Annotated in this window: 59 protein-coding genes, 1 tRNA gene and 2 pseudogenes; 16 read left to right on the forward strand and 46 right to left on the reverse strand. The window is 67.1% G+C overall.

Annotated features, from left to right (window positions below; all coding sequences use genetic code 11):
* Window positions 1–1,607: hypothetical protein (locus VN461_21320; protein HXB57318.1), on the reverse strand; the 1,607-nt coding region annotated here is incomplete at its 3' end.
* 684 nt (window positions 1,608–2,291) lie between these two features.
* On the opposite strand from VN461_21320, the gene VN461_21325 reads away from it, so the two are divergent.
* A complete protein-coding gene (locus VN461_21325; protein ID HXB57319.1) occupies window positions 2,292–2,687 on the forward strand; it encodes a hypothetical protein in 396 nt (131 codons plus the stop codon).
* Window positions 2,688–2,887: 200 nt separating this feature from the next.
* Here VN461_21325 and VN461_21330 read toward each other — a convergent pair whose 3' ends face one another.
* The 13 genes from VN461_21330 to VN461_21390 all read right to left on the reverse strand — a co-directional run bounded on the left by VN461_21330 (window position 2,888) and on the right by VN461_21390 (window position 20,294).
* Window positions 2,888–3,778: a metal ABC transporter permease gene (locus VN461_21330; GenBank protein HXB57320.1), complete on the reverse strand. Its 891-nt coding sequence runs from the start codon at window positions 3,776–3,778 to the stop codon at window positions 2,888–2,890.
* Window positions 3,779–3,780: 2 nt separating this feature from the next.
* Window positions 3,781–4,713, reverse strand: a complete 933-nt coding sequence (locus VN461_21335; protein HXB57321.1) for a metal ABC transporter substrate-binding protein — start codon at window positions 4,711–4,713, stop codon at window positions 3,781–3,783.
* Between the two features lie 10 nt (window positions 4,714–4,723).
* Window positions 4,724–6,052, reverse strand: coding sequence for a hypothetical protein (locus VN461_21340; GenBank protein HXB57322.1), 1,329 nt, complete (start codon window positions 6,050–6,052; stop codon window positions 4,724–4,726).
* Between the two features lie 502 nt (window positions 6,053–6,554).
* Window positions 6,555–7,604: an ABC transporter ATP-binding protein gene (locus VN461_21345; GenBank protein HXB57323.1), complete on the reverse strand. Its 1,050-nt coding sequence runs from the start codon at window positions 7,602–7,604 to the stop codon at window positions 6,555–6,557.
* Window positions 7,601–8,770, reverse strand: a complete 1,170-nt coding sequence (locus VN461_21350; protein HXB57324.1) for an ABC transporter ATP-binding protein — start codon at window positions 8,768–8,770, stop codon at window positions 7,601–7,603. The genes VN461_21345 and VN461_21350 overlap by 4 nt, the downstream gene beginning before the upstream one ends.
* Complete coding sequence (locus tag VN461_21355; protein ID HXB57325.1) at window positions 8,771–9,649, reverse strand: ABC transporter permease; 879 nt, start codon at window positions 9,647–9,649, stop codon at window positions 8,771–8,773. It abuts the gene before it with no gap.
* A gap of 46 nt (window positions 9,650–9,695) precedes the next feature.
* Entirely contained in the window at window positions 9,696–10,640 is a 945-nt protein-coding gene (locus tag VN461_21360) for an ABC transporter permease (GenBank protein ID HXB57326.1), read from the reverse strand.
* Between the two features lie 43 nt (window positions 10,641–10,683).
* On the reverse strand, window positions 10,684–12,297 hold the full coding sequence (locus VN461_21365) for an ABC transporter substrate-binding protein (GenBank protein ID HXB57327.1): 1,614 nt from the start codon (window positions 12,295–12,297) through the stop codon (window positions 10,684–10,686).
* Between the two features lie 22 nt (window positions 12,298–12,319).
* Entirely contained in the window at window positions 12,320–13,762 is a 1,443-nt protein-coding gene (locus VN461_21370) for a hypothetical protein (protein HXB57328.1), read from the reverse strand.
* Window positions 13,759–14,985: a hypothetical protein gene (locus VN461_21375; protein HXB57329.1), complete on the reverse strand. Its 1,227-nt coding sequence runs from the start codon at window positions 14,983–14,985 to the stop codon at window positions 13,759–13,761. The genes VN461_21370 and VN461_21375 overlap by 4 nt, the downstream gene beginning before the upstream one ends.
* On the reverse strand, window positions 14,982–17,459 hold the full coding sequence (locus VN461_21380) for a PEGA domain-containing protein (protein HXB57330.1): 2,478 nt from the start codon (window positions 17,457–17,459) through the stop codon (window positions 14,982–14,984). The genes VN461_21375 and VN461_21380 overlap by 4 nt, the downstream gene beginning before the upstream one ends.
* A gap of 118 nt (window positions 17,460–17,577) precedes the next feature.
* Window positions 17,578–18,015: a carboxypeptidase-like regulatory domain-containing protein gene (locus VN461_21385; protein ID HXB57331.1), complete on the reverse strand. Its 438-nt coding sequence runs from the start codon at window positions 18,013–18,015 to the stop codon at window positions 17,578–17,580.
* Window positions 18,012–20,294 carry a PQQ-binding-like beta-propeller repeat protein gene (locus VN461_21390; GenBank protein ID HXB57332.1) on the reverse strand — a complete coding sequence of 761 codons (2,283 nt, stop codon included), beginning with the start codon at window positions 20,292–20,294 and terminating at the stop codon, window positions 18,012–18,014. The genes VN461_21385 and VN461_21390 overlap by 4 nt, the downstream gene beginning before the upstream one ends.
* A 468-nt stretch (window positions 20,295–20,762) precedes the next feature.
* On the opposite strand from VN461_21390, the gene VN461_21395 reads away from it, so the two are divergent.
* The gene (locus VN461_21395) at window positions 20,763–22,652 is read left to right on the forward strand and encodes a TonB family protein (GenBank protein ID HXB57333.1); all 1,890 of its coding nucleotides are present in this window, start codon (window positions 20,763–20,765) and stop codon (window positions 22,650–22,652) included.
* 341 nt (window positions 22,653–22,993) lie between these two features.
* On the forward strand, window positions 22,994–23,677 hold the full coding sequence (locus tag VN461_21400) for a response regulator (GenBank protein HXB57334.1): 684 nt from the start codon (window positions 22,994–22,996) through the stop codon (window positions 23,675–23,677).
* Window positions 23,678–23,755: 78 nt separating this feature from the next.
* On the opposite strand, the gene VN461_21405 is transcribed toward VN461_21400, so the two are convergent.
* Window positions 23,756–25,258, reverse strand: coding sequence for an HD domain-containing phosphohydrolase (locus tag VN461_21405; protein HXB57335.1), 1,503 nt, complete (start codon window positions 25,256–25,258; stop codon window positions 23,756–23,758).
* A gap of 88 nt (window positions 25,259–25,346) precedes the next feature.
* On the opposite strand from VN461_21405, the gene VN461_21410 reads away from it, so the two are divergent.
* The 3 genes from VN461_21410 to VN461_21420 all read left to right on the forward strand — a co-directional run bounded on the left by VN461_21410 (window position 25,347) and on the right by VN461_21420 (window position 28,939).
* Window positions 25,347–26,726: an ATP-binding protein gene (locus VN461_21410; GenBank protein HXB57336.1), complete on the forward strand. Its 1,380-nt coding sequence runs from the start codon at window positions 25,347–25,349 to the stop codon at window positions 26,724–26,726.
* Window positions 26,727–26,768: 42 nt separating this feature from the next.
* A complete protein-coding gene (locus tag VN461_21415) occupies window positions 26,769–28,133 on the forward strand; it encodes a sigma-54 dependent transcriptional regulator (protein ID HXB57337.1) in 1,365 nt (454 codons plus the stop codon).
* A 233-nt stretch (window positions 28,134–28,366) separates the two neighbouring features.
* Window positions 28,367–28,939, forward strand: coding sequence for a hypothetical protein (locus VN461_21420; GenBank protein ID HXB57338.1), 573 nt, complete (start codon window positions 28,367–28,369; stop codon window positions 28,937–28,939).
* Window positions 28,940–29,177: 238 nt separating this feature from the next.
* Here the strand turns inward: VN461_21420 and VN461_21425 are convergent, their stop codons facing one another.
* Window positions 29,178–29,471 carry a hypothetical protein gene (locus VN461_21425; protein HXB57339.1) on the reverse strand — a complete coding sequence of 98 codons (294 nt, stop codon included), beginning with the start codon at window positions 29,469–29,471 and terminating at the stop codon, window positions 29,178–29,180.
* Between the two features lie 127 nt (window positions 29,472–29,598).
* Window positions 29,599–30,561: a bile acid:sodium symporter gene (locus VN461_21430; protein HXB57340.1), complete on the reverse strand. Its 963-nt coding sequence runs from the start codon at window positions 30,559–30,561 to the stop codon at window positions 29,599–29,601.
* Between VN461_21430 and VN461_21435 the strand changes: the two genes are divergently transcribed.
* From VN461_21435 to VN461_21445, 3 genes are all read left to right on the forward strand, one after another.
* A complete protein-coding gene (locus VN461_21435; GenBank protein HXB57341.1) occupies window positions 30,560–31,315 on the forward strand; it encodes an SDR family NAD(P)-dependent oxidoreductase in 756 nt (251 codons plus the stop codon). The two genes, VN461_21430 and VN461_21435, sit on opposite strands and share 2 nt — an antisense overlap.
* On the forward strand, window positions 31,312–32,775 hold the full coding sequence (locus VN461_21440) for an FAD-binding oxidoreductase (GenBank protein ID HXB57342.1): 1,464 nt from the start codon (window positions 31,312–31,314) through the stop codon (window positions 32,773–32,775). The genes VN461_21435 and VN461_21440 overlap by 4 nt, the downstream gene beginning before the upstream one ends.
* 217 nt (window positions 32,776–32,992) lie before the next feature.
* Entirely contained in the window at window positions 32,993–33,655 is a 663-nt protein-coding gene (locus tag VN461_21445; protein ID HXB57343.1) for a ribonuclease H-like domain-containing protein, read from the forward strand.
* A gap of 4 nt (window positions 33,656–33,659) precedes the next feature.
* Here the strand turns inward: VN461_21445 and VN461_21450 are convergent, their stop codons facing one another.
* The 4 genes and pseudogenes from VN461_21450 to fadI form a co-directional block, all read right to left on the reverse strand.
* The gene (locus VN461_21450) at window positions 33,660–34,949 is read right to left on the reverse strand and encodes a hypothetical protein (protein ID HXB57344.1); all 1,290 of its coding nucleotides are present in this window, start codon (window positions 34,947–34,949) and stop codon (window positions 33,660–33,662) included.
* A gap of 30 nt (window positions 34,950–34,979) precedes the next feature.
* The gene (gene fadJ, locus VN461_21455) at window positions 34,980–37,103 is read right to left on the reverse strand and encodes a fatty acid oxidation complex subunit alpha FadJ (protein ID HXB57345.1); all 2,124 of its coding nucleotides are present in this window, start codon (window positions 37,101–37,103) and stop codon (window positions 34,980–34,982) included.
* A gap of 8 nt (window positions 37,104–37,111) precedes the next feature.
* A pseudogene (locus VN461_21460) lies at window positions 37,112–37,270 on the reverse strand (CoA transferase).
* Window positions 37,267–38,538, reverse strand: a complete 1,272-nt coding sequence (gene fadI, locus VN461_21465; GenBank protein ID HXB57346.1) for an acetyl-CoA C-acyltransferase FadI — start codon at window positions 38,536–38,538, stop codon at window positions 37,267–37,269. The pseudogene VN461_21460 and the gene fadI overlap by 4 nt, the downstream one beginning before the upstream one ends.
* Before the next feature lie 726 nt (window positions 38,539–39,264).
* Here fadI and VN461_21470 point away from each other — a divergent pair.
* Window positions 39,265–39,341: transfer RNA gene (locus VN461_21470), tRNA-Arg, on the forward strand.
* Between the two features lie 88 nt (window positions 39,342–39,429).
* Here the strand turns inward: VN461_21470 and VN461_21475 are convergent.
* A complete protein-coding gene (locus VN461_21475; protein ID HXB57347.1) occupies window positions 39,430–41,157 on the reverse strand; it encodes a glycosyltransferase family 39 protein in 1,728 nt (575 codons plus the stop codon).
* Window positions 41,158–41,752: 595 nt separating this feature from the next.
* Between VN461_21475 and VN461_21480 the strand changes: the two genes are divergently transcribed.
* Together VN461_21480 and VN461_21485 are read left to right on the forward strand one after the other, a co-directional pair.
* On the forward strand, window positions 41,753–43,345 hold the full coding sequence (locus VN461_21480) for a protein kinase (GenBank protein HXB57348.1): 1,593 nt from the start codon (window positions 41,753–41,755) through the stop codon (window positions 43,343–43,345).
* 156 nt (window positions 43,346–43,501) lie between these two features.
* Window positions 43,502–44,398 carry a hypothetical protein gene (locus VN461_21485; GenBank protein HXB57349.1) on the forward strand — a complete coding sequence of 299 codons (897 nt, stop codon included), beginning with the start codon at window positions 43,502–43,504 and terminating at the stop codon, window positions 44,396–44,398.
* Between the two features lie 55 nt (window positions 44,399–44,453).
* On the opposite strand, the gene VN461_21490 is transcribed toward VN461_21485, so the two are convergent.
* Both VN461_21490 and VN461_21495 read right to left on the reverse strand, forming a co-directional pair.
* Window positions 44,454–44,960: a hypothetical protein gene (locus VN461_21490; GenBank protein ID HXB57350.1), complete on the reverse strand. Its 507-nt coding sequence runs from the start codon at window positions 44,958–44,960 to the stop codon at window positions 44,454–44,456.
* 175 nt (window positions 44,961–45,135) lie between these two features.
* Window positions 45,136–46,740, reverse strand: a complete 1,605-nt coding sequence (locus tag VN461_21495) for a sigma-54-dependent Fis family transcriptional regulator (protein ID HXB57351.1) — start codon at window positions 46,738–46,740, stop codon at window positions 45,136–45,138.
* 385 nt (window positions 46,741–47,125) lie between these two features.
* Between VN461_21495 and VN461_21500 the strand changes: the two genes are divergently transcribed.
* The gene (locus tag VN461_21500; GenBank protein HXB57352.1) at window positions 47,126–47,281 is read left to right on the forward strand and encodes a hypothetical protein; all 156 of its coding nucleotides are present in this window, start codon (window positions 47,126–47,128) and stop codon (window positions 47,279–47,281) included.
* Window positions 47,282–47,317: 36 nt separating this feature from the next.
* Here the strand turns inward: VN461_21500 and VN461_21505 are convergent, their stop codons facing one another.
* The 3 genes from VN461_21505 to VN461_21515 are packed head-to-tail and all read right to left on the reverse strand — an operon-like array spanning window position 47,318 to window position 52,576.
* Window positions 47,318–50,767, reverse strand: a complete 3,450-nt coding sequence (locus tag VN461_21505) for a tetratricopeptide repeat protein (GenBank protein HXB57353.1) — start codon at window positions 50,765–50,767, stop codon at window positions 47,318–47,320.
* The gene (locus VN461_21510; GenBank protein ID HXB57354.1) at window positions 50,767–51,669 is read right to left on the reverse strand and encodes an FHA domain-containing protein; all 903 of its coding nucleotides are present in this window, start codon (window positions 51,667–51,669) and stop codon (window positions 50,767–50,769) included. Before VN461_21510 ends, VN461_21505 begins: the two co-directional genes overlap by 1 nt.
* Before the next feature lie 13 nt (window positions 51,670–51,682).
* On the reverse strand, window positions 51,683–52,576 hold the full coding sequence (locus tag VN461_21515; protein ID HXB57355.1) for a DUF6689 family protein: 894 nt from the start codon (window positions 52,574–52,576) through the stop codon (window positions 51,683–51,685).
* Window positions 52,577–53,393: 817 nt separating this feature from the next.
* On the opposite strand from VN461_21515, the gene VN461_21520 reads away from it, so the two are divergent.
* The gene (locus VN461_21520) at window positions 53,394–54,800 is read left to right on the forward strand and encodes a sigma-54 dependent transcriptional regulator (protein ID HXB57356.1); all 1,407 of its coding nucleotides are present in this window, start codon (window positions 53,394–53,396) and stop codon (window positions 54,798–54,800) included.
* A gap of 70 nt (window positions 54,801–54,870) precedes the next feature.
* Here the strand turns inward: VN461_21520 and VN461_21525 are convergent, their stop codons facing one another.
* From VN461_21525 to VN461_21575, 11 genes and pseudogenes are all read right to left on the reverse strand, one after another.
* Window positions 54,871–56,196 carry a hypothetical protein gene (locus VN461_21525; GenBank protein HXB57357.1) on the reverse strand — a complete coding sequence of 442 codons (1,326 nt, stop codon included), beginning with the start codon at window positions 56,194–56,196 and terminating at the stop codon, window positions 54,871–54,873.
* Between the two features lie 60 nt (window positions 56,197–56,256).
* Window positions 56,257–56,910 carry a hypothetical protein gene (locus tag VN461_21530; GenBank protein HXB57358.1) on the reverse strand — a complete coding sequence of 218 codons (654 nt, stop codon included), beginning with the start codon at window positions 56,908–56,910 and terminating at the stop codon, window positions 56,257–56,259.
* 49 nt (window positions 56,911–56,959) lie between these two features.
* The gene (locus VN461_21535) at window positions 56,960–57,607 is read right to left on the reverse strand and encodes a PIG-L deacetylase family protein (GenBank protein ID HXB57359.1); all 648 of its coding nucleotides are present in this window, start codon (window positions 57,605–57,607) and stop codon (window positions 56,960–56,962) included.
* A 35-nt stretch (window positions 57,608–57,642) separates the two neighbouring features.
* Complete coding sequence (locus VN461_21540) at window positions 57,643–58,473, reverse strand: glucose-1-phosphate cytidylyltransferase (protein ID HXB57360.1); 831 nt, start codon at window positions 58,471–58,473, stop codon at window positions 57,643–57,645.
* Window positions 58,470–59,879, reverse strand: a complete 1,410-nt coding sequence (locus VN461_21545; protein HXB57361.1) for a Gfo/Idh/MocA family oxidoreductase — start codon at window positions 59,877–59,879, stop codon at window positions 58,470–58,472. The genes VN461_21540 and VN461_21545 overlap by 4 nt, the downstream gene beginning before the upstream one ends.
* A gap of 113 nt (window positions 59,880–59,992) precedes the next feature.
* Window positions 59,993–60,517, reverse strand: a pseudogene (locus VN461_21550) (dTDP-4-dehydrorhamnose 3,5-epimerase family protein).
* Entirely contained in the window at window positions 60,514–61,617 is a 1,104-nt protein-coding gene (locus tag VN461_21555; GenBank protein HXB57362.1) for an SDR family oxidoreductase, read from the reverse strand. Before VN461_21555 ends, VN461_21550 begins: the two are co-directional and overlap by 4 nt.
* A 155-nt stretch (window positions 61,618–61,772) precedes the next feature.
* Window positions 61,773–64,067: a GNVR domain-containing protein gene (locus VN461_21560; protein ID HXB57363.1), complete on the reverse strand. Its 2,295-nt coding sequence runs from the start codon at window positions 64,065–64,067 to the stop codon at window positions 61,773–61,775.
* Window positions 64,064–64,786 carry a polysaccharide biosynthesis/export family protein gene (locus VN461_21565; protein HXB57364.1) on the reverse strand — a complete coding sequence of 241 codons (723 nt, stop codon included), beginning with the start codon at window positions 64,784–64,786 and terminating at the stop codon, window positions 64,064–64,066. The genes VN461_21560 and VN461_21565 overlap by 4 nt, the downstream gene beginning before the upstream one ends.
* Before the next feature lie 526 nt (window positions 64,787–65,312).
* Window positions 65,313–67,094 (reverse strand): hypothetical protein, encoded by a 1,782-nt coding sequence (locus tag VN461_21570; protein ID HXB57365.1) that lies wholly within the window; start codon window positions 67,092–67,094, stop codon window positions 65,313–65,315.
* 242 nt (window positions 67,095–67,336) lie between these two features.
* Entirely contained in the window at window positions 67,337–68,197 is an 861-nt protein-coding gene (locus VN461_21575; GenBank protein HXB57366.1) for a WecB/TagA/CpsF family glycosyltransferase, read from the reverse strand.
* Window positions 68,198–68,236: 39 nt separating this feature from the next.
* Between VN461_21575 and VN461_21580 the strand changes: the two genes are divergently transcribed.
* Window positions 68,237–69,202 (forward strand): glycosyltransferase family 2 protein, encoded by a 966-nt coding sequence (locus tag VN461_21580; GenBank protein ID HXB57367.1) that lies wholly within the window; start codon window positions 68,237–68,239, stop codon window positions 69,200–69,202.
* 69 nt (window positions 69,203–69,271) lie between these two features.
* Here VN461_21580 and VN461_21585 read toward each other — a convergent pair whose 3' ends face one another.
* Window positions 69,272–71,083, reverse strand: a complete 1,812-nt coding sequence (locus VN461_21585) for a glycoside hydrolase family 9 protein (GenBank protein HXB57368.1) — start codon at window positions 71,081–71,083, stop codon at window positions 69,272–69,274.
* A gap of 387 nt (window positions 71,084–71,470) precedes the next feature.
* On the opposite strand from VN461_21585, the gene VN461_21590 reads away from it, so the two are divergent.
* Window positions 71,471–72,691 carry a hypothetical protein gene (locus tag VN461_21590; protein ID HXB57369.1) on the forward strand — a complete coding sequence of 407 codons (1,221 nt, stop codon included), beginning with the start codon at window positions 71,471–71,473 and terminating at the stop codon, window positions 72,689–72,691.
* Between the two features lie 98 nt (window positions 72,692–72,789).
* Here VN461_21590 and VN461_21595 read toward each other — a convergent pair whose 3' ends face one another.
* The 7 genes from VN461_21595 to VN461_21625 all read right to left on the reverse strand — a co-directional run bounded on the left by VN461_21595 (window position 72,790) and on the right by VN461_21625 (window position 80,268).
* Window positions 72,790–72,966, reverse strand: a complete 177-nt coding sequence (locus tag VN461_21595; protein ID HXB57370.1) for a DUF5989 family protein — start codon at window positions 72,964–72,966, stop codon at window positions 72,790–72,792.
* A 62-nt stretch (window positions 72,967–73,028) separates the two neighbouring features.
* On the reverse strand, window positions 73,029–73,442 hold the full coding sequence (locus VN461_21600; protein ID HXB57371.1) for a hypothetical protein: 414 nt from the start codon (window positions 73,440–73,442) through the stop codon (window positions 73,029–73,031).
* A 409-nt stretch (window positions 73,443–73,851) separates the two neighbouring features.
* Entirely contained in the window at window positions 73,852–75,123 is a 1,272-nt protein-coding gene (locus VN461_21605; GenBank protein ID HXB57372.1) for an acyltransferase, read from the reverse strand.
* Window positions 75,120–76,424, reverse strand: a complete 1,305-nt coding sequence (locus VN461_21610) for a glycosyltransferase (GenBank protein HXB57373.1) — start codon at window positions 76,422–76,424, stop codon at window positions 75,120–75,122. Before VN461_21610 ends, VN461_21605 begins: the two co-directional genes overlap by 4 nt.
* Window positions 76,421–78,436 (reverse strand): asparagine synthase (glutamine-hydrolyzing), encoded by a 2,016-nt coding sequence (gene asnB, locus VN461_21615; GenBank protein ID HXB57374.1) that lies wholly within the window; start codon window positions 78,434–78,436, stop codon window positions 76,421–76,423. The genes VN461_21610 and asnB overlap by 4 nt, the downstream gene beginning before the upstream one ends.
* A gap of 61 nt (window positions 78,437–78,497) precedes the next feature.
* Window positions 78,498–79,919, reverse strand: a complete 1,422-nt coding sequence (locus VN461_21620; protein HXB57375.1) for an O-antigen ligase family protein — start codon at window positions 79,917–79,919, stop codon at window positions 78,498–78,500.
* A 166-nt stretch (window positions 79,920–80,085) separates the two neighbouring features.
* Entirely contained in the window at window positions 80,086–80,268 is a 183-nt protein-coding gene (locus VN461_21625) for a hypothetical protein (protein HXB57376.1), read from the reverse strand.
* Window positions 80,269–80,949: the final 681 nt, after the last annotated feature.

The raw sequence follows: 80,949 nt of genomic DNA on the forward strand, positions 1-80,949 counted from the left end.
GGCAGGCCGTGAGACATGCCGCGAAACAGAGCGATCCGATCCTGGTCGCCGCCCAGTGGAAGCTCCAGCACGGCCGATCTCAACCCTCGCCAGGCATGAAGGTCCGGAGCGTCCAGGGGCAGCGGCTCCAAAGCGAGTCTCGGAAGCCAACCCTCCCAGAGAGCGCCCGCCACGGCCAGGCAGACGAGCAGCCGGCTCCATCGGGGTCGACGCTCCGCGAAACGGGCCATGGTCAATGCCGCGGCCATGGACAGGCAGAGTGTCATCAGCATGGCGAAGCGCGCGGGCGCCCGCAGCTCGTCGAACCCGGGCACCAACAGAAGCCAGGCGTAGGGAGCTTTGTAGAGCACGGGCATCCCCAGCAGCTTCGGAGACGGGCCCAAGCTGAGCAGCCACATGGCGCCGGCGGCCGCCGCGTAGAAGCCGAAGGGCGAAGTTCGCCGGTAGGCGCCGCCGAAGCCTTCACTCGAGGCCGCGACAAAAAGCAAGGCCGCACATGCGAGTGACAAGGGCTTTTCCATGGCCCGAACCGAGATGAGGATGCCGCCGAGACTCACGCTCCAGGGGCCCAGGGTCACGGCGGTCAGGGCAATCAAAGCAAAGCCGGCCGCGAGTGCGGCCACCGCCAGGCGCAGCCTCCGGCACCCCGGTCTTGCCCCCGTTCGCCGCCGCCAGGCAGCCACGAGACCCCCGAGCACAATCAAGCTCAAGGTCATGCCCGGACAAATCTGGCTCTCGATCTGCGGCGGCTCGATGCCCAGGCCGGCCAGCAAAGGGGACCCCGCAACCGAGATCACGTCGGCGCTGAAAGCGCTGATCTCTCCCAGTCCACGTTTGAACCCATAGCGGGCGTGGATCTCGGTGTAACCTCGGAGAATCGGCAAGAGCGGGAGGGCCGCACAAAACCAGGCGGCCGCAATCCTGACCCCGAGTCGGACACTACCGGGGCGGATCACGAACCACGCAAGCCACAGCAGTAGCAATACCGACAAGTAGAGGAGGTAGTACCCGTTGCACAGTCCTTGCAACGCCCAGGCGGCCCCGAAGAGGGCCAGCCATCGGGAGAGCCTCGTGCGAAGAAACGCGTGGAGGCCGAGCAACGCCAGAGGCATCCAATAGGACGAGAGGATCTGCAGGTGGGCGAAGTGCGCGGCGCGATACGGCCCGAAGCCGAAGGTCAGTCCGGCTACGAGAGCAGCGTCGTGACGTCCCGTCAGCTCTACCCCCAACAGATGGGCAGACAGGGCCGAGAGCGGGAAGGAAAGGAGAAAGGCTAGGTTGTAGGCGAGAGACGGGGAGCCTCCGAGCCATTGAACGGGCGAGGTAATCGGGGCCAGTCCGAGCAAGTGCTCGGAAAAAGCCATGCATCCCGAGGCCGGATAGAACGAGGGGGCGTTCCACCAGGCTTCGGTCAGAGGTAACTGCTGGGCGTTCCACCATAGGATCCACGTGTTGAGGAGCGGGTCACCCAGGTCGTGGGGCAGGCTGGTCGACAACTCGAAGACAAGGGGGTATGTGAACGCAACCGTCAGCAACGAGTAGAGGGCGAAGGCGACGACGGCCGCCGACCAGCCTCGGGAGTGTGTTGTCCGCGGGCAAGGGTCCACGCCCCTCCCACGGCAAGGTCTGGTCCAGAACACCAAGGCAGGGTCGCGCCCGCGTCGATGGCCGCCCCGATCCCTTAGGACGCGCTATGACAACGGCTTGGCGCCAGACGGGCTTTGCGCGGAGCCCGCTTGGGTCACCTCGATTGCCGAAGACGGATCACCCTCAGCGTTCGGATTCCGTAGTCCGTTTCGATTTTCAGACGCTCCGCAAGAAGCGAACCGCCCCCTCGGCGCGGCATGGTTCGGTCGTCATCTGCACTCGCGCAGAAGAGCACGTTCGCCCCGGCCCTGGCGCGGACCATCCAAGGCTCAATCCGATGCCCTTGTGCGAATAGGGAGGGTGGGCGCCGCTTGTCGACGCGGAAAGGAAGCCCGGCGATTCAGCTCGTTCGCCGAATGTCGTGGGCAATACTTCCTTGCGTCGTCCGGGGGCCCCTGTGATCGAGCCAGGACTCCCCCCGAAGGAAGTGAGCGTACTCAACCCGCCTTCTCCGCTCCTACGGCCTTGACAAGGGAGACTCGGCTGCTCACCATGACCTGCGCCTCCCTCGCGGGATGGCTGCGATCCAGTCCGTGAAGTAGATTGGACCGCGCGAAGGCGGCTCAATCGTGTCGAACCAGAGGCCAGGAGAGACGTCAACGGCAAGCGGCGCCTAGCCCAGTGGGGTGCCCGGGGAGAGAAGGGTGGAGCCCATCACTATCACGGTCGGCGGCGTGGTCGGCCTCGGGGCCCTAACGTTCGCGATCAACCAGGTCCGCAACCGCTCCTTCACGCATGAGGTCCCAGTCTTCCGCGCCTCGCGCTGGACGAAGGGCAATTGGGCATGGCCGACGCAGGTGGCGGTGTTCTCCAACCGGGTCGTGCGCTGGACGCCGCGGCTGTTCGGCCATTTTGAGGAGACCATCGCGACCGACCAAGTCGCCTCGGTGAGCGTGGACGCCGGCATCGTCTTCGGCGACGTGATTATCGAGACGACCGGGGGCTCGCAGCCCATACGCTGCCATGGCCACCGTCGGCGCGACGCCGAGGAGATCCGCCGCCGGATCACCGAAGCCCAGGCTGGGCAGAGAAATCGCTAGCGCTCCCCCAGCGCTCCCTTCCCGCGACCTTACCGCCTCGCTGCCGAGGGGCTCGCCGTCGCTGCCGAGACCGCTGGGCTGCGGGGTTGGCCAGGAGGCTCAGAGGGCGATTCCGGAACGGCGGCTGGGTGGACCCCGATGGGGACGGCCCACCTCACATGCCGGTCGGCAACGAGCCTCCCCCCTCTAGTCTCGGACCGTTAGTCCCGGGCCTTCTGCACCGATGGGGCCGCGGCGATGCCTGGTTCCCGCCGGGGGAGACGCCCCTGAACAAGGGGGCGCACGAGAGCCATGAGGATCAGTACGAGACCGAAGGTACAGACCATCGTGGCGCCCGTGGGCAGGTCCAGCTTGACCGAGAGGTAGATTCCGAGGGCCGAGACCACGGTTCCCATGGTCCAGCCAATGGCAAGGCGCCGTCCGATCCGGTCCGCGTAGAGCATCGCCGCCACCGAAGGGACAATGAGATAGCAGAAGACCAGGAGAACCCCTGCGATGGCCACTGAAGACGTCACCACGAATCCAAACGAAGCGTAGAAGAGAAAGTCCCAGAACCGGATGTTCAGCCCCTCGGCTTCGGCTTTCTCGTTGTCGGTCGAGATCGTGAGGAACTGCCGGCGGAAGACGTAGTGGAAGGCCCCGACGGCTCCGTAAAGGAGCGCGGTCTTACCCACCTCGGGCCAGGACACGGCCAAGATGTTTCCAACCAGCATGTCTTTTAAGTGCTCGCTCTCAGAGGTGGCCTTGCTCATGGCCAAGATCGCCGCCGCCGAGGCCACCGCATAGGAGATGCCGATGATGGCTTCTTGAGGGATCCGGGCCCGGCGGACACGGATGGTGGCGAACACCGCGGCCCCGATGAAGGTGAAACCCAAGCTGAGCCAGTAGGTCGCGGCGCCGTGGGGATCGTGTCCCGTGAAGGGCAAGAGGAGCGCGATGGTGGCGCCCAATGCCGCAATCTGGGCGAGGGACAGGTCCACAAAGATCACCCCCCGCTCTACCACGTGGACTCCCAGATAGGCGTGAATCCCGGTGAGGATCAGACTGATGGCGAAGGGGGCGGCCAGAAATTGCAGGATCTCGAAGTCCATGGTTACCTACTTGCCCCCGTTGCCTTGATTGCCGAAACCAAGAGGTCGAGGTCGTAGTCGAAGAGCTTGATGTAATCGGTGACTTCCTTCACTCCCCCGACCGAGGGCGTCATGACCAGGACCTTCGCCCCCGTCTCCCGCCCTATGGATTCCGGGGTCTTGAGATCGAAGTAGGGCTCCACGAGAAGGATCTTGACGCCGAGTCGTTTCATTTCTTGGATCAGCTCCAAGGTATGGCTCGGCGACGGGGGTATGCCCGGACGCGGTTCCACGTAGCCCATTACCTCGAACCCAAACCGTTCGGCGAAGTTGGGCCAGGAACGGTGATAGGTCACGATCTTGAGCCCATGGTAGGGGGCCACCGTCGCATCCCACCGCCTCTCGGCCTCCGCCAGCCGCTTGTCGAAGTCCGCGTAACGCTCGGCGAAGTAGGGGGCGTCGGCAGGGCTGATCCGCGCAAGCTTGACCTGGATGGCCTGGGCTATCCTCCGACCATTGTCGGGGTCGAGCCAGTAGTGGGGATTGCCGAGGGGGTGTACGTCCCCCATGGCGCGCGTGATCTGGCCCGTGGGCATCTCGAGGATTCGCGCGGTCAGGGACGCGTCAAGATAGTACTCGGCACCGGGCCGGATGCGAGCGTTGCGGCTCTGATCGATGAGAGGAGGCAGCCAGCCGATCTCCAGCTCCCGACCGACGACCACGAGCAGATCGGCCTTGTTGAGCTTGAGGATGAAGCTCGGCTTGGCTTCAACGAAGTGCGGATCTTGATACCCCCTGCCGAGAGCATCGACCTTGACCTTGTCGCCGCCCACCTCCCGCGTGAGGGAGGCAAGGTCTTCCGTGCTGGCCACGACGTTGACGGTGGCTTCCAAACGGGCGCCGGCCAGGACCAGCAAGCCGAGAGGTACGAGTCCTACCAAGGAGTGACTGCGCATCGAGGCCTCGCTAAAAGGGATGGGCGCCGTGGGCGCCTATGGAGAACTGGAACTGGAAAAGGAGCTCGTTTGCGGTGCGTCCCTCGCCGAATTGCGTGTGCCGGAGTTGACCCCGGACTTGACTGAATTCACTGGGCCAATAGGTGATCAGGAAGGAACCACCCTTATCGGTGAGGGTGGGATCAGCAGCCCGATCGGAGTAGTCGTAGCGCGCTCCCGCGAACCACCTCCGCCCGAACTGGTACTCCAGGTAACCGTAGCCGCCGACTGCCCTCTGGACGGATCCCACGCTTTCCCGGCGGCTCCACACGAACTCCCCCCGGGCCAGGACGTGAGTATAGATGGCACGGCGAAGGGGCTTGTAGCGGAAGGTGGCGTCAACTCCGAAGAGCCGGGTGGTGGTGTCCGGGCCCACGCCGTTGTTCCCGCGGGCCACCGATCCCCCGAGGTCGATGTTGGAGGACTCGCTGAGGTCCTGATAGAGGCGGACGTGACCCAGGTAGGCCAAGTCACCGCGCTTGGGTGCTCGGAAGATATTCGACTCGCCCCGGTAGACCTGGCCCGTGGCCTCGAGGAAAACCCAGGGGTTCGGGATCAGCCTCGAGATCGAGATGCCGGCGTCGGCGAGACCGTCTTCGCCGCCCGCGAGGTTCTGAGTGACGAGGGGACGGTCCGTCCAGGGCAGCACGTGATTGTGCATGCCGTTCACCTTCCCGAATATGTCCCGCATCTTACCGACCTTCATCAGGAGCCCTCCGGGTAGGCTGGGGAACGTGAGGTAGGCCTCCTCGACCCCCACCGAATCCGGGCTGAAGGTCAGGAAGAAGTCCGCGCGGGCATAGGGGTCGACCACCGCTTGGAAGCCCAGTTCCGCCTCATGCATCTGGAGGGAGGGTTCGCCCCCGCCCGGGCTCTTTCCCACCGCGCCCAGGAAATCCCCGATCGCCGAGATGTCCGGATTGAAGACCTTCGAAGCGGCGGCGAGCCCGCCGTAGACGGGAAGGGCCCCCCCCTCGGAGCCGCCGGCCGCGCCGGCGGGAACCGCGGCTTGAGGCGGCGCCGCCGCTGTCGGGGCGGGCACGCCGGCGCCAGCCCCCGCCTCAGAAGCAGCGGGGGGTTGGGCCGCGGGGGCGACGGCCTGAAGTGCGTTCAGTCGGGCCTCGAGAGACGCGATCCGCTCCGAGTAGTCGCGGCGGAGGGCCTGGATCTCGCTCGTGAGGCGGTCCAGCTCTTCCCGGCTTGGCGGCGAAGGGGGAGGTGACTGGCAGCAGGCGGGATTCGGAGACAAGCCGACCAGAATCAGGGCCAGGAAGACTGGAAGAGCAACCGCATGCCGCATACACCCCTCCTCATTCATCGCCAGTCATCGCCGGGCGGCGCTCCCGCCCGCGGACGAGCCGCGACCCCCGGGGAACCGCGTATACGGCGCCCTCGCGAGACGCCTGCCGCAGGGGAGGACCATGGGACAAGTGCTCGCGCCCTCTCTCGAGGCCTCTTGTCGACAAGAGCGCCTTCCTCGGCGGTGCGCGGCGCCGCCCGCAACCCTGATCCCCAACAGGGCTGCCGGTGTGGCCGTGGCCAAGAAACAAAGGGTTCCCGGGAGCAGTCAGTGATTGCCTGAATGAAGGGCCCCTCGCGGACGGTCCTCTCGTGAACTCCCCGGGCTGCCGGTCCTCCGAAAGGAGGCGCTTCTGCCCGAGGAAACCGAACCCAACATCGCAGGATAGGCGACTCTGATCGAACCCGTCAAACAGGGGGGCTCGGGTCAGCCATACGAAACCCAACCCCCCGCCGGCGCGGCTGGCAAAGGGACGCCCGGCAATCGCTACGGAGCTCTGCCCTCAGGCCGGCGCCGTCGTCTCTGTACGCCCCTGGGGGAAATGGCAGGCCACGAGGTGGCCGGGCGAGACCTCAGTGAGTTTTGGCTCCGTCTCCGCGTCGCTGCAGATGGCGGGCTCGCCCTTGGCGTGATAGACCGGGCAGCGGTCTCGGAACCGGCAGCCGGCCTTGGGCCGATCACCCTCGGAGATCTCCCACCGTCCGGACGCCGGCGCCTGTGCCATCCGGAGGCCGGTGTAGGGGTCCACCGCTGCCCAGAGGAGCCGCGAGTAGGGATGCGCGGCTCCGTCGGCCAGCAAGCGAGCGGGCGCCATTTCCACCACCCGGCCCAAGTACATGACCATGACCCGGTGCGCGATGAGCTCCACCATCCTCAGGTCGTGGGAGATGAAAAGGTAGGTGAGCCTCAGGCTCTCCTGGAGGTCGCGCATGAGGTTAGCGACCTGGGCCGCGATGGACACGTCCAGGGCCGAGAGTGGCTCGTCGGCGACGATCAGCCGTGGCTCCACGGCAAGGACCCGGGCGATAGAGACCCGTCGTTTCTCCCCTCCCGAAAGCTCGGGCGGGAAGGCAGAGAGCTTTGCCGGTTTGAGCTTCACCAGGCCAAGGAGCTCCTCGGAGTGTCGGCGGACCTCGGGAGAGGACAGCTTCTTGTGGAGGGTCAGGGCCTCGGCCAAAAGGTCCCCCACCCGCATCTTGGGGTTTAGGGCGGCATCGAGGTCTTGGAAGATCATCTGCATGTCGCGTCGCTTCGCCCGGAGGGCGGCGCCGCCGAGGCCGAGGATCTCCTCTCCGCGGTAGCGGACGGAACCCGAAGTCGCCGGAATCACGCGCAGCACGGTCCGGCCTAGCGTGGTCTTGCCGCAACCGCTCTCCCCCACGATTCCCAGCGACTCACCCTCCGGGACGCTGAAGCTCACGCCGTCCACGGCGGCCACGTAGTCGTCGGGGCGGACCACGCCGAAGCGCCCGCGGCGATAGAAGAAGGTCCGGAGGTCGCGGACCTCGAGCAGGGCCTCCCCCACCCCTTCCCGACCGGGCGCGGAGCTCATGGCGCTGCCCCTCCCTCAGACGGATGACGTAGGTGGCGCCAGCACCGTACCCGGTGTCCGGGGACGGGCGCGTCCAGACCCGGCTCCTCAGCGTCGCAGAGATGCTCGCGCCCCGGAGGCTTCATCCCGCAGCGATCGGCGAACTGGCAACCCGCGGGAAGGCGGGAGAGGTCCGGCACGTCACCTTCGATGGTCCCCAGTCTCCTCTTCTCCCGAATATCCCCCGCGCTCGGGATGGCATAGAGGAGGCCATGCGTGTAGGGATGCTTGATCTCGTAGCGGCCGTTGAGGACGTCCGGGGCCGGTCCCTCCTCCACCACTCGCCCGGCGTACATCACCGCCACCCGGTCGGCGAGGCGGCGGGCCACCCCCATGTCGTGGGTAATGACGATCGTGGTGGTCTTGAGCGTGGCTTTCATCTCCTCCATCAGGTCCAAGACGCGGCTCTGGATCGTGGCGTCGAGGCCGGTGGTGGGCTCGTCGGCGATGAGGACGGCGGGGCGGGCGGCCAGGGCCATGGCGATCATGACCCGCTGACACATCCCTCCCGAGAGGTTGTGTGGGTAGTCCCCGAGGCGTTTGGCGGGGGCGTCGAGGTGGACCTTGGCCAGCCACGCCCGCGCCTCTGCGACGGCCTCCCCCGCCGAGAGCTCGGGCGATCGGCGCCGGATCACCTCGCTCACCTGCTGGCCGACCGTGAAGTAGGGGTGCAGAGCGTTGCGCGGGTTCTGGAAGATCATGGCGAAATCGCGCCCCCGCCGCTCGCGCATCCCGGCCTCGTGCCACTTCAGCCAGCGTCGGTTGTCCTTTTCCACGCCCACCGGTGGTCCCGGCGTAAAACGGGCGAAACGCTCCAGTCCCTCCAGAAGGTTGACCGGGTCTTCGTGGCCGGGCGGGCGGTACCAGATCCGCCCTGACACCACCCCCGGCGCGGCGGTCACGAGGCCCATGACGGAGAGCACGGTGACGCTCTTTCCCGATCCCGATTCCCCCACCAGGACGAGGGTCTCGCCTTCCTTGACCGCGAGCCTCACCCCGTCGACGGCGCGCAGGAAGCGGCCCCGGGTGGGGAGATAGAAGTACGTCCGAAGGTCCCGCACGAAGAGGACCGCCCCCTCTCCCTCTCGGCGGGCGGGACGAGGGCGGGCTGGAGTCGCTTCTGCCATCTACGCTCCGCTGGCCTCCAGGCGTTCCAGCAGGGCGTCGCCCAGCAGATGAAAGCCCAAAACGGTGAGGAGAATAGCTCCGGCGGGAACCGTGGAGAGCCAGAGCTCCCCCCGGAAGAAATAGTCCTTGCCCAGAGCGACCATGTTGCCCCATGAGGGAGTCGGCTCTTGCACCCCAAAGCCCAGGTAGGAGAGCGAGGTTTCAATGAGAATGGCTTCTCCCATCCCGATCGTGGCCTGGATGAGGACCAGACCCCTTCCATGGAGCCAGAGAACGTGTTTGAGGATGACCCGGGAGGGGGGCAAGCCCAGGGCAATGGCCGCCTCGATGTAGCTCTTCCGCCGGAGGACCGCGATCCGGGCCCGGAGCAACTCCGCGGCGGCGGGGATGTTCGTAATTCCCACCACGAGAAGAATCAAGTAGATGTCGGCACGGAAAAGGGCGACGACGAGAAGGATGAGCACGAGCTTGGGAAGGGACTCCAGGAGCTGCAACAGCAAACCCACGACCGTATCGAAGCGCGCCGGCCAGAAGCCGGCCAGCACCCCGAGGAGCGATCCGAAGAGGAGGCTCACGGAGACGGAGAGAAGCCCGGGCAAGAAGAAAGCCTGGGTCCCCACCATGATGCGCGACAGGAGGTCGCGGCCCACAAAGTCCGTCCCGAGCAGGTGGGCGGCGCTGGGGAGGGCATTCACCGCCCCCAGATCCATCGCGTCGGGATCGTGGGGCAGGACCTTCAGGACTGAAGCAACGTAGACGCCCACGACCAGGGTCGCCATGCCCGTCCCGAACACGGTGGCCACGGTTCGATGAAGGGGCCAGGATCGGACCCGTTGCCAGGCCGAGGGCTCCAGGGCGAGCTCCAGGAAGCGGCTCATGCCCTCCGCACCCCCCACCCCCCCAGTACTTGGCTCACATTGCCCCTTAGTCCGCGAGCTGGGGGTTGACCGCTACCTGCACCGCCTCCTTGATGATGTGGCCGGTCCGCACGATCAGGGCGGCCAGAAGCGTCACCCCGAGGAGGGTCGGGTAGTCGCGGTCGGACGCCGCCTGCCACGTGAGGCGTCCCATGCCCGGCCAGTTGAAGACCTGCTCCACCACGATGGCCCCCCCGAGCACATAGGGGATCTTGTTGGCCAGAAGGGAGGAGAGGGGCATGACGAAACCGTCTTTGTAAAGATGACGCCAGAGGCTAGCGCCCTTGGCGCGTGCCGTCCGGATGTAGTCCTCTCCCAGCACGCCTTGGAGATGGGTCCGGAGGTGCCGCGTCACCTCGGAGACGGTGCCGTTTCCGAGCCCCAGCACGACCACGGGGACAAGAAAAAACGCCCAGTTCCCGGGGGGGGCCCCCGCCCCCATCATCAGGGGCAGCACGTGGAAGCGGGTGGTGGCGAGATAGATCGCGAGGTACCCCAGCCAGAACACGGGCAGCCCGGACAGGACATAGCCGAGGGCGGTGAGACCGGAAGCCCACAGGGGGTGGCGCCCCATGGCGACGAGGTAGGCGGTGACGGCCGCGAAGAGGAGGGTCAGGGTCATGGCGCTCCCCGCGAGGAGGAGGGTGCGCCAGCCCGTCCGCCACAGCTCGAGCGTGACCGGGCGTCCGCTGCGCAGGGAGTGTCCCAGATCCCCCTGGACCAAGCGGCTGAGCCAGACTCCGTAGCGCACGGGCAGGCTCCGATCGAGGCCCAACTCGTGGCGTACGGCTTCGACCTCCGGCGGGGAGAGGTTCTGGACGTTGACGTAGAGCGCCACCGGGTCCCCGGGAGCCAGGTTCAAGAGGACGAACATGGCCATGGTCACGAGCAGGAAGAGGACCGCCGTCCGCGTCCCCTCGCGCAGCAACGCCCGTCTGATCCGCTTCAGCACCCGAGTCCTCCGCTCGGAGGGGGCCCCTCCCGAGCGTGGCGCCTCATTGCTCCTTTTTCGCTATGTACCAGGTGTCTGCGAAGGTGAACAGCTTGAAGGGATGCAGCTCCACGTGGCGGACCTTCTTGTGGATGGCCGCGTAGTTGGTCAGGGTCCAGAGGAACGTGTAGGGCTGCTCGTCGGACAGGAGGGCGTGCAGCCGCTGGTTGATGGTGCGCTGCTTCTCCCGGTCCAGCGTGGTCTTGGCCTCCACGATCATCGCATCGATCTCCGGGTTCGAGTAGCCCACGAAGTTGTTCCGCCAAGCTCCCGTCTCCCCCGAGTGGAAGAGGGTCGAGATGTCCGCGGAGTCATCGAAGGCCCAGTTGGCGATGACCATGTCGAAGTCGTGGTCCACGAAGACGTCTTGCTTCCAGGCCTGCCACTCCCGGAACTCAAGGTTGATCTTGATCCCCACCTGCTTCAAGTAGTTCTGGAAGGCCAGGGCCACGCGCTTGACGGTCTCGTTCTCCTTCTCGATGGGGATCTTGAGGGTGAACTGGAGCGGCTTTCCCTCATCGGTCTGGAGGTAGCCGTCGGAGCCCGTCTTGGAGTACCCGGCCTGGGCGAGAAGCTCCTTGGCCCGGGCGGGATTGAAGGGGACGGGCTTGACGTCCAGGTTGTAGGCCCAGCTTCCGGGCGCGAAGGGACCCGAGATCAGGGCTCCGCGTCCAGAGTAGAACGAATCGAGCATTTCTTGGCGGTTGGTTGCGAAGGTGATGGCCTGGCGCACCTCCTTCTTCGCCAGGTGCGGGTTTCGGTAGTTGTGACCGAAAAAGGCGTAGGAGAGGGCGTTGTAAGGATAGAGGTTGAATCGTTTGTCTCCCTGAATCTGGGCGATATCCCGCGAGTTCACCTCGACTACCATGTCCGCGGAGTTGAAGAGCAGGGCCTGGGTGAGAACGTTCTTGTCCGCGAAGGGCTTCAGGATGACGCGGTCGAGGTGGGGGCGGCCCTTGTAGTAGGAGGGGTTGGCCTCCATCACCACATCGCCCTCGTCCGTGAGCTGGCTGAGCTGGAAGGGGCCGGTTCCCACGGGGTTCTGGACGAAGGGATCGTCGCGGGACAGGAAATCGGGGTTCTTGAGGGCGAAGGTCGGCACCACCTTGAAGGAGAGCCGACCCAGCGCGTTCACGATCGGCCGCTTCAGCGTTATCTCCACCGTCTGGGCATCGAGCTTGCGGGCCTCGGCCACGAGCTCGTACGCGGCCTTCAGGGGCGTGAGGGTCTTCGGTTGGCGGATCACCTCCAGGCTCCCGACCACATCATCCGCGGTCACGGTCCGGTCCCCCACCCCCGCCTTCGAGTGCCACTTCACGTCGCTCCGCAGCGTGAAGGTGTAGACCCGGTTGTCCGGGGACACGCTCCACTTCTCCGCCAGATCGGGCACCACCTCGTTCTTGGGGGAGAAGCTCACGAGGCCGTTGAACAGCAGCTCGGTGAGACGAAGCCCGACCATGTCATTGGTCGTGATGGGGTCCAGAGTGGCCGGACGCCCGTACTCCCCGTAGACGAGCTTTCCCCCATCGGGGAAGCCGTCGTCGCGGCCGCCCGCGATCCCGGAGGCGGAAAGAGCAAGGAGTCCAGCCACGACGCCGGCGACCATTGCGCACTTCATAGACACCTCCACGTACCAGTGCTCACTGGCTGATTCGGGCCTCGCCGCCGGCCCTTTGCCGCGCGGCATAGATCCCCTGCAAATTCCACTGGAGCGGCCGCAGCCCGGGGAACGTCTTTGAAAGCTCGAACAGGGTCTCCAGTGACTGGGGGTACTCGTGATCGCGATAGCTCGTGGCGGCGAGGGCCACGAGCAGGAGGGGGTCGTTCCATTCCAGCTTGTTCTTGTTGGACTTGTCGCGGTGCTCGGAGAGGGCGGCCAGGAGGACCGCCGGATCGTCGCCTTGGCGCAAGCGGGCCAGACCCCACTTCCCCACCAGGGAGCCGGGCGGGCGTTCGGGGGAGGCGGCCAGCAGGTCCCGCAGCCGCGCCTCGAGCTTGGAAGCGAAGGGCTCGACCTTCGACACATCCCCGCGCTTGAGCTCGGCCCACAGCAGAACCGCCTCCGGCTCGGAACGGGTGTTTTCCCAGAGGGGCGCCAGCTCGGTGGCGGGCGGAGGGTGGCCGCTCCAGGCCAGCGCGGCGAGCAGGACGTGCGCGGCCGCCTCCAGATCGGGGCTCGGCGAAGACCCGCTCGCCTCTTTCAGGAACGTCGCCGCCTCGCCAAGGGCACCGAGATGAAAAAGACTCAACCCCGCGTAGTAGGCGGCCAGGCCTCTTTCGATACCGGCTCCCCCCACGGCCAGGGGCTTCAACGCCACCACCGCCCGTTCCCAGCAAACGCGCTCCCAGGCGACGGCGAGCAGCGGATCATGAAAACGCAGGACCTTTTTCGGATCGGCGTTCTCCTCCACGTCGGGGGAATCGAGGATGAGCCCGGAGAGAAGTGCCTCCGCCTCCGTCGCCCGGCCGGCCCGGTAGAGGACGGCGGCCAGCAGGAGCTTGTCCTTGCGACCCTCCCGGGGGGGGCCCGACTGCGGCTCGGCCACACCGCTCGAGAGCAGTCGGCAGAATCGGCTCTCCGGAGCCTGGTCCTGGAGCGCGGCCGCGGCCTCCGGGGCGCGACCCAGGCGATGGAGGGCGAGGGCCCGCCGGAAGCGGGCGGTGGCCTTCCATTCCGGAGGAAGGGGGGACTGGGCGGCGGCCAGTAGCTGCCGCTCGGCCTCGCCGTTTCGCTCGACTTCGATCTGATACAGCCCCTTGAAAAGCGGGATCCAAACTACGCTCCGATTCGCCTTGGCCGCCTCGAGCTCCTCCAGGTAGGCCAGCCCCACCTCGCTTCCGAAGCGGCGCAGGCCGCGGTAGAACTCGGCCTCCCGCACGTAGGACCGCCCGATGAGGAAGGTCGCTGCGGGACGGTCCTTCTCGGGGATCACGCCCCACTGGGAGCGGAGTTGACCCCGGGCCTCCTCCCAGTGGTTCTGCCGGAAGAGCTCCTGCGCCCCTTCGAGGCCCGGCTTGGCCGCGGCCTCCGCCACCACGGGCGAGACCGCCAAGAGGAGGACGCCGAAATGCCGTTTCCTCAAGGCGTTCGCACCAGCGAGGCTACGAAGATGTCATCCCAGCTCGCGACTTGGGCCCGAAACGCCAGCAGGCCGGTACGGGAGCAGGTCAGGTCGTGGTTCATGCGCGTCTGGGTCTCGAGCCGCAGCTCCTCGCGGGTCTCCGTATCCACGATGTAGATCGGATTCCATTCCGCCTTGAGGTTTCGGGCGTAGACGATGGTTCGCCCCCAGGGGAGCCAGGCCGGGCCCACCTCGAGATCGGTCACCACGTTGACCGCAACCACGAGCTTGGCCAGGGCCGCGCCCTTGGTAGGACCGGTGCCGTCCGCGGGGACGGCCACGATCGACCACTCCTTCTCCTCGCCGATGGGGCTGTAGTTCGAGTAGAAGGCCACCAGGCCTCCGTCCGGCGAGAAGGTAGGGCGCAGGTCGTCGTACTTCCAAGCGCTGAGTTGCCGCGCCGTCGCGGAGGATGCGAGCGCATCAATGATGAAGACGTCGTGGTTGTCGTTGTCTCCGGAGGTGTAGGCAACGAACCGCGAGTCCGGTGACCAGGTGGGATAAAGGTCCACCTTGTCCCCCGTGGTCAGCTGCCGCTCGGCGCCGGTGGTAAGGTCCCGGAGGAACAGCTTGCCGATGCCCGCGCGGGCAGAGACGTAGACCAGCCAACGCCCGTCCGGCGAGACCGCGGGGTGACCGTCCTCCTTCGACTGGGCGGTCAGGGCCTTCGGAGGCGCTCCCCCCAGCGCCCCCTCATAGAGCCGGTAGATCCCGGTTCCGGCGTTTCCTGTGAACACGAAGCTCTTGGCGTCGGGGTAGAAGGAGATCTGGGCGTTGAAGGAGTCATCGGACCGGCTCCCGCCGAGAAGCGCCTCCTCCGCGGTAGCCGCCGCCCTCGCCGGTTGCGAACTGATGCGCTCCACCGCCCCTCCGGGGGCCAGGGTGTCCACCACAAAGATGGCCTGGGCGGAGCCGTTCCTGCGCTCGAAGCTCAGGTAGCGCCCGTTGGGGGAGAACCGGGGGTTCCACTCGTTCTGATCCGGGGTGGCGGTTACGTTCCGGGGCAAAACCTGACGCGGGATGGTGGTCAGGGTCCGGGAGAGAACCCCGAGGCCGGGCGTGCCCCCCGCGTCGTCGGGGCGCGGCCCCGCTGGGCGGCCCCCCCAGACGGCGGACGCCGCGGAAATGCCGCCCAGCCACAGCCCGAGTCCGACCAGCGCCGGAAGGAACCGGGACCGGTTCACTCCACCTCCTTGAGCTTCCTTCGGACCTCCTCGTAGTAGTGCTCCGCGCCCGCACGGGCCTGCTTGACGTCCTCGTGGCTCTGGAGCGAGGCGGGGAAGAAGTCGAAGTACTCTTTCCACCGCGCCGACGTCTCCTGAAGCAGGCCCTCCTCCCCGCGGGCGTGGTAGAGCTTGTGGGAGGCCAAGGCGAGAAAGTACAGGGTGTCGTGGGTGGCTTGATCGTGCTTGTCCTGGGGGAAGAACCGCTTGTTGCTGCGGGCGATGAGCAACTCATCGATGGCTTTCTGGTAACCCTCCGGTGTCCCCAGCAGGTAGTAGGCCCGGCCCAGGTTAAGGAACGTCACTGCGAAGCGCTTGTTGACCAGCTCCCGGTTCTCGGGGAGATCCAGGACCTTCTGGTACTCGGCGATGGCCTTGGTGGGGTCCTGCTTTTCGTCCAGGTAGATGCCGGCCAGCCGGTGATGCGCGGCCGAGTAATCCGGGTGCCCGGGCTGCACCTGGGCGAGGAGCGCGATGGCCCCCTCGACGTCCCCCTTCTGGATGAGGGCATCGCTCTGCGACAGCACGTTCTTCTGGAGGGTGATGCGGCGGGAGCCCGTGTAGTCCTCCTCGAGGCCTTTGAACTCCATGACCTTGTCGTACGTGCGCCACTCCTCCCCCGCCACCTCCAGCTTGACCCGATGGAAGCCCAGGAGAACGTCGGTCTCCAGGGGGGTCATGCCAACCTCGGCGTCGTCCACCAGAACGCGCGCCCCGGAGGGTTGGGATTCCATCTTCAAGCGCGCCAAGGTCTGGGGCAGCAGGACCGTCTTCTCCTCCGGGGCGGGGCCCACCTTAATCTCCTCCTGATAGGGTTTGATCCCTCCTCGGACAAAGAGGAACACGTGCTTCTCCCCCGACCCGACCGGAACCCGGATTTCCCCCGTGGCCGACGTCACGCCGACCCAGGTACCGTCCCGGTACACGCTGACATCAGCAAAGGGCCGCTCCGAGCCCTCCCTCCCGGCCTTGACCGTGAGCGCCACCGCGGAGTCGAAGGCCGCCTCCGCCGCGCGGGGAAGCAGGATTGCGGTGTCCCCCACCACCGGCGGCTGCGCACCCTTCTGCAGCTCCACGCGGGAGAACTCCGGGTCCACCCGCCGCACCACCGCACGTCCGAGGGGAGCGAGCTTGGGCGGTAGGCTGCCGTCCCAGTGATAGAGGGCCACGGCATGGCCTTTGTTCACGCGACGGTCCTTCCCTGAGCCCAGGCTGGTGATGACGCGCCCTTCCTCGAAGCCCACGACGTGGCCTTCGAAGGGAAAGACTTCCAGAATCTTGGAGGAGACGGCCTCCGCCAGGGCCTTGATGCGCGAGGGCTTGCCCACCTCCGCGAAGCCCCCGATTGGGCGGCCCTTGACCCAGGCCATCTTCACCGAGAGCAGGAGACCCGCCTCGGAGCGGGTCACGAGGACGGAGACCACGGCGTCGGCCGTCTTCTCGCTCTCCGCCTTCTCGAAGCAAGCGTGCGAGAACAGCTGGTCCGAAAGCTTGTCTCCAATCTCCGGCAGGGAGGCATCGATCTCGGCGTCCCCCGGACTCCCGCTCTTGGGCGGAAGAAGCGCGATACGGTACACGGGCGCCTCGCGGGGAACCAGGGCAACGACAATCTGGGCCGCCTTTCGAGGGGGAACTTTAGCCGTGGCGGGCTGGGGCAGGAAGCCGTCCTTCTTCACCTCCAGATCCCCCTCCTTGTCGGGGGCCTGGTATTTCAGGGTACCGGCCGCATCCGTCTTGCCGATGGGCTTCCCTCCCAGGACCACGTCGGCCCCCGGTACGGGAACCGGGCGTTCCATGGCCTCGTACGCCACCAGGATCTTTCCGTAGACGGCCCCGATCTTCACCAGGGGGACGACAAACGTCTCCCCCGCGCGGAGGGAGGCCGTCTGCTCAAAGGGCTGGAAATCCTTCAGTCTCACGGAGACCTTCGCCGAGCGAGACATGCTCGTCCCCAAGTCCACGCTCACGTGACCACTGGGGTCCAGCTTCGCCGGCTTTCCGTCGATCCGGATGTCCGCCCCCGTCGCGGGTGCACCCCCCGACTGGAGGTCGATCGTGGCCGCGAGGGCCGCGGGCTCGAGCTTCGCCTCGATCGAATATTCTCGCGTCTCCGGCCGGTCATCCTCCCACTTGCGCACCACTACCGTCTGTCGCCAGGGCTTGAATTGCATCCCCGGACGGTCGAGGGCGGCGGAGAGGGCGACCTCCTCTCCGACCTCCTTGGTAAACGTGAAGGAGAGCCTCCCCTCCGCGTCGGTCTGGCCCTGGACCTTCCCCAGGGCCTCCACGGAGACCCCGGGCAGGGCATCGCCCTGCGGCGTGACGGCCTTGAACTTGAGGGTGAGAGTCGGAGGCTCCTTCCGACACCCCGACCCGGCCAGGCCGAGAGCCAAGACCAACGCCGCCGCACCGGCCACGCGCATCCAATTCTTCATGGAGTGACCCCTCTCTTCGGGACCATAGGACCGTCAGCGACCTCCTACCCGGGGTCGAGAACGACTCGGCCTCACGGGGCGAGATCAACCACCTCTTTCCGGGGCTTGTTCCTCGGACTCACAGGGGCGGCTTGATCTTCACCTCTCCAGGGGTAGGGATGTTCTCCTCCTGACTCTCCTTGACCGACTTACCCTTGGACTCGCGGATCTTCTTTAGAACGAAGGGCGCTTCCTTAGTCCCATGCTTTCCAAGCAAGACCGTTGTCCTCCCGATCACGAATCCGGGGAGAACAGCCTCCACCGTGTACTTGCCGGGCGGGAGCTCCGGCGAACGATACTTCCCCTGGACGTCGGTCTGGACGGAGACCACCGACTCCTCGATCTTCCCGCCGAGGTTGATGAAGTTGAGGGTGACCCCCGGGACAGGGGGGGGTGGAAGAGGGGCGCCGCTTTCATCAACGAGGGTCGCCTTGCCCAGGATGCGTGGCGCCGCACAACCCCCGCTTCCCATGAGGATCGTGAGAACGCAGCCCGCGTGCAGGAGCCTATGCCTCATTGTCCTTCTCCTCTCTTGACACCAGCTTGCCCTCCGCCCTGAGGGGGGCTCGACGCGCCGTCCCCTATGTCCACTAGCCCCAACTCACCCGCGGTCGTGGTCACGAGGAACCCGCTCCCCGCCCGCGTGGCCGAGGCCAGGGGCTCGCCGAGGTCCGCGCTCTCCAAGAGACGGCCCTCTAGAAGATCGGCCCGGTGGGCTCCTCCGGAGCGGTCGACCCACAGGAGAGACTTCCCCCTGATGTCCGCTCCCAAGGCCGGCGATTCGACCTTCCCCTGGAACTTCATCTCCCCCGAGACCCAATCGTGGACTCGGACGTCTGTGGCGCCCATGATCACGAGGTACGCCGACTGCGGAATGACCTCGTAGCGATCCTCGCCGGAAACGTGCAGCCGCCACGACTCGTGGCCGTATTCGTCCAAGCCCACCAAGTAACCGGCTTCGGAGCGCACCACCATGCGCCCCCGCGCGACCTGGATCTCCGTCAGGCGCTCGTCCAAGCTCTTTTCCCAGGTCTTGACGAGGCGACCCTCGGAGGGGCGGGACCCCACCGGCGGGGGCTCCCAGGCAACTTCGAACACGCTTCCCTGCCGGGTCGCCGCCACCCAGGAGCGGGCCGATGCGGACCGCACGGGAAGAAGGTCTCCCCCTGCCGACAACGGCTCACCCCCGAGGATCCCCGAGGGCCACACCGCCCGCAGGCTCCCCTCCCCATCGTCCACTAGCCAGGGGGCCGCTTTGGGGTCCCCGCCCACCGCGGGCGGGGCCACCGACCGAAAGCGACCGCGAAGACTCCACTGGAGGACGCCGTCCACGGGATTCAAGGCGTGAACGCGTCCGCCCGCCACCACCCCCAGGGTCCCTTCTCCCGTCACAGGACCGGCGTCGCCGCCGAGGATTCTCCTCCAGACCACGCGACCCGTAGACGGGTCGAGCCCGAAAATCTCCTCCCCGGCCACGGCCAGGACGCGTCCGGACGCCAGAACAGGAAGGCCCGAGGACCCTTGCCCGGCTCGATACCGCCCACGGGGGCGGAGCGTCGCGGCGTCGAAGACGTACGCCCAGCCGTCTTCGGTGCCGAAAGCCACATTCGGTCCGAACAGACGAGCGGGCCCGAAGAGGGGACCGGAGATATCGAACGCCTCCTGCGCCATCAGAGCCTGTTTCTCCCCCTCCGAGTAGGTTTTCTCGCCTTCAAGCATGGCGTCGGCGAACCGCCGCTTGAGTTGCTCCGCCGCCGCCTTGGGATAGTCCGCGAGCCTGGTGCCCGTGCCGAGGTCCAGGCCTACCAGCACCTTGGAGACCGCCAAGAGCCTCGGCGCCACGCCGCCGGGCGACTGCAGCAGGAGCGCCGCCGGGCCCTCGGAGGAGCCGGGCTGAGTCCAGCGCGGTTGCCCGGATGGAGAATAGGCAAGGACCGTCCCCTCCGCGGTGACGGCCGCCACAGACTCCGGGCCCACAAACGGAGCACTCGCGAGCTTCCCGGGCAGGGCCGAGGACCAGTGAACTCGGCCCGTAGCCGTGTCGTAGGCGATCAGCTGACCGTCCCCGGTCCCGCAAAGCGCCAGCCGCGGCTTTTCCCCGAAGAGCACCGGGGGATGCACGGCGAGGTCGGGCAGGCCCACCTTCCAGCGGACGCGGCCGGTGGCGGCGTCGATGCGAAGGAAGGCCTTGGCCCTCGTGACCACGAAGACATCTCCCCCCTCCACGATCGCGGGAGCCTCCGCCCGGCCCCCGATGTCGACCGCCCACAGCAGGCGACCATCCGCGGCCCCCAACCCCAGAAGCCGGTTCCGCCAGGTGGCCACGAAGACCGCATCGCCGCCGTCCCACCCCACGGAACTGGCTCGCTCGCCGAGCTCCCGGCGCCACCGAAGGGAGAGCTCCGCACGCGGAGAGAGGGTCCAGAGGCCGATCGAGCCCTCTTTGCTCGCCAGAGCCAGGCCCGAGTCCGTGAAGGCGACCCCGTAGGGAGCCGATGCGTCGACGGCGAGCCGCTTCTGTCTCTGCAGCGATCCGTCGGGGCCCAGGGTAAAGATGTAGGCCGCACCCGGGACCGAGACCTCTATAGGCCGCCCACTCGTCCCCGCCGCGGCGGGCGAGGCCCGGAGAGACTCGGCTCCCAGGTCCACCAACCAGGCCAGCCGCGGCCTCCGACCCGTGTCGACAACCGGGGCTGGGGACACGGCGGCCCCCGGAGCCCCCTGCGGGCCCAGGGGCAGCGCATCGGCGCTAGGGATTTGCGCCAGAACCGAGAAGAGGAAATAGGCCAAGCCCATGCCGACGACCCTTCGAAGCCGGGTTGAGGGGCGTCCGGGTGGCTGCCGCGATGCCCGGCCCGAGGCGGCGAGGGGCGGGGCGCACCGGCAGGTCGCCGCGACCGCGGCACTCGGACTCAGGCCGCCCCTTTCTGCAAACTGTTCACGGAATGACCATTAGGATCCTACCAATAAGCGTTCTGCCCTGCAAGGGACACTCGGCTTGTCTCCGGAGGGTCCGTTGGGGGTTCAGGCGCGTGGCCTGCTCAGCAACAAGAACCTCAATCAAAAGGGTAAAAGCCCACGCTGTGCACCCCGGAAGGAAGTGTGGGGCGGGTGGGGGTACACTTAGCACCCGTCGGCGACCCGCCGCCACTCCGACGGCGGGTGGTCCAGCCAGTATTGACCAACGTGGGGCAGGCGCCAGTGTCGAGTCCCAATGAGGGCGACCGCGAACCCGCGCCGAAGCCGATCGGGCCCGGTTTGGGAATGGCCGAGAGCCATCTGCCGACTAACTTCGGGCGCTACCAGGTCAAGGGCCTTGTAGGCGAAGGGTCCATGGGCCGGGTCTATCGGGCCTTCGACCCCAGGGCCCAGCGCATCGTCGCCATCAAGACCCTGAAGAGCGAGCACCTGTCGAGCTCCCGGGGCCACGATTATCTGAACCGCTTTCGAAGGGAAGCCCAAGCCGCCGGCAACCTGGCCCATCCCCACATCATCACCATCTTCGACGTGGGCGAAGACTACTTCGTCATGGAGCTGCTGGAAGGCCAAACCCTGGCCTCCCTTCTCCGGCCGACGGGGACGTTCGAGCTTCCGGAAGCGCTCCGCATCCTGGGCCTAGTGGCCGAGGGTCTCGACCACGCCCACAGCAAGGGCATCATCCACCGGGACATTAAGCCATCAAACATCATGCTCCTCCCCGATGGGCGCCCAAAGATCATGGATTTTGGCGTCGCGCACCTCTCCTCCACGGTGATCACGACCGCGGGGGAGTTCGTGGGTTCGCCGTCTTACATGGCCCCCGAGCAGGTTACGAGCAGCAAGGCCTCGCCCCGCACCGACCTCTTCTCTTTCGCCGTCGTGGCCTACGAGATGCTGACGGGGAGAAGACCGTTCGAGGGAGAGTCCATCGCCCAGACCGTTTATGCCATCGTCAACGCGGAAGCGGTCTGTCCCTCCTCCTGGAACCCCGCTCTGCCCCGGCACTACGACGTCGTGTTTCGACGAGCCCTCGCCAAGGACCCGAGCGTGCGCTACGCGAATGCCACCGCCTTCATGGCCGCTTTGGGCCGGCGGAGTGCGGACAACGTCGTCTCCGCGATGGCGGCGGCCGAGTCCTCTCTCCCGGAAGGGGACGTGCCTCCCGTGGGCGATGTCACCACTCATGACCTCAAGGCGCCCCCGGGAGCGCCGGAGAGTGCGCCCGGGACGCCGGCCGTCCGCTTTGCCGCGTGGTCACACCGCCTTCCGCCCCTCCTTCTGGCAGCCCTGGCTCTGTCCGCGACCGTCGCTTTGATCGCGCTCCGCGCCCCGCGTCCGGCCGGACGGTCCACGGAGTCGCCCTCTTCTCTCCTGACCGGAGCCATTGAGATCACGACCGACCCCGTGGGCGCCCAGGTCTGGGTGGACAATACGAAGAGGGGACTATCGCCACTGACTCTCTCGGGGGTACTCCCCGGCCGACACGCGGTCCGGGTCGCCCTCCCCGGGTTCTCCTCCGGGGAGTTGGCCTTGGACGTGCCCGCGGGAGCGTTCGCCGTGCCTCTGCGCTTCAATCTGCAGCCGGCGAATGCCATCCTCCAAATCCGTTCGGCGCCCGATGGAGCCCTCGTGTTCGTTGATGGCCACCCCCGGGGAACAACGCCCATCACCACCCTCTCCGTGTCCCCGGGCAAGCATGGGGTGGAGCTCACGCTCAAGGGTTTCGCGCCCTGGTTTGAGGCCGTCCAGGCGAGTGCTGGCGACCGGATGCCCCTTCTCGGCAGGCTCCAGCCCGAACCAGGCAACGCGCCGCCGAGCGCGCACTTGAGGAGCTTGGGGTGGGTCCACGAGGGGGACTTCTTGGAACCGGGGCCGGACGTGACGCCTCCGCGGAAGATCTCGGGGGAGAGCGCCCCCTACCCCGAGCCCGCCCGAAAGCTCAAGCTGCGGGGCACGGTTGCGGTCGAGATGACGATCACCACTCGGGGAGAGCCCACCGACCTTCGAGTCGTGGAGTCGGCGGGAGCGGCCCTGGATGATGCCGTCCTCGCCGCCGTCCGCACGTGGCGCTACGCTACGGCGGAAAAGAACGGGGTCAAGGTCCAAACCCGCGTCCGCGTCCAACAGGACTTCGAGGGCGGACGCCAGACCCGCGCGGAGACTACCTTCCCGTAACCAGTCGCCCTGACGGGCGGGCCTACGCCGGATCCAGGATCGGAACCGATCGGCCCCTCCCCCATTTCCCTCCGTGGGTCCCAGTGAAGTCCAGGGAACTCAAGATCAAGCTTCGCGTTCCGGCCCGCCACGGACAGGCGTGAGCCGGTTGGTCCGGAGCCGGACGTGGCCTTTCCGGTTTCCGGACATGTGCAGGAGGGGTCTGGAAGGCGAAGTGCTTTCCCACGAACGAGATGGCTTCTTGCTGGGGTCCGGCATGGCCTGTGCAACTGCCCAGTAGTGAGAAGGGCTGCTCTCCGGGTCGGCCGGGGAGAGAGCCGCGGACGCATTGGAGACTAACGATGCCAGGATTTCCCACGGCGGGCGGACCAACAAGAACATACTCGGTCTCCTGTCACAATTGCCACGCTCCTTTTGACGCCTTCGACACGCACTGGTGCTCCTGCGCCGCCGTGGGGCGCACCCTCGTCTGCCCGAGCTGCCGGACGTGCTTCTGCGCGGCCCCGCCCGCATACAAGCGGAGCTTCTGGATCGACGCCCCCGGAGGCCTGTGGGATCTGCCGCTCGCGGAGCAGACGCCCGAAGGGGCCCCCGAGAGGAACCCGCACCCGAGCCAGCTCATGCGGCCGCTCGTGTTGCTCGTGGACAACGAACCGCAGATCCGGAGGGTGGTGAGCCGGGCGATCCAGAGCCTGGGCTTCGGGATGATCCGGGGCACTAACGGCGAGGAAGCCCTGCTCCTCGCCAAGGAGTACCAGCCGGACCTGATCCTCACCGACGCCCTCATCCCCGGGCTGGACGGGCGGGAGATGTGCGGTCATATCAAGGCCGACCCCGAGACCGCGCGCATCCGCGTCGTGGTCATGACCGTCCTCTACCCGAACGTCATGTACGCGATGGAAGCCTACAAGAAGTTCAAGGTCGACGAGTACGTGACCAAGCCCCTGGAATTCGAGGCGCTGCGAGCCCTCCTCCGAAGGCACCTGGGTGAGCCGCCGGAATGGGCCCAGTGCTCGACCGGGTAGGGACGCTGGTGGGTCGGGCGGGACCGGCGCCACCGGCCAAGGCCACGGGCTGACGACAAGGTGCCAGAGGCCGCGGGCTTAGCCGCGGGAGGTGATCTCCTCCCCGTGGACCCGGTACTCCGCCACGAAGACCCGCGCGATCTTGGGATCGAACTGCGTCCCCGCGAAGGCTTGGATCTCGTTGAGGGCATCCTCCGACGATCGCTTCCGGCCGTAGGGCGTGCCCCGCGTCATCGCGTCGAAGGCCTCCGCCACCGCCACCACCCGCGCGCCCAAGGGGATCTCCTCGCCGCTCAGGCTCCGGGGGTAGCCTTTGCCGTTCCACCACTCGTGGTGGCCGTGGATCATGGGCAGGATGTCCGCCCAGACCGTGATCGGCTTCAGGAGCTCGGCGCCCAGGGCGGGATGTTGCTGGATGTGGCGGCGGACCTCCGGAGAAGCATAGTTCGGCGACTTCAGGATGGCGGGGTCGAGACGGATCTTCCCTATGTCGTGGAGCAGGCCCGCGAAATGCACGCTGCGCCGCTCCGCGTCCGTCATGCCCAGGCGCCGGGTCACCATGTCGGAGAGGGCGGCCACCCCCCGCGAGTGTCCAGGGGGAAAGATGTCCATCCCCTCCATGACCGAGACCAGAATCTCCGAGGTGTGGGTGAAGAAGTTGATGGCCCGCTCCTGGGCGAGCGCGTTCTCGATGGCGACCGCGGCCTGGCGGGCCAGACTCGCGAGCAGATCCCGCTCCTCGGGTCCGAAGGCGCCGCTCTTCGCCCCCGCGATGGTCAGGGCGCCGCGGATCCCTCCGTGGTGAAGGCCCGCGCAAACGAATCCCGGCCGGTCCAAGGGCATCTCATCACAGCGAACGGAGTAGCGGGGGTGGTCCTGGGCACGCGCCAGAAGCACCGTCTCCCCCGTTCCCGCGACCAGGGTGGCGATTCCCTCCTGCTCACCCAGCCGCGCCGCAGGCAGGGAGTCGCTCCCCTCCCCCACCGCCAGCTGCACCCTCATCCCCCCTTCCGCCATGGGCTCGAAGAGCAGGGCCCGCCCCGCCGCCGCCCCGCACAGCTCCTTGGCGGAGGCCACCAGCCCGGCCAGGAGCCGATCGAGATGGGGCTCACCCGTGAGAACGACACCCACGTCGAGGAGGGCCCGCAGGTGCCGGTTGGAGCGACTCAGCCGCTCCAGGAGCTCGCGGTTCTCGCGCAACAGGCGCCATCGCTCCACGGCTTGACGGACCGAGCGCTCCAGCCGGGCCACCTGCAGGTTGGCCTTGCCGATGTAGTCGAACACGCCATGGCGGATTCCCTCGATCGCGGAATCCATGTCCCCGTGCCCGGTCAGGATCAGGATCTGGGTGTCGGGGCTCACGCCACGGATCCCGTCCGCCAGCTCGAGGCCGCCCATCTTGGGCATGATGAGGTCGAGGACCGCGGCCGCAAACGACCCGTCGCGCGCTCTCTCCAGGGCCTCGAGAGGATCGGTGAGAGAGACCGTTTCGAAGCCCCTCTCCGTCAAGACCTCGGCCACCAGGCCGCCAAAGGACGGCTCGTCATCCACCACGAGGATTCGAGAAGGAGGCAGGCCCATGGACGCTTGATACCTGCTCCGGATCCTAGGCGCCTTTCCCCAGGAGTGTCAACAACGAGGCCGGAGAAGCGTGTGCTAGACTCTCGCCGTGGCCGCCGCGGCGAAGCCCGAGGGCCTTGTAGTAGCGATCGTGGGCGAGGGGACCGACTCCCGCAGCTGGGCCTCTGTCTTGGGAGCGCGCGGCTTCCGAGTTGTCCACGGCGAGGAACTCTCCGCCCTGCTCCCCGAGCACCCGGTTCTGACCCTCATCTTTAGCGAGCCCAAGGATGCCCCCAAGACCGTGACCGAGGTGGCTGGTCTGCCCTCCCCGCCGCCCGTCACCCTCTTCATGGGCCCCCTTGACGAAGAGCATCCCCACACCCGGTTCGTGCACACCCTGATCGAGGCCAAGCGCGAGTGGGAGGGGACATTCGACGCCATCGTGGATCCGGTGGCGCTGGTGGACGGCGGGGGCTTGCTGGTGCGGGCCAACCTGGGCCTGGCCCGCGTCCTCGGCTGCTCGATCCGCGAGATCATCTCCTCCCCCTACCGCGAGGTCCTGGGCGAGCCTCGGCCCGGTTTCCCCGACCCTATCGCCTTGAGCCTCGCCGACGGTCGGCCCCGCACCGAGGAGACGCGCTTCATGAAGCTCGAGGGCACCCTGCAGGTGACGACCTCTCCCCTGCTCGGCGAGGCGGACGGCCGCCGGGGGCTGGTCGTGATCCTCAAGGACGTGAGCGAGTTCAAGGAGAACCAGGAGCGCCTCCTCCAGGCCGTCCGGCTGGCCGATGTCGGCCAACTCGCCGCGGGCGTCGCCCACGAGATCAACACCCCACTCGCCTCCATGGCCCTGCGGGCGGAGAGTCTCCTCCAGAACGCCCAGGACCCCCGCCTGCTCGCCATTGACACCTTCAAGAACTTTCCGCGCTACCTGAAGACGATCGACGAGGAGATCTTCCGCTGCAAGAAGATCATCGGCGCCCTTCTGGATTTCAGCCGCAGCCGCAAGCCGGAGGTGCGCATCACGGACCTGAACGCCCTCGCGGAGAGGGCGACCGAGCTCGTGGATCACCAGATGCGGCTCAAGCAGGTGACGCTCTCCCTCCGGCTCGACCCCGACCTGCGGCATATCGAGGCCGACGACGGCCAGATCCGGCAGGTTCTCATCGCCCTGCTCATGAACGCCCTGGACGCGACCTCGGCCGGGGGCCACGTGGTGGTCGAGACGCGGCAGGACGGCGATCACGGCGTCTCCCTCTCCGTGACCGACGACGGGGTGGGGATCCCGACCGAGAATCTGCCCAAGATTTTCAGCCCCTTCTTCACCACCAAGCCGCTCGGGCAGGGGACGGGCTTGGGCCTGGCCGTCTGCCACGGTATCGTGGCCGGCCATGGAGGCGAGATCCGCGTGGAGAGCGAGGTCGGGAGGGGCACGCGGTTCGCCATGGTCCTGCCCACGGCCAGAAAAGCGCCGGGCAATCAGGGGTAAGATCCCCACCGGGAAGCAGCGCGTTCCGATGCGAGGGTAGCGATGGCGGAGATGCAGTCGGCGCGGGTGCTGGTCCTGGAGGACGACAAGGCCCTCTCGGAAGTCGTCTGCGAGGAGCTGCGCGCCCGGGGTTGCCACACCGTGCCCGCCCACACCGTCGCGGACGGCTTCGAGCAGCTCAAGCAGTGGGAGTTCGACGTTGCCCTCGTGGACCTCATCCTCCCCGACGGCAGCGGGATCGAGCTCCTCAAGCACATCGCGGAGGAGGAGCTGCCCACGGAATCCATCGTCCTCACCGGGTACGCCGCGGTCTCGACCGCCATCGAGGCCATGAAACTGGGGGCCTACGACTACCTCACCAAGCCGGCGCGGATGGAGGAGTTGGAGGTTCGGGTGGCCAAGGCCGCGGAGAAAGCCCGTCTGCGGCGGGAAAACCTCTCCCTGCGGGAGCGGCTCAAGCGCCAGGACCCCGCCCAGGGCCTGGTCACCGAGGATCCCGCCATGAAGGAGGTCCTGGCCACGGTGGGCCGGGTGGCGCCCTCCGACATCCCCGTGCTCATCCAAGGAGAGAGCGGGACGGGCAAGGAGCTCATCGCCCGCGCCATCCACGAAAGGAGCCCCCGGGCGGGGCTCCCGTTCTTGGCCATCAATTGCGCGGCCGTGCCGGAGAGCCTCCTGGAGAGCGAGCTCTTCGGGCACGAGAAAGGATCCTTCACGGGCGCGATCGCGCGCAAGCCCGGCCTCTTCGAGCTCGCGGACCGGGGCGTGCTCCTGCTGGATGAGGTCGGGGAGGCGCCGCTGTCGGTCCAGGTCAAGCTCCTCCGGGTCCTGGAGACCAAGGAGTTCCTGCGCGTGGGGGGGACACGTCCGGTGCGCTCCGACGTCCGGATCGTCTCCGCCACGAATCGGAACCTCAAGGAGGAGATGCACGAGGGACGGTTCCGCGAGGACCTCTACTACCGCCTGAACGGCGTCAGCCTCCAGCTTCCCGCCCTGCGCGACCGCCGCGAGGACATCCCGCTCCTGGCCCGTCACTTCGTGGACCGCTTCGCGGGCAAGAAGAAGCTCAGCGCGAAAACCCTTGAGCTGCTGAAGGCCTATTCCTGGCCGGGGAACATCCGCGAGCTGTCGATGGCGATCCAACGGGCGGTGGTGCTTTGTGCCAAAGACACCATAGAACCCGACGACCTCCCGCTGGACGTTCGGACGCCGGACTGGAAGGCTCCCGCGGTGCGCACCGAACTCACGCTGGCGGAGATGGAACGCGAGTACATTGCGACCGTGCTCGAGCAGCACCAGGGGCACCGTGGGAAGACGGCCCGGGCTCTCGGCATCGATCCAAAGACTCTCTACAACAAGCTGAGCCAAGACCAGGTGCGCAAGAAGGGCGACGACCAGGAGGGCTAGGCTCTCAGGAATCCTTCCCGAGCCAAGGGAGGAATGCCCGGGTCCCCGGACCCCAGGCCGCCCCCCAACGTACGCCAACTCACACATTTTAAGGTTCTTCCCACCCCCTCCCCCACTGGCACCGGTGTTGCCCTTCAAGGAAGGCGTCGGGGCAATCTCAGCCCCCAGAAGGAGGGTTCCACAATGTTGGAAAGCGCCGGTGACCGTCGGTCTCACAGCCTCGGGTGGGCCAAATGACCTCCTCCCTAGCACTTGCCCAGCCTCAGGCGGGCGTGGAGCCGTCGCCTCCCGCTGAGGAGTCGTACAAGGCCGAGAGCCGGCCTTCAAGCGCTCGGCAGTTCCCTGAATACCTCCGGGGGCTCCCGAGCGTCATCCAGGCCCCAACCGAGACAGCCGAGATCGGCGCCCTCATCCGGGAATCCCTGAAACCGCTGACCGAGCTGGCTCGGCATGGGATCCGCGTAGAGCTGAGCCTCCCCCCGTCTGCCGTCCGGGTGCACGCGGGCTGGCTGACTGCGAATGAGGTCCTGCGCATCCTGGCCCGTCGGGTGCTGGAGAACGTGTACGAGGGTGGCGTCCTCAGCATCGACGCTCGTCCTGTCGGGGACCGGATCATCGTCGAGATGGCCCACAGAGAGGGCACGGTGACGGCGACGTCCCCCGACGTCTACCCCAGTCCGGCCGAGGACCCGCGCTTCCGCCGCGTGAGGGCGCTCCTGGCGGGAATCGGCGGCGCCTTCATGTTGGAGCGTCAGGAATCCGGGGGGCTGTCGGTCTGGATCGCGCTGGCAGTGGCCCAGGCTTAGCCGCATCCCTCCCGGAGCGGGCTCCCCTTGCGGGGGGGGAAAATCCGTGACCGGCTCCCCCTTCCGGTGGGCAGTGATCCGGCAGGCCCAGGCGTACTCTTCCCGGGCTGCGGGGAGCGCGGCCTTCAAGGGTGGGGAAAGACACGGGAACCCGACGGCCAAGGATCGCCGCCGGCCGTATAGGAAGGGGGTCGGGCGCCGGCCGACCGCAGGCACGTCTCGGTGCGACGCGAGTGGGTCAGTTCCGCTGGCGCATCGGCACCGCGTCCGCGCTGCCTTCCTGAAGCACACGCACGGCCTTGATGTAGCGCTTGTTCAAGGCCACGAAGGGCTCGACGATCTGGGAATCATTGATCGTGACCTCCGTCATATTGAGAAACGGCCGATCATCGCAGAGCACGTCGCTCAGCCGTTTCTTGTTCTCCGGCACGAACACCTGCCCAACGTACACGCCGTCCTCGGCCTCGATCCGTACCCTCGCCCATTTCGCACGCGCGTTGTAGCTGGCGAGGCCCACTCCCTGCGTTGCCATGTCCGCCTCCAAACCTGTTCGAGCCCGGACCCCTTGTGGCCGTGCTCGCAGGATTGAATTGCAGGAGGCGGGCCAGCGGCCCGCGGACCAACAACAACCATAATATCAATTAGTTATGGTGATGGACCTAAGGGCTAAGCTCCTGATTCGGCAAGGGCGCCCGGGCGGCTCGGGAGGAATTCCACCGCACGACGGCGACGGCCACGAGCATGAGCGCCGTGTGGGTCAAGAAGAAGACGGTCGCGAAGAGAAGGAATTCGGGGCGTTTCAAGAGCGTGACCGCCACCACGATCGCGACGGCAACGCTGCGGGAGGCGAAGACGAAAGCCACGGCCAGGCGCGCCCCCCTCCCCACGCCGCAAATCCGCGCAACCGCCCACCCGCTCAGGAGGGCGAGCCCGGTGAAGAGACCGGCCGCCGCGGCGGTGTCCCAGAACGCGCCGGCCAGGAAACGAACCTGGCTCCAGAGGAAGCCCCCGACGAGGGCGATGAGCCCCCCCAGGCTCACGCCCTGCAAGAAGGGTCGATGCCTTTTAACCGCCTCCGGGAATCGCCGCCTCCAGAGCATGCCCACCCCCGTCGGCAGAAGCAGGAGAAAGAGCAGCTGGCCCATCATTATCAATATGGGGGGCCGGATCCCAGAGGGGTGGATGGCCTGCCAGGAGAGACCGCCGGCGAGCACAAGGGGTAGCGATACGACCGATAGGACGTCGAAGACCGCGGTCAGCGTCACCCCGAGCGCGGTGTCCGCTCCGGCGAGAGAGATGTAGACGCTGGACAGGATGGCGGGGGGACAGGCGGCCATGAGAATCATCCCCGCCGCGATCGCGGGCGGCGGGCCCATGGCCACGATGAGGCCCGAGACCAAGAGGGGCAGCACGAGAACCTGCCCCAGGGTGGCGGCCACCACGGTACCCGGATAGAGAGCGACCCGACGGAAATCGGCGGCGGTCAGCTCCAGCCCCACGAGCGTCATCAAGAGGAAGGTGGCCGCGGGAACCCCGACCTCCACGAGCACCTTGAGCACAGGAGCCGGAGTATAACCCCCGCCGTCTCCACCCGCGGGCGATGGGTTACACTCAGGACTCATGTCCTCCTCCTGGACGCGCGCGATCGTCGTGGGGGCCTCCTCGGGCATAGGCGCGGCCCTCGCGCGACGGCTCTCCCGCCAAGGGTGCCGATTGGCCCTCGTGGCCCGGCGGGAGGATGCGCTTCTGGCCCTGGTCGCCGAGATCGGGTCGGCCGCAGGTGATCCCGGGCGCGCCCGCGCCTATGCCCACGACGTCACGAGCGCCCCGGACATCCCGGCGCTGTTCCAACGGATCTGCCGGGACCTCGGCGGCCTGGACCTGATCATCTACTCGGCGGGGGTCATGCCCCCGGTGGCGGAGGACGAGTACGCCTTCGAGAAGGACCGCCAGATCATCGAGGTGAACGTGCTGGGGGCCATGGCCTGGCTGAATGAAGCCGCCCAGCGCTTTGCCCGCGCGGGCGAGGGCACGATCGTGGGCATCTCTTCCGTCTCCGGCGACCGCGGGCGCAGGGGCCAGCCGGCCTATTGCGCTTCCAAGGCGGCGCTCGACACCTACCTGGAGGCGCTGCGCAACCGTCTCCGCCGCCGGGGCGTTACGGTGGTGACGGTCAAGCCGGGGCCCGTCGACACCCCCATGAGTCAGGGTGTGGAACGGCGGCCCCTCCTGATCTCTGCCGACCGCGCCGCGGAACTGATCCTGGCGGCCGCGCGGCGCCGCGCGGTCATGGCCTACGTGCCCCCCGCCTGGCGCCCGATCATGTTCGCGCTGCGCCGGATCCCCTCCCTCGTCTTCAGCCGCCTCGACGTGTGAGCGCACGCGTCCCTCTCCCCCCCCTCTCCCTCCGGGCGGCCACCCCCGCTGCCCTGCCCGCAGAGCGCCTGGAGCGGCTCTGGGCGTGGGGCCTGTCCTCGAGCGCGATGGGCTACGTCTATCGCCCCCGCACCCAGGATGGGCTGCGGGAGGTTCTGGAGACCGCCCGCGCGAGCGGCGTCTCCTTGGGCCTGCGGGGGGCGGGGTGCAGCTACGGCGATGCGTCCCTTAACGCGGAACGGATCGTCTTGGACCTGACCGGGATGGACCACATCCTCGAGTGGAACCCCGCCACCGGGGTGGCGCGCGTGGAGCCGGGGGTCACGATCGGCCAGCTCTGGCGGCACGCCATCGAGGATGGCTGGTGGCCGGCGGTGGTGCCGGGAACGATGTTCCCCACCTTGGGTGGCTGCGCGGCCATGAACATCCACGGCAAGAACAACTGGGCGGTGGGGCCCATCGGCGACCACATCTTGGATTTTGAGCTCCTGCTCCCCAGGGGCGAGATCCGGCGCTGTAGCCGCGAGCGCGAAGCCGAGCTCTTCCACGCCGCCATCGGCGGCTTTGGGATGCTGGGCTGCTTCCTGAGCCTCACCCTGCAGCTGAAGCGGGTCCACTCGGGTCTCCTCTCCGTGGAGCCGATCTCGGTTCGAAACCTGGGAGAGATGATCGCGGTCTTCGAGGAGCGCAAGGACCGGGCCGACTACCTCGTGGGCTGGGTGGACGCCTTCGTAGCGGGACGGCAGCGCGGCCGCGGGCTCGTCCATCAGGCCAACCAACTCGCCCCCGGCGAGGACCCCGAGCCCGGCCGCACCCTGCGCGCCTCCCACCAAGAGCTGCCCGCGACGCTGTTCGGAGTCTTCCCCAAGGCGGCCCTCTGGCGCCTGATGCGGCCCCTCGTCAACCACCCCGGCTTACGGCTCGTCAATGCCGTGAAGCACCACTCCAGCCGGATCTCCTCCCGCCGCTCCTACCGCCAGTCCCACGCGGCCTTCGCCTTCCTCCTCGACTACGTGCCGGACTGGCGGCTCGCCTACGCCCCCGGTGGCCTTATCCAGTACCAGAGCTTCATCCCCGCGGAGCGGGCGGCCGCGGTCTTCGGGGCCCAGCTCGACCTGTGCCAGAAGCGGGGCCACGTGCCGTACCTGGCCGTCCTCAAGCGCCACCGGCCCGACGCGTTCCTCATGACCCACGCCCTCGACGGTTTCTCCCTCGCTCTCGACTTTCCGGTCACGGCCGCGGGGGCGAAGAGCCTGTGGGCCCTGACCGCCGACCTGGACCGGGCGGTGGTGGAAGCGGGGGGGCGCTTCTACTTCGCCAAGGACTCTACGCTCAGCCACGCCGGTCTGCGGCCGTACCTGGAGGAGGAGCGGGTCCGGAGGTTCCTGGCCCTCAAGAGGGAGTGCGACCCGGAGGGGCTTCTGGAGACGGACCTCTACCGGCGCATCTTTCCGGTCTGATCCTCGCCGGCGGCGACCCCGCCGGCGGTGGCCGGAAAAAGCGCGACCCGCCTCGCCCCGTGGCCCTCGCGGGAGAGAGCGCGGAGCGGGAAGTCGTATAGTCGACCGCGCCACCCTGGGTGCCGGGCTCTCCCCGCGGGGAGGACCCCCGAGGCCATCCGGCGACCCGAGCGAGCCGCGGGCGTCGAAGTGCTAACATGCGCGCGGAGGGATAGCCATGCCGCATCCGCCCCCCGAGGTGACGCCGGAGATTGTGCGCGGCGACCTCACGGAGGACCTGCTCCAGGCTTACTCGCAGAGCCCGGCCCTGGCCGTGGACACGGAGACCATGGGTTTGAACCCTCTCCGCGACCGCCTGTGCCTGGTCCAGCTCTGCGATCGCGCGGGGCGGGCCGCCCTGGTGCAGATTCCACGCGAGGCCCTCTCCCCCGCCCGCCCCCTGGAGGCCCGCGCCCCCCGCCTGAAGCGACTCCTCGAGGACCCCCGCGTCCTGAAGGTCTTCCACTTCGCCCGCTTCGACGTGGCGACCCTTCGCCACCACCTGGGCATCGACGTGTTCCCCCTTTACTGCACGCGCACGGTGAGCAAGCTCGTCCGGACCTACACCGATCGCCACGGCCTAAAGGACAATCTTCTGGAGCTGCTGGACGTCGAGCTGGACAAGACGGCTCGCCACACCGACTGGTCGACCCCCGCCCTCGCCCCCGAGCAGGTGCGCTACGCGATCTCCGACGTCACCCTCCTCCTGCCCCTCATGGACCGCCTGGAGGCGATGCTCGAGCGCGAGGGGCGAGGCGAGCTGGCCCGGGACTGCTTCCGGGTGATTCCCGTCTTGGCCCGGCTGGATCTGATGGGGTACTTGGAGGTCTTCGAGCACTGACCGGCTAGAGCAGCCCCTCGACCTCCTCCGGCCGCAGCTCCTTCAGGTCCCGGAGGGCGGCGATCAGGGCACGGGTGAAGAACCGGCAGTGCTCCAGCCAGGGGCCCTCCTCGCCGATGGCCGGCAACGTCGGGGCGTGAAGGAGCGCCTCCTGCTCGGGGGTGAGGGGCACGGCCGCCCCCCCCTCAACCCGATGAGGGGGCCGACGGTCGTGACGGAAGCCGGAGACACCCGGGAAAGCAGCCTCCAGTAAATGATCGATCACGCGCACAATGCGCGACTGGTCCTGGCCGAGGAGGCGGCTGTCGGCCCGGACCGAGACCTCGGTGCCCCGCCGCGTGACCGCCACCGCGATCGCGATGGAGGTTCCTTCCACCCGCAAGAGCTCGTTCGCGATCTCCGCGATCACGTCCCGGTGCTCCTCCCGCACAAAGCCGATGGGGGCCAGCCGGACCGCCTCCGTCACCTCCTGGTTGCGGAACGCGGCCGCGCGGTAGACGTGCCACTCCGGGGGGACCCGGTAGTCGCGTAGATCGTCGAGCAGATCCTGGGTCTCCTCGTCTCGGGTGAGGAGCTCGAACATCTTGAAGTCCACGGGCGTGGCCCCGTGCAGGAGGGCGCTGGTATCGGTGTAGATCCCGAGGGCGGCCGCGGCCCGCCCCGCCGGCCCGAGCTCGTCCAGGACCCCGAAGGCGGCCCCGATGACGGCCATGAAGGCGGACGTGGACCCGACGGGGATGCCCACGAAAGCCAGCTTGACCCGACGCACGCCCCGCGCCCGGCAGTTCTCCTCCACCTCGGCTGGGTCGGCGTGGTGGTCGGCCACGAAGAAAACGTCGCGCACGGGGTCGACCCCACCCGTGTTGGACATGCCCAGGGGAGGCGAGGTGTCGACCAGGCAGTGCAGCCCGCGGGGCAGCCGCCCTTGGTTGGGGTCATGCAGAGTAATGCCGCAGCGCTCCACCAGGTTGCGGTTCTGGGGATGGCCCAGGCTGCCGGTGAGGATCCGAACCTGGGTGGCGCCGAGGTGCTCGAGGATGGCCTTCAGCAGGACCGCGCTCCCCAGCGCGTCGGGGTCCCCCACCCACTGGGTGAAGATGTTGGCACCCCGCCCGCGGATCGCGGCCGCGCTGCGGCGCAGGCCCACGTAGGCGCTCTGGGCGGAGGTGAGGATGGGCAGGTTCTCCTGAGCCCTCCTCTTCCCCAGGATGGGCTGGAAGCGCGAGATCACGGCGTGGGGACCAGGCACCCGTGCCGGGCGCTGCAGGATCGGACCGTTGCGTCCGTTCTTCATCACTCTCCGGCCCCCTGCGGCGGCGCGGGCTCAGCGGGCGGCATGGAATCCCCTCCCCTCCTTGGCCAAGTTGCTGAGCATCACCGCCGGGCGGAAGCGCTCACCGTGTGCGTTCGCCAGCCTCTCCAGCACCTCCGCCGCGAAACGGGCCCCCAGGTGGTCCAGGTACCGGAAGGGGCCGCCCAGGAAGGGAGGAAAGCCCAGGCCGAAGATGGCCCCCACGTCGCCGTCGCGGGGGGAGCGCAGGATCCCCTCCTGGAGGCAGAGCACGGCCTCGTTCAGGAAGGCAAAGACCAAACGATCCTGGATCTCCCGGACGTCGAAGGGCCGCCGACTGGCGCCCCCCGGCAGGAGGAGGGCGTACACGGAGGCGTCCACGCGCTTCCTCTTCCCGTCGTAGGTGTAGAAGCCCCTCTGGTTCTTGCGGCCCTGGCGGCCGTCGGACAGGACCTCCCCCATCAAAGGGGGTGGAGCCATCCTCTCCCCGAACTGGCGGTGCATGATTTTCGCCACCTTGGCGGCAACGTCGATCCCCACCTCATCGAGGAGCGCCAGGGGACCGACGGGAAAGCCGAAGGCGAGCAGGGCGCGGTCCACGTCCTCGATGGCGGCCCCCTCCTCCAAGAGGCGCGCCGCCTCGTTCAAGTAGGGGGCGAGCGCGCGGCTGGTATAGAAGCCGGGGCCGTCCCGCACCACGATCACGTGCTTGCCCAGCCGGCGGCCGAAGGTCACGGCCACGGCGGTGGCCCAAGCGTCCGTCTCAGGGGTAACGATCACTTCCAGGAGCGGCATCTTGTGGACGGGCGAGAAGAAGTGCATGCCCAGAACGCGGGCCGGGCGGCGGGCGCCCGCCGCGATCCGCCCGATGGGCAGGGAGGACGTGTTGCTCGCGAACACGCACTCCGCGCCCACCACCCCCTCCGTCTCCGCCAGGACGGCGCGCTTCAGGTCCAGGTCCTCGAAGACGGCCTCTATCACGAGGTCGGCTCGCCGCAGACCCGAGTCGTCGAGGGTCGGGGAGAGCCGGTCCATCCGCTTCCCCATTTCCAGGCGGGAGAGGCCCCCCCGGACCCGCCGCTCTTCGAGGATCCCCCGCACATAGCGCAGGCCCTTGCCCAGGGCCTCGGGAGAGGCGTCCTTTAGCCGAACCGGCACTCCCGCTTCGGCGGCAGCTCCCGCGATCCCCGCCCCCATCAGACCCGCACCCAGCACGCCGAGCTTCTTGACCTCGCGGGCCTTTGTGTCTGGGGGATAGCCCGCATCTTTCTTGATCTCCTGGGTGGCGAAGAAGACGGACACCAGGGCCCGAGAGACATCGGAGACGGCCAGGGCACCAAAGCCCTTAGCCTCGATCTTCAGCCCTTCGGCCAGCGACGTGGCGGTGCCTTGTTCGATGACCTCCAAAGCCTTCACGGGGGCCGGATAGTGTCCGCCGGTCTTTTCCTGCACCGTGGCCCGCGCCCGCCAGAAAATGTAGGGCCGGAGCAAGCGTTCGTGGAAGCGGAGACCAGAGGATCGAGGCTTTAGGCTGCCGTCGGCCAGGGCAAGGGCCGCCTTCGTGGCCACGGGCACGAGCAGCGGCAACGGCACCACCTCGTCCACCAGGCCCGCATCGAGGGCTCGCTTGGCTTTGAGGCTCCGGCCGGTGAGGATGAGATCTAGGCTGCGGGAAAGGCCGATCAGGCGGGGCAAGCGCTGCGACCCCCCCGCACCCGGCAGGAGTCCCAGCGTCACTTCGGGAAGGCCGATCGCGGTCTTGGGATCGTCAGAGGCCACGCGGTAGCGGCAGGCGAGCGCGGTTTCCAGGCCTCCGCCCAGACAGGAACCGTGGATAGCCGCCACCACCGGCACGGGAACGCCCTCCAGCCGATCCAGGATCGCCTGGCCCGTGCGGGAGAGCGTCTCCCCCTCGAGCGCGCTGCGGATCTCCAGGAAGTCCTTGATGTCCGCGCCCGCGATGAAGTTATCGGGCTTGCCGCTCCGGATCACGACCGCCCGTATGGCCCGGTCCCCCTCCAGTTCGGTGAGCAGGGTCTGGAACTCCTCCAGCATGCCCTTGGAGAGGGTGTTGACCTTCTCCCCGGGAACGTCGATCGTGACCAGGAGGACGCCGCTCGCGTCCTGCTCCCGGGTAAGGGTTCGGGCCCCGCTCACGCCATCACGCCCCCCGCGCGCGTGGGGTCGCCTCGGGGCGGCTCCTCGACCTTCACCACCTCTGCACCCAGGTCGCCCAGGAGCATGGTGCAGTAGGGTCCGGGAATGTAGCGGGTCAGGTCCAGGACCCTGACGCCCTCCAGGACAGCGACTCCGGTATCTCTCACCTTTCTAGGACCATCGCGAAGCCCATTCCTCCTTGTGCGCAGACCGACAGCAGGCCGAATTTCCCGTGGCGCCGCGCGAGCTCGTTGGCAAGCGTGGTCGTGATTCGCGCCCCGGTGGCGCCGAAGGGGTGGCCGAGGGCAATCGAGCTCCCGCACACGTTGAGCCGCTCGCGGTCTACCCGTCCCACCGGAGCCGACCGTCCCAGCTTGTCACGGGCCCAGGTCTCCGACTCGAGGGCCTGGATGTTGGAAGCCACTTGGGCCGCGAAGGCCTCGTGCATCTCAATGAGGTCCATGTCGGAGAGTTGCAGGCCCGCTCGCTCCAAGGCCTTGGGAATGGCTAGGGCGGGGCCCATCAGGAGCTGGCCACCCGGATCCACCGCCGCCACCGCCCAGGAGCGGATGAAGGCCAAGGGCGTGTAGCCCTCCGCCTTGGCCTTGGCCTCCAACATAAGGAGGACGACCGCTGCCCCGTCCGTCAGGGGCGAGGAGTTCCCGGCCGTGACCGTCCCGTACTTACGGTCGAAGACGGGGGGAAGCGCGGCCAGGGCGTCGAGCGAGGTGTCGGGTCGCAGGAGGTTATCGGCGGTTACGACCACGTCGTAACGCGGGGGGACGAACACCGCGCAAGTCTCGGCCGGAAGCCGCCCGTCCGTGGTGGCGGCGGCGGCGTTCTTGTGGCTCAGGTAGGCGATGAGATCCTGCTCCTGGCGGCTGATCCCGTTCTCACGTGCCATCTTCTCGGCGGACTGGCCCATGGTCAGGCCAGTGGAGGGCTCGGCGATGGCCGGGGTCTCGGGCCGGAGGTCGCGGGGGCGGACCTTGGCGAAGACCCGGAGCTTGGCGGCCAAACCCCGCGCGCGCGAGGCCTCGATCAGGGCCTTGCTATGGAGGATGGGAACATCCGAGAGACTCTCGGCCCCCCCCGCGATGCCGGCCTCGGCATGCCCAGCCAGGATCGCGCTCGTGACGTCCACTATGGCTTGGTTGGCGGAGGCGCAGGCGCGGTTCACGCTGTGGGCGGGCACCCCTGGCGGCAAGCCCGTTCCAAGCGCCACCTCGCGCCCAAGGTTGGGGGCTTTAACCGAGGGGATCACCTGACCCATGACGACGGTGTCGATCCACGCCGGATCAACCTCCGTCCGCTCCAAGAGCTCGCGCAGGCAGGCCTTGCCCAGGTCTACCGCCGTGAGCTCGCGGTAGGCGGTGCCGGCCTTGGCAAACGGCGTTCGGCAGCCGGCCACAACGGCTACGCGACCGTCATTCATGGTTCATGCTGGAGCACGGTCGGAGTCGGCGTCCTGAATGTGCCGTTCACGCTTCCCGCGGCGTCCGCCAAACTTCGGCGGGGGTCTCGACGCTCCACGTGCCTTACTTCCGGCCCTCCTGGCCGTAGCGCCCGTCATGTGGGCGAGTCAGGATGCCACGGTACCACGAACCGACGCCGAGGCAGGTCCGATAGCCTTGGGTAGCCTCTGCTGGTCCCAACCGGCTGCCGGGGGTCGCGCTCGGTCAAGCGCTCCAAGGGTCCCCTCGACTCCTCGGGCGACCGGGCCGGGAGTGGGCCCCGGGGGCCGCGACGCGAGGGGGGATCTTAGCGCACCAAGCCCTCTCCCACCACAGAGCCGGGGTCCGGATGGGGTTGACAAGGGGCCCCTTGAGGAATACTGTACTCTTTAGTCATGATGATCGCATCCCACTCCGGTTGGCTCGGCGCCCGCGACTGTTGTTGTCGCCTGTGGCTCAGGGCCATCGGTGTGACCGGGGAACGGCGCAACTAGCTCATAACACCCCGGACCGATCCGCAGGCCCTTCGAGTCAGCCTCGAAGGGCTTTTTCATTCTGGGCCGTTTGGCGAGGCCCGAGGAGGTGCGCCAGGGAAGAGACAAGTGGACAGAGCATTCAAGGAGGCCGATCCGTGCGGCGGACGGCCTCCATTTTCCTTCCCGTTCGGCTTCCTTCCGCCGTTGGGCTGCGTGCTACTATTCCGATACGCGCCCGTAGCTCAATCGGATAGAGCGCTTGGCTTCGAACCAAGAGGTACCGTGTTCGAATCACGGCGGGCGCGCCACGAACCCCCCCCTACCCCCTGGTCGACTTCGAAGAGAACAAGGGGCTCACCGCGAACCGCTTCCGACAGAAGTGCGCAAGCGAGAAGGCTAGTTCAGTGGCCGGTTGCAGGCCAAGACCCGGCCACCGGCGCTCATGACCACGTGCACTGGGCTGAGCCCGAGCCCTGAAAGGCGCTCCTCGGGGGCGAGCACACAGTAGCGCTCCCCGCTCTTCCATCCCCCCTCAAGGTCAGGGAGGGAGAGCAGGAGGCGGGGCGCATCCGGGTAGCGGAGCCCGTCCTCCAGCGTTGGCGCCGAGCCTTCAACGATTTGCAGAGGCAGCGGTTGATAGAAGTTCATGGAGTTGGCGGTCTCGTAGTCTCCGTCTACGACAACGTGATCCCCGAGGCGGCAGATCTTCCCCACCCCTAGCCCGAAACGCTTCGAGGACACCACGTCCTCGCAGATGCCCAGGCTCAGGTGGGCCAGATATCCGAAAGCGAGCATCCCCCCCGCGAGGGCAAGGATCGATCGGACCCCCTCTCCGCGCGACGCGTACCACCAGGCTCCCATCAGCGCGAAGCCGAGGAGAGCGGCCGTGGCCGCGGCGGGAGTCAGGAGCTGAGCCACCACCGGTCCCGGCAGGCCGAGGAGAGGCCCGAAGTCCGTGGCCCACGCATGCAAGGGAGGGGATCGCGGGGCGCTCACCCCAATGCCCCTCCCTCCGATCCCGAAGGCGAGGGCTGCCCCCACCAGGACGAGAAGCAGACCGAGCACGCCCAGCGCCCGGAAGACCCAAGCTCGGCGGGCCTCCCCTTCCGGGTCCGACAGGCTGATCGCGATCAGGAGGGCGAGGGGGGGGAGAAGGGGGAAGGCATAGTGCTCGAGTCTCGCGGACAGGCTGAAGAACGCGAGCGTGACTCCCGTCCAGACGAGGCCAAGCCGGGCGACCGCCCTTCTTCCCGGGTCATCTGTGCTGCCCGGCCGAGGGCGGAAGGCCAGGGTGGCTAGAAATGGGGTCCAGGGAAAAAGCCAGACCGGTATCAGGGCCAGGAACAAGGGAAGAGACACGGACTCAAAGTCCAAGGGTTCTCTGCGGTTGAAGAACCGCAGGACCTGCTCGTTTAGGAAGTAGTGGCGGAGGAATCCCGGATTCTCAAGGGAAGCCGCGACATGCCAGGGGGCGGCGAGGAGGACGAAGAGAGCTCCCCCGCCGAGGGCGGGCCCGATGCGCAAGCGCGGACCCGCGCGGGCGAGAAGCATGTAGGTGAGCGGGATCGCTGAGGAGATGAAGACGGCAACCAACCCCTTCGAGAGCAGGCCACCCGCGAGGGCCGCGGAGAAGACGAGGACGCGGAAAGTGGGACGCTCTGGATCCAGATACCACCGCAGGAACGCATCCATCGCCAACACCTGGAAAAAGACCATGGCGCTGTCGTGCAGCGTCTCGCGCGTGAAGAGATAGGTGCCCGTACTGAAGGCGAAGGCTAGGCCCGCCCCGAGCCCCGCCAACTCGCCGGCCAGGGAGGCTGCCATCCGAGTCAGGAGCCACGTGGTCGCGATCACGAAAAGGGCCGGGGGAAGGTGGGCCGCGAACTCGGTCGCGCCCAGCACGCGGTAGGTGGAGGCTAGGATCCAATAGAGGAGAGGGGGCTTGTCGAGGAAGCGTACTCCGTTGACGTAAGGGGCGACCCAGTCATGGCGTGCCAGCATGCCCTGGGCCGCGTGGACGTAGAGCGCCTCGTCGACGTCCAGGACCGCGCGCCCTCCGGCGCAAGGCAGATAGAGCACGGCCGCGAGCAGAACGGGGGCCAGGAGCATGAGTCGGCTCTTCACGACGACGTATTGTCCGGTAGGAAGCCGGAGTGCTCAAGCGCGAGCCGCGTGCCGCCGGATGGCGTCGATGGGAGCGTCAAGGAGGCGCCTGTGGAGATCGATGCCCAGCACCTAGCAATGCCACCACCCGGTTAATCGCGGGTGCATCCGCCAAACGGAGGGTCCCGGACGCGGACAACTGGCGGATCGCCGGGCGCGGTCCGGTCGGATCCACGGAGGGCGCTTGCAACCTAGAGCACCCATTGCGCCTCGCTCGAAGACCCGGCACGGCGCCCGAACCGGCCGCAGCGGGGGCGGGAGCGCTCGACCGAGAGGACTCGTTTCACTAGTATGAAAGGATGGGGGCGTAAGCCGCGGCCCGCATGGGTGACTCCGATGGATGGCCGGACAATGAGCTCTTGATGACGGTCGCGGACGAGCCCTCCGCCTTTCCCCCGGACCAGGTCTCTTCCAGGACTCGTCTCCGAGGCAGGCCACGCCCGCATCCCTCACACCGCTCACCCGTCAGCGACCTCGACCCGTCGGGGCGACCGGGAATAAAGAGCGAACCGGGGCCCGGGGAGACTGGGCTCGGACGACCGCCCATGGATTCTTGATGCTGCTCTGCCCCTCTTGCCAGGCGGAGAATGACGACGTAGCCCAGGTCTGCTTCACCTGCCGCACGATCCTCTCCGCCGTCACCCGGGGCACGGTTATCGGAAGCCGCTACGAGATCCTGAGCCCCCTCGGCAAGGGGGGGATGGGGGCCGTGTACAAAGCTCGCGACCGCGTCCTCGATGAGGTGGTCGCCCTTAAGCTCCTGCGCGCTGACGTCGCCGGTTCTTCCGAGATGGCCGAACGCTTCCGATCGGAGATCCGGCTCGCTCGTCGGGTGAGCCACTGGAACGTTTGCCGAATCCATGAGTACGGCGCGGACGGTCCCCTCCAATACATCTCGATGGAGCTCGTGGAGGGGACCCACCTCAAGGCGTTGTTGGAGGGAGGCCCGCTGCCCACGGCGCAAGCCTTCGACGTCGCGCTTCAGATAGCCGACGGACTCCAAGCGATCCATAAGTCCGGCATCGTCCACCGGGACCTGAAGCCCCTGAACATCATGGTCGATGCCCACGGTGTTGTTCGCATCATGGACTTCGGTATCGCCAAACGGCTGTTCCGTGAGGGCGCCTCGGAGCCGCGGGCCTCGAGCTACGTGATGGGGACGCCCGAGTACATGAGCCCCGAGCAGGCCCGCGGTCAGAAGGTCGACTTCCGCAGCGACGTCTACGCCCTGGGGGTCGTGGTATACGAAACTTTCACCGGGCGCGTCCCGTTCCGCAGCGACGCACCCGTGGGAACCCTGCTCATGCACCTCGAGAGCGTGCCTCCCCTCGAGGGAACCGAGGCCGCTGCGATCCCAGGGCCGCTGGTCCCCGTGCTTCGCAAGGCCCTCTCCAAAGAACCCTCGGAGCGGTACGCCTCTGCGGCCGAGCTTGCGGGGGCCCTGAATTCCGCACGCGACGCGATCGTCGGCCCCCCCGCCGCGGCCGCGACGGCGCGCCCTGCTCACCGGCCGCGGCGGATACGGCTCCCCATGCTCCTGGGCGGGCTCGCCTTCCTGGGAATAGGGGCGATCGTCGTGGCGTTGCGCACCCATCCGCCCGGGGAGCCGGGTCCGCTCGAAACGCCGCTACCCGCGACTCCGCCACCGACGCGCGCCGCACCCGCCTCGACGCCACCGATGCCCACGGAGCGGACGAAGCCATCGACCGAAGCAGGGCTCCGCCGCTCTGGACCCCCGCCCTCGCCGTCGCCCCCCGCCGCACCAGCGGGTGAGGGACCGTCGCCCGTCCCGGCAACGCCCACCCCCCAGCCACCGGCGACGTCCGGGCCGGAGACGTCATCCCCACCTTCCGCGACGCCGGCTCCGGCATCCGCCCCATCCGAGGCGCCCGATCCGTCCCCGGCCCCTGTCGCTGATGTGCGAGGTGGGCTGCTTGTCGTCGTGAGCCCTTGGGCGTCGGTCAGCGTCGACGGGCGTGCGCTGGGGGACACCCCGCTGGGCCGGATCCAGCTCGATGCTGGTCGCCATGACGTCCTTCTCGTGCACCCCCACTTCGAGCCCTTCCATCGCCGGGTCACGGTCCGTCCCCGCGAGACCCTCCGCCTGGTCGTGGATCTCGACATCGAGGGCGTCCGTCGCCCGCGCTAGCCCCGCTGCCAAGGTCACGACGCCGCCGTTGCATCGTGACGGTTGTCTTCCGTAAGGACGAACCTCAGAGTCTCTCGCCGGCTCACCGCTAGAGGCAGCCCCCGCCTTGTCTTGGGGGCCACATTCAGGGTAGCTTTCCCGGTCGGAGAGCGACCGTTGCCCGCGATATCATCATCAAGACGGCTCGGTATCTTCGCCCTCGTGGTGCTCGTCGCGTCGACGCCGTCGGCCGCGCCCTCCTCGGCTCCGGACGCTGAGCTCCTGGCCGGGATCCGCCAAGTCCAGGAGGGCGATTTTGAAGGCGCGGCTCTGACCCTAGATGGGGTCGCCCGGCGCCTCGGCGAGGATCCGGGCCGCACCCACGATCTCGCCCAGGCAAACCTGTACCTCGGCATCGCGTACGTGGGCCTCGATCAGCGCCCCGCCGCCAAGGACCGGTTCCGCCAAGCGATCGAAGCAGACCGGGATTTGCGCTTGAGCCTCGATCGCTTCTCTCCGAAGGTTCTCACCCTCTTCGAGGAGGCGCGACGGGAGGCGGAAGCCCACCGCCAGACGCCGGGCAAGGGCGGCGCGAAGACGGGCTGGCTCATCCTGGGCATAACGGGCGCGGCCGCCGCGACGGCCCTGGTCGTCAAGGGAACGAGCTCGAGCTCGGGTACGGCCCAGTTCACCCGAGCCCGCTTCGGAACGCCGGTCATCGTTTGCCCGGATGGCTCTCATGGCCAGCCCATCTCCTTCACGATCCTTGTCGACGCCAACAATGGCACGTCCGAGCAGGTGACCGTCAACTCCGTGACCTCTACGATCGTCATCGTGTCATCGGATATCCCCTCCGAGATCGGCCAGGCCAGCAGCTTCCCCAGCACCGTCACTCCCGATACGGTGGGTGCACAGAGTCAGGCGACCCTGACCATCGCGAGCACGCTCCTCTGCTTCAACGACATCGGCGACGCGCCGCGCTTCAACGAGTGGTCGGGCCACGCGACCCTGACGACATCGGCCGGTGTTTTCGTCCTCGACGCCGCGGACCGACTTCGCATCAACATCCCCTAGCCAGATTCGAGACGGGGGGAATCGACCACCGCCTCCGCAGCGACGCCGCCCCCCATCAATTGTTCCGGGAGGCGGAGACGATGTAGTCCATCTGCTGGGGGCCTTCGCCGGGTCCGGGGCAGTCGAGCATGACGGTACCGCGGGCCGACAACTCGAGGTAATTCACCTTCTGCGAGACCACACCCGCGTACTCGACCACTGGCGCCGCCGGGCATTGGCCCTCGGGCGGCTTGGGCCCCCCGCTCCTGAAATGCAGCGATCCGTCGGCTTGTACGGTGCCGGTGAGATCGAAGCTTTGCGCGGGACAGGGCTGAGCCACAACCATGAACCCCGTCAGCGACGCAATGCCCCCCATGCTTTCCGATTGTGAGAGCGTCACCGTGCCGTAGCACGTAAAGGAGCCGATCACGCCGTCGCGGCTCCGGTTCCATTGGACCAGCCAGGCCGGGTAGCCGTTGTACTTGCCGGCGATCTGCGGCACGGGAGGGCTGGGAGAGGTGGGACTGTCGCTGCCGCACGCGGCCAGGGCCAAGAGCGCGAACATGCTCGTTGCCTTCTTCATGTCTTCCTCCGTTCTCGGTATCCGGACCCAAGCGTCCGGCCACGGCCCAAGGGAGCAAGGGAAGGGCCAGGTCCGGGAACGGTGTCCATGCGGTAAGTTATTGAGCCCTCTGGACAGAGGCTCTCAAGAGGTCTACGGGGTTCGAACGGTGTTCGGGGATCGAAACGGAGGGGGGCTACGAGTTTTCGGTGCTCTTCTTGTGGAGGCCCAGCTCCTCGAGGCGCCGGTAGAAGGTCTCGGGCGAAATCTGTAGCAGCTCGATCGCTCGTCGCCGGTTGCCCTTGGTGTAGTCGAGCGCCCGCAGGATGTGGCTCCGCGCGGCCTCGTCCACGACGCGGCGCAACGGAACGGGCGGGCCCTGCTGGTCGGGGGGCGGAGCCGATGTCGGGGAGGCCCGCGCCTCCCGCAGAATGTATTCAGGAAGGTCGCCCGCGGCAACAACCTGGTGATCGACCAGGCAAACCGCACGCTCGACCACCTGCTGCAGCTCCCGGACGTTGAAGGGCCACCCGTGGCGCTTCAAGATCTCCAGAGTCTCTTCGGCAAAGACCTTCCGCCCCGCCCCGCGGTCGTGGAGGCCAAGGAAGTGCGCGACCAGCAGCGGGATGTCCTCGGGCCGCTCGCGCAGCGGGGGGATCACGATTTCGTGGCCGAGCCGGGCTAGGAGGTCCGCACGAAACCGGCCCCCCTCCACGTCCTTTTCGAGCGGCCGATTGGTGGCGGATACGAGGCGGACGTCGATCCGCCGCGCGACCGTGTCGCCCACCCGATACACCTCGCCCGAATCGAGAAAGCGCAGGAGCTTGGTCTGGATCCCGGGGTCGATGTCGCCGACTTCGTCGAGGAACAAGACGCCGCCGTGGGCCAGTTCGAGCCGGCCTTTCTTGTCTCGGGTGGCCTCGGTGAAGGCCCCGCGCACGTGGCCGAAGAGCTCCGACTCCACGAGGCTCGGGGCGAGGGCGGGAATCGTGACCGGGACGTAGGGCCCCCGCGTGCGGTCGCTGTGGGCGGCGTAGGCGCGGGCGAATAACTCCTTGCCCGTGCCCGTCTCCCCCCGGAGCATGACCCGGGCTCCCGACCGGGCAAAGCGCCGAAGGTCGTCGTAGATCTTGAGTAAGGCCGGGGCCCGGCCGACGATCCGGTGCCGTAGCAGCTCGCCCTCGAGGGCCTCCAGACGCTCGCCCGTCGACTCCAGGGCCTCGGACGTTCGGAGGTGCTCCTCCGTTCTCGCTAACACCAGGGAGGCGTAGAGCGAAGCCGCGGTCAGGAACTCCAGATCCTCGCGGGTGAAGGGATGCACGTCGCTGCGGTTGTCGAGGTAGACGACGCCGCGCACGGGGTCCCGGCCGAGGGGCACGCAGAGAACGGAGCGGATCCGGAAGCGCTGGATGCTCTCCGCCTCCCCAAATTGCGTGTCCTGCCGGACGTCGGAGGCGAGGAGCGCCAACCCACCCTCGAGGACGTGACGGAGGACGGTGTGGCTCAAGGGCCACCGGTCGGAGGGCGGCGTGAGGTCGAGGTTGTGCGTGGAGAGGGGAAGCAACGCGCCGTCGGCCGCCAGAACGAGGACGCAGGCCCGATCCGGTCGCAGATGCTCGACAAGGAGGTCGAGGATGCGCTTCAGGACGGCCGGGGGTTGGCGCTGCTCAAGAAGCTCGCGCCCGATCTCATAAAGGGCGAGGAGCCGTCCGGAAGCGAGGGCCGCCGAGGCCAGCGGCCGGTGCGGGTCCAGGGTGGCCTCGGTTCGCACCGCGCTCCCTTGGGGATCTTGTGGGGCCACGCTCAGAGACTATCAAACCGGCGGCCTGCCCTGTCAATGGATGCATCACCCTCAGGGGCCGGTCCCGGCGTGAGCCGCCAGAGACTACGGGCCTCACGGGTTCCGGGCTGCCCCCGACCTCACCCCGGATTCAGGCGGACCCCTACGCCCGTTTCCGGCGTCTCCCACTGGTTTTGCCCCTCCTCCCACACTACCTTTGATTCTTGAGGCTGGAGATCGAAAGGAGAGATGTGGCCCTAAGGAAAACCCTGGTGCCGGCCCCGAGGGCGGTGGCCCCGACGATGTGGGAGACCACCCCCGGGCTCCCCCGCCCGGCGGGCGCCGCTCGCCGAACCGAACGAGCAACCGGTCTCGTTCCCGATCCTCGCGGCTGGGAGGAACTCGGTTGAGCCCTCGAACCCTGAAATTCCTCGCCCTCGGCTACTCGCTCAAGATCATCCTGCTCGGCTTGGTCTGCCTGATGATCCCCGACCTCCCGGCGCGAGCCATGAGCAAGGCCCGGCGGCTGTGGACGGCAGTCGGAGGGCCCGCCACCCGCTAGCCGCGATCCCGGGTCCCGCTCCTTCTGATCAGCTGATCAGCGTCCCGCGGTCCGTGGATGGGCGGCCAGCCAGGCCTCGACCTCGTGCGCGGCAGAAACGGAGGCGAGGGACGAGCGCAGCTCCGGTCCCAAGCCTTCGCTTAGCACCAAAAGGGAGCGAGCACTCTCGCGATAGGCGGCCATGGCCCCGGCCGCGTTGCCCTTCTTCTCTTGCAGGCGGCCGACGAGGGCGTGGAGTCTGTAGAGCCCCGCCCCCCACCCGGATCGTTCCGCCACCTTCAGCGCCCGACGCGCGGCGTCCTCAGCCTGGGGCAGCCGCCCCCGGGCCAACTCGGCCCTGGCCAGGGACTCCAAACCACGAATGAGCAGGATCACATCGCCCACGGTCTCGGCATCGCGCACGGACGAAGCGAGTTCCGAAGCCGCCCCCGCGACGTCACCCAGCGCCAGGAGGCCCCCCCCCTTGGCGATCCGGGCCCGGAGGATGGCCACCCGGCTCCCGCTCGCGGTGGCCAGCTTCACCGCCTCCGTGAAGGCCTTCCCGGCCTCTGCCACCTCGCCCCGGGCAAGCTGCAACTCCCCGACCGCGGTCTGGAAGTCCGCCGACTGCTCGCGGTTTCCGGTCTCCTGCACCCAGGCCGACGCCGCGTCGAGCTTGGCCTGAGCATCGCCTAAGCGACCCAGCTCGATCAGGGCCATGGCCTCCTTGATCGTGAACTCGGCCAGGCCGCGCTTGTCGTCCAGCCGCTTGAGGATCTTGAGGGCCTCCGCGTAGGCCGACGAAGCGGCGGTGTAGCGGCCCTCATACTGGTGGAGCAGCCCGATGTTTCCGTGGGAGACGGCGAGGGCTTTGGCGAAGTCGATCTCGCGGGCCCGATCCAGGGCCTCCAGAAACGACTTCATGGCCTCCGGCCAGTGGCCCTGGGCGATCTGGAGGAAACCCATGTTCTGGGTGGAGACGACGATGCCGGCCTTGTCGCCGATCTTTCGACGCAGGTCGAGGGCTTGCTGCCAGTAGACAAACGCGTTGTCTCGCTCCCCTTCCAGGAAGAAGATATACCCGACATTGTCGTAGCTCTGGGCCAGCTTCTGGTCGTCCCCGAGCTCGCGGCGGAGCCGCAGGGCCTCCTGATACGCCTTTTGCGCCTCGCGGTACTCCCCGCGTCCCTCGTAGAGGCTGCCGAAATCGTTCCAGACGTCGGCGAGCCCTTTCCGGTCGCCGATCTTGACGTAAACCTCGCGGGCGCCGAGCAAGTCGGGCTCCGCCTCCGCGAAGCGGCCCATGGCCAAGTGGACGCTCGCGCGGTTCTTGAGGCTCACGGCCGCTCCCCGCTTGTCGCCCACCTTCTTCCGGACGGCGGCCGCCTCCGCGTACCTCGCCAGGGCCTGGGGGTATTCGCCGAGGCGCTGGTGAGCCACGCCCATGGCATTGAGCACATCGCCCTGGCCCTGTCCGTTTTCGAGCTGGGTCATGAGGGCGAGGGCTCGAACCAGAGGGTCGGTCACGGCCTTGCGCGCGTCCCCGGCGAGGATCATGTTCTTGCCCAGGAGGAACCAGCCGCGGGGGTCACTCCGATCGAGCTCGGTGACTCGCTTCAAGGTCAGGACGGCCTTGGCGATCGCGCCTTGGCTGGCCTGGGCCGCGGCTAGGTCGAGGAGGGCTTCGGTGTCGTTCGGGTACCGCGTGACCAGCTCCGCGTAGGCCTTCTCCGCCTCCGACAAGTCGCCCCGGAGGAGGGCGAGCCGCGCGCGCACACGCCAGGCGAGGCGCGTCTCCGCAGAGCCGACGGTTCCGGCGGCCTTTTCTGAGGCGGCCAAGGCCTTCTCGTGGTAGCCGAGAGCCTGGTAGGCCTCGCTGAGGCCCAAGAGGGCAGCGGCAAAGCCGGGATCCGCCCGCAAGGCCCGCTCGAAGCTCGGCGCCGCCCCTACCGAGTCGCCCACGGTGAGCCGTTCCCGCCCTTCCCGATAGGCCTTCGCCGCCTCCAGAGAAGCCGTCTGCGGCTCGGGCAGAGGCCGGCTGGACGGCCGGGGCGCGCCCAGCTCGCCGCGCAGCCGCTCCCCCAGCTCCCCCACCAGCCGGAAGAGGCCTGCCGCGTCCGTGGTCTCGGCGCTGATCGTCCGCGACGCGACCGCCTCGGCGCCGCTCGGCGACACAAGACTCAGATCCACCCGCAACGTGGTCCCGGCGCGACGGACAGTACCGGTCACCAGACGATTGACCTCGAGCAGCTCGGCCACACGCTTCAAGGAGGCCTCGTCCTTGGTAGCGGAGGCCAAGGCCAGATCCTGCAGGGTCCGCGCCACACGCCCCGAGTCGAGGACGCGAAGCTGGGGGGTCTCCGCCAAGTGGCCCGCGAGCATCTCGGCCACCCCCGAGGCCGTCCAGGCGAGGGCGGGGTCGCCGGTCTCGTCGGCCAGGGGCAGGACGGCCACGCTCACGGGAGCCGCTTCCGTAGTGGGCGCGCGGGCCGCGCCCAGGGAGCCCGCCCTCTGCCCGCCAATCCAGGGGCGGTAGACGGCTGCGATTGCCACCGCCAGCAGGACCAGCCCCAGGGCCACCGCGGTCCGGGGGAGACGGATGCGGCCAGAGGCACGCTTTGCGTCCAGGTCCGCGACCAGCTCTCGCACGCTGGAGTATCGCCGCCCCCGGTTGCGCTCCAGGCAGCGCCGGATGATGTTGCCCACGTAACCGGGCACCTGAACACCGGTCTCGTCGATGTCGCGCGGCCGCCCCGTGAGCCGCTGGGCGAGGGCCTCGGCTTGCGAGCCCGCATTGAAGGGAAGCTGGTTGGTGATCATCTCGAAGAGGACAATGCCCAGGGCGTAGATATCACTGCGGGCGTCTAGGGGGCCGCCCGCCACCTGCTCCGGGGAGAGGTAATCCAGCGTGCCCACGATGGACCCGGAGCGGGTCAGGGCGTCGTGCTCCAAGGAACGCGCGACGCCGAAGTCCGTGATGTAGGCGACGTCGTTGGGGCCGAGGAGGATGTTTCCCGGCTTCATGTCGCGGTGAACGATGCCCGCGTCGTGGGCCTGCTGCAGGGCCTCCGCCACCTGTCGGAAGATGTTCAAGGCGCGATCGACGGGGAGCGGTCCGCTCTCCCCGAGGACATCGAGGAGGGAGCGCCCCTCCACCAAGCTCATGGTCAGGAAGCGCAGCCCCTCGCTCTCCCCGATGTCATGGATGCGTACGACGTTCTTGTGGGTGACCTCGCGGGCCAGGACCAGCTCTCGGCGGAAGCGGCTAATCCACTCCGGATTCGTGCCCAGGTCGGGTCGGAGCACCTTGATGGCGATGTCCGTGCCCAGCTCCTCGTCTCGGGCCTTGTAGACCACGCCCATGCCGCCCACGCCGAGCTGGCCGGAGATTCGGTAGCGGGCCCCTACCAGCGTACCGGGGGCGAGGCGCCGGGCGAGGTCTACGTTGGTTTGGGTTTCCACAGGGGTTGGCCGGTGCAGGGCGGAGACCTCTTCCAAGGCGGGCATCAGACCGCGGGAAGAAGCTCGTCAATCCGCTGCTGGAGCTCGGCGACCAGCCGTTGAGCCGGTGGGGGGTTGGGGGGGGTGTTTCTTCGGTGGAGGAGGGCTTCCGCCAACACGCTGGCCGTGTAGTCGGCCAGCGCCTCCAGGATCTGAATATCCATGGCGGTGAAGGCCGGGCCCAGCTTTCGGCTGTCCACGTAGATCACGCCGATGATGTTCTCCTCGTGACGAAGGGGGACGCAGGCCAGGCAGCCGATGCCCTGGGCCACCACGCTCGGCCGCTTCCCCAAACGGGGATCCGCATGGGCGTCGGAGACGACCACGGGCCCCCGGACCTCGAGCGCCTGCTTCACCGCTCCCACGCTGCCCCGGAAGCGCTCCTCCCACAGATCACCCACCGAGAAGCCGGCCGCCACCTCAGGCCGAAGCCGCCCCCCGGGACCGGCCACCAGGACGAAGCCGCGCTCGGTCTGGGTCACCTCCATGGCCGATTCCAGGAAGCGCAGGAGAAGGTCAATCGGCTCGAGGTCGCCGCTGAGCCGGCGCCGCATTTCGGCGGAGGTCTGGAGCCGCGCGAGCCGCTGTGAATCGAGAGTGGCGGCCTGGGCCGCGGTCAGGCGTTCGAAGCGCGCCATCAGTCCCCCCAGGCTGATCCAATCGCCGTCCTGGAGCGCGGCCCCGGCGGGGTCCTTGCCGTTCACCAAGGTACCGTTCTTGCTTCCCACATCCTCGAGGGCCCAGCCCCCACCCGTCCAGCGCAAGCGCGCCTGACGCTTTGAGACCCGCGCATCCTCGAGCACGAGGTCGCAGGTGGTATCGCGCCCGATCTCCAGGGACTCTTCGTCCCGGAGGATCAGAAACCGGGACGCCCGCTGGGGAGGATAGAGAGTCAGCTTTCCGGGCATGGCCTGGGCGGTCTTAAGGAATACACAGACCCTGCGCGTTCGTCTTCCGGTCGAGGCTGAAGCTCAGCGTGCCCGCTCCGACCCGCAGGAGGCCGGCGACGTCGACCCGCGAGGGGTCTTGGGCCCGCCAGATGTCGGGGATGTCGTCGCCGCTGTGCGCCCTCACGTAGTCCGAGAAGGCGTTGGTCTGGCTGATCGCCTGCGTAATCAACCCTCCCTGGTACGAGGCGAGCGCCTGCGAGAGCTGGCCCTGCAGCGTGGTGAGCACGGCGCTCGGCATCGAGCCCCCGTAGGTGTTGAGGAGGCCCTGCAGGTAGTTGAACTTGTCCGCGATGACGGTGTCAATCGGCCGGACATCGATCACGATCAGGAACTCCGAAAAGTCCCCCCCGCCCCCGTCAACCCGATAGCTGCCCCTCCCCTCGTACAGGGTAACGTCCCGGAAGGGGCCACCGTCCGGCGCCTTGACGAGGGCCAGCGGCACCGCGGCGTCGAGCTGGAGGTTGTGGGTGTGCAGAGATACCTTATAAAGACCCTCGAAGGTCAGGCCGCTCGAGGCGTTGGGGTTGATCTGCAGAAGCACCGGGAAGGCACCGGGCACACTCACCTGGAAAAGGCCCGGAAGTCGGGCGAGCAGCGCCGGATCCAAGGGGTTCACCACCATCGCCGAGACGCTGAGGGCGCTCGGCGTCAGTCCGACGACGTTCTCGAAGGTAATCGTGAGGTCAACCTCGAACCCCCCCCCCAGATCGATGTCCGCTTGGGCTTGGTTCCCGGAGACCGTCAGCACGATCGGGATGGGGGTCGTAAGGATCGGGGGCGGAGTTGGGATTGGGAGTGGGAGCTGGGCGAAGGCGCCCGGCGCGCCCAGCATGAGAAATAGCCCCGTTGTCAGAATCTTCCGCATGCATCCTCTCCTCAAGGTCTGCTTTGGGGTGTCCTTTTAAGAGCCCTGCATCCTGCCCTGGCGTCCAACCCCGCCAATTTCCGCTCAGATGGGTTGCAAAGCGCGGGCCGGGGGTCTGGAGGGATCGGCCTTGCGCCCACGTGGCTGGAAGAGCCTGGTTCCAAAAGCTATGCGACCCGGGCCCGCTGGATCAGGGAAGTGAGGTGGTCTTGAGGTGGGCTCGTGGGTACCCAAGAGTGGAAGCGAAATGCCACTCCTCGGGAAGGGGGGCCCGCCGCCCCTCAGCCCTCAACGCCCTCCAGGAGCCAGATGTTCCCGCCTTGGGGCCGGAAGCGGTCGAAGAGGACCCAAAGGCGACGATTTGGCAGCTGCAGAGCCGTGATCCCGCGGCGAGAGTCATCGAGGAGATGACTCTATAGGTGAGCGCGCCGCCAGGATCGGGCGTCAGCGCCCGCGGGCCGCAGCGAGCCCGGCAACTCGGCGCCGAACGAGGCGATCCCACCGCCGGGAGCGAACAGGATCCGTCGAAGATTGCCCCGGCCCCGTGGAACCTCCTCACGCAGCGCCCGCCTCGTCCTCACCCCTCTGGCTTGTCCCCCGGGGAAGATCGGAACTGCTTGTCCCCTGAGGACTTCACCCCCTCGAGACGAGGGAGCACAGATCGGCGGGGTATGAGACAATCCGCACGCAGATCCTGGGAAGGTCCCGGCCTGCACGCAGGCGGACCGTGCCGAGCCGTCTCGGAGCGGTGCCGGGAGCTTCGGCGGGACTCGCTCCTGCCGGGTGAGGGGGACCCCTGGAGAAGCCGACTGTCCTTTTGGTTGACGACGACGACAGCACCCGCGGCCACCTCTCCGTGCTCCTTTCGGGGCTAGGCTACGGGGTGGCCGTGAGCCCGTCCGGGGACGAGGCGATCTCCCGGCTGGCCTCCGGCCACCTCCCCGCGGCCGTCATGCTCGACCTAGTCATGCCCGGAATGGGCGGCCTCGACGTCCTCGACCACATCAAGTCAACCTATCCGCAGATCCCCGTGGTGATTCTCTCCTCTCTGGGTCAGATCAAGACGGTAGTGGACGCCATGAACCGTGGGGCTTCCGACTACTTGGTCAAGCCGGTTCAAGAGGCCGAGCTCACGATCGCTCTCGAGAGCGCCCTGGAAAAGCAGCGTCTGCGGGATGAGGTTCGGGTGCTCCGGCGTCGGCTCGACCAGTACGACCCCGCCGAGTTCCTCTCCTCGAGCCCAAGAATGTTGAAGCTCAAGGAGATCGCCCGGCAGGTGGCGGATACCGACGCCCCTGTGCTCGTGCTCGGGGAGACGGGCGTGGGCAAGGAGCTTCTTGTCCGGTACATCCACGAGCAGTCCCCCCGTCACGACAAGCCCTTTATCAAGGTGAACTGCGCGGCCCTCCCCCATGACCTGCTGGAGTCCGAGCTCTTCGGCTACGAGCGGGGAGCCTTCTCGGGGGCCGTGCGCGACAAGCCCGGGAAGTTCGAGCTGGCCCACAAGGGCTCGATCCTGCTCGACGAGATCGCGGAGATGAGCCCGCACGTGCAGGCCAAACTTCTGCACGTCCTCCAGGACGGGGAGTACAGCCGTCTAGGCGCTCGGCACTCCAGCCGGGTCGACTCCCGGGTCTTCGCTTCGACGAATATTCCCTTGGAGAGGGCGGTCGCGGAAGGGAAATTCCGCCAGGATCTGTATTTCCGGGTGAACGTCATCCGTATGGAAGTTCCTCCTCTGCGCGAGAGGCCGGAGGACATCCCCCTCCTGGCCAATGCGTTTCTTCGCCGCTACCTCGAGCGCTACTCGAGCCCGGCGCGGGAGATCCCGCCCGAGCTGGCGGAGGCGTTCCGGCGCCACACCTGGCCGGGCAACGTGCGCGAACTCGACAACGCAGTGCGGCGCTTCGCCATCTTGCCGGACGTGAACCTGGCGCTGGACGAGCTCTCCAAGATGCGGCCGGAAGTCCGAGAGGCGCCGTCCGCAGAGGACCTCTCCCTGAAGACGATCGCGTCCCAGGCCGCGGAGAGGGCGGAACAGGAGGTCGTGCGTCGCGCCCTGGCTGAGACCCGGTGGAACCGCCGGGAGGCGGCGCGCCGGCTCCGGATCTCCTACAAGGCGCTACTCAACAAGATCAAGAAGTGGCAGCTCGAGGCGGAGGCGCCCACGCTGGCCTCCCCACCCGACACGGCACCGGCCAAGGGGACGCGCGGCGCCGAGTGACCGCACCCAGTAGTTCCACTCCGGAGCGTTCATGGCCGGGAATGCTGGCGGATTTGAGGCGAGGCTTGGGTTAGAGGCCGAGAGCGGGAGAGATGGCTCTCCAGGAGGGGCTGATCAGCGTCAAGTACAGGCCGGCCTGGAGGGCCTCGATCGTCGGGATCGTGCCCAGGGGCCCGCGGCGACGATAGCGAGCCGCCCCCGACAGCTGAAGGCGCCTGCCCAGGCGCCGGTCCAGGGCCACGAAGGCATCGTCGCTGATGGCATCCACCTGGGTTGCTACCGGCGACGCGTCCGGTTGGACGTGGCTCGCGGCCAGGCGGAGTTCCCAGGCCCTTCCCATAGGGACGGTCGCGCTCACCCCCGCCCGGACCTCCAGGCGGCTGACGCCAATGCCGAACGCGGGGGCCACCTCACGCCGGACGAAGAGCATGAGACTCGATCCCCTCACCATTCGGTTGAAGGTGGCCCCGCCGAAGAAGGTCTCCTTCTGCTGGAGGCCGGCGCGGGCGGCATCGGGCGTGTAGCTGGCCCCTCCCTCCAGGAGGAGGGCGCTTTGAGGCGAGAGGACGCGCGTCCACCGGAGAGAGCCGAAGTGGGTGAGGTACGACCGGCCCGCTTGGTCGGCACGTGTGTACTCGAACGAATACTCGATCGCGGCCGTGCTCCGAGTGCTGAGCTCACGTGCCAGCCCGAGGGTGCCGCGCGCGCTCTCTCCATTGATAAAGCCCGGCGAGTCGAACTCGGTGCGGTAAAAGCGCCCTTCGACTTGCAGAGAAGTCTGGGGACCCATTTTCTCGGATAAGCCGAGGACGCCGGTGAACGAGCGGGTTTTCACCACCGGCAGCAAGACCCCCTGCTCCACCAGGATCCGCGCAGAGTCGCTGTAGCCGAAGTCGTAGGCAGCGTTGACCCGCCAGCTGGTGCTCGGGGACGAGCGGTAGGCGCCGTCGAGGCCGAAGTCGCCGTAGTAGCGGTTGAGGTTCTGGTCGGAATAGCTCGTCCAGCGGCCGGCGGCGGTGGCCCGCAACTCACCGCGGGGACCCGAGAAGACGCGCGCCAAGCCAGCCCGGGGAGACAGCGCTACCCCGCCCGGGCCGTTGGGAACCAGAAAGTCGATGTTGCTGTCCCAACCGCCGCCCATCCCCAGCTCATATTCCCAGGGCCGGGCGGGCCGGGGTCCGCCCGTTTCGAGCTCCTCGGCCCGGGGGTTTGCTCCCGGCTCGGGCAGGCCCGCGGGGGCCGTCGGATCGGGCACCGGAGGGGGCTCCGGGGGCAGGACGGGCATGGGAAGAGTCTGGGCGGTCAGCGTTGTCGCGACAATCAGGGGGCCCATCGCCGCGCAAAGAATCCGCAGCCCATCCCGCATGCGAAGCGCGTCCGTCCTTGGGGAGACCAAGGATTGCCCTCCCTTCTGTGCCTCGCGGCCGCCTGCAGGCATTTCCAAGTCCGTCCCCGGTCAGGAAATCGGATGAAGCAGGATGTCCAGGAGCAACTTCTCCAGCTCTACGACCTCGGTACGGGTCCCGCCCCGTGTTTCCCACCATCGGTTGGGATCGAATGGCGAGTAGCGCGCGGGGTGAACCGTGACCCTGGTCTCGTGGCCATTCATGGAACGACGAAGCACCCGGCGCAGCCGCCGCGAGTGATCCGAAGTAGTGACCACCACGACGGAACGAAAGTGGTTCTGGTCGCACCATTCGGGGAAGACACGGCCCTCATCCTCGGTTCCGGTCAAGGCTCTCGGGATTTTCCGGACGTTATCCACGCCCAGGGCCTTGAGCTGTCGAATGGCCCGCGCGGCCGCGTCTTCGTAGGGGATCCCGCGGCGGATGAACTCGCGGTCGACCGAGGGGTCCGGAGGGTCGGCAAAGACGGCTACCTGCGCGGCCACGCCGCCATGAACGAGGTCCGCCGCGGCCAGCACCCCGGCACCGTCGGCACCCGTCCCCACCACCACGATGTCGGCCGGCCCGAGGTCATCCGCGACCACGAGCGCCCCCCCCACGGCCCGCAGCATCGGGCTTCTAAGAGCGGGTATGGCCGCCGAAGCCATGGCCAGAACGACGATCACCAAGAGCGCGCGGAACCATGGGGGCCGGCGAACACTCATGTCCTCATGGCAGGGTGGCGCGGATGAATCAAGGAGCACTTTCAGCGCTTCAGAAAAGAGCCTTCCGGCCGTAGAACCCCTCGGCGTGCCCCCCGGCTGCGGCTGCCTCCATGCCCCGGATGCGGGCCACCGCCCGAAACAAGTCGGCCGTGAACCAGGGTTTGCCCCTTTGGGAAGCGAAGTGCTCGTGAAGCAGGTCGATCTTACGATCGAGAGTCCGCGCGGGGAGGGAGGCGAAGAAATTGGGCGACCCAAAATCGCCGTCGTACTTCGGTATCTCATACTCCAGGATCAAGTGGTCACGCCAGGTGTTCCAGGTCAGCTCCGAGATCAAGCGGTGATCCTGGTGCCGATCATCCCGGTAGTGGGTAAGGACGAGGTCGGGGGAGCATTCGCGCTTCAGAGCCTCGAACTCGTCCTTCACCGCGGGGCCGCTGTAGGGGAGAAAGCCATCCCGATAGTCCCGGATGATCACCTTTTTCGTCGACACTCCCTCCAGGAAGGCCGCCGCCGATGAACGCCCCTCCGCCGCCCGTTCCGGCGTCGAGGTGAAGACAACCCATGTCACCTCCAGGCTGCGCTGCTCCGCCACCAGGCGAAGGATGGTCCCTCCGCAGCCGATCTCGATATCGTCCGGGTGAGCGCCGAGGGCAAGAATTTGCTTCGGCCCGTCGCCGAATAGCCGGACCCTATCCATGACCGCAGGCGCTCCCCCGGCCCTTGGCGTCCGGGCTACCTCGTCGCCATTTCTGGATGGGAATGGGCCTGGAGACGCGCCTCGGGACGAGCCTTCCAGACCTCCCACGGCACCTGGCCGCGCGAATACATGTCCTCCAGCAACTGCTTTTCCCGGAAGGTGTCCATACAAGCCCAGAATCCGTCGTACGGGTAGGCCAGAAGCCTGCCCTCGGCGGCCAAGCGCTGGAACGGCTCCTCCACGAGCTCCTCGCCGTCACCCATGTAGTCGAAGATCTGGTTCCGAAGGACCAGAAAGCCCCCGTTGATGCGCATCCCGCAGTCCCTGATGTGCCGGATGCTCTGGACGCGTCCCCCGTCCGCCACCTGCACCAGATGGAAGCTGCTCTTCGGACACACCCCCACGAAGCACGCCACCGCCTCCGGCTTCCTCTGGAAGTAGTTGATCATGTCTGGCAGCGGGAGGTCCGAGAGGCCGTCGCTATAGTTGGCGAGGAACACCTCCTCGTTGGCGAGGAAGCGCTGAACGAGCCGGAGACGCTGACCGATGTTCGAGCTCATCCCCGTGTCCACAAAGGTGATCTTCCAGTCCTGGATATCGCTGGCCAGGAGCTCCACCTTCTTGCCGCCCTCGCTGATCACGAAGTCGTTGGACACCGTCTCGTCGTAGTCCATGAAGTACTTCTTGATGCTGTCGGCCTTGTAGCCGAGGCAGAGAATGAACTCTCGGTGTCCGAAGTGCGCGTAGTACCTCATCAGGTGCCAGAGGATTGGACGGTAGCCCACCGGCACCATGGGCTTGGGGATCGACTCCGAGTACTCGCGGAGGCGCATGCCCAGGCCGCCGCAGAAGATGACTACTTTCATCTCGTCGCCTCCCGCGGGCGATCATGGCCGCCCCCTGTTGGCGCGACTACAAGCGGGTCCGTGGCGCCCAGAGGAAGGGACACCCCCGGTCCGGCCAGGAGGTCCTCCAGCCAGGTCTCGCCGCGGAAGCGTCGGTACTGCTCGGCGCGGAGCCTGTCCGCGATCCGGCCCGCCGGCAGTTCGACGTCGTCGTAGGTGAGCGCTTGGTCGATGCGGACGCCCCGCCGCAGCTTGCAGCCTTCCACGAGCCCCTCGGGCAGATACCGCAGGGCGCTCATCTCATCCGCGTTCACCGCCTCGCCGTATGTCATGTACATCCCGTATTCATCCAGGACCTCGCCCGCCCTTAGGTCGCGTTTCGCCACCGCGCACACCTCGACCACCGGTCCGTCCAGCGGGGGGGCCACCTCGTCCCTGAAGAGCGTCACCCGGGCGATGGCGTTGGGCGCTTCGAAGTGCACAAGATGGTAGGGGATCCAGAATGGATAGAGCGGGCCCTCCCCCATTTTGTAAAGGCTCAGGTAGTGCCGCTGCTTGGGGTCCGGGTGCTCCGCCAGACAGAACACCTTGATGAGGGGAGGACCCACCGTGTAGTCAACGATTCCGCCCAGCTCGCGCAGCTCTTCGATGTCGTAGAGCTTCTGGATGTCCATGATCGAGCCTTCGTACTTGACGCCTCTCGACATCCCGCGGGACCTGACTTTGAAGCCGGTCGCGTTGGCCACGATGGATTGCTCGAAACTGATCTTCGATCCGTCGGCGAAGGAGGTGACCATCGCGGCATTCTGGCCCCAGCGCTCGGCCCAGCCCTGCTGGGTGGTGGGGTTGCGGTAGGGGTCCTGCAAGCCCTTGACATTGCCGATCACGCGCGGGATCAGGCCCAACCCCTTCACCCAGCGGTAGAGGTTCATCTGCACGCCCGGCTCGTCGCCGTCGCAGGCGGATAGGATGACGCCGTGCTGGCGGGCATAGACGCGCAGGATGGGACCGATGGTGGCGTCGACTTCGGCGTTCATGAGCACGACCGACTTGCCGTGTCGGAAGGCCTCGAGCACCACCTGGGCCCCGAACTCGACCGAACCCGTCACATCGATCAGCACATCGATCTCGGGGGAGCGGCTGATCGTGAACGCATCCTCGGTAGCGACCGGCACTCCGCGACGAATTGCCTCGTCCAGGGCCGCTTGAGTCTCCGCCACCTCCACGTTCTCGCAGCCGGCATAGCGGAAAACACCCAGGGCCCGCTCCAACTTCCGGTTGTAGACGGCGGCCATCCGCATGCCGGGGACGCTGTTGACGATCTGGTTGGTGAGCCCCTGGCCCATGAAGCCGGCGCCGATCATGCCGACCCGAATCGGCCTTCCCCGCTCTTCCCGGGCCTGCAGCGCGGTGTCTACAAGGATCATGAGACCCTCCCTGCCATCCCCCCCGTCAGGGAGCCGGTCCGCGGGCGACCCTCCCTCTCCGTGTTCACCGTCGGTCCCACCGTCATCCTTCGCCTGAGCTCCGGCTCCACCTCGGACAGGAGGTTCCAGGCGGCGTCCTTTGGCGAGATCTCCTCGACGGGCAGGGGCCACTGCAGGGCCAGCCGGGGGTCGCGGTAGTGGAGGCCTCCTTCGACTCCAGGCAAATAAAACTCGCCCACCTGGTAGCTCGTCTCCGTCCGATTCTCCAGGACCTGGTAGCCGTGGGCGAACCTCTCCGGCACGTAAAGCGACCGATGGTCATCCGCCGTGAGCTCCACCGCGACGTGTTCGAGGTAGGTGGGGCTCTCCGGACGCAGGTCCACGATGATGTCCAAAATGGCCCCCCGGGTCGCCCTCACCAGCTTCGTCTCCGCGGCGGGCGGATACTGGAAATGCATGCCCCGCAGCGTCCCCTTCCGGCTGTTGAACGCGATGTTGGCCTGGGCGATGAGCGGTTTCAGGCCGTGGTCGGTGAATTCACGCTGGCAGAAGGCGCGGGCGAAAAATCCACGGCTGTCCTCGCGCCGCTCGATGTCGATGATGAACGCGCCCCTGAGCTTCGTTTCTACGAAAATCATGTCCGTCTCCCCGCGAAAAACTCGAGATTCGGCACCGCCCCCATGGCGGGCGCCGCCCACTCGAGCGGAGGGGGGTCGCTCAACCAAAGCAGATCCGGGCTGAGGCGGCCCGAGGTCATCAGCCCCTTGAGCTGGTCGATGCGCCGGTAGCGGGGGCCCTCAAAGTCTTCGACTTTGAGCCCAATGCGCTTGTAGACCTGGTAGAGCTGCTCGGCACCCTTGCGTGCATCCCATTCCGGCCGAAAGGCGGGCAGAACCCTGGCGATCTTGCTGAAGTCGACGCGGTAGTTGCGCTTGTCCGGGCCCGCCCCCTCGCCGAACGCGATCTCGCAGCCGGGCACCGTCTCCTTCACGATCTCCGCTATCTCCCGGACCCGGTAGTTTTGGTCGTTGCGGCCCACGTTGAGGGCCTGGGCGTGGACGGCCTCGCGGGGTGCGGCAAGCACGGCGAGGAACGCGCGCGTGATGTCCTCGATGTGCACGATCGGCCGCCAGGCCGTGCCGTCGCTCTTCAGGAGCACCTTGCCCACGGTGAAGGCCCAGGCGACGAGGTTATTGAGGACGATGTCGAACCGGAGCCGCGGCGAGGCGCCGTAAGCCGTCGCGCAGCGCAAGAAGGTCGGCGTGAACGAGCCGTTGGCTAGCTCGGCCACGTCGCGCTCGGTCCGCACCTTCGACTCGCCATAGGGCGTGACCGGGTTCAGCTCCGAGTCCTCGTTCACGGGAGCGTCACCGGCGGCTCCGTAGTTGCTGCACGACGAGGCCAAGACGAAGCGGCCGACGCCCGCCTCCTTGGCGAGGGTGGCGAGACGCACGGACGCGAGGTGGTTGATGTCGTAGGTCAGCTGAGGATTGAGGTCCCCCAGCGGGTCATTGGAAAGGGCGGCCAGGTGAGCGACGGCATCGAAGCCCCTCAGGTCGTAAGCCTCGACGGAGCGCACATCCTTCTCAATCGTGTGGATGCACTCCCGCCACGGCCCGAAGGTGGAGCGCCGGTAGAGGTCGGTGTCCAGCCCCACCACGTCGTGCCCGGCCTCGACCATCATCGGAGCCATGACCGTCCCGATGTAGCCTCGGCTCCCCGTCAACAGGATCTTCATGGTCCCTCCGTCCGACGCGTTTGGTTGCCCATCGGGGAATGCCCCCGGCCCTCGGAGGCCGGAGCCGAAATCCCTTTCATCGCGGCAAGCCCGGGTCCGCTCGCAGCTGAGACCGCACACCCCTTCCCAAAGCCGATCCCCGCAGGTCCAAGCCCCTAACCCCCCGTCAGGCTTGCAAATAGCCTCCCCACCACGCCGGGTGAAGTCGTTGCGGAGCCGGGGGCCATGCCGTACCTGCGATAGCCGTAGTTTTTGTAGGAACTCCGATACTCGCGGTGCCCGTTGAACACCACGGCCAGGACTCGATCGGCGCGAAGCTTGGTCAAGGTCTCGTGGATAGCGTCGCGCGGTGTCTGTCGCGAGCGCACGACGAGTTGAAACCCGTCCACCAGGTCCTGCATGAGGACGGTGTCGGCGACGGGCAGCACCGGGACCGCATCGAGGAGCACGAGGTCGAACAGCCGCCGAGCCACCTTCAGAACGGCGTCCATCCGCGGTGATCCCAAGAGCTCTGGCCGCCTGAGGTCGGTTTGACCCGCCGCCACCAGGAAGAAACCCCCCGGCTCGACCAACCGTACGGGCACGTAATCGAGGGTGCCATTCAGCCACTCGCTCAACCCGTGGGCCGGGGGCAGGCCGAGTGTCTTGCTCAGGGATGGCCGGCGGAGGTCCGCCTCGATCAGGAGGACCCGGCGTCCGGGCTCCCTTCCCAATGCGGTGGACAGACCGGCGCTGAGCGTGCTCTTCCCCTCACCGGGCAGCGCGCTCGTCAGGGCCAAGCATTTCACGCTGCGACGTCGGCAGAGATCGAGCAGGTTCGCCGCGAAGAACCTCAGCTCTTCTCCCACGATCGATGAGGGGTCCATCAGACTCTCGACGATGGGAACGACTTTGGCCGGGGTGACGGTCCCCCCGTCAGAGAGCGGCGCCTCGCCGGGCAAACAGGGCCCCCAAGCCTTCTTCGCGGATAGCCGCTGGCCCTCAGCCTCTCTTGCCGGCCTATGATTCCTCGCTGGACGTAGCCCGGAAGAAGCGAGGTCAGGAAGATGAGGAATGCTCGCCAGAACGGGATAGCCCTGGACAGCCTGCAGAACCTCGCTGTCCTTGACGGTCGGATCGAAGTACTCGGCCACCAGAGCCGCTCCCAGCCCGACGAGAAGGCCAAGAACGGCCCCTAGCCCCACGAAGATGGGCGGCTTCGGGAATACCGGCTTCTCCGGAAGGCTCGCCGGATCGAGCATCCGGAACCGCTCGCCCTTCCATCGCTGCTCGAGGCGGCCCGACATCTGGGCATCGAGCTGCTTGGTGAGGAGCGCCGTGTAGTTCTCGTCGAGCTTCTTGTAGTCGCGGGTCAGGGTCGCCAGCTCCTGCTCGGTCCGAGGTGTTTCGGCAACGTTTGCTCGGATGTTGGCAATCTGGCGCTCCAGGGCCTTTTGCCTATCTTCGAGTTTTCTCACCTCGAAGGTGGCCTTGGCGAGCTGGTCCCGGGTGATGAGGTCGGTGTCGCCCTTGGCGTCGCCGGAAGCCTCGGCCCGGCGCGCCTCCAGCCGGGCTATGCGCGCCTTGAGGTTCTCTACATCGGGGTGCTCCTCCTTGTATCGACTTCTCAGGGCGGCGAGCTCGCGTCTCAACTCTCCCAGGTCCGCCGTCCCCGCGGCCCCCGGGGGGCCCCCAGTCCGTCCGGCTCCCCTTGCGAGCGTCTCCTGCCTCTCGCGCGCGAAGAGAAGGCTCTCCTCGACCGTCTGCATTTCCCGCTGGAGCATCTGCATGGTGGTGAGGTTCGTCTGCAGCTGCTCGGGCAACCGCCCCATGTGCTCTTCCTTGAAGAGTCGCAAGGCGGCATCCTTGTTCTCCAGCTCGCTGCGCCCGTCTTTCACTTGGGCCACGAGAAAGTCGACCGCCCCTTCGACCTGCTGCTCCCGGGACTTGATCGTCTCCTCGATGAAGAGCCGCGCGAGCCGATCCGTGACTTCCCGCGCCTTGCGGGGGTTGCTGTGGTAGAACTCGATTGTGAAACCGTCGTTTCCGCTGACGTTGATCGAGATCGCCTGGCGCATCTTTTCCACGGCCCGTGTCCTGGACTCGATATCCGGGTAGGGCTTGGTTTCCTCGAGCACTTTCTCAAGCCGCGTGCGGCTGAGGATCTCGGGCCTGACCGCCTCCAAGCGCTGGCCGGGGTCCCTGGTCGCGACTTTCGGGATGAAGGACTCGGGTACCTTCTCCGACTCGACCAGAACCAGGGCCGAGGACACGTATTTCTTCGGAAGGATGAACAAGGCCACGATCGAGAGAAGGAAGACCGCGGCCCAAGGCGCGAGTACGAGCAGAGGCCGCCTCAGCGGCGCATGAAGGAAATGGCGGAGCTGCGTCCAGTGGAACGAATAATCGTCCGCGTCATCGAGGTGATCGAGACTCGCAGCGGGACTGCCCCTACGCCCGTCTCCGCTCATGGCACGATGATGGTGTCGCCCGCGGCCAGCAGGACGTTTTGTGACATGTCCTTTCCTTCGCCGACGTGCTTGTAGTTGAACGGAATCACTTTCTGGTCCTCCCGAACGATGACGATGCTCTCGGGCTTCGCGAATTCCTTGAAGCCCCCGGCCAAGGCGAGCGCCTTGAGCACGGTCATGCGGCCCGACAGCGGGAACTCGCCCGGCCGCGCCATCTGGCCGACCACGTAGATCCGGGCGCTGGTGGCCTGGGTGACGGTGACGGTGACGCGAGGGTTCTCTATGAAGCGCTGGAGCTCTGTCACCAGGTTGCCCGCAAGTTGACTGGGCACGCGCCCGGCCGCTTGCACGTCCCCAAGGAGAGGAAGGGTGATCATGCCGTCAAGCCGGACGGTCACATCGAGGGTCAGGTCCGGCTCCTTCCATACGGTGATCCGGAGGACGTCCCCCAGGCCGATCAGGTACCCGGAGGGCGGCGCGGATGCGTGCGCCACTGCCTTCACCACCCGCTCTTGGGCGATGGCGGGACCAACGAGGCAGGCCAAGAAGCCGAGACCAACCACCACCACCCTGTTCGCACGGGCCCGCACCTTTGATCGCGTCAACGCGCTCGCCGGCTCCACGCGCCCGTGGGCGAGCGCCTCCTTCGGTATGCCGGCTGCACAGTGGAGCCTCGCGCGCCGCTGTTGGATGTCGGAGCCACCATCAAGCAAATCCATCAAGATTTCTCGCTCCCGCCTAAGCCACGATGCACCAATGAAATCGCGGTGGAACTGCGATCTCACGGCAACATCCACATCATCGTCCTCAAGGAGAGGCCCCACAATCAGGAGCCTACGGAAAATGGCCTCAGGGAAACCCTGAGATTGGCGTGGGGATGAGGAGCCCCCCGCGTCCAGCGGGCCTCGACCCACTAGGGGCGGCGGATGCAGGCGGGCCACGGCCAGACTCGTGAGTCACGCGTGCGCGCCGCGCGGCCGTCCCGAAGGGGGAGCCTGCGGGCCCGGCCAGCCAGTCTCGGCTGGAGCTCGCCTGTCAACGCCAGCCGGCACCCATTCCTAGGCTGAGAGCCGAGCAGAGCTTTGCCCTCTTCAGAGGTTCCTGAGCTCAGTGGAGCCGGCGCGGCCGAACTCCCTCCCCCTCCCCACGACCCCGCCTGACCGGAAGAAGGCGACAGGGCCCGTTGACCTATCGTGGAGCCTGCAACCTACCGATCTCGGCGCTGGGCGCTGCCGGCCGGGAAGATCAATCCTGGCGTCGGCGCGGCGAGGGGGATGCCGGCCCTCCGGGTTGAGGGCGAGCCGCCCGCAGCTTCGCGGTCGCCGCGGGGGCGCTGCCCGCCTTCGCGGCGTTGAGTGCGGACGTGATGGGGTTAGGGTTCCCAGCATCGAATCTGGCCCTAGCCGGGAGCGTGTAGAGCTGGGTGGTTCCGGTGGCGTCTACCCACGGCCAGGGATCGTTGCCAAAGAACGCGGGCTTGCTCGTCAGATAAAGGGAGTTCGGGATCGATTGTGGCGGGTTGTCCCAATGAACCGCGTTCGTGAAATAGTCGAAGTTGCCGTCACGGATGGTGGTCGAGAGCACCTTCGGATCGGGCGGAGCAGTCCAGTCGTCGGGGTTGTACCCCAGTCGCCACATAGGAGTCGGATCGTCGGCCCATGGCAATTTGGTGTTTTCGTAGGTGAAGGAGGAATACGGCGAAGGGCTTTGCCCCGCCGTACCGAGCACGTTCCCGATAAAGGTGTACCACCAGTGACCCTCGGCAAGACCGATGGCTCGCCGGTTCCCCAGGTCGCTGAAGAGCAGGGGGGCCAGGGAGCGACGCTTGCCGGTGAGGTGATTGCGCAAGACCGTGATGTAGATGCCATTGCCCCAGGTGTTGTCCCCGTCGAAGTTGAACGATTCGTTGCCCTCGAACAGTTCGTAGTGCGGCGTGGTCAGGTGGGAGGCGTTAAGGCCAACCTCCACGTAGGTCGGGGCGGTGCTGATCCAGCCATCCTCCATGTAGTTGTAGCCGATCACGTTTCCGCCACCCGAAGCCCGCATCACCATGACCTTGTTCATGTTCCAGACGATGTTGTTCTCAACTAGATTGTCAGCCGAGTAGAACGAGAACGAGATCCCGTAGCCCCCACCCCCCGGATTCGGGTCCTGCGTGCTGTGGAGATAGGAGTCGCGGAGAACACATCGGAACGACGCGTCCAGGGCAACGCTCGAGCCGTTCTGGAAGTCCGATTCAATGTTCTTGATCCAACTGTAGGCAGCGTTCGCGAACCCTATGTTGCCCTGGCCTTGGCTGCCACCCGACAGGTAGAGATCCTCGACGCCCGCGTCTCTGACCGAGGGCATGACCGGACCGTTGGCGAAGTTGGAGAAGCGGGACAGCTGGGCGGTGAAAGCGGTCCTGAAGCTCATGTGAAAGGGCGTCGTGAACGACACCGTGTTGCCGCTGGTGGAGGCTACTTCCAGGACCTGGCCCGTGGGGCGATCCGGACGCGTGAACCACGTACGCGAGACGTCGCCCGGCGGAGATCTCTTGGGGTTCCACTCGCTTGTGGTGGGATCGGTCAGCTGATCCACGACGACGATCTCTCCGACAGCCAGACCCGGATTGCTGCCCAGGGTCACCGTGCTGGCCCCCTTCGCCGCATCGGTGGCTAGGTTGACCGAGCTTGTGAAGCCAAAAAATGGAGTCCCGATGGTGATGAGGTTGGAGTTGGTTCCCACTGGCATCTTGAGCTTCGTCTGGGCCGGGCCCTGCCCCCGGAGAACGACGCCCTTCGCGATCTGCAATCGGCCCGTGATCTTGAATTCGCCGGCCGAAAGGCCGACGACCTGCCCGACCGGACATCCGTCGAGCGCGGCTTGCACGCCGGCGGTCGCGTCCGCCGAGCCGTTCCCGTAGGCGGCGGCATCGATGCTGGCACAGACAATCGTCCGAGCGGGGACCCCACCCGGGATGCCAGGGTTCCACGCGGTACGGCGCTCGGCGGGGATGATATCGCCGGTGGGCGGTCTGCTGGACACCCGGGTTGGGGGCGTGCTCGCCGGCGTTTCGCTGCTCTTGCAGCCCCCGTTTGAGAGAAGCGGGCCAACCAGGATGCCCCATAACACTGCCCGCGAGCAGGTTCTCCAGAGGTGGTCCCTTAGCAATTTGCCACCCATGGGGGCGCCGGCGTCCCTTCCCGGCCTTAGGTCATCCCACACCATTGTGTCGCGGGAGCACGCTGGCCCTCGCACACCCACTCGGAGCCACGGGTCTCGGCAAGTCACCGGGGTTGCCTACCCCCCTGGATTTCCCGAGCCGGCAGCCGGCCGACGTGTTGGTGTGTCCGGCCTGCGAGTCGGCCCAGCACCATGCGGACAAACACGGGCAGGACGGGAGCCGCTTCCAGCAGGTATCTGCGCCACAGCCGCCGCGGTTCCTGTGCGAGCCGATGGAGCCACTCCAGCCCGCTGCGGGACATCCATCCGGGGGCCCGTTTCACCTCCCCCACGTAGAACGATAGGGCAGAGCCGGCCCCGATGCCCACGGCGGGACCATACTCCCCCTCGAACCGGGACAACATGACTTGCTTGGACGGGGGCAGGCACACGACGATCAACCTCGCCCCCGTGTCCCGCGCCCGGCGCAGCACCTCGAGGGCGTGATCCGCGCCGAGATTCAGGTCAAATGTCGACGAATCGTAGCCGGTCACGCGCATGGTTGGATAGTTCGCGCTCAGCTTCTTCATCGCCGCCTCACACGCCGCCGGTGTGGCCCCCAGGAAAAAGACGGGCAGGCCGTCGCGCGCGCACCTGGCCATGAGAGGCTCGAAAAGGTCGCTGCCGCTCACTTTGTGACGCAAGGGCAGACCCAGAAGCCTTGAGATCAGTACGAGCGGCATCCCGTCGGCCAGCGAGAGGAAGCAGCGGCGGTAGGCCTCGGCAAACTCGGGGTCGCGGAGCGAGATCGCGAGGTGGTCGACGTTGGGCGTGAGAACGAAGCCTCCTTCACCGCTGGCCGCTCTCTCCGCTATGATATCCACTGCCTCGCCGATGGAAACGGCGTGGGCGTGTATGGGCCCGAAGTCCACGACGGCAAGATCTCGCTTCCCGAAGGCCGTCGTCGGCTCTTTGATTGTCTTCATCGGCGGCTACACCTCCACCTCGTGGAACCGGGCAACGCGATGAGCACCCGAAGGTACTGCCTGATCACACCCTGCCGCGACGAGGCGCAGTATGCGCGCCGCACCTTGGAGGCGGTCGCGCGCCAGTCCGAGCCACCCGCCCTGTGGGTCATCGTGGACGACGGCTCCAAGGACGAGACGCCAAAGATCCTCGAGGAATACGCGGCGCGGTTCCCGCACGCGCGCATCGTTCGCCGAGCCGACCGCGGCATCCGCAAGGTGGGTGGAGGCGTGATCGATGCCTTCTACGCGGGCTACGAGACCATCGATCCGCTTGCCTACGACTACATCTGCAAGCTCGACCTGGACCTCGACTTGCCGCCCCGATACTTCGCCATCCTTATGGACCGCATGGAGGCTGAGCCGCGCGTCGGCACGTGTTCGGGGAAACCATACTTCGTCCCGCCCGGCCTGTCCCCGGCCGCAGTACAGTTCCCCATCAGCGACGCCTCGGGGCTGATCTCGGAGAAGATCGGCGACGAGAACTCGGTCGGCATGACCAAGTTCTATCGCACGGCGTGCTTCCGACAGATCGGCGGCTTCGTGCGGGAGGTCATGTGGGACGGCATCGACGGCCACCGCTGCCGGCAACTTGGCTGGATCGCGGTCTCTTGGGACGACCCCCCGCTGCGCTTCGCCCACCTGCGCCCGATGGGGACAAGCCACAAGAGTTGGTGGACAGGCCGGAAACGGCACGGAGGCGGCCAGTATTTCATGGGCACGTCGCCTGTGTACATGCTCGGGAGCGCGGCGTACCGAATGACCCGGCCGCCGTTCGTCGTGGGTGGCCTCGGCATGGCGGTCGGGTACTTCAGCAGCCTCCTGCGCCGGGACCCGCGCTACGGCGACGAGCAGTTCCGGAGCTTCTTGCGCGGCTATCAATGGGCATGCCTGCTCAAGGGCAAGCGGCGGGCAACGGCGGAGCTCAACTTGCGTCAGGCGAGCCGCTGGAACCCGAAAGAGTAGAACGCATTCCATGGGCCAAGATGGCACTCTGACCCGCCGCCCGTCAACCACGGCCAAGCACCCAGCGAACTAGGGAGTCACGAAGGCCGCGGCCAGGGCTACGTATGGGCCCTGATAGCCGATTGAGTTCTCGGTGATCTCCCAGGTGCGGGCGGTCCAGACCGCCTGCTCGTTCCAGTCGCGGTAGAAACGGTTCGGGTAGGTGCCACCCCCGGGCGGGGTCGCGTCTCCCGCGTAGTCCATGTTGGGGCCCCCGGGCACAAAGCCCGGCGCGGGGCCAAGCGCGGAGGTCTTGTCATCGCGGATGCCGTGGTTGTCGAGCCCGCGGAAGTAGGGATAGTGCGGCTCCACCACGGAAGCGGGCTTGCCCACGTAGTTGGACCGAGAATAGGGGCTCTGGGACTGGCCGAACCAGTTGTGGAAGAACTGCCAGGACGAGTGCTCACCCCCCTCAGAGCTCATGTTGGTCAAATAGACCATGCTCAGCGGGTTCTGGCCGTGAAAGAAGTGCAGGAGGTCCAGAGCGTGGCCGCGGCACTCCCCGGCCGTGTGGGATCCGGTCAGACCCAGCCGTGCCGCTTGGAGCAGGAAGACGCCCTGCCCGGCCCGTATCTCGTTGGAGCCCCAGTGGTAAGACGAGGTCGGCATGCCGTTCCGGTAGAGATCGTCGGCGGAGAAGATCTGGTCCACTTGCCTAGCGAGGTCCGCTCCCATCGCCGAAACAACCGCCGGTGTCGCCCCGCGCGTCTGCACGTAGGTGATGGCGGCGTGGGAGTCGTAGCGTGTCACCCCCAACACCGCACCCAACCAGTGGGCGGGGTGGTAGCCGTCCACGTAGTTGCGCGCGGACGCGATCGTGGGATCCAGGCGGAAGACCTCCGCCGCCGCCCACACTTTCTCGTCGCTGTTCCCCTGGCCCTGGAGCCAGCCCCAGGTCAAGAGGGCCGCCCGCCTCAGCGTCGACCCGTACGCAACCTGCCCGGCGGCCGTGAACACGCGGGAGGCGAAGGCGCAGCTGCCCGCAAAGACGGCGCCCGACTCCAGAGTTGGGTCGCGGTAGTAACGCGGAGTCGTGTCCACACTTGGGGGGGAGGCGCCATTGGCGGCACCGTCCGCGTGGACGCTGGAGAGGACGGAGCCGTCGGGGAGCTGCATTTTCAAGAAGAAGTCCAGCTCCCACTTCACCTCGTCGAGCAGGTCGGGCAGCCCATTTCCCGATTCCGGGATGTTGAGGTCGCCGTCCGGGAACACACTGGGGCCGTCCTCCCGCGCGCGGAGCATGAAGAGGATCGCGTTGGAGGCCGAGTAAGTGAGGTATTTGTTGTAGTCTCCAGCGTCGTGCCAGCCTCCCGTGAGATCGCGCAGGCCGCGGTCCACTTGGCCCTTGGCGGGACCCGTGGAGACGTCGGCTCGGTGGCAGGCCCTCCCGTCCGCCCAAGGCCCCGCGTAAATGGGGGGCTTGGCGGTGCCGCAGCGCTGCCGGTAGAAGGTCTTGAGAGCTGTCCGCATGACGTTCTTGTATACGTTGGGTGCGATCACGAAGTCGTAGGACCGAGCGTTCAGCGATGCACTGAAGAGGTGGTAGCTTCCTCCCGCATGGAGCGGACTGAAGTCCACCCACCAGACCTGATCACCGGAAGCGGCGTCCGTGCCCCGGCTGCTGATAGACCCGCCGTCGGTCGGCACGGCGAGGGCGACCGTGCCCTCCGATGTCCGCACCTGAACAATAGAACCCGGGTCGGCGGAGAAGACTGCCACCTTCGTGTCATCCGGGCGGTACCCAAAGTTGTCGAGCTTGACGGACAGAGTGATCTGGTCGGCCCCGCCCTGATCGAGAGCGTCCGGCCGCTTCTGCCGGCAAGCCCCCGTACCCTCCACCATGACCAGGCATACGGAGAGGTACGGGAGGATTCTTCCTCCACATCCTCGTCTTCGCGACGCCGCCTTAGTGACCTTGACGATGCTGAGGGCGGAGGCTATCGTGCCCGTGAAGCCGGATCGGCGAGCGGAGGCGCGATGCCGTGAGCTTTTTCGGGAGTCGCCGCACTCCACATTCTCCATACCGCGCGCGTTCGCACGACCAGCTCGGAAAGCCCCACACCCCGCCTGGGGGTTCTTGGCTCCCAGCCTCACCGCCAGCCCGCGGGGGCCTCCTCCATGGACCAACGGACCGGGTCGGCGAGTGAGGAGGCTCGACCAGGTTGCTCCCGTGGATTCGTCATCCCGCTTGTTGCGGACAGCTCAAGCCACCCGCTTAGCTCCCGCGATATGAGCCGAAGGGGGCGGCGCTGGCGGAGGTGGACCCTTTTCCTGCTGATCCAGGCCGCAGCGACCCTGCTCCTATGCGAGCTTGCCGTGCGCCTGATCACCACGACCAACCCCGACAATGGCATGGCCATGATTGGGCGGTACCCCCTCCTGCCTTATCGGCCGGCGCCTGAAGCCGTCCGCGCCTGGCTCCAGCGCCCACCCGGCGGCTACGTGGTCGCGGACTCCGAACTGGGTTGGACGGTGGCACCGGGTGGCCGCACGCCCGACGGCCTCTACCAGGCGAACGCGGAGGGCGCCCGCGCACCCGCCGACCGAAGCTACGGCGAGCGCTCACTTCCGGGCCGGCTGCGCCTGGTCACAGTCGGCGACTCGTTCACCCACGGAGACGGTGTCGGTCTCGAGGACACCTGGCAGCGGGAGCTGGAGCGACGCCGGGCTGATCTCGAGGTGGTCAACCTGGGCGTCCCGGGCTACGGCACCGACCAAGCCTACCTGCGCTGGCGTCGCGACGGGGCGCGCCTGAATCCCCATTTTGCACTGCTCGGCATTTGGCCGGAGGACATCTGCCGAAACCTCAACGTCGTGCGCTTCTTCCTGCAGCCCGCCGGCGGTTTTGGCTTTCTCTCTAAGCCGCGGTTCATCCGGGCCGATGATCGACTCCAGACCCTGAACCTGCCCGTTCTGGAGGGCGAGCCGCTTGTGCGCGCCTTGATCGATCCTCTGAATTCGCCCCTGCTGCGTCACGACTATTGGGCGATTCCGAACGACCTTGAGCTGCACTCATGGCAGCATCTCCGCGTAGCGCGCGCTTTCGCCACGGTAGCCAATCTCTACCGTCGCCGCGAGCTGCGTCAGCGCCTCTATGCGGGGACGGACCCTGCCGGTATCGAGGTCACGGTGGCGATCGCCGAGGCTTTCGCCCGCGACGTACGGCGCAAGGGAGCGGTGCCCGTGGTCGTCTTGATCCCGATGCTCGACCTCCTCCAACGCTATGCCGAAGAGAATTCTCTGCCCCTCGCGCAAGCGCTGCGTGCGCGGAAGCTTGACGTGATCGATCTCGGCCCACCTATGGCGCGGCTCGTGCACGAGCGGGGACCGTCGTCATGCTTCGCGGCCGATTCGCATCTCTCCCCGGAGGGCAACCGGTGGCTGGCGGGCTGGCTGCTGGACCGCCTCGCGCCGTGGCTCGACGCCGCGCGCGGTCAGCCCGGCGGCTGAGCTTCGGTTGCCGGGCGGGCGGCGTGGCTTTGGCGCGGGCGCTCGCGCGAGAGCACCTCCCGACCACGTCGCGACATGGACCTGTCGGTGACGGTTGGCTAGAACAGGGTGTATATGAACGGAGCCACCGCCGAGCCCTGGGTGAACACCACCAGCAGGCCTAGCAGCGCCAGCATCACCACAATGGGTCCGAGCCACCACTTCTTGCGCACGTGCATGAAGGCCCACAGCTCGCCCAGGATGCCGAACTTCTCGCGCGATTCCTCGAAGGCCATGAGATCTCCTAGTCGAGCTCGTAGAGAGAACGACCCCCCATATTCATGCGCATGAAGCAGACCTAAGCGTCTTGGGGCGTGCAGCTTACCTGAAGACGCACGCCTCCGGCCGACGCCATACCCAACTCCCCGAGGGCACGCAGGGCCCGATAGGGCGGCAACACCAGAACCCCATTTTGCGTCAACGGCGCGGCAAGGGCCCGGGAGCCGACACCGGCCACCCTCGGCCAGCCCCGCTGCTGCAGAAAGGGTTCGAGACTGGCGGGCGTGCAGTAGACAACACCCGCTACACCGCCCACTTCAGGGACAATCGGGTCGAGGGCGCGGTCGGCCTGTGCGGGCGACACGCCGTTGAGCACGAGCACCACCGTCCCCTCGCGGCTCGCCAGGTATGCAGCCCGTATCAGCCCCGCCGGAACGCCACCCCTCGGATCCGCGCTGACCTCGATGACCGCGGCTGGTCTGGATACTTCCATGGGCGTTCCCTACGGTCTAAGGCTGCGTTCGCGGGCGGCGCGGCCCGCGTGACCAACCATCAGGGAAACCATTACGCGCGAACGACATGCACACGGTGAACGCAAGGGTCGTGCCGGCCTCCACTGGCATCCCCGCTGGCCTCCGTGAAGCCGGTTTGCCGCACGCCAGGGCGTATTGCGATCTTCGGGCGCGCAAGGCGCATCGGGCCAATGGTATCGAGATGCCACTTTATGACCTCCCGTGCCCAACCCCGACCGGCATTCCGTGACGTCCGTCCAGCGATTGCACGGCAGAATGGGCGCGCGGGCCAGCCGCTATTCCGCGATGGCACGACCAGAGGGTCTCCAGGACGCCCGAGGCGAGCTCCCGACACCCATCGTCCCTTCCAGAGCCGTCCGCGGAGAGCCGTCAGCCGGCGCGAGCGATGGCGGGCTTCCCAGGCGGGGGCCAGAAACGCTTCAGCTGCAGGAAATACTTCTCAAAGAACTCATAGCTCAGCCAGGCGACCGCCATTGAGAGCACCATTCCGCTGCCGGACTGGAGGATCACCGCAAGAGTGTGCGAGCCGACGACGCGGGCCAAGGCGAACTCGGTGCCATGCTTGAGGAAGTAGTAGGACAGGAAATGATGGTAGACATACAGCCCGTAGCTGTACTTGCCGAGCATGGTCATCGCACCGCTGTGAAAGAAACGGGCCACCAAGGACGTGGCCGGCGCGAACAGGGCGTGCAGGAGTAGGGCCACGAACACCACTCGGAACAGTCCTTCGCGCACGGACCGCATCAAGGTCAGGCCGACGTCGGTAAAGCGATGGAGCCCGAACTGGAAGGCGAGCGCCGCCCCCCCCAACAGCGCGATCGGCAGGATGGTGCGCTTGACGGCAAGCTCTCCTCTCGGCTGTCGCAGCCACACCGCGAAGAACCCACCCAGGCACAGGGCGTCCAGCTGGAAGGGCGTGAGCACGGTGGTCGCAACCGTACTCGCCCCCGAGAGCGACGCCGCCACACGGGCGGCGAACGATACCGCGGCAAGGCCGAGGGCCGTGCGCATGAGAACCCGAGGCCGGGCGCCCAACAGCCAGACCACCAGCGGCCAGACGAAGTAGAAGTGCTCCTCCACGGCCAGCGACCAGAAATGCTCGATGTACGACAATACCCAGCCGCCCTGGATCGAAAGGTAGACGTTGATCCCGTAGAGCCACGCCCATGCCTGGTGCTCCCGCAGCCCCGCAATCTCGGAACCGCGAAGGGCCGGTATGAGCGAGACGCCGAAGAACACGACGGCCAGAACGCCGTAGTACAGCGGAAAAATCCGGAGCACCCTGCGCATGTAGAAGGTGCGGAAGTACCCTGGCTCAGCGCGCGAGTCGTAGAGGATCCCGGTGATCAGGAAGCCGGAGAGGACGAAGAAGAGGTCGACCCCCAGAAAGCCATAGCCCAGAGCCCAGTTGACGGCCGCCTCGAAGCGGTTGGTGGCCGTCGTCTGGGCCACAAAGTGGTACAGCAACACAAGAAGGATGGCCAGCCCGCGCACGCCGTCGAGAGCGGGAAGGTGACCGGCAAACCCAGACCGGGGCGTGGCCCGCCGCGAAGAGCCGGCCACGGCGGGAGAGCCGACCTCTCCGACCTGTTCGCGCGCTTCCTGCGTCACCACCGGTGCAAAGCCGACCGTAGCCATCATGCTCTTAGGCCACCCGCGGCCGGAGCCTCCGCAGGCGGTGTGCCGTGCCCCCGAAGGCCCAACCTCTCCCGGGCGGGTCCCATTGCTTCCACCAGCACCTGCGCGCACGCGTTCATGTCGATGGCATTCCTGTTCTGGGCGTAGGCGTCCTCGGCGATTTCCCTCAGTCGGAGGGGGTTTTCGTCGAAGAGGCGACGCACCTTGGAGAGGACCGCGGCCAAGCCGCCCTTTTCGAACAGAAAGCCGGACTTGGCGTCCTGGAAGGCGAGCCCACGCGCTCCGAAGGGCGTACTCACGATCGGCAGCCGCATGGCGATGAACTCACACATCTTCACGTTCGTCCCGGCGCCGCTCGATATCGGGTTGAGGGCGGCGTCGGCGGCCGCGAAATATGGCTCCACCCGGTCAATTCTGCCCGTTGCCGTGAACCCCTCGAGATGAACAGGCTCCGCGGTCACGCCTCCCACGACGAGGATGTGGATCCTCTGTTCTACCAGCAGGCGCGCCTGGCTCTTCGCGAACTCGAGGAGGTACTCGAAGGCCTCGCGGTTCGGACCCCACTTGCTGGCCGTGAACAAGAGCAGCATGACGTCATCGGCGATCCCCAACGCCCGCCGAGCCTCCGCTCGGTGGGCTTCGATCCCACAAAAGCGCCCTAAGTCGACGCCGTTGGGCACCACGACCGCCTGCCGGACACCGGCATTCGCCTCGAAAAACCGAGCGTCCTCCGCACAGCAGGCCACCAAGATGTCGCAAGCCTTGGCCGCCTGAATCTCCAGCTCGCGAACCACCGCTCGGGTCAGAGGATTCCGCCACAAGTGGTGCTCGATATTGTGCGTGCTGAGTACGCGAAGCTTTCCCTGCGCGGCGGGTGCCGCGAAGATCGGATAGAGGTATGGGAAGTCGGCCACGATGGCGTCGCACCAGGCCAGCTCTTGGCGCAAGGCGGCCGAGAGTAGGGCCTCTCCGGGTGAGCCGACCGCGACGCCGAGATGCGCGCTGATCCAAACCGGGGGCAGCCCCAGGACGTAACCGGCGAGCCAATTCGCCGCGGAGGCGACTCCGCGGTCGACCCGCTCCTCGGTCCCACCGGGCCACACTTGCATCGACGACGGACGGCGGGCCAGATAGTCCGCCTTTCGTCCCGTCAGCGAGTGCACGCGCACGTCGAAACCGTGGTGCTGGAGGGCGTTGACCAAGGCAGCGCTCCGTAGCGTTCCGCCCGACATGGTCGGGTAGATCTGCAACCCGGACAGGAAGAGCACCTTGGGGCTGGCCCCAGCTGGATCGATCGGCATCATGCGGGAAGAGACAGGTCGTGGGTCTGGCACCACGACAGGAGTACGTAGAGAGCCCAAATACGCGACCAGTACAGGCCTGACCGGCCACCGGCGAAGGAGCGCCAGAGGGTCTGCACCGCTTCCCCGCGCAAGCCGACGCGCCGGGCCAAGCCATCGTCGGCGAACACCGTCTCCATCTGCGGCCGCAATCGCTGGCGTGCCCAGGTGTCGATGGGCAGGACGAAGCCCGACTTTGGTCGATCGAAGATCGCGGGATCGAGCTTGCCCAGCGCCACCTCACGCAGGAGTTGCTTCTTGCGGGGGGGTGAAAACCGGCGGATCGGGTCGACGCGGGCCACGGTCTCGGCGAGGATGTGGTCGAGCAGGGGCACCCGCACCTCGAGGGCAACGGCCATGCTGGCGGCATCGGTATCGCGCAGCAGGCGCTCGCCGACGAAGCTGGAGATCTCCAGCAACGAGATCGAGTGCAGCACGTCGCTTCCCCCAATCCGCTGCCGCCAGGCCGCGGCTACTTCTGGGGGCAAGCCGTGCTGCAGCTGCCCCTGAGCCCGGCGGACCGCGCTGCCCGCCAGGATGCCCTGGGTCTCCCGCGTGAAGAGGGCGTAAGAGACCTGGTAGAGGCCGAGCGCCTCGCGCGCCGCGCGCGCCACATCGGCGACCTTGCCCCAGCGCGTTTGGGGGGGCGCCACCTTGAGGAGGTTCCAGGACATCTCGTTCACGAAACGGGCGCCCAGGGTGACGGTGCTGTCCACGGTGCGCCTGACGATCCCTGCATCGTCGGCGCCCGGCAGCCAGGCGCCCGCCCGCAGCCCCTTGGGAATGTCCACGAAGCTCGCGTAACCGCCGAACATCTCGTCGCCACCGGTACCGGCCAGGGCGACCGTCATCCCCGCGCCGCGGGCAGCGCGGCTGACGAAGTAGGTGTTGATGCCATCAAAAGTGGGCTGGTCTATAGCATTGAAGGCGTCGGGGAGTTGTTCTTGGAAGCTTTGTTCGGTGAGGGTGATGCTGGTGTGCCGGCTGCGGATGCCCTCGGCCACCAGCTGGGCATAGTGCGTCTCGTCATAGGCGGCCGCCTCGAAGCCGATGGTGAAGGTATGCACGGAGTCTGGAACGACCTCGCTGGCCAGAGCAGCCACTGCGCTCGAATCGATGCCGCCGGAGAGGAAGACGCCCAGGGGCACGTCCGCCACGAGCTGCATCTTGACGGTGTTCATAAGTTCTTCGCGCAGTTCGGCCACCGTCGTCTTGCCATCCGCCGACGAGGGCATGTCCCAGTATCGGCGGGCCTTGCGCGAGTTCTGGCGGTGGGTGAGGTCGCCAGCCTCGATGGTCAGGATGGTGGCGGCGGGGAGGAGGTGCACGCCCTCCACAATGGTGTCCGGGCCCACCACGAAGCCGTGCCAGAGGTACGAGGCCACGGCGGCGGGTTCGAGGCGGCGAGGTATGGCGCCGCAGGCAAGGAGGGCCCGCACCTCGGACGCGAACAGGGTGACTTCCTCGCCGGTATCGGGGTCGCGAAAGATGGTCCAGTAGAGAGGCTTAATGCCCAGAGGGTCGCGCACGAGGTGGACGGCGCGGGCGCGCGGGTCCCATAGAGCGAGAGCGAAGATCCCACGGAAGCGCTTTACGGCGTCGATGCCCCAACGCTTATGGGCCTTTAGGATCACCTCCGTGTCGCACGACGAGCGAAAGATCTCGCCCCCTGCCTCAAGCTCGCGCCGGATCTCGGCGAAGTTGTAGACCTCGCCGTTAAAGGTGATCGCACACCCGGAGTCGTCGTCGACCATGGGCTGGGCGCCAGCCTCGCTCAGGTCCAGGATGGCCAGGCGTCGGTGTGCGAAGACGATCTCCCGATCCCTCGACTCCCACAGACCGGAACCGTCCGGCCCGCGATGCCGCTGTGCCTCGCTGATCCTCTCGACGAAGCCGACGATCTTCTCGCTGCGCGGCCGCGCCGCCGCCTCGCGACCGTCGAGAATCCTCCGTATTGCCCCGGCAACGCCACACATGGCTCGCTCCCCTGGTTAGACGGCTATTGCCACTCCGGGCGTGGCCCTCTGGCCCTGGCCACTATCGACTCAAGCCCGAAGTTGCCGAGGCGAATGCCCCCTGGCGATCGGCCGCTCCGGGTGCTCCGTCCACCGCTGGCAGGGCTGCTTCTGACATCGCCTCCGCCGCCCGCATCCCGCCCCTTCTTCCGACCTCCGGTGAGGCCCCGCTCCAGACCGAGACCTTGGCTCCTACCGCGACGGCAACACCCAGGATCAGATTGCAGGTGAGGGCCTGAAAGCCAATGTCCCCGTAGCACTGGGCACCGTAGGCGGCCAGGATGCAGAGAGCGGCCATGGCCGCGGCGCGATCGACGGCGCGCGTCGACCCCCGATAGCCGCGCATGGCAAGAAAGGCAGCCACCGGCACTACGAGCCAGATGCCGAAGATCCCGACCAGCCCCCCGAAGACGGCCACGCCGAGGAGCGAGTTATGGGGGAGGTACCGATACTGCCACCACTCCTCAAAGTTGGAGTAGACGCTCGTGACCTTGGCATAGGGTATGCCCCAGCCGGTCCCCAGTAGCGGGTTCCCGCCCGTCGAGAGCGTGTAGAGAAGGTTCCGGGTCTCTTCCTCCCGGCCCAGAGACGAGTTGTCATCGTAGCTACCGGCCGTGGAGAGCGCCCGCAGCGGCGCAAACAGCACCCCCGTCCGGCCCCAGCCGCCGATAACGTAAGCGAGAAGGATGGGCCCCGTGACCAGCAAGACAACGTTCACCCGCCGCTGGGTTCTTCCCCGCGGAAGCACCAAATACACGAGTGCGAGGACAAGGACCAACTCGATCCAGGCGAGGCGGCGGTTGTTCAAAGTGATGGCGTACAACAAATGGGCTGACACGAGGGCCGCGGTTAGCCAAGATCCCAGGCTCCCACGAGCGAGCGCCCAGCTCAGTGCGATGAGCACTCCGGCGACGAAGAGGAGCGTATCGTCGTGAGTCGTCATGTAGGGCGGGGGCGGCTCGATCTTGCCGTGCACGACCGCCCAGTAGAAGTACATCGCGAGCGTGCCGCGAACGAGCGCGGCCAGCAGGACGGTAAAGCCAAGCGCCTTCAGGTCGCGGGAACTGCGTACGACCGAAATGAGCAGAAGGCTGACGAGCAAACCAACGAGGAATCTCCACAGTTGGTAGTAGGCGTTGTAGGGGCTACCGCCACGTATCCAACCCCATAGGAAGGTGATGGCAATGCTGACGAAGCTGGTCAGAATGGCCGCATCCATGGGCCAGGCGCGCTTGCGAAAGGCACCGGGCAATAGCAAGCACAGGGGCACGAGCGCGAGGAGCAGGACCTGCCACGGGACGAGGTCGATGATGGGGAGGGACTCGAAGAGCCAGCCGAAGATCTGGAAGGGGCTCCGCCAGTAACCGTAGTACAGCACCTTCTCCCGCGTCGACTCCGCAGTCCAAGCTACGAATAGAAGCGCGCACAACACCCGGCAGAGCACCCAGTCCGCCTAGCTGTCAGCCGGAAAGGGGCCGGTAGGGGTGACTTGGGTTGTCGTGATGTACCGAACTGCCTTCAGGCCGTCCCTCCTGTGAGCGCTCATCGTCCATTCGTCAGGTAGCGGTGCCATCGACAGTTGCAAAGAGGAGGCTCCAAGAACTCATCCCCTACCACGCCCAGTCAACCCATCGGACGCGGAGATAGAAAAGCATCAGCACGTAGAGCACGTCATAGGTGAGCATCAAGGCAAGCAATATGGACAGACCACGCCGCTCGCTGCGGCTCTTCGCCGTTTGCATGCCCAGCAGAACGGGCACCATCACGATCGAGATTAGGAGCAGTTTGAACATGCGTTGGTGAGCCGCAGCTTCTACTCGCGATGTTGCTCGCCCATCACCTTGGCGAAGACGGCTCTCGCCTTAGGCGCAGCGCCGGGGCATCGCGTCCATCCTCCGCCGCCGGTGATCGTCGAGCCAAGCGGCTCCTGTAAACGCCGCCTCGTCTCCAACCCCCATGCCTTTTCGTCCGAAGACGCTCGCGACGCGCATCCTCCGGCAACTTGGCCGAGGGCCGGGCGGAACCTGGCTTTCCTTCCTGCCAGCGGCCTGCCGAGGCGAGCGGCTGGGGCGCATGAGGGCGTCATTCGCAGTATCTCCCTGTGTCTAAATGATTTACTGAGCAAGAAACTAAGGCGAAAAACCGCGTGATCTAAGGCATATCCCCAATATCCCCGGTGCGGTCATAACGGCTACTTTGTCGGCGGAAAAAGAGCCCCTTCTCAAGAGAAGGACGAGCCCCCGGGCGCAAGCGGGTTGGCTCCTCAAGGCAGACGGCGGCTCCTGGATGAAGGAGAACCGATGCCTTTGGGATCCCCCTCGACCCGATGGTGCCAACGTGCGCTCGTCCTTGGCGTCGGTCTTGCGATCGCTTCGCCGGCCACGGCCGCCATCCTCCCCCCCGATCGGCTCACCACCTGGAACCCCGGCGTGCCCGGCGGTGTCCCCGCCCGGACGACCGTCTGCGCCACCGTG

This window comes from Vicinamibacteria bacterium (assembly GCA_035570235.1).
Taxonomy (GTDB): Bacteria; Acidobacteriota; Vicinamibacteria; order Fen-336; family Fen-336; genus DATMML01.

What these genes read in the sequence shown, in the direction of transcription:
- VN461_21530 (HXB57358.1), bottom strand. Translation starts at nt 56,910, where the DNA reads ATGAGTGTTCGCCGGCCCCCATGGTTCCGCGCGCTCTTGGTGATCGTC.
- VN461_21365 (HXB57327.1), bottom strand. Translation starts at nt 12,297, where the DNA reads ATGAAGTGCGCAATGGTCGCCGGCGTCGTGGCTGGACTCCTTGCTCTT.
- VN461_21345 (HXB57323.1), bottom strand. Translation starts at nt 7,604, where the DNA reads ATGAGCTCCGCGCCCGGTCGGGAAGGGGTGGGGGAGGCCCTGCTCGAG.
- VN461_21555 (HXB57362.1), bottom strand. Translation starts at nt 61,617, where the DNA reads ATGAAGATCCTGTTGACGGGGAGCCGAGGCTACATCGGGACGGTCATG.
- VN461_21625 (HXB57376.1), bottom strand. Translation starts at nt 80,268, where the DNA reads ATGTTCAAACTGCTCCTAATCTCGATCGTGATGGTGCCCGTTCTGCTG.
- VN461_21480 (HXB57348.1), top strand. Translation starts at nt 41,753, where the DNA reads ATGCTGCTCTGCCCCTCTTGCCAGGCGGAGAATGACGACGTAGCCCAG.
- VN461_21415 (HXB57337.1), top strand. Translation starts at nt 26,769, where the DNA reads ATGGCGGAGATGCAGTCGGCGCGGGTGCTGGTCCTGGAGGACGACAAG.
- VN461_21395 (HXB57333.1), top strand. Translation starts at nt 20,763, where the DNA reads ATGGCCGAGAGCCATCTGCCGACTAACTTCGGGCGCTACCAGGTCAAG.
- VN461_21535 (HXB57359.1), bottom strand. Translation starts at nt 57,607, where the DNA reads ATGGATAGGGTCCGGCTATTCGGCGACGGGCCGAAGCAAATTCTTGCC.
- VN461_21600 (HXB57371.1), bottom strand. Translation starts at nt 73,442, where the DNA reads ATGGAAGTATCCAGACCAGCCGCGGTCATCGAGGTCAGCGCGGATCCG.
- VN461_21505 (HXB57353.1), bottom strand. Translation starts at nt 50,767, where the DNA reads ATGCCCGCCTTGGAAGAGGTCTCCGCCCTGCACCGGCCAACCCCTGTG.
- VN461_21515 (HXB57355.1), bottom strand. Translation starts at nt 52,576, where the DNA reads ATGCGGAAGATTCTGACAACGGGGCTATTTCTCATGCTGGGCGCGCCG.
- fadI (HXB57346.1), bottom strand. Translation starts at nt 38,538, where the DNA reads ATGAATGACGGTCGCGTAGCCGTTGTGGCCGGCTGCCGAACGCCGTTT.
- VN461_21580 (HXB57367.1), top strand. Translation starts at nt 68,237, where the DNA reads ATGAGCACCCGAAGGTACTGCCTGATCACACCCTGCCGCGACGAGGCG.
- asnB (HXB57374.1), bottom strand. Translation starts at nt 78,436, where the DNA reads ATGTGTGGCGTTGCCGGGGCAATACGGAGGATTCTCGACGGTCGCGAG.
- VN461_21490 (HXB57350.1), bottom strand. Translation starts at nt 44,960, where the DNA reads ATGAAGAAGGCAACGAGCATGTTCGCGCTCTTGGCCCTGGCCGCGTGC.
- VN461_21420 (HXB57338.1), top strand. Translation starts at nt 28,367, where the DNA reads ATGACCTCCTCCCTAGCACTTGCCCAGCCTCAGGCGGGCGTGGAGCCG.
- VN461_21540 (HXB57360.1), bottom strand. Translation starts at nt 58,473, where the DNA reads ATGAAAGTAGTCATCTTCTGCGGCGGCCTGGGCATGCGCCTCCGCGAG.
- VN461_21545 (HXB57361.1), bottom strand. Translation starts at nt 59,879, where the DNA reads ATGATCCTTGTAGACACCGCGCTGCAGGCCCGGGAAGAGCGGGGAAGG.
- VN461_21445 (HXB57343.1), top strand. Translation starts at nt 32,993, where the DNA reads ATGCCGCATCCGCCCCCCGAGGTGACGCCGGAGATTGTGCGCGGCGAC.
- VN461_21390 (HXB57332.1), bottom strand. Translation starts at nt 20,294, where the DNA reads ATGGGCTTGGCCTATTTCCTCTTCTCGGTTCTGGCGCAAATCCCTAGC.
- VN461_21385 (HXB57331.1), bottom strand. Translation starts at nt 18,015, where the DNA reads ATGAGGCATAGGCTCCTGCACGCGGGCTGCGTTCTCACGATCCTCATG.
- VN461_21560 (HXB57363.1), bottom strand. Translation starts at nt 64,067, where the DNA reads ATGAGCGGAGACGGGCGTAGGGGCAGTCCCGCTGCGAGTCTCGATCAC.
- VN461_21575 (HXB57366.1), bottom strand. Translation starts at nt 68,197, where the DNA reads ATGAAGACAATCAAAGAGCCGACGACGGCCTTCGGGAAGCGAGATCTT.
- VN461_21335 (HXB57321.1), bottom strand. Translation starts at nt 4,713, where the DNA reads ATGCGCAGTCACTCCTTGGTAGGACTCGTACCTCTCGGCTTGCTGGTC.
- VN461_21605 (HXB57372.1), bottom strand. Translation starts at nt 75,123, where the DNA reads ATGATGGCTACGGTCGGCTTTGCACCGGTGGTGACGCAGGAAGCGCGC.
- VN461_21380 (HXB57330.1), bottom strand. Translation starts at nt 17,459, where the DNA reads ATGAAGAATTGGATGCGCGTGGCCGGTGCGGCGGCGTTGGTCTTGGCT.
- VN461_21595 (HXB57370.1), bottom strand. Translation starts at nt 72,966, where the DNA reads ATGGCCTTCGAGGAATCGCGCGAGAAGTTCGGCATCCTGGGCGAGCTG.
- VN461_21350 (HXB57324.1), bottom strand. Translation starts at nt 8,770, where the DNA reads ATGGCAGAAGCGACTCCAGCCCGCCCTCGTCCCGCCCGCCGAGAGGGA.
- VN461_21355 (HXB57325.1), bottom strand. Translation starts at nt 9,649, where the DNA reads ATGAGCCGCTTCCTGGAGCTCGCCCTGGAGCCCTCGGCCTGGCAACGG.
- VN461_21425 (HXB57339.1), bottom strand. Translation starts at nt 29,471, where the DNA reads ATGGCAACGCAGGGAGTGGGCCTCGCCAGCTACAACGCGCGTGCGAAA.
- VN461_21400 (HXB57334.1), top strand. Translation starts at nt 22,994, where the DNA reads ATGCCAGGATTTCCCACGGCGGGCGGACCAACAAGAACATACTCGGTC.
- VN461_21610 (HXB57373.1), bottom strand. Translation starts at nt 76,424, where the DNA reads ATGATGCCGATCGATCCAGCTGGGGCCAGCCCCAAGGTGCTCTTCCTG.
- VN461_21405 (HXB57335.1), bottom strand. Translation starts at nt 25,258, where the DNA reads ATGGGCCTGCCTCCTTCTCGAATCCTCGTGGTGGATGACGAGCCGTCC.
- VN461_21590 (HXB57369.1), top strand. Translation starts at nt 71,471, where the DNA reads ATGAGCCGAAGGGGGCGGCGCTGGCGGAGGTGGACCCTTTTCCTGCTG.
- VN461_21340 (HXB57322.1), bottom strand. Translation starts at nt 6,052, where the DNA reads ATGCGGCATGCGGTTGCTCTTCCAGTCTTCCTGGCCCTGATTCTGGTC.
- VN461_21330 (HXB57320.1), bottom strand. Translation starts at nt 3,778, where the DNA reads ATGGACTTCGAGATCCTGCAATTTCTGGCCGCCCCCTTCGCCATCAGT.
- VN461_21430 (HXB57340.1), bottom strand. Translation starts at nt 30,561, where the DNA reads ATGAGTCCTGAGTGTAACCCATCGCCCGCGGGTGGAGACGGCGGGGGT.
- VN461_21565 (HXB57364.1), bottom strand. Translation starts at nt 64,786, where the DNA reads ATGGATTTGCTTGATGGTGGCTCCGACATCCAACAGCGGCGCGCGAGG.
- VN461_21435 (HXB57341.1), top strand. Translation starts at nt 30,560, where the DNA reads ATGTCCTCCTCCTGGACGCGCGCGATCGTCGTGGGGGCCTCCTCGGGC.
- VN461_21510 (HXB57354.1), bottom strand. Translation starts at nt 51,669, where the DNA reads ATGCCCGGAAAGCTGACTCTCTATCCTCCCCAGCGGGCGTCCCGGTTT.
- VN461_21585 (HXB57368.1), bottom strand. Translation starts at nt 71,083, where the DNA reads ATGGTGGAGGGTACGGGGGCTTGCCGGCAGAAGCGGCCGGACGCTCTC.
- VN461_21450 (HXB57344.1), bottom strand. Translation starts at nt 34,949, where the DNA reads ATGAAGAACGGACGCAACGGTCCGATCCTGCAGCGCCCGGCACGGGTG.